Genomic DNA, 111,675 nt, shown 5'->3' with positions numbered 1-111,675 from the left:
CCTATATTCTCGCGGGTCGCGAAGACTATGAAGTGACCGAAGGCGACATTCTTTACAACGGCGAGAGCATCCTCGAGCTCGACGCTGCCGAGCGCGCCGCCAAGGGCATTTTCCTCGCCTTCCAGTATCCGGTTGAGATCCCGGGTGTCGCCACCATGCAGTTCTTGAAGGTCGCGATGAACGAGCAGCGCAAGGCGCGAGGCGAAGAAGAGCTGAAGACGCCGGATTTCATGCGCCTCGTCAAGGACGCGGCCGGCAAGCTGCAGATCAATACCGAGATGCTGAAGCGTCCGCTGAACGTCGGCTTCTCCGGCGGCGAGAAGAAGCGCGCCGAGATCCTGCAGATGGCGCTGCTTCAGCCGCAGCTTTGCGTGCTCGACGAGACCGATTCCGGCCTCGACATCGACGCGCTGAAGATCGTTGCCGATGGCGTCAACGCACTGCGCTCGCCGGATCGCGCGGTGGTCGTCATCACCCATTACCAGCGCCTGCTCGATTACATCGTTCCGGACACGGTTCACGTCCTCTACAAGGGCCAGGTGATCAAGTCGGGCGACAAGACGCTGGCGTATGAGCTCGAAGCCAACGGATACGCCGACATCATCGGAGCGGCAGCCTGATTCAGGCGGAAAGGACGGGTCTCATGAACATGCAGACGACGAGCCGCCTGACTGCCGCGGAAGCGGCGCTCGTTGAGGCTTTCAACAATCAATTCGGCGAACTGCCGGGCGACGGCGCCGTGACGGCGACCCGCGACCGGCTGCTCGACGACCTGAAGAAGGGCGGCCTGCCGACACGGAGGATCGAGGCCTGGCACTATACCGACCTCAAGAACCTGCTGCGCGAGGTGCCGGCCACTGCCGGGGACGCCGCGTCGAAAGAGATCGAGCCGTTGATCGAAGGTTCTTCGGTTCTTTCGATCGTGCAGGGCCATGCGGATCCTAGCGCAAGGGCGGGCGACCTCGAAATTTCCAGCTACGCGCAGCGCCTGATCGACGGTTCGGCTGCCGCCGCGCTTGGCGCGCTCGGCGCGGATGACGCCGTCGGCCGCATCAATGGCAGCTTCGTGCGCGACGGCTATGTCGTCGACATCCCTGCAAAGACCGAGTTCCAAAAGCCGCTGGAGATCGACGTCGTTCACGCCGGCGGCCAGATCCATACGCGCCTGCCGGTGTCCTTCGGCGAAAACGTCAAGGCGACCGTGATCGAGCGTCACCTATCGGTGACCGGGGATGCGGCATTCGTGTCCCATGTCAGTGACATCACGATCGGCGAGGGCACGGAACTTATCTGGATCATCCTGCAGCAGCAGGGCCGCGAGGATACGCATCTCGGCCAGATCCGTATCGATCTCGGCGCCAATGCCAAGCTGAAGCTCTTTGTCATCAACGCTGGCGGCAAGCTGGTGCGCCAGGAAATGCATATCAAGGTGACGGGCGAGGGTGCGGACCTGACGCTCCGAGGCATCAACCTGCTCGGCGGCGATACGCATACCGACGTGACGATGGTGCTTGGCCACAACGTTCCGCACACCGGTTCGACGGAGATCATCCGCAACGTCGTCTTCGACCGCGCCAAGGGGGTCTTCCAGGGCATGATCCGGGTTGCGCCTGACGCGCAGAAGACCGATGCGAAGATGTCCTGCAACACGCTGCTGATGTCGGACGATGCCGACTTCTCGACAAAGCCGGAGCTTGAAATCTTCGCCGACGACGTCCAGTGCGGCCACGGTGCGACCGTTACCGACATCGATGACAATCATCTCTTCTATATGATGGCGCGCGGCGTTCCGGAGAACAAGGCCCGCGCGATGCTCGTCAATGCCTTTGTTGCGGAGATCGTCGAAGAACTTGAAGACGAATCCCTGGTCGAGGCGCTGGAAGGCGTCATCTCGGCCTGGCTCGAAAAGCACGCCTGATCGGATAAGCGCCATGGACAAGATAGTACCGGCAGCCACCTACGACGTCGAAGCCATCCGCAAGGATTTTCCGATCCTTGCGCGGGAGGTTTATGGTAAGCCACTGGTCTATCTCGACAACGGCGCGTCCGCACAGAAGCCGCAGGCCGTCATCGACGCCATCTCGCGGACCTATTCGAACGAGTATGCGAATGTGCACCGCGGCCTGCATTACCTCTCCAATGCCGCAACCGAAGCCTATGAAGGCGCGCGCGAAAAGGTGCGCAGTTTCCTGAATGCGCCGTCGGTCGACGACATTGTCTTCACGAAATCCTCGACGGAGGCGATCAATACGGTCGCGCATGGCTGGGGAATGCCGAAGATCGGCGAGGGCGACGAGATCGTCGTCTCGATCATGGAGCACCACTCCAACATCGTCCCTTGGCATTTCATCCGCGAACGGCAGGGCGCCAAGCTGGTCTGGGTGCCGGTGGACGACGAAGGTGCCTTTCATATCGAGCACTTCGAGAAGAGCCTGACGGAGCGCACCAAGCTTGTCGCGATCACGCATATGTCGAATGCGCTCGGCACGATCGTTCCGGTCAAGGAAGTTTGCCGTATTGCTCATGAGCGCGGCATTCCGGTCTTGATCGACGGTTCGCAGGGTGCCGTGCACCTGCCGGTCGATGTCCAGGATATCGACTGCGACTGGTACGTCATGACCGGCCACAAGCTCTACGGTCCCTCGGGAATCGGCGTGCTCTACGGCAAGAAGGACCGGCTTCGCGAGATGCGTCCATTCCAGGGTGGCGGCGAGATGATCTTCGAGGTGACCGAGGATGCGGTCACCTACAACGACCCGCCGCATCGCTTCGAAGCCGGGACGCCGCCGATCGTTCAGGCGATCGGCCTCGGTTATGCGCTGGACTATATGGAGAAGGTCGGCCGCGAGGCGATTTCGCGTCATGAAGCCGAACTGACGGCCTATGCTGGCGAGCGCCTGCGGTCGATCAACTCGCTGCGCGTCTTCGGAACGGCACCCGGTAAAGGCAGCATCTTTGCGTTCGAACTCGCCGGTCTTCACGCTCACGACGTTTCGATGGTCATCGACCGGCAGGGCGTTGCGGTGCGTGCCGGCACGCATTGCGCCATGCCGCTCTTGAAACGCTTCGGCGTCACCGCCACATGCCGTGCATCCTTCGGCATGTACAATACACGTGCCGAGGTCGATGCCTTGGCTGACGCGCTGGAATATGCGCGCAAGTTCTTTGCTTGAGGAGTGTCCGTATGAGCCTGGACGAGAGCGAACAGAAGACCGACGTGCGCGAGGGCATCGTGCATTCGAGCATTCCTGCCGATGAACTGGCGCGCCTCAGCGACGACGTCATCGGGGCGCTGAAAACCGTCTACGATCCGGAAATTCCCGCCGACATCTTTGAACTCGGTCTGATCTACAAGATCGACATCGAAGACGACCGGATGGTGAAGATCGTCATGACGCTGACGGCGCCAGGCTGCCCGGTTGCCGGCGAAATGCCGGGTTGGGTCGAGAATGCCGTCGGCGCCGTCGAAGGCGTATCCGGCGTCGAGGTCGCAATGACCTTCGATCCGCCGTGGACGCCGGACCGCATGTCGGAAGAGGCGCAGGTGGCCGTCGGCTGGTATTGAGGGTCAGGCGGCCGACTTTTCATTGGGCATGATGGGAGCAAGGCTGATCCCGAACGCCTTGCGATGAGAGGACATACATCAATGAAAAGGCGTAAGACGAATTTCGCGTTTGATTAAGGGATTGAAGCATTAGGCATAACTGCCTAAATTAAAGAGATGAAGCGCCGGATCTTGACCCCGGTGTGGAAGGAGAATGAGCCGATGGGCTTTGCAGTGATGAGCATGACCGGCACCGCCGCGGCGCGCGTAAAGGCAATCGTTGAAAATTCCGGGCCGGACGCCAAGGGCATCCGCGTCGGCATCAAGAAAGGCGGCTGCGCCGGGATGGAATATACCATCGAGCTGGTGAGCGAACCCAATGCCAAGGACGACCTGATCGAGCGCGACGGCGCCAAGGTCTGGGTGGAGCCCTCTGCGGTCCTCTATCTGCTCGGCACGGAAATGGACTTCGAGACCACGACGCTGCGCTCGGGCTTCACCTTCACGAACCCGAACCAGACATCGGCCTGCGGCTGCGGCGAATCCGTCGAGCTTAAGCCTGCCGATCTCGCGGCGCTTGCCGCGCGCGGCGACGCGGTGGTGCCTGCCGCGCACTGAATTCTTCGGGGCCGAAACCGAAAGCCGCCAGCAATGGCGGCTTTGTTATTTTGATTTGTCCCTTTCAGCAGCGAAACAGTTTCTACCTTATGATCATCGAAACGCTGCTACTGCTCTTTGCCAAAGGCGCGCTTCTCGGCCTCATCGTCACAGCGCCGCCGGGGCCGATCGCGACGCTCTGCATCAACCGCAGCCTTCATCGTGGTTTCGGATCGGGCGCAGCCATCGGCATTGGGGCAGCGCTTGGCGATGCGTGTTACGCGCTGGTCGCAGCCGCCGGTCTCGCGATGGTTTCGGATATCGTCGATGACTATTCGCTGCCGATTGCGGCGGCCGGCGGTGCACTTCTGATCTTTCTCGGCATCCGAGATCTCATGACGCCGCCCGCCGGTGCCTTGCAGGTCGGTGCGCGTGATCTCTTGCGCACGATCGCCTCGACCTTTCTGCTGGCGATTTCCAACCCCGGCGCGCTTCTGTCCTTCGGGGGCCTCTTTGCTGGCCTTGGCTTGGTCGATGGCAAAACCGTCACCGAGGTGGCATCGATCGTCACCGGCGTGTTCTTCGGGGCCATGGTGTGGTGGACGGCGCTGAGCGCGGCGGTGAATCTCGCCCGCGACAGGATTTCACGCGATCTCACGCTGCTGATCCGCCGCATTTCCGGGGGCCTGATCATTGCCTTCGGCACCGTCGTTCTCGGCTTTGCCGCGCGGCTGCTGCTCGCGTAGAGAGTTAGGGGTGCCGGTCAGTTGCGCTTGATGCTGATCAGTAGTCGCGACGCCGGAGGATTTGGCCAGGGTGCAGAGGTTTGTCGCGGGAAACGCCTAGGCGACGGCCTTTGCTCTAAGCTTTTTTCGGCGCAATATGGCCATTGCTCATGACCGGTTGGCGCCCTGCCAAGTGCTCAGTTTTAACTGCCATGCCTCTGGCTGATGGAGCTTTCGATGTCCTCAAGCTTTAACGTTCACAACGCGGCCGGCTACGAGCAGCTCATGGGACGCTGGAGCCAAAAGCTCGCGTCGCCATTCATCGAGTTTGCGGGCCTTGCCGATGGTGAGAAGGTACTTGATGTCGGTTGCGGCACGGGCAGCCTGACATTTGCCCTTGCCAAGGCCGCTGATCTCAGCGAGATCGCTGCCGTCGACTATTCGCCAGTCTTCGTCGAGGAGGCAATTCGGCGCAACATCGACCCGCGCATCAAGATCGGGCAGGCGGACGCTTGCTCTTTGCCTTTCGAAGACGGAGGCTTCGACCGCGCGCTCGCACTGCTCGTTCTTCATTTCGTGCCCGAGGCCGGGCGGGCCGTTGGAGAGATGCACCGCGTCGTGCGTCCGGGCGGGGTAGTCGCCGCAGCTGTCTGGGATCATCTCGGCGGCATGCCCGGCATGCGAATGATGGTCGACACCGTGGCGGCACTCAGCGAGACCGGGCGGCAGCTGCGCAATCGCTATTGCTTTCAGCCGATGATGGAGCCTGGCGAAATGAAGCGGACTTTTGTCGAGCAGGGTCTGCTGGACGTGACCGAAACCCAGCTGGTGATCCGCATGGAGTACCAGAACTTTAATGATTACTGGGCACCTATTGCCGCAGGCGAAGGGCCTCTTGGCAAATATGTGGCGACGCTCGACGCCGCTGAGCGGGCGCGCATCGATGCTGCCGTACGCGACGCATACGAGGCGGGCCGGTCCGATGGCCCAAGGTCGTTCGCAAATGTTGCCTGGGCCTGTCGCGGCATCGTTCCCTGAGCCGGCAGCCAGAGGTCTGAGCCGCCCCCGCCGTTTCTTACACGCACGATCCTTGATCTTAGGGCCGAAGGCCCCTCCGACGAGGAGCCTTCCAGCCCCCGCTTCAGGCTCGGGGCATTCATCGCTGCAATCGATTCACCGGATCGATCGGCTCGGGCTTTGCCCGACCCCTTCTACTCCGCCGCCTCTGCGTAGCTCTCCACCGGCGGGCAGGTGCAAACGAGGTTCCTGTCCCCGTACACATTGTCGACGCGGTTGACCGGGGACCAGTATTTGTCGACACGGAAGGCCCCGGGCGGGAAGCAGGCTTGTTCGCGGCTGTAGGGGCGGTCCCATTCGCCGACGAGGTCTTCCACCGTGTGCGGGGCGTTCTTCAGCGGGTTGTTGACTTTGTCCATGCGGCCTTCCTCGATGGCGCGGGCTTCCTCGCGGATCGCCAGCATTGCCTCGCAGAAGCGGTCGAGCTCGGCCTTGGTTTCGGACTCGGTCGGCTCGATCATCAGTGTGCCGGCGACCGGCCAGCTCATGGTCGGGGCATGGAAGCCGCAGTCGATCAGGCGCTTGGCGATGTCGTCGACCGTGACGCCTGCGCTGTCGGCCAGCGGACGCGTGTCGATGATGCATTCATGCGCGACGCGGCCGCTCTCGGACTTGTAGAGCACCCCGTAGGCGCCCTTCAGGCGGGCGGCGATGTAGTTGGCGTTGAGGATCGCAACCTTGGTTGCCTGCGTCAGGCCTTCGCCACCCATCATCAGCACATAGCTCCAGGAGATCGGCAGGATCGAGGCCGAGCCGAAGGCCGCTGCCGAGACGGCGCCTGAGCGTCCGTCCGTTTCCGGGTGGCCGGGCAGATGAGGCGCCAGATGGGCCTTGACGCCGATCGGGCCCATGCCGGGACCGCCGCCGCCATGCGGGATGCAGAAGGTCTTGTGCAGGTTGAGGTGGCTGACGTCGGAACCAATGTCACCGGGACGCGACAAGCCGACCATGGCGTTCATGTTGGCGCCGTCGAGATAGACCTGGCCGCCGTGCTTGTGCACGAGATCGCAGATCTCCTTCACCGTTTCCTCGAACACGCCATGGGTCGAAGGATAGGTTATCATGCAGCAGGAGAGATTTTCCGCATGCTCCTCCGCCTTGGCGCGGAAGTCGTCCATGTCGATGTCGCCGTTCCCGCGAACCTTGACGACGACGACCTTCATGCCGGCCATCTGCGCGGAGGCGGGGTTGGTGCCGTGCGCCGAGGTCGGGATCAGGCAGACGTCGCGATGGCCGTTGCCGTTGGCGATATGGTAGTTGCGGATCGTGAGCAGGCCGGCATATTCGCCCTGCGCGCCGGAATTTGGCTGCATGGAGAAGGCGTCATAGCCGGTCACGGCGCAGAGTTTTTCCGTCAGATCGTCGATCATTTCGCGGTAGCCGAGCGCCTGATCGGTCGGAGCATAAGGATGGATATCCGAAAACTCCGGCCAGGTGATAGGCAGCATTTCCGCCGTGGCGTTCAGCTTCATGGTGCAGGAGCCGAGCGGGATCATCGCGCGGTCGAGCGCGAGGTCGCGGTCGGAGAGCCGGCGGATGTAGCGGGTCATTTCGCTTTCGGCGCGGTTCATGTGGAAGATCGGATGCGTCAGATATTCGCTGGTGCGCAGCAGATCCTTCGGCAGGCGGTAGCCTGGCTCGAAATCGGCGACGGCGAAATTGCCGCCGAAGGCGCGCCAGGCGGCTTCGAGCGTCGCGGGGCGCGTGCGCTCATCGAGGCTCATGCCGATCTTGGTCGTGCCAACCTTGCGCAGGTTGATACCCTCGGCGACGGCCGCGCGCAGGATGAGGCCCTGCATGTGGCCGACATCGACAGTGAGTGTGTCGAAGAAGGTTTCGGGCTCTATCCTGTAGCCTAGCTTTTCTAGGCCTTTAGCCATCAGCACGGCCTTCTGGTGGACCTGCTGGGCGATCGCCTTGATGCCCTTGGGACCGTGGAAAACCGCATACATCGAGGCCATGACGGCGAGCAGCACCTGCGCGGTGCAGATGTTCGACGTCGCCTTTTCGCGGCGGATATGCTGTTCGCGGGTCTGCAGCGACAGCCGGTAGGCGCGATTGCCGCGGGCGTCGACCGAGACGCCGACGAGACGGCCGGGCATGGAGCGCTTGTGCGCATCCTTGACCGACATATAGGCGGCATGTGGCCCGCCGTAGCCGACCGGAACGCCGAAGCGCTGCGACGAGCCGATCGCAATATCGGCGCCCATTTCGCCCGGCGACTTCAGAAGCGTCAGCGCGAGGATATCGGCCGCGACGATGGCGATCGCGCCCGTCTGGTGCAGGCGGGAGATCAGGCCGGTGAAATCATGCACGTGGCCGTGCGTGCCCGGATACTGGAAGATGGCGCCGAAGACGTCCACCGGATCGAGATCCTTGAAGGGGTCACCGACGATGACGGTCCAGCCGAGCGGTTCGGCGCGGGTCTGGATGAGCGCGATCGTCTGCGGATGGCAGGCGGCATCGACGAAGAAGGCCTTGGCCTTAGACTTCGCGACGCGCTCGGCAATCGCCATGCCTTCGGCAGCAGCGGTCGCTTCGTCGAGAAGCGAAGCGTTGGCGACGTCGAGACCGGTCAGGTCGCAGATCATCGTCTGGTAGTTCAAGAGCGCTTCCAGACGACCCTGACTGATCTCCGGCTGGTAAGGCGTGTAGGCCGTGTACCAGGCCGGATTTTCGAGGATGGTGCGCTGGATGACCGGCGGCGTGATGGTGCCGTAATAGCCTTGGCCGATCAGGGAAACGAGGACCTTGTTCTTGTTGGCGGTCTCGCGCAGCTTGTCGAGCGCCTCGCGCTCCGTCATCGGCGCGCCCCAGGCAAGCGCCGCCTTCTGGCGGATCGCAGGCGGCACGGTCGCCTCGATGAGGCTGTCGAGGCTGTTGTAGCCGACGACCTTCAACATGTCGCTCATTTCGGCCGGCGACGGGCCGATATGGCGGCGGTTGGCGAAGTCGTAGGGCTGGTAGTCGGTAAACTGGAATTCTGTCGGCGTCGTCATTACGCGGTGAGCTCCTTATAGGCCGCTTCGTCAAGCAGGCCATCGGGCATCGGCCGGATTCTTGAGCTTCAGCTTGAAGAACCAGCCGGCGCCCTGCGGGTCGGAATTGACCAGCGACGGATCGGCAGTGATCGCTTCGTTGACTTCGGTGATCTCGCCATCGAGCGGACAATAGACTTCCGAGGCAGCCTTCACGGATTCGACGGTGGCCGCATCGTCATTCTTGGAAAAGGTCGCGCCCACTTCCGGCAATTCGACGAAAACGAGGTCGCCGAGCTGTTCGACTGCATAATTCGTAATGCCGACCGTCGCCACGCCATCTTCGAGCTTCAGCCATTCATGTTCTTCGGTAAATTTCAGCATGGTTTTGTTCCTCTTTGGAAATATCTTAGCGTTTGTAGGTCGGCGTGATGAAGGGCAGGGCGGCGACCGTAGCGGGGAGATACTTGCCGCGTACCTCAGCGTAAATTTGGGTTCCAACGGAGGCGTGCGAAACCGGCACATAGCCCATGGCAACCGGGCCTTCGACACTCGGGCCGAAGCCGCCCGAAGTGACTTCGCCGATCTCGGTCTTGCCTTCGGCATCCGCATAGAGCTTGGAATGGCCGCGCACCGGCGCCTTGCCTTCCGGCTTCAGGCCGACGCGGCGGCGTGCGGCACCATTGTCGAGTTCGCCGAGAATGCGTGCTGCACCCGGAAAGTTCCCCGCGCGCGCTCCGCCCGTCCTGCGGGCCTTCTGCATCGCCCATTCGAGCCCCGCCTCGACCGGCGTTGTGGTGGCGTCGATGTCGTTGCCATAGAGGCAGAGTCCGGCCTCCAGACGCAGCGAATCGCGGGCGCCGAGGCCGATCGGCTGCGCATCGGGATGTTCGAGCAACCGCCCGGCGACATCCTCCGCCTTGTTAGCGGGTACGGAGATCTCGAAGCCGTCCTCGCCGCTGTAGCCGGAGCGGGAGACGAGACAGGAGATGTCGTGCAAGCGGCAGTGGCGCACGTCCATGAACTTCATCGCCGCGACATCCGCCCAGAGTTCGGCCAGCACGTTGACGGCGCGCGGACCTTGCAGCGCGACTAACGCGCGGTCGAGAAGGGTTATGTCGCAGCGGTCGCCGATATGCTTTTGCATGTGCGCGACATCGGCCTCCTTGCAGGCGGCGTTGACGACGACGAAGAGATGGTCGTCGAGATGGGTGATCATCAAGTCGTCGAGGATGCCGCCGTTTTCGTCGGTGAAGAAGCCGTAGCGCTGGCGGCCTTCGGCGAGGCCGAGAATGTCGACGGGCACGAGGCTTTCGAGTGCGAGGGCGGCATCTTCGTATCTGCCGGACTTCGCCCTCACGACGACCTGACCCATGTGGGAGACGTCGAAGAGGCCGGCGCCGGCGCGCGTCTGCAGGTGTTCCTTCAGCACGCCGGCCGAATACTGAACGGGCATCTCGTAGCCTGCGAAAGGCACCATGCGGGCACCGAGCGAAAGATGCAGCGCGTGTAGCGGAGTTTTCTTGAGGGCAGCAGTATCGTCCAACGACGCCTCCGGGGTTTGCGCGTGGAATTCCATGCGCGGGCTCAATCTGAAGGCGCGGCTACGCCTTGCTTTCGAGCCCCCTCTGTCCCTGTGCCTGAGATTGTTATCCCTTCGGCGAGCGTTTCGAGAACGCTTCTCTCCAGAGTTCCGTCTGCCCCTTGCTGGTCCTTTGGCCTGAGAGTTTCCGGGGCGGTTGCTCCTTCGGCACCGGCCGTCTGTAGACCGGATTCTCCCAACAGGGTTGCGGCAATTATCCGGCGCAGCAGGCTCTTGGCAAGGGGGAATGTCGCCGCCGAACAAATTTTTGTCGCGCCGACTTTCGACAAAGTGTTGAACTGCGTCAAATGGGCTTTTGCTTTTTTCGGATAAAGTGCTTAATCGCGAAATCCGCTAAAGAGGATCCAGATGATGAAAACGGGCCGAAACGCTGGCATGCTGACGCGCATTCTCTGCGCGCTGAGCTTGCTTATGCTTGGCCTTGCGCATCAGGCGCCGCAGGCGGCTGCGGCGGACGCGGAGTATAATAGCGCCGCATACGTCCTGCCGGACGGCACCCACGCCTCGCTTTGCGTGACCGCTCCGGACAGCAGCGGCAAGACGGCCCCTCTGAAGCCGAATTGCGACGTCTGCCGGCTTACGGCTTTCGTCATCCTGCCGGTGCCCGATAACGGCTCCTGGCTGCATCTCGAGTTCGCGACGCTGCATAACCCCCCGGTTGTTGCCGACAGCCCCATCGGGGTGCACGCTGTCGAACGGCCGAAGTCCAGGGCACCGCCGGTTCTGGCCTGATCTCCAGCCACCACCGAAATGACACGACAATGCCGGTGCGCCAGCCATTGCGAGCTGCAGCCGGCGAGGAGATACCCGATGAAGACAATCAAGACACTCAGCGCTGCGGCTCTGGTTTTCGCAGTCGCATTCACGGCAGCGCGGGCGCATGTCACCTTTCTTGATCCCGAAGCCCCACAGGAAAAGACGTTCCTGGCAACGCTGCAGGTGCCGCATGGCTGTGACGGCAAGCCCACCAACGAAGTGCAGGTGAAGCTGCCGGAAGGCTTTGTATTCGCCAAGCCGCAGCCGAAGGCCGGCTGGGAACTTGAAGTGATCAAGGGCGACTATCAGAAGACCTACGACAATCACGGCACCAAGGTGAAATCCGGCGCAGTCGAAATCCGCTGGAAAGGCGGCAACCTCTCGGACGATTTTTACGATACCTTCGTGATCCAGGGCAAGGTTTCGGGCGTGGATGCCGGAACATCGCTGGCCTTTCCGGTGAAGCAGCTTTGCGGCGATGCGGCCGAGGCATGGGACCAGCTCGCAACCGATGGCGGCGATCCCCATAGGCTTAAGAGCCCGGCGCCGTTGCTGAAGGTCGTTGAAGGTGGCGACAATGGCCATGACCATGGCGACATGGCCGGGATGGACATGAATGCTGCAGCAGGCGGCACTGCAACACTCGGCGACCTCGAAATTTCCGGCGCCTTTACGAAGGCAATGCTGCCCGGCCAGCCGGTCGGCGGCGGCTTCTTTACTGTCAAGAATAACGGCAAGACCGACGACAAGCTCGTCGTCGTTTCCTCGCCAACCGCGGGCGAAGTTCAGATGCACGAAATGGCCATGCAGAACAATGTCATGAAGATGCGTGAACTGAAGGATGGAATTGTCATTCCGGCGGGCGGGACGGTCAAGCTAGCGCCTGGCGGCCTGCATCTGATGTTCCAGAAGGTGAAGGCGCCTTTCAAGCAGGGTGAGAGCGTGCCGGTGACGCTCGCCTTTGAGAAGGCGGGCAAGATCGACGTGACGTTGAAGGTTCTCTCTGCCCAGGGCAAATAACCAGCAACAGGCCTGCGGCAGTCGCCGCGGGCCGTTTGCTTTCCAAGGAAAGAAACTCAAAAATCCTCGTAGGATTTCAATGCCTGCTGCAATCCTGCCTGCGGCTGCTTGTTGCCCTTGGCCATCAGGTCGAGCGCCACTTCGGTGGACTGAATGAAGCTTGCCGTTTCGCTCAGCTCCTGGTCATGTCGGCCCTTGAGCTGGCGGTCTGCGATCCGGCGCGCGTCCTTTGCCGCCATGCTCGTCGGCACGCGGGGAGCAATCCTCAGCGTTTCGAAAGCGGCGGCGGCCGTGCTCGCGGATATGGTGACGACCTGTGTCATAGGACGTTTGATACACATCGCCGGTTCGTGCGCGGCTAAGGAAATCATTCGCATTTTAATGAAGGGTAGGATTTCTTCCCATCCAATTGGAAACGGTCAATTCGTCAGGTAAACCAGAACGATGATCCAGGCTCTTCTTGTCGGCGCCGGCGGCGCTATCGGCTCGCTTTTGAGATATTATGTCGGCCAATGGTCGCTGCGGCTCCTGGGGCCTGGGTTTCCTTGGGGCACGCTGATTGTCAACGTCGTTGGCTGTTTCGCCATTGGCGTTTTTGCCGAAATGATCGCGCGCCGGTTCAATGCCTCCGTCGAGATGCGCCTGCTGCTCATCACCGGCTTCCTCGGCGGCTTTACGACCTTTTCAGCCTTTTCTCTGGATGCGATCTCGCTTTTCGAGCGGGGCGAGGCAGTCGCCGGCGGACTCTACGTCGCCGCAAGCGTCGGGCTTTCGATTGCCTCTGTCATGGCTGGGCTCGCGCTTGTGCGTGCTTTGATCTGAAAGGCAGTTTCCGCGCGGAGAAAAATGCTCTAAAGCCACCGGCAACAGCCGCGCATGGCGCGCCCAAGATTTTCCGAAAGAACAAGAATGGCCGGAATCGAACATATCAAGGTGGATGCCGACGAGGCGGGAATGCGGCTCGACCGGTGGTTCAAGATCCATTTCCCTGGCCTCGGCTTCGGCCAGCTTCAGAAGCTCCTGCGTTCGGGCCAGGTCCGCGTTGACGGTGGACGCGTAAAGACCGACGCGCGCGTGCAGCCGGGCCAGATGGTTCGCGTGCCGCCGCTCGATGTCGATGCGAAGGTCAAGAGCGGTCCGATCGCCGGGAAGGATCTGAAGCATTCCAGCGATCACGAACTTCTTCAGCGTATGGTGCTGCATGAGGACGACAAGGTGATCGTGCTCAACAAGCCCGCCGGACTTGCCGTGCAGGGCGGTTCCGGCCTGACCCGGCATATCGACCAGATGCTGGAGGCCTGGACGAGCCCGAAGGGCGAGAAGCCGCGGCTCGTGCACCGGCTTGACCGCGACACATCGGGCGTGCTCGTCATTGCCCGCACACGTGGTGCCGCTCAGAAGCTGACGGCTGCCTTTCGCGAACGCGACACCAAGAAGACCTACTGGTCGTTGGTGAAGGGCGTGCCACGCAAGCACGAGGACAAGATCTCCACATGGCTCGTCAAGGAAGCGACTGCCGACGGCGATCGCATGCGCATTGCCAAGCACGGCGAGGAGGGTGCGGATCATGCCGTGTCCTACTACCGCGTGATCGAAACGGCGGCGCAAAACCTGGCCTGGCTCGAGATGGAGCCATACACCGGCCGTACGCATCAGCTTCGTGTTCATGCGCTGCATATCGGCCATCCGATCATTGGCGATCCAAAATACTTCATCGACGACCCGAACTGGGACTTTCCCGGCGGCATCCAGAAGCGGCTGCACCTGCATGCCCGTCATATCGACATCCCGCATCCTTCAGGCGGACGCCTGCGCATCACAGCGCCGCTGCCGCCGCATATGGTGCAGACCTGGAACCTTCTTGGCCTAGATCTTGCCGGTGCGGAAAGGATTGACGAATGAAGCTTATTCTCTTCGATTGCGACGGCACGTTGGTCGACAGTGCTGCCCTGATCCATGAGGTGATGGCCAGAACCTTCGTTCAATTCGGTCATTCACGGCCGGATCTTTCCAGCACTAAATCGATCATCGGTCTGACGCTCGACATCGCGATTGCCCGCATGCAGGGCAAGCTGCATGTCGATGACGAGGCGATCGCCATGACGGCTCACTACAAGTCGATCTACACGGATGTCAGGCACGAGCCCGGCATGGATGTGCCCCTTTTCGCCGGGATAAAGGCGATGATAGACAGGCTTGCCGCACGGGAAGACATCCTGATCGGCGCCGTCACCGGAAAGTCGCGCCGCGGGCTTGTCAATGTCCTCGAAACACACGGTTTCACGCCGCATTTCATCGTCTCGCGGACGGCCGACGATTGTCCGTCGAAGCCGCATCCGGCCATGGTAACCGAATGCTGCGACGAAGCCGGCATGAAGGCCGCTGATGCCATTGTCATCGGCGACGCTGTCTACGATATGCAGATGGCAAGGGCTGCAGGCGCAAAGGCAATTGGTGTATCTTGGGGTTATGCCAGCGTTGACGACCTGATTGCCGCCGGCGCCGATACTGTCGCCTACCATCCCAATGACGTGCTTGACCATTTTTGAGGTGACGCCATGCGCGACCTGCTGAACGACCTTTCCGAAGGACTGAGCCACCCCGATCCGATCCGCCGCGCGCAGATCCAGATGAAAAGGCCGCTGCCGAAACGCTTCTACAAGAACGTTACGGTTGCCGAGCGGGATGACGGCTTCGCGATCGAGCTTGACGGCAAGGTCGTGCGCACGCCCGCCAAACAGGTTCTGGCGGTGCCGATAGAGGCTCTGGCCGCGCTCCTCGCCGCCGAGTGGGATGCACAGGCGGAAGTGATTGACCCGGCGACCATGCCCGTGACACGCCTCGTCAATACCGCGCTCGACGGCGTCGCGATGGACACGCAAGCCGTCTTCGAAGACATCCTGCGGTTTTCCTCGAGCGATCTTCTCTGCTACCGCGCCGAAGGACCGGAACTCCTGGTGCAGCGCCAGACCGGGCAGTGGGACCCGGTTCTCGATTGGGCGGCGAATGATCTCGGCGCTCGCTTCATCCTGATCGAAGGCGTGATGCATCACGAGCAGCCGCGCGAAGCGATCGCAGCCTTCGACGTCACTTTGCGCAGACACGACAGTGCGTTGGCACTTGCCTCCCTTCACACGATAACGACGCTAACCGGGTCGGCCCTTCTGGCGCTGGCGTTCGCCGAGCGCCATCTGACCATGGACGAGGTCTGGTCGCTTGCCCATCTCGATGAGGATTGGACGATCGAGCATTGGGGCAGCGACGAGGAGGGCGAACTGCGCCGTGCCAAGCGCTTTGAGGAGTTCAAGGCAGCGGCGGAGGTTTTTTTGGCGCTAAAGGCCTGAAACATATTGCTTTGGCAGCCATTATGGCGAAATCTGCGACTCCGAGCGGGAGAGGTGCGGAATTCAGCATGAATTGGTTTAGGTCGCTTTTTTGTCAGCTGGGGCTGGTCTGCGCCTTGCTGACGTCCTGCATGGGCCTGACTTCCGATGAGCCCGCCGCTCCTATCTACGATGTCCGCAGTGCCGTGGTTCTCGGCGGTCCCAATACGCCGCCCGAGCTGCTTTCAGGCATCGGCGACCGCATCAATGCCGCAATCAATGCAACGGTTCGGACCGAGGTCTATCCGCGCGTCGTGCTGACGATTCGCATCGCTTCCCTCCAGAAAGTCACAGGCTTCGACAAAAACAGGAATATCGCCAAGATCAATATCGATGCGGCGTCCGTCGACGAGGGCTCGGTCATCGCCGTCAGCTCGTTCGAGGTGACCAGCACTGCCAACGATCGGGCCATGGCGGATCAGATTCTAGCGGAGGATATCGCCGCGCGAGTCCGCTCGGCCTTTAAGCTCAATACTGGCCGCGGCTGAAGATCATGCCGCGATCGAGCGGTGAGGGGAGATTTCATGAAGGAAGTTCTCGACGAGCTGGAGCGGCGCCGGGAGATTGCCCGGCAGGGGGGCGGCCAGGCGCGCATCGAAGCGCAGCACAAGCGCGGCAAGCTGACGGCACGCGAACGGATCGACCTCTTCCTCGATGAAGAACTTCTTCGAGGAGTTCGACATGTTCGTGGAGCATCGCTCGACGGATTTCGGCATGGACAAGAGCCGGATTGCCGGCGACGGCGTCGTCACGGGCTGGGGAACCGTCAACGGCCGGACCGTCTTCGTCTTCGCCAAGGATTTCACGGTGTTCGGCGGCTCGCTTTCCGAGGCGCATGCCGAGAAGATCATGAAGGTCCAGGACATGGCGCTGAAAAATCGGGCGCCGATCGTCGGCATCTATGATGCGGGCGGCGCGCGCATCCAGGAGGGTGTTGCTGCGCTCGGCGGCTATGCCGAAGTCTTCCAGCGCAATGTGCTCGCCTCCGGCGTCATTCCGCAGATTTCCGTGATCATGGGCCCATGTGCCGGCGGCGACGTCTATTCGCCTGCGATGACCGATTTCATCTTCATGGTGCGCGACACCTCTTACATGTTCGTGACCGGTCCGGATGTCGTCAAGACCGTCACCAACGAGACCGTGACCTCCGAGGAACTCGGCGGCGCCTTTGTTCACACGACGCGTTCCTCAATCGCTGACGGCGCTTACGACAACGATGTCGACACATTGCTGCAGGTCCGCCGCCTCATCGATTTCCTGCCGCTTTCCAACACCTCGCCGGTGCCGGAGATCGAATGTTACCAGTCGGTGACGGATGGGGATCAATCGCTGGACACGCTCATCCCCGCCAATGCCAATAAGCCGTATGACATCAAGGAGCTGATCCACAAGGTTGCGGACGATGGCGATTTTTTTGAGATTCAGGCAAGCTTCGCCAAGAACATCGTCTGCGGTTTCGGGCGCGTCGAGGGCTCGACGGTCGGCTTTGTGGCGAACCAGCCGATGGTGCTTGCCGGCGTGCTCGATAGCGATGCATCACGCAAGGCCGCGCGTTTCGTGCGCTTTTGCGATTGCTTCAGTATTCCGATCGTCACCTTCGTCGATGTTCCGGGTTTTCTGCCGGGCACGGCGCAGGAATATGGCGGTCTCATCAAGCATGGGGCGAAGCTGCTTTTTGCCTATGCGGAGGCGACCGTGCCGAAGCTGACAATCATCACCCGCAAGGCGTTCGGCGGGGCTTACGACGTAATGGCCTCCAAGCATCTGCGCGGCGATCTCAACTATGCCTGGCCGACGGCGCAGATCGCAGTGATGGGTGCGAAGGGCGCAGTCGAGATCATCTTCCGTAAGGACATCACCGATCCGGAAAAGATAGCGGCACACACAAAGATGTACGAGGACCGCTTCCTGTCGCCCTTTGTCGCGGCCGAGCGCGGCTATATCGACGAGGTGATCATGCCGCATTCGACGCGCCGCCGCCTGGCGCGCGGTCTGAAGATGCTACGCAACAAGGATCTCTCGAATCCCTGGAAGAAGCATGACAATATTCCGCTCTGAGGTGTGAGAATCGTGAAAATCAAGCGAAATCAACAGGAAGTGAACGCACGTCACCGATCCGTGTATTCTTTCCTGTCGTTTGGGAAATTAACGCTCGACTGTCTTATCTCAAGGGAGAGCCCAAATGTCCGGTTTCGAACGTCTCAGCGCCTATCAACCCTACGCGCTGGCCGCTCTTAGGATCATCACTGCGCTTCTGTTCATCGAGCACGGCACGATGAAGTTGTTTGAATTCCCGATCCCGCAAGGAGAGGGCGGCCCGCTTCCGCCGCTCATGCTCGTGGCGGCGCTTCTGGAATTCTTCGGCGGGCTGGCAATTCTCGTCGGTTTCCTGACACGTCCGATCGCTTTCATCCTGAGCGGCCAGATGGCTGTTGCCTATTTCATGGAGCATGTGCCGATGGGTTTCTACCCGGCCGTCAATCAGGGCGAATCGGCGATCCTCTACTGCTTCATCTTCCTGTTCCTGGTCTTCGCCGGTGCAGGCGCCTTTTCGGTCGACAAGCGCAACGCCTGAGAAGAATGCCGCGGGTTCGTCCTGCGGCATTCTTCTCATACAGTGAGCTTAAGTCCGACAATGCCGGCGATGATGAGTGCGATGCAGCCGAGGCGGGCCGCGGTGACGGGGTCGCCGAGCAGCCAGATGCCGAGCAGCACCGTTCCGACGGTGCCAATTCCGGTCCAGACCGCATAGGCCGTGCCGATCGGCAGCGTTTTGACCGCCAGACCGAGCAGCACGATGCTGATCACCATGGAAATGACGGTCAGGACCGTCGGCATGGGCCGCGTGAAGCCATCGGTGTATTTCAAACCGATCGCCCAGCCACATTCAAAAAGACCTGCAAGAAACAGCAGAAACCAAGCCATCTTACTCTCCTTTTTAAAGAGCGAGGCCGTCCCCGCGACGTTTTGCGCCCGCAGGGGAGCGGGCGCCGCAGTCGTCTGCGTTGGTGCATATGCGCGGTTCGCCTGCCGTTGCAAGGTTGGAATTGGCATGCCTGCCATGCCACCGTTTCTTGCGTTCCTTATCCAAGCCGCTCGGCGTGCCACGTCAGGTGATTATCCATGAAGGTGGAGATGAAATAGTAAGAGTGGTCGTAGCGCTCATGCATCCGCAGCGTGAGCTTGATATCCGTGTTCTTGATCGCCTCTTCGAAAAGCCACGGCCTCAGGCCGTTGTCGAGGAAGCCGTCAGCCTTACCCTGATCGATCAGAAATTCCGGGAAGCGTGCGCCGTCGCTTACCAAGGCGCATGCGTCGTACTTGCGCCAGGCCGCACGATCGGAACCTAGGTACTTTTCGAATGCCGGCGCCGACCAATCGGCGGTCGACGGCTCGACGATCGGCGCGAAGGCTGAGCAGCTCCTGAAGCGGTCCGGGTTCCTCAATGCGATCGTCAGTGCCCCATGACCGCCCATTGAATGGCCGAAGATGCCCTGGCGGCCCATGTCGATGCGAAATTGCTGGGCGAGGAGGGCCGGCAGCTCCTCGGTGATGTAGGTGTACATCCGATAGTTTTCTGCCCAGGGCTCTTCGGTGGCATCAAGATAGAAGCCCGCCCCTTTGCCCATCTGCCAGTTGGTGAGCTCGTCGGGAATATCATTGCCGCGTGGGCTTGTGTCCGGGCAGACGATGATCAGGCCGAGCTCGGCCGCCATGCGCCGGTATTCGCCTTTTTCCATGACGTTGGCGTGCGTGCAGGTCAGCCCGGAAAGATACCAGAGAACCGGGCAGGGCTCCTTGATGGCCTTCGGCGGCGCAAAGACTGCGAAGGTCATCTCGCATTTGCAGGCTTCGGATTCGTGCGAATACACGCCCTGCATGCCTCCGAAGGCAGTCGCCTGGGAAATGATGTTCATTTTTGATCTCCCGTTCCTGGGGCTGCCGCCTTGGCGCGACGGCAAAGCCGGTCGAAGGTTTCGAGGAACCGCGAACGGTCCTTCGGGCTGAAGGCGGCATTGTAGCCCTTGCTTTCGCCGGTTTCCCGCAGGTGCGCGCCGAGATCGCGCATGGCGCTCGCCATGCCGATATTTGTGTCGTCGAAAACGCGCCCGGTGGGGCCGCAAACCAGTGAACCACCCGCAACGCATCGCACGGCGAGCGGCACGTCCGCAGTCACCACAACGTCGCTGTTGGTTGCGTGTTCCGCAATCCAGTTGTCGGCGGCATCGAAGGCACTGGAGACGATGACGTTACGGACCATAGGATCACGTGAGGGCCGCAGGCCGGAATTGGCGACGAAGGTCACCTCGATGCCGTGGCGTTCGGCAACCTTCAGGATTTCCGGCTTCACCGGGCAGGCGTCTGCATCGACATATATTTGCGGCATGTGTCGTTCGTTTCTAATCGTCGAAATAGCGATGGTAGTCTCGCGCCGCATTGAGAATGCGGATCAGTTCCACGCCTGCGCCGTCCGGCATCGGATCGTAGACGATGATGTAGTCCCGATACGGGAACATCCTGATGCTTGGATTTTTCGGAAAGCGCTGTACGCTGAGAAGCCGGTTTCGGCAAAGATTTGATATCGCCTTTCCAATTCGAGAATGAATGCATCTGCGCGGCTCAAGCGCTGGAATGCAGCCGTATCTATCAATCGGCCGGCTGCAATGCCAGATCGATTTTACAATACCGACACGAGATCAATACACCACCACGCCGCGGATGCTTTGACCGGAATGCATGAGTTCGAAGCCCTTGTTGATGTCTTCGAGCGGCATCGTATGGGTGATCATCGGATCGATCTCGATCTTGCCTTCCATGTACCAGTCGACGATCTTCGGCACGTCGGTGCGGCCACGCGCGCCGCCAAAGGCGGTGCCCATCCAGCTGCGGCCGGTGACCAGCTGGAACGGGCGGGTGGAGATTTCCTGGCCGGCACCGGCTACCCCGATGACGACCGACTTGCCCCAGCCGCGATGCGAAGCCTCGAGCGCCTGGCGCATCACCTTGGTGTTGCCGGTGCAGTCGAAGGTGTAGTCGGCGCCGCCGATCTGGTCGGCGCCGCGCTTCGTCATGTTGACGAGATAGGGCACGATGTCGTCGCCGACCTCCTTGGGATTGACGAAATGCGTCATGCCAAACTTTTCGCCCCACACCTTGCGGTCATTGTTGATGTCGACACCGATGATCATGTCGGCACCGGCAAGCTTCAGGCCCTGGAGAACGTTGAGGCCGATGCCGCCAAGGCCGAAGACGATCGCCGTTGCGCCGATCTCCACCTTGGCGGTGTTGATGACGGCGCCGATGCCGGTGGTGACGCCGCAGCCGATGTAGCAGATCTTGTCGAAGGGGGCGTCCGCATTGACCTTGGCAACGGCGATCTCGGGCAGCACCGTGTAATTGGCAAAGGTCGAGCAGCCCATGTAGTGATGGATCTTGTCCTTGCCGATCGAAAAGCGGCTCGTGCCGTCCGGCATCAGGCCCTGGCCCTGGGTGGCGCGGATCGCCGTGCAGAGATTGGTCTTGCGCGACAGGCAGGAGTAGCATTCACGGCATTCCGGCGTATAGAGCGGAATGACGTGGTCGCCCTTCTTGACCGAAGTGACGCCCGGGCCGACATCGACGACGATGCCGGCACCCTCATGGCCGAGGATTGCCGGAAACAGGCCCTCCGGATCGGCGCCAGACAGCGTGAAATCGTCGGTGTGGCAGATGCCGGTCGCCTTGACCTCGACCAGAACCTCGCCGGCCCGCGGGCCTTCCAGCTGCACGGTCATGACTTCCAGCGGTTTTCCAGCCTGAACGGCAACAGCGGCGCGAACGTCCATCGTCTGATCTCCTCGTGATTTTCCGACGTAACCTTGGCATGCCGGGCGACGGCGGCTCAAGCGAAAAGGAAAGGCGGCGATAACATTATCGCAAAATCAGCTACTTGCGACAACCAGTTTGCTCAGAGCGTCAAAAGAGCTTTTCCGCCGAAAAAATAACTGCATAGCCATGAATGAGGATCGCAGCATAAAGACCGAAGGTGACCAGCAGGCGCTCGCAGGCCTTCATCTCCTCGAGCTTGTGGCGAGGCTTGAAGGATCCCGCGCCAATCATGCTGAGCAGGATGAAGACGGCGAGCGCCGCAGCCAGGATGCCGCTGGAAACGCCGACCTCCCAGCCGATGGCGAGAATGCAGGCCGTAATGGCAAAGCTCGCTCCGATCAGCGAGCGGGGTGTTCTGAATATCTGCCGCAAGACCTGACCACCGTCGAACCTTTGCATTGGCAGAAGATTGAGCAGGTTGAAAGCGCCGAGGATGAGCAGGAAGATCAATAGTGGGCCGCGGAATTGCTCCGACAGCAGGCCATGTGCAGCAATGTTATCCCCGGCAATCAGGATAGGCACGAAGAAGGCCGAGATGCCAGGTCCCATCAGCGCGCAGGTGGCAACTTCGAAATGGCTCTTGTAGGGTCTGCCGCCAATCGCGATGCCACCGAGGAGCGGCACGAAGATCATGCGCACGGATTCATGTCCGAAAGTCCGGTAGGCGGCGAGATGCCCGAGCTCGTGCAGAGCGATGACGAGGGTAAGAAACGTCGAGATCATCAGCCCGTATGTCGTCAGTCCGAAGAACGGCCAAAGCAAAAGCGTCGAGAGTACAGCCAGGCCGCATTGAAACGTGGGATGTTCGAAATATCCCTGCGGAACCGATGCACCGGTTTCAAGCCAACCTTCGAGCGCACGCAGCTCGCGGCGCAGCATGACATATCGGAAAAGAAGGAAGGCGAGGCCGCGGTAACGATCCGTTTGCGTAATTTCGATCTCGGCGCCGTCGGGCAGGCGGCGGACGATCCTGCTTTCGCTGAAATCCCGCCAGAAGGCCAAATCAAGCGTGCTGTCGTCAGCGACGCGCGAACGAAAGCCGCGTCCGCCGGCGGCCGGCAACGGCTCCAAAGCCAGCAAGCGGCGCAGAGGTGCGCCGTCGCGGTCCAAATGGCTGTAGATCTGCTCGACGATGCCTGTGCGATTCTTGAGCGGCTTGCTGCTGAGGACGGAATGGTGCCAGTCGGCGTCGGTGCCGGCGGGATCGATCGCTCTCCACAGCTCCTCCGGCGGTCTCTGGAATGTCCGCGTCAGGCGAATGGTGCGCACGCCGAGTGGTATGCGCATGAGCAGCCAAAGCAGGCCAAGATTGATGAAAAGCAGCAGGGCGGCAGATTGCAGCGCCGTCATTCGTGTCTCCGAGGCCCCAGCCACAAGACGAAAACGCCGCATACTAGGCTGCAAGACCTTAACAAATGCGAAGTCGCGTCAGCGGCGGCGCAGACGGACCTGTGCCAATCCGGATCAGGCGAATTCCAGGATCACGGCATCGACGGCGAGGCTCTCGCCAGGCTTCGCATTGATCTTGCCGACGACCAGATCGCGTTCGGCCCGCAGCACGTTTTCCATCTTCATAGCTTCCACGACGGCAAGCGTCTCACCGGCCTTTACCTCCTGGCCTTCCGCGACGGCGATCGAAATCACCAGCCCCGGCATCGGGCAAAGCAGCAGCTTCGAGGTATCCGGCGGGAGCTTGACCGGCATCAGGCAATCGAGTTCGGCGTGGCGGGGCGTGAAAACCGTGGCGCGGACCGCAAGGCCCTGCCAGTCGATGCGCATGCCGTTCAGAACCGACCGGATCTGGGCCGTCACCGCCCGTCCGCCGATTGCCCCGTTCCAGACTGGTGCACCGGGTCGCCAATCGGTGACAACACGGAACTTTTCTCCCGCTGCTTCCATCTCCATGTCGAACGGGATGGTCACCAGTCCATCGGCAAGCCTCACCGGCACATAGGCCGTGCCGATCTTCACGACCCATTCCTCGCGAAGATTACCGTCCGAAGCCCGCAATCGGTCGATATGGCGTTCGCGGCGATTGGCTTCGATCAGCGCTATAGACAGCGCTACGGCCGCAAGCAGAGCCTCCTCCCGCTGATCCGGGGCCATCGGAGCAAAGCCGTCCGGATATTCCTCGGCAATGAAACCAGTCGAAAGTCTGCCCTCGCGCCAGCGCGGATGCTTCATCAATGCCGAGAGGAACGGCAGATTATGCGCGATGCCGTCAACCACGAAGCCGTCGAGTGCCTGGCCCATGGCCTCGATCGCTGCCGAACGGTCCGGCGCCCAGGCGCAAAGCTTGGCGATCATCGGATCGTAATACATCGAGATTTCGGCGCCCTCGAAGACACCGGTATCGTTGCGGACGATCGTGCTGCCGTGCAAGCCTTCCGCGGGCGGGCGGTAACGCGTCAGGCGGCCGATCGACGGCAGGAAGTTGCGATAGGGATCTTCGGCGTAGAGGCGGCTCTCGATCGCCCAGCCATTCAGCTTTATGTCCTTCTGGCTGAAGGGAAGCGTTTCGCCCGCCGCAACCCGGATCATCTGCTCCACGAGGTCGATCCCGGTCACCAGCTCCGTCACCGGATGCTCGACCTGCAGCCGCGTGTTCATTTCGAGGAAATAGAAATTGCGGTCGCGGTCGACGATGAATTCTACCGTTCCTGCGCTCTGATAATCGACGGCCTTCGCCAGTGCGACGGACTGCTTGCCCATCGCCTGTCTGGTCTTTTCGTCGAGGAAAGGCGAGGGTGCCTCTTCGACGACCTTCTGGTTCCGCCGCTGGATCGAGCATTCGCGCTCGCCGAGATAGACGGTATTGCCGTGCGCATCCGCCAGCACCTGGATTTCGATATGGCGCGGATCGACAATGTATTTCTCGATGAAGACGCGATCGTCGCCGAAAGAACTCCTTGCCTCCGAGCGGGCACGGTCGAAACCGTCGTGGACTTCCGCCTCGTTCCAGGCGATACGCATGCCCTTACCGCCGCCGCCGGCCGAAGCCTTGATCATTACCGGGATAGCCGATCTCGCCGGCGATCTTCTCGGCATGCGCTGCATCCTCGATGACGCCGAGATAGCCCGGTACCGTTGAAACCTTGGCGGCATTGGCGAACTTCTTCGATTCGATCTTGTCGCCCATCGCCGCTGATGGCCTTCGGTTTAGGCCCGATGAAGACGATGCCCTCCCTTTCGAGGGCCTCGCAGAAGGAGGCCCGTTCGGAAAGGAAGCCGTAGCCGGGGTGAACAGCTTCCGCGCCGGTCTCCTTGCAGACGGCGATGATCTTTTCGGCGACGAGATAGCTCTCGGCTGCCGCCGCCGGGCCTATATGCACTGCCTCATCAGCCATCTCGACGTGAAGGGCATCGCGGTCTGCGTCCGAATAGACCGCGACCGTTGCAATACCCATGCGGCGCGCAGTCTTGATCACGCGGCAAGCGATCTCGCCGCGGTTCGCGATCAGGATTTTCTTGAACATGCAAACTCCACCCGAAAAATGCGTCCAGAAGTTCTACGCAGAAACGCCGGGACGCACAATCGTACGAAATCTGACGTTGGGGAAGGGACCTGTCCTAACGCAAGTCACGCGACAGCTTGTTCGTCGTCCACGATCCGCAGCCAGCGGCTGGAGCGCGGTTCGGTGTAGTCGCGAAGCTGGAGCGCCTGGAGGATTTCAGCCCAGCGGGGATGATTGGCGGAAGGCAGCGTTTCCGCTTCGATCCGGCGCAAGACGCTGTAGGTGAGATGCGAAACTGGAATCACACCGCCCTCGCAGATGTCCCGCAGCACGCGCATCACGAAATCGATGTCCTGGCGGGCGATGCCTTTGCGGTCCACTGCACGCGACAGCTTGTAGCCGCCGACATCGTCGGTAACCGCAAGGCGCAGCTGATCGAGCGCAAAGGCGCGCAGCTCGTCCGGTACATGGGAGGAAATCTCCATGATGTGCAGTATGAGTTCCAGTTCGAGCGCCGAATTGATGACACCGTCGGTCGCGAACATGCGCATGATCCAGGCGACATTGATCTCGTCCAGCGAGCCCTGCGGATAGCTGTAGTTGACAATGAAACCAGCGAGTTCTTCCACGAAGAAGGCGCTCCATTCCGGGCATTTTTCAGGACAGGAATTGTTCAGTGCAAGCATGACAACGACGTCGTCGGCCTTCCGGACGCCGTGCGGAAAGCTGTGCTTGCGCAAGAGGCTGATATCGTCGGCGGCCAGCCGATGCTTTCCCGCGATCACGCATGCCGGAAAAGCGAGTCGGAATTCGCTCATCTTTCATCTCCAGACTTCTTCATGAAGCCAGAAATAATTTTAGCCCAGCGGAATTGAAGAACCCTCAACGACAAGGGTTAATCGACTACGCAGGTGTTTCCGATGATTTTAGCGATCTTGACTGAAGGCGTTCGCGCCAGATGATGAAGAGGCCGGACGCGACGATGATGAAAATGCCGATCCATTTGGAAAAATTGGGAAAATCGTTGAACAGCGCGTATCCGAGCACGGTCGCCGAAATAATCTCGAAATATTGGAACGGGGCAAGCAGCGAAAGCGGCGCAAGGCGGAATGCCCTGACGATCAGCATATGCGCATAGCCGGAGATGGTGCCGAGGACGAGCAGCAGGACGAGGCCCAATACCGACGCGGGAAGCGACATTTCGAAATCGGGCATTGAAAGCGCATTTCCGCCCAGGAGCGCGGCCCCCATGAAGAGCATTCCACCGATTCCGGCCAAGGTCTGCATCGTTAACGGCGAATCGGCTTCACCGATTGCCCGGTTGAGGAAGAGATAGAGCGAGAAAAGGAAGGCACAAAGCACTGGCAGCAGCGCCTTCATGCCGAAGATTTCGTAGCTCGGTTGGATGACGATCATCGCACCTGCGAAGCCGACGACGATCGCCGCCCACCGCCGCCAACCGACCTTGTCGCCGAGGAAGAGCGCCGAAAGAGCCGTCAGCATGAATGGTTCCACGAAATAGATCGCGAAGACATCCGCGAGCGGCATGTATTTGACCGCGACGAAGAAGAGCAGGCTGGCTGCGCCATGCAAGGCGCCCCGCAGCAGGTTCATCCATGGTCGCTTTGCCGAAAGCGCCTTCCAGCGGAAGACGGCAAGCAGGATAGGAAGCGTGCAGGCGACCTGAAAGAAGAAGCGATAGAATGTCACCTGCCCCGGTGACATCGCCTCGAAGGTCGCCATGTATTTGGCGATCGCGTCCATGGCGGGCAGGACGACCATGGCGCCGGCCATGATGACCATGCCTTGAAGCGGATTATGCGGAGATTGTTCTTGGGACATGGTGCAGGCTTTCGGGAACGAAGCCATCAACCACAGGAATGCATGCCGATCAATATGGACTAGCGTTCGCCCACCGTTTTGCCGAAGACCGATTCGAAGGCTTCGCGCAGGCGGATATCCACATCCGCCATCATCACCGGCAGGCCGAGATCGACAAGGCTGGTCACGCCGTAGGCAGAAATCCCGCAGGGTACGATGCCGGTAAAATGGTCGAGGTCGGGATCGACATTGAGCGACAAGCCGTGAAACGTCACCCATCTGCGAAGCCGGATGCCGAGCGCAGCAATCTTGTCCTCGCTCATGCTGCCGTCCGGAAGATGCGGTTTCTCCGGCCGTCTCACCCAGACGCCGACGCGGTCCTCGCGCCGCTCGCCGCGTACGTTCATCGAATTCGAGCGTAAGGATCACCACTTCTTCAAGCGCCACGACGAAGGCGCGGACATCCTGCCGCCGGCGTTTGAGATCAAGCATCACATAGGCAACGCGCTGGCCGGGGCCATGATAAGTGTATTCGCCGCCGCGGCCGGTCGCAAAAACCGGAAAACGGTCCGGCTGCACAAGGTCCTTCGCATTGGCGCTGGTGCCTGCCGTATAGAGGGGCGGATGCTCGACGAGCCAGACAAGCTCGTCGCCCCCCTCGGCGATCACGGCCACCTCGCGCTCCATCGTCTCGACGGCTTCGCTATAAGGAATGAGACCATCGGAGATGCGCCAACGCACGGGCTTTGAGCCTTCAAGCGGAAACATCGAGAATTGTAGATCGGTGCGCAGCATAGACTTCCCTCGCCGCACGGCGATCACGGCGGCAGATCGCCTATATGGCCCCGTTTGACGGGCAATTCAAATGCTGTGATTTGTTTTGCAAAAAACTGCCATATCGCCCTTGTGCACCCCAAATGCTTTTGCTACATGCTGCCCCGCCGGCGCAAATCGGCACCTACCACGATGCGGTCGTGGCGGAATTGGTAGACGCGCAGCGTTGAGGTCGCTGTGGGGCAACCCGTGGAAGTTCGAGTCTTCTCGACCGCACCATTCTCTTCCAGAGAAATTTTTAGAACGTCCCATCTCGCGGGCGACATGAAAAATGGCCGGTTTCCGGCCGCTTTTCGTTTGCGGCATGCGCGACGGTTCGATCGGCCTTGATTTTCAGCGACTTCAATCCTCGTCCGATAGATGCGAATCAACACCGATCGTTTCCAGCCGGTTGCGGATATGGTGGACGCCATCAACTGAAAGGGCACCGAGTTCGACCTTCCGGGCCATTCCGATGGTCTCGACCGCGCCTTCCAGCGTTACGGTATGGCCGTCGGCATGAACATCGATGCTGTCGAGGTTCAGATCCGGGATGTTTTCCAGGTTCTCCGTCACGCGCGCTTCGAGGTCATCGCTTTCATCGCGATGGATCGTATCGGCCCTGAGCGAATCCTTGAGCCGGTTTTCGTTTCCGTCTTCGTCCGTGCCGTCAACGCGAAAGCCGCTGTTAGGATCGCGGTCGAAGTTTGCGGGCGTTTCGCCGTAGGCTCGATTTTGCGGTTCAGGCGATCGCGCGCCTGCTTCGTCGGAGTAGGGCCAGCCGTCGTCAAGATTGCGTTCTTCGTAATCGCGATAATCGTCTTCGCGCGAAAAGGTGGTCTTGTCGTTCTTCTTTGGCATCGTCATTCTCCCTCAGGCGTTACCTTGGTCAAAGAACGCTCGTGGTCCGGAATGGTTCGCCAAAGTTTCGTGAAATCACAGCCTCGCTTTTTCCCATTTCCGGATCAGGCGGTCGCGCTTCAGCTTCGACAGGCGCTGAAGCCAGAAAATTCCGTCAAGCTGGTCGACTTCGTGCTGCATGCAAATTGCCAGGAAGCCATCGGCATGCTCTTCATGCTGGACACCGTTGATGTCCTGGTAGCGGAAACGGACTGCGCGGGGTCTCGTCACCTCGTCGGTCATGCCCGGCATCGACACGCTTCCTTCGGTCTGGCGCATGAGTTCATCCGAAACCGAAATGATATCGGGGTTGATAAAGATCCGAACTCCATCGGCCTTGTTGAGCTCGATCACGACCACCCGCAGGAAGACGCCGACATGGGCGGCCGTGATGCCGATGCCGGGTGCGACGCGCATCGTCTCCAGCATATCGTCAGCAAGCCGACGCAGTGCCGAATCGAAGACCGTCACCGGTTCGCAGACTGTCTTCAGGCCGGGATGCGGATAGCGAAGAATGGGGCGAATGGCCATCGGCGGCGGTCCTTGTTTACTGGCGCGCGAAAACTATCGGCAAGACGGCGCGTTGTCATCTGCGCTATGCGCTTTGGCGCTGGACGGCACCGAGCATTTCGGTTAGCAGAGGCTGGAATTCGGGCGGGCCGAGAGGGCAGGCGGAGTTCGTTTATCCGCTTGTTGACAATGCTTTTTCAGCCGCCATTCTCGAATACGGCGCGACAGTCGTTAATCTTGGAACGCGAGGACGGCAGATGACGGAAACCGGAGAAGACGACCGCATCCGCAGACGTCCGGACGACGAAGGAGCCGACATCTACGACGAGGACGGCAATGTCCGCAGCGACTTTCTGGCGCTTGTCGGCGCTGCCATCGCCGACCGCGATACGATTTTTCTCCGGCAGAACGTCGCGCGTCTTCACGAGTTCCGAAATAGGCGACCTGCTGGAATCGATCCAACCGGATCAGCGCCTGGCACTTGTCCGCCTCCTCGGCGACGATTTCGACATGACGGCGCTGACGGAGGTCGATGAAACGATCCGTCGCGAAATTGTCGATCAGATACCGAACGAGCAGATTGCCGCTGCAATCGGCGACCTCGATTCGGACGACGCTGTCTACATTCTCGAGGACCTGGACAAGGAAGACCGGGAAGAAATTCTGGCGCAGCTGCCGTTCACCGAGCGGGTGCGCCTGCGTAGGGCACTGGATTACCCGGAAAGCTCTGCCGGCCGCCGCATGCAGACGGAATTTGTGGCGGTGCCGCCCTTCTGGACTGTCGGTCAGACGATCGACTATATGCGCGAAGAGGAGGACCTGCCTTATTCCTTCACGCAGATCTTCGTTATCGACCCGACCTTCAAGCTGCTCGGTGCCGTCGATCTCGACCAGATTCTCCGCACCAAGCGGCAGACAAAAATCGAAGCGATCATGCGCGAGACGACCCATCCGGTTCCAGCCGAGATGGACCAGGAAGAGGCGGCGCAGCTCTTCGAGCAATACGACCTTCTCTCAGCCGCCGTCGTGGACGAGAACGACCGTCTTGTCGGTGTTCTTACCATCGACGATGTAGTCGACGTCATTCACGAGGAAGCGGATGAGGACATCAAACGCCTCGGCGGCGTCGGTGACGAAGAGCTGTCCGACAATGTCATATCGACTGTCCGCTCGCGCTTCCTCTGGCTGATGATCAATCTCGGCACGGCGATGCTTTCGGCCAGTGTCATCGGCCTCTTCGACGCATCGATCGAGAAGATGATCGCGCTTGCCGTACTGATGCCAATCGTGGCCTCCATGGGAGGCAATGCCGGCACGCAGACAATGACCGTCACCGTGCGCGCGCTCGCGACCCGCGACCTCGACATATACAATGCCGGCCGCATCATCCGCAGGGAGGCGGGCGTCGGGATCTTGAACGGCATCGTCTTTGCCAGCATCATGGGCACGATTGCCGGCACGTGGTTCCACGACTACCAGCTTGGTATGGTCATCGGCGCCGCCATGATCATCAACCTGGTGGCTGCGGCGCTGGCCGGCATTCTTTTGCCGCTTCTTCTGGATAAGGTCGGCGCGGACCCGGCTATTGCGTCGTCCGTTTTCGTAACCACCGTCACTGACTGCACGGGCTTCTTCGCTTTCCTCGGTATCGCCACCTGGTGGTTCGGCATCTGAGCCGGAATTGCCTAAATTGACTATTACGTAAAAGTCAATATTATGGGCTACGAGAGTGGGAAGCCAATGCCAGTGAACAAGTACTATAGCATAACGGAGCTGACGCGCGAATTCGGGGTGTCGACGCGCACGCTTCGCTTCTACGAAGACGAGGGCCTGATCCATCCGGAACGCCGCGGGCGCACGCGCCTCTTTCGTCCGGCCGACCGGCGCCTGATCCAGGAAATCCTGCGCGGCCGCCGCATCGGCTTCACGATCGCGGAGATTCGCGAGATCATTCAGGTCTATAAGGACCCGCCTGGGGAACTCGGCCAGCTCAAGCTTTTGATGAAACGTGTTGACGAAAAGCGGGAAGACCTGCGCAAGAAGCGCAAGGACATCGACGACACGCTGACTGAGCTCGACAATATCGAAGAGGCCTGTCTCGGCCGGCTCGCCGAAATCGGCGTGGGCACCTGAGCGTCAGATCCAGCGTCTGGTTCTTCTGCAATAGCTTTCGAAATCGCAGCCGAAGCGGGCCTGCAGGTGTCTTTCCTCGCGCCGGATCGCGACAAAGGTGGTGACGATCGCCGCGAAGACCGCTGCGACGTAGAACCAGCTGTTTGCCGTCATGAGGCCGAAGGCGACCGTTGCAAGCGTGTAGCCGAGATAGATCGGATTGCGCGTGTAGCGAAAGGGTCCGCGGGTGACGAGATGGGCTGTTGCGCGATGCGGCATGATCGTCGTCCCGCTCTCCAGCAGGGTCTTGATCGCCCATATGTCGAGCGAGACGGCTGCGACGGTGAGCGCTGCGCCTATGATCCAGCCAAAGGCGGTATGCATCCGGGGTACCGGAAGCCCTGCGATTTCGCCGAGCAGGAAAGCGGAGACAAAAGCGAGGCCGTATAAAACCGGCGGCCATGGAAACTTCAGCGGCTTAGAACGATAGGCATTCATCGAACTACCTTCATTGCGCTTCGGTGCTGCACTCCAATGCGATACGCTGTACCCTTTCATCCTTATCCGCCTGGATTGCGCCAGACTGGAGTGGCGTGAACAGGTTCTCACCCTGCAATCTTTCGAGCGTGCACTGGCAGAAGCTGCGGCAAAGCGCTTCGCCTTCCTGGACGACGCAGGAGGTCTGGCATTGCTGCAAGTAGGTCTGCACGGGATCCGGCTTTGCGGGCGGGACGGTGATCGAAAGCGCATAGGCGATCGCGATCAGGATCGGCTGGTGGATCAGGTAGATGGCGAGGCTGTGGCGGCCAGCTTTTGCGAGCAGAGTGGTGCCGGTGCCAAACTTTGCGAGCCATTCCGCCCAGCCCTGTTTCAGCGCTATGCTCGAAACGCCCATGCCGATGAGAAAAGGCCCGATCCAGGGTAGAACCGGCACATAATCGTTCGATCGCGGAACCGTTTGGGATAGGCCCACCCACCAAAGCCATGGCGTATCGAAGAATGAAGAGCGCAGATAGAGCGGAGCGATGACGGCCGCAATGCCGGCGGCAATCGTTATAATCCCGGGCATGCGCAGGAAGAGCAGGCCAATGACGCTTGCCGCTGCGATACTGTGCAGAATACCGAAGAATATCGCGCCCTGCGGCATCGCAATTGCCGTCGCGGCCGTGATAAGAGCCGCGGCTGAAACGATCATGTCAAGCCGCCGGAGATAGGCCTGGCGCCTGATGCTTGGTGTGCCGGCAAGCATCAAGCTGACACCGGCGAGGAAGAGGAATGTCGAGGCGATCGCCCGGGCATAGATCTTCAGCCACCCAGCCTCTGCTGTGCCGCGCGCCAGATAGCCCATGAACTCCATATCCCAGGTGAAGTGGTAGGTCGCCATGGCAATCAGCGCCGCGCCCCGCGCCGTATCGAGCAGGCCGATGCGCGGCGGCCGGGAGGACGCACCGTTTTCGTTCGCCGAAATAGCCATCATAATCCCCCGGCAAATCACTTCCGCCATCTGGCGGCATATCGCGGCGAATAGCAGAAAGGTGGAGAATTGATGGCGGGTGGGCATCGATGATCGCCAGCCGCGCCTCCGAGAAAAACTGCCTGCGCGTGAGCACCACGACGATGATCGCCGTCGTCGCCATGAAAACGTAAGCGTTCACGAACCATCCGAGATAGCCGATCGACAGGAAGATCGCGCGAAGGCCTTCATTGAAATGTCCGCCGGCAATCACATTCATGCGGATGACCCGTTCGGCGGCGCGCTCGGCGGCGATGATATCGGTCTCGCTGTCGCGCACCATTGGGATCGAGCCGAAGAGGATGCTGCAGTAGTTGAAGAGCCTATAAGACCAGCCAAACTTGAAGAAGGCGTATGCAAAGAGCGCCGTCAGCCCGCCGACCTTGAGTTCGAAGCTCGCGGTGCCGCTGCTGAATACATTAGGCAGATCGGCGAAGATGGCATTTACCTTGTCCGTCGCACCGAGCAGTGCAAAGCAGCTGCCGATCGCGAACATTGAGGTCGATGCAAAGAAGGCCGTGCCTGTTCTGGAGCCCGGCCATGATCTGCGTGTCGATCATCTTCAGGTCGCGGCGCAGCGAATTGTAGATCCATTCGCGCCGCCGTTCGGTCATGGCATGGGTGAGGCTCGTGCGGCCGAAGAATGTCCTGCCGCGCAGCAGCCAGGAATAGCTGAGCCACAGAATGGCGAAGAAAGCCAGTGCGATATAATCCGCAACCGTCAGCATCAATGTTACAATCCCGCATTCGACGCCGCCACTCTACAGATGCAATTGCATGCTGCAATGATTGGCAAGACGCGCCCTTCGTTTTAGTGTCGCGCCAATTAAACGCGATGTCGGTTCGTCGCGAGTGCCGGAATAGCCTTTTGGATACTCTGGCGGAAGATTTTCACAGGAAGCTGGCATGTTCCTTTCGGTATTCGACGTTTTCAAGATCGGTATCGGCCCGTCGAGCTCGCATACGATGGGTCCGATGTCGGCTGCCAACCGCTTCCTCGACCTGATCCTTTCGAGCGAATGGCCACGCTCCGTCCTCTGGCGCGCAGGTTGCCTCGATCAAGGTCAGCCTGCACGGCTCGCTGGCGCATACCGGTATCGGCCACGGGACGGGCAGGGCAGTCATTCTTGGCCTGATGGGCGAGAAGCCAGACAGCGTCGATCCAGACAAGATGGACGGCATCATCGACCAGGTGGAGCGCTCGGGCCGCATCACGCCGCCCGGCCACCCGGCCTATTTTTCGTGCCGAAGAATCGATCTGGTCTTCGACAAGAAGCAGCCCTTGCCGGGCCACGCAAACGGCATGTCCTTCTGCGCCTATGACAGGGACGAACGCCTGCTTCTGAAGCGCATCTACTATTCCGTCGGCGGCGGTTTCGTTGTCACCGATACCGAGCTCGAGCAGATGCGCGCCAAGAAAAAAGCCGTCGCGGGTGCGACCAAGGTTCCCTATCCCTTCGCCACCGCCAAGCAGATGCTGGAAATGGCGGAGCGCTCTGGCCTCAGCATCGCGCAGATGAAGCGCGCCAATGAGGAGAGCCAGCGCAGCCGTGAGGAGCTCGACGAAGGTCTCGACCGTATCTGGGAAGCCATGCGCTCGTGTATCGAGCGCGGCCTCAAGGTCGACGGCGTCATGCCGGGCGGTTTGAACGTCCGGCGCCGTGCGAGGAAGATTTCACGATAAGCTGCAGGAGGAGTGGAGGAGCAACCGCATCAATCCGCTACTCGCCAACGACTGGCTGAGTGTCTATGCCATGGCCGTCAACGAGGAGAACGCGGCCGGCGGCCGCGTGGTGACCGCGCCCACGAACGGTGCAGCGGGGGTTATTCCCGCAACGATCCGCTATTACGAGCATTTCCACGAGGATTGGGATCAGAACGGCATCCGCGACTATCTCCTGACTGCGGCTGCCATCGGCGGCATCATCAAGCACAACGCCTCGATTTCCGGCGCCGAAGTGGGCTGTCAGGGCGAGGTCGGTTCTGCGGCTGCACGATGGCGGCCGCGGGACTTGCGGCGGTGATGGGCGGCACGCCCGCCCAGATCGAGAACGCGGCGGAAATCGCGCTCGAGCACCATCTCGGCATGACCTGCGACCCGGTGGCCGGTCTCGTCCAGGTGCCGTGCATCGAACGCAATGCGCTCGGTGCCGTCAAGGCCGTTACCGCCGCCTCGCTTGCCGTCAAAGGCGACGGCCAGCATTTCGTGCCGCTCGACGCCTGTATCGAGACGATGCGCCAGACGGGCTACGATATGAGCGAGAAATACAAGGAAACTTCGACCGGGGGTCTCGCTGTCAACGTCGTCGAATGCTGAGCCTGTGGACTTGCGACCGTTAGTCGCTTGACGCTGCCGGCCAAAAGGATTTCAACGACGGCATGGCATTGCATCTGATCAAATTATGTGTGGGCGTCGGACTCGATCGACGATTTGCGCGAATGGGTGGCGGAGCGTTCGCTGCGGGCGATTGCGGCTGGCCTCGAGCCGCATTCCGTTCACACGACGCGCATGGTGCCGAAACGCGTGGACGAACTGCTTGACGGCGGCTCACTCTATTGGGTCATCAAGGGGCAGGTGCAAGCGCGCCAGAAGCTCCTGGATATCCAGACCTTCACCGACAGCGAAGGGATCGGCCGGTGCCGCCTGGTTCTTGGGCCGGAAGTGATCGAAACTGCCGTGCAGCCGAAGCGCGCCTTCCAGGGCTGGCGCTATTATCCGGAAGAAGACGTGCCGCGGGATATCACGACGCTCGGAGAGGGTGTTGCCGAGATGCCCGCGGATTTGCGCCGCGAGCTGTCGGAGCTTGGATTGCTGTAACCTCAGCGCAGCCGCAGCATGACCGGCGATTTGCCGTCCGGGCAGGTGACGTGCAAGTGGATGCTGGCTTCCGGCTGCGAGTAGCGCCAGGCACGCGCGCCGTGGCAAAGGAGCAGATTGATGGATCCTTGGTTTTCGCCGATTTTGCTCTCGGCCGGTGCAGGCCGATCTCAGCAAGCCGGAGCGCTGCCTCGTGCAGCGGGTGAAGGCCGAACCGCGCCGGCTTGCCTGAACTGCGGGGCGGAAAACCCGTTACATTTCCATTGGTCGCCATAATCATCCCCGTACGCATTACAAATCGAGGTTATGAACTGTAGCCGGCGCCGCAAACACCGATTCCGGCCGTGAACGGCGCCGTCAGGAATGCTGGCGACCGTATCTCTCATTGGGCTGCCGCCCAGCACTTGACGCCTGCGCGCTTGAGCGCCTTGCAGGCGATTGCACCGGCTTCGCGCTGGTCGTCGAAGCCGCCGAAGCGGGCGCGATAGACCTGATCGCCGCCGTTTGCATAGGCGACTGCGAAGGGCTTTGCGGAGCTCAAAGCCTTGCCGCCCTTGCTCTTTGCATTCTCCAGCAGATCCATCGCCATTTCGCGGCTCGACGACACGCCGATCTGAACGACCCAGCCGCTCGGCCCCTGATCGGCAACCAGCCGGTTTCGCGGCAGCGGCGCGGCCCCACCGAGGCGGTCGTGAGAGCATCGACTGGATTGCCGGCGGGTTCTTCCGGCGGCATGTAGGCAGGGGCCGGAGAGGGGACCGCAACGGAGGCTTGCTTGAAGCTCTTGGTCTTCACCTTGGTCGGAGCCGGAATCTCGGTCTTCTGTTCGGCAACGAGCGGGTTTTCGGATTTCGCAGCAGGAGCGTCAGTATAGGCCACGGCAGCGGACGCTACCTCATAGCGCGCATCCGGCGTCGGGCCTTTGCGCGGCAGGTCGACATCGGCGGCCGCGACAGGAGCTTCAGCCGCAGAAGCAACCGGTGACGGAACCGGCGTGGGCGCCGTCTGCGCAATCAGGTTCGAGCCGCTGCGCGGGACGCCTTCGGAAGTATAGGTCGCAATCAGCGTACGCATCTGCCCATTGCGGGCAGGCGTGGAGGTGCCACCCATGACGCACCACGATCGACTTGCCGTCGGCCTGCACTGAGCTCAGCAAGATTGAACGGCAGCCCGGGTATAGCCGGTCTTGATGCTCATCGACGCCGCGCACCGAACCGACAAGGCGGTTGTGGCTGCGGATGACGCGTTTGCCGAACTTGAAGCTGCGCGTGGAGAAATAGCTGTAATACTGCGGAAAATGCTGGCGAAGTGCGATACCGAGGCGGGCCTGATCGCGTGCCGTGGTCATCTGTGCCGTGTTCGGCAGGCCGTTGGCATTGCGATAGGTAGTCCGGGTCATGCCGAGCGCATGCGCCTTGGCGGTCATCGTCTGCGCGAACCGGCTTTCGCTGCCGGCAAGCAATTCGCCAAGGGCCGTTGCCGCGTCATTGGCGGAGAGTGTCACAAGGCCAAGGATACCCTGTTCGACGCTGATCGAACTGCCGGCCTTGACGCCGAGCTTGGTCGGAGCCTGAGATGAAGCGTAAGCCGAGAAGGGGACACGCGTGTCGAGACGGATGCGACCCTGTTCAAGCGCCTCGAAGACCATATAGAGTGTCATCATCTTTGTCAGCGACGCCGGATATTGCAGGCGATCGGCATTCTCGCTGTAGAGAACGTTGCCGGACTTCGCATCGACGACAATGCCCGCATATTTCGAATTTGCGGCTTCTGCTTCGGCTGTGGCCGACTCAACGAGGAAAGCCGTTGTTGCGATCGCGATCGCCGCTAACATCTTCACCAGGAAATTGCCGGATCGTGGCGATGATACGAAGGATATCGACCTTGACACTATTTCACTCTTCGCTTGCATTTTCAAATATCGGCCTACACACGTCCTCGTTGTCTCGGCCATTGTCTTTTGAATCTAACCGAGCAGGGTTACCAATCCGTTTATGATTAATCGTTTGCTTCGCCGTGCAGATGCATTTTAGCGGGGTGTTGCGGAACGGGTCACAAGATGGGCCTCCACAAATCTGCGAATAGCGGCATCAATATGGTCCCAGTCCTGCAAATGGCGGCTTGAGAAGCGGTAGAGGACGCTAAGGTCTTTGCCGACCTTGATGTCGCGCTGGCAGTCCCCGCTTGTTGGGCTAACCGCCGCGGAGGGCAGGATGCAGCGAACGGCATATGTGGCCCCATTGGCGCGCGGTGCAGTCAGCAGAACCTCGCCGCCATAGCCTGCCTCGGCTTTGAGATTGTGAAGCGTCAGTCCGTTGCCATAGGGCACGGCTGCGCCTTCCATCACATGCGTATAGATGAGCTCGACGCGGCCGGACATGTCGCGCGACATCGTGCTCTGGGTGATCTGCAGAAAGATAAGATTGGCGGACTGCGAGACGTCGTCGAATCGCTCGCGGTGTTCCTTCGTGTAGCCCTGCAATTCCGGCCAGGTGAGATAGACGTCGGCGCGTTCGGCGGCACCGCTATGCCTCTGGCTCGGGAAGCGGATCACGTTCTCGGCCAGATCGAGCGTGTCGCGGCCGATGGTGATCGTGACGATGGCGGTATTGTCGGTATTGCCCGCCAGCGTAATGTGCCGGCCGATCCAGCGGCCGCCGATGCTGATACCCAGCATCAGCATTGCAAGCATTGCGACAACTGCGCTCAGACGGAGGATGAAGCCGTTCGAGAACAGGGGCAACTCCTCGGATGTGCCGGTGCTGCGGGCGAGGTGGCTCATGGCGGATCTTCAGTGTCTGACCGCCGCGAAAGAGACTGGAGTCGCCGGTACCTGGATGAATTTCACGACATCATCGGGCGGATGCAGTTAAAGAAAGATTAACCCTGATTGCCAAGCGGCCCTCAAAAAGGGCGAGCCGCTCCCGGGACAGCGGGAGCGGCTCCAGGGCGCCGGTCGGGACGGGGATGTAGGGGACTGACCGGGCCGAGTAGGCCCGCCGGTATTTCCGGCGGGGCAATTTGACTTAGCGCACGCTACCAACCGCGACGGCACGGCCGTCCTGCAGCTTCATCCAGCGTGCCGGATCATCGGCGGACTGGCGCTTCAGGAAGGTGTATTCGGTATCCGCCCAGAGCATCACCTTGTTGCGCATGTTGTCGAGGATGAAGTCGCCATGGTCCGTGCGGACTGTCAGCACGGCATGGCCTTCGCCATTCGGCTGCATGACAACCGTTATCAGCGCATCGGATGGCGAGATGCCGGCGTCTATCAGCATCTTGCGCTTCAGCAGCACGAAATCCTCGCAATCGCCGACGCTGCGCGGGTAGGCCCAGCGCTCCTCGACGCCGTAGATTTCCTTGTCGGTCATCGGCTGGATCTGCGAGTTGACCTCGTAGTTGATCTTGAGAATCGCCTTCCAACGCTCCTGGGTCAGGATCGCGGGCCCGGCGTCGCCACCGTCATAGGCGCATTCGTTCGAGTTTACCTTGCAAAATTCATAGTGGCCGATCGGCGGGCTTGTGTTGCCTGCAAGCGTCATATTGGCAGGCGTCGCTTGGCCCGAGCCCGTCATTGCCATCATCAGGATACCGGCCAGAAAGGTGCCTTTGAGTGCATTGAACATTGTCTTTGTCGTCCCCGTTTTGTGAGGATGACAATGACACGGACGTTTTTATCCAGCGCAAAATTACGCAGTAAAATTAATAGCTTAGTTGAATCAAAAGCACGTAAAACCTGATTAAAAACAAAATCGAATACGCGTAAAACTCGTCGCAGTTTCGATGTAAATTCGAATAAACTTTTATGTTTCGACGCAAGCCTTGACGGCGCCGCAGGTGCTGGCGTTGCGTAAAAAAGTTAACGGCAGCGACCAATGCGGCTCAATATTGCAGCGCGCTGCCCGGTGCGGAGATAGCGCGCGCGGCATGGGGAAGACGCGAAAATTCTCAACAGGGTTGCTCCGAAACGCGGTTGCGGCTCGTTTTTCGCAGCGATGCCTCAAAAATTATTTTTGGGAAATTTCGCGAAATTCGTCGGTTGCGGCAATGATGGCGGAGGAGATTGCCGTGTTCGACGTCGAGTGCGCGGCGTTTTCAACCACGACAAGACGGCTGCCGGGCCACGCTTTGGCCAGTTCCCAGGCGGTCGTCAGCGGCGCTTCAAGGTCGAAGCGGCCCTGTACCAAGATGCCGGGTATTCCCGAAAGCCGTCCCGCGTCGCGAAGCAGGACACCGTCGTCAAGCCATGCGCCGTTGAAGAAAAAGTGCGTGACGATCCGCGCTCGGGCCAGCACATAGTCCCGATCGCGCCAGCGGTGGGGCAAACCATACGGATCGGCGAGAAGAATCGGTGCCGCCTCCCAGTCGTGCCAATCGCGCGCTGCCTTTACGCGGACGTCCTGATCAGGCGCGTTCAGCAACTGGTAAAAGGCCGAAAGCATATCGAGATGGCGAAGGTTTGGCGGTATCGCCTCGCGCAGCCGCCCCCATTCCTCGGGAAAGAAGCGTGCCATGCTGTGGCAGAGCCAATCTATTTCGGTGCGGCGGGTGGTCGTCACTCCAGCGATCGCCATGGCTCGCACGCGATCGGGATGGCTCTCGGCATAGGCGAGCGCCAGCGTCGAGCCCCAGGAGTTCGCGAATATGACCCAGGCATCGACATCGACGTGAAGCCGAAGCCGCTCTATGTCGTCAACCAAATGCCACGTGGTGTTTGCCGCAAGGTCCGTATCGAACTCGGCGGCACTCGGCAGGCTGCGGCCGCAATTTCGCTGGTCGAAGAGCACGATGCGATAGACTGAGGGGTCGAAAAAGCGTCGTGCGGTTGCAGAACATCCCGAGCCGGGACCGCCGTGGAGAACGAGCGCAGGCTGGCCGGCGGGATTGCCGCAGCATTCCCAGTAGATCCGGTTGCCGTCTCCGGTCTCTAGGAATCCTGTGTCATAGGGCTCGATTTCGGGATAAAGCGAAGACATGAAAGGTCGCCTGTTCGGGCGGCCTTCATCCGTCATATCCATGACGTTGAAATGACAGCAGCCGCTTAGAGGAATTCGCGCAACGTCTCGCGCGACTGGAGCGAGAGGAACTCTAGCGCGACGCCCTCGCTGAAATGGCGCACGACGCGGCCACGCATGTTGCCGAGGCGGACTGGCGTGCCGAGAGCTGGGCGCACCTCCACGTCAACTGCAGCACCCGACAACGACAAGTCCATGATGCGGCAGGTGTAGCGCGTGCCATCCTCAAGCGTTAGCTCTGTCTTCGTCTCACGCGGGGTCAGACGATCATGACGCCGGTCTTCAGGCAGGCCGAGCTCATGCTTGTTGGCAAGCCAGGTGAGCTGTGCGGCAAGCTTCTCCCGCTTGCGCTCGGTGGCGTTGATCGACATCGTGAAGCCACGCACGTCGACGGTCAGAACGTTGCCTTCGACACGGCCGAGGTGATCGATATAGGCGACGACGCGCTCATTGGCGCGCGGCCGGCCGGCGCAGGTGACATACATGTCGCCGGGCGACATGTCGATCACTGTGCATTCGTATTCCTCGTAGTTCGCAAGCATGAGGCGGCCCTGCATATTGATGGGCACGCGCTGGAAGACACCCTGCTCAGGGCGCGGCACTGTTGTCCGTGGCGTCTGGGCTTGCTGGAATGAGTGCATGAAAGCGCTTCTTCATAAAATGTTATACGACAATCATTACCCGCAATCCCTTAACAGAAGGTTGTCCTGAAGGGCGCGATTACACCTTGCAGCATAGGATAAGGCTGTGCCGGAATGAGACGGTTAGCGCGGTGCCACCCCGGAAAGCAATGAAGACATCATGCGGCCGAGGACCACACTAAGGCCATGCGGAGGCTCGGCGACAGCTGTGTATGGCCAGTTGCTCCCACCGCCGTTCTGCCCGGGTTTATCGCGCAGCAGGCGGCTGCGGTCGAGCGCCAGAAAATCGAGCGGCACGATTTCCAGCCAGCTTGCCGCAACGGACGGCGCAATGGCGCCGAGCAGCCGCGCGCGGCAGCCGTTTTCACAGCGCAGCGGCATGACGATGATCTCGAAGGTGGCCTGATGCCCCGCCGTGCTGTAGCCGGTCGCGTTGAGCAGCGTCGGGATGACGTGATGCATCGCACCCAGAAGCGTTGCCTCGATGTCATCGGCATGGCCGTCGCCGAAGAGCTCGGCAAAGCTCTCGTCACGCAGATCCCGCCCGAAGAGATCGCAGATTCTCGGTGCCGGCAAGCCGGAAGGTGACGGCGCCCAGTTCGTCGTTTTTCTCAAGGATGAAGAGGCTCGGCAGAAGGTGGCCAAGGCTCGACGGTTCGATCTGCGATTTCAGCGGTGCATCGCTGGCACCGCGCAGGCGGTTCCAGTAATCGTAAATATCGATGATCGTCTGATGACGCACGGCACACCAACCTGTTTCATTTCGGTTCAAGTTCAAGCCCGAACGGCTGTTCTGATGCTTACCATGCGGATTTCATGCCAACTGCGGGCAGTTAAGGTTAAGGAACGGTTTCGATTGCGGCCGGTGACATGCCGTGCAACTGTTGGGTATCGCTTCGGAAACGAAGTTCAGCACTTCACTGATCGGGCGCGGGGTCATTCTCGGGGGACGCTCGGCAAGCCGTCCGGTTTATCCGGGCGGCTTTTTTTTTGATCTTCGCTCCTGTAAGGCTGAGACCTCAATCCGGCGAGGACGCATATGGACGATCACAGGACGGAGCCGGAAACGGTTGAGGAAATCCCGATTGAAAAGAACCGGACGCCAGTTTTCAATCTGCCCGGCATCCTTTTGGCGACACTCTGTCTGCTCGGCGCGATCTATGCGGTCCAGTCGTTCATCCTCTCCGTAAACGCGGTCGACTGGCTTTTCATCACTTTCGGCTTCATTCCGGTACGCTATGTGATCCCGTTCTCGGAGCAGGGACTGCAATGGCTCTGGTCGCCGGTGACCTATTCTCTGCTGCACGGCAGCGTGGAGCATATCCTCTTCAATGGGCTGTGGCTCATGGCTTTCGGCGCGCCGGTCGTGCGCCGCATCGGAAGCTTGCGCTATGTTATCTTCTGGATTCTTTCATCGGTCGCCTCGGCAGCGCTTCACGCCGGATTGAACTGGGGCGATCCGACCTTGCTCATCGGCGCTTCCGGGGTCGTTTCCGGGCTCATGGGGGCGGCCTGCCGTTTTGCGTTTCCGCCGGAGCGGAAGGTGACGCGTCCGGCACATCTCAATCCGCGCCTGTCGGTGGCCGAGTCCTTTCGCAGCCGCACGGTAGTGGTATTCACGCTCTTCTGGCTGATTGGAAACGGGCTGATCGCCGTCGGCATTCCACTGATCGGCGACCCGAACCAGCCGATCGCCTGGGACGCACATATCGGTGGTTTCGTTTTCGGATTCTTCCTTTTCTCGCTTTTCGACCGGAATATTCCTGCGGAGCCTGAGGTTTCGGAAGAGCCGGATATATTGCAATCTTGAGCTTTGGAGTGCACCATTCGGATTGATCCGCGTTGGGACGAACAGCCCTTCGCAGGTGCCTCTGTTCAGTTAAGTGTTTCACTTTCGACATGGGAGGTTTCGAATGTCCAACACCGTAAAAGCCATCCTCGACCTGAAGGGCCGCAACGTCGTCACGGCCGGCGCGAACACAACCGCCGGCGAAGCGGCAAAAGTGCTCAGCAGCCGCAAGATTGGTGCCGTTGTCATTGTCGGCGTGGAAGGCCGTATTGCCGGGATCTTCACCGAACGCGATCTCGTCAATGCCGTTGCAAAGTTCGGCAAGGATTGCCTCGATCAGCCGGTTGTCTCGCTGATGACATCGAGGGTCTTCCGCTGCCACGAGGACACGACGGTCAACGAATTGATGGAACTGATGACCAGCCGGCGCTTCCGCCATCTGCCGGTTGAAACAAATGGAAAGCTCGTCGGCATCGTCTCAATCGGCGACGTCGTGAAGACGCGCATCGCAGAAGTCGAGCGCGAGACAGAAGAAATCAAGGCCTATATCGCGGGCTAAGGCGGTCGGCCCGCCGTCGCGCCTGCGTGGCGAACGCTTCCTGCATTCGCCGGAGTTCGGGAAGCCGCGCCCTGGCTTCCTCGTATCCGCGCTCTATCGCTTCGCCGGCCCGGTGGAATTCCGACAGGCCGATGTCGCTGAGACGCGGATGCAGCGCAATGATCCGGCGGATCGCCGGCAAGGCGCGCGCGCGAAATCCTGTCCTGGATGATGTTGAAGGCTTGCACCATCACGCCGGTCATTCCGAGGCGCGCATAGGCGGGCTTCCTCCTGCTTCTGCATCTCCTGAAGCGTCAAGGTCGCATTGTGCTTGACGACTGCGGATCGGCCGAAGAGGTCGTAGTTCAGATTGACGGCCACCACGAGCTGCTGTTCGTAGGCTGCGGCAAACTGAAACCGGCACCGGATTGACCAGTGCGCCGTCGACCAGCGTGCGGCTGTTGCTGCGAACTGGCTCGAAGATGCCGGGCAGGGCATAGGATGCACGCAGCGCCGTAATCAGCGAGCCGCTGGAAATCCAGACCTCGTGGCCGGTGTTCACCTCCGCAGCCACGGCGACAAAGGGACGGTCGAGGTCTTCCACGTTCAGACCTTCGAGATGCTCCTGCATGCGCTTCGTCAGGCGCATGCCGCCGAAAAGTCCGCTGCCGCCGATGGTAAGATCAAGCAGGCTGGCAATGCGGCGCATCGTCAGCGAACGGGCGAAGGCCTCGAGCTCATCCAGCTTGCCGGCAAGATAGCAGCCGCCGACCAGCGCACCGATCGAGGTTCCGGCGATCATGCCGACTTCGATGCCGGCCTCGTCCAGTGCGCGCAGCACGCCGATATGCGCCCAGCCGCGCGCCGCACCGCCGCCAAGGGCCAGCGCAATCTTTGCTCTTTTAGGGGGAAGGGTGGACGTCGGAGGAGCGGTCATATCTGGAACTGTCAAGACACCGGAACCTGAACTGCCTGCTTCAGAGCTCTGACGATGCAAACTCCAGTTCAGCATGGTATGCCTCCTCCAGGCAGAAATATTTCAGTTTGTTATAGTGTCCCCGTTCCCTTTCCAAATCGTATACAGCAGCGCTATCTGTCTCAATAGCGAGCAGGTAAATGACACGCGCGCTATTTTCCGTAGACGTCTTTAGGGTCGAAATGCCGCTCGTCATCCACGATATCGAGCATTGGTTTCCCGTCCTGGAGCGTCACCGTGCGGTAGAAGCAGGAACGGCGGCCAGTATGGCACGTCGCGTCGTGGCCTGCGACCTCTACTTTAAGCCAGATTGCATCCTGATCGCAGTCGGTACGGATTTCCTTCACCGTTTGGATGTTGCCGGAGGTTTCGCCCTTCATCCAGAGCTTGCCGCGCGACCGGCTGAAGTAGTGTGCCTTGCCCGTCTGGATCGTCAGCGCCAGCGCCTGCGCGTTCATGTGCGCAACCATCAGGATCTCGCCGTCGCTGCACGTCGGTGACGATCGCGGTGATCAGGCCGCGATCATCGAAGCGGGGCGTGAAATCGCCGGCATCTTCCAGTTCGGATTTGTCGTCTGACGGCGCATTGAATGCAAAAGGCATCATTCGGCTCTCTTAATGGAGCCGTATCAGCGGCTCCGCACCATGGTCATGAATCGCGCCTGTTCGGCGGGCTCGGCCTTGAAGATTCCGGTAAAGGTCGTCGTCAGCGTCGTGGAACCCTGCTTCTGTACGCCGCGCATCGCCATGCACATATGTTCGGCTTCGAGCATGACAGCCACGCCGCGCGGAGCCAGTGTATCATCGATCGCCTTGGCGATCTGTGCTGTCATGGTTTCCTGCGTCTGAAGGCGGCGGCCATAGATCTCGACGACACGGGCGATCTTGGAAAGTCCAAGTACCTTGCCGTCAGGCATATAGGCGACATGTGCCTTGCCGATAATCGGCACCATGTGATGTTCGCAATGCGAATAGAACGGAATATCCTTCACGAGAACCATATCATCGTAGCCGGCGACCTCTTCGAAGGTGCGGCCCAGAACGTCTTCCGGGTCCATTTCGTAGCCGGCGAAAAGTTCGCGATAGGCTTTGGCGACACGGGTAGGGGTATCGATCAGCCCTTCGCGCGACGGATCGTCACCGGCCCAACGAAGCAGAACGCGAATTGCGTCTTCGGCTTCCTTCTGGCTGGGGCGTTCGGCGTCACGGCTGGTCTGCGGAAAATTCTTTACGATGGCGTCCATACTGCTCAAGTCTCCTGGTCCACGAACTTTTGGACCGTCTTTCGGAACTCGCCACTGGTATCCCTTGTCAGGAATGTTGCACCTTTGGCAGGCTCCGGGGCTTTCGGGGCAGCTTATAGCCCGTCCGGCACGGTTTCCCAATCAAACTTACCCGAGGACCATTGCATTTTCATGGTCTTCGAACGACATACATATAGGAAGACGGCGTCTTCATGTAAGTATGCTAGCACGACACGGTGTGTTTTTTGTTTATGATACAATGACCGCCGAAATAAGCCGATCCGCGGCAATCTGGAGCGGAATTCATCATGGACGACATCTATAACAGCAAAATCCTCGAATATGCAGGCAATATTCCGCTGACAGGCAGCCTGGCCGATGCCGATGCAAGTGCACAGGCGCATTCGAAACTCTGCGGTTCCAAAGTGCGGATCTGGCTGAAGATGGACGGCGATACCGTCACCGCGTTTGCCCATGACGTCAAAGCCTGCGCGCTCGGCCAGGCATCCTCCTCGATCATGGCCCGGCACGTGATCGGCGCAACGGCCGGCGAACTCCGCAAGGCCCGCGAAGACATGCTCGCCATGCTGAAAGCGGACGGAGAAGGTCCGGATGGCCGCTTTGAGGACATGCGTTATCTGCGCCCGGTCAAGGATTACAAGGCTCGCCACGCGTCCACCATGCTGACTTTCGACGCTGTCGTCGATGCGGTTGGACAGATCGAGGCAAAGCGCGCGGAAATGGCCGAGGCGTGAACATTGAGCGCTCCGCTATGTGACATCCCCCTCCGTCACTTCGTGACATCTCCCCCACAAGCGGCAAGATCGGGATCGTGCGGCACTGCCGGCGCCTCCTCAAGACGCGGAGGTTAGGCCATGTGCGAGTTTTGCCCTCTTCAGCAGGACGACGACGAAGATCTCCCGAAACGCAGGGTGTCCGGGATAATCTCGCCGGAAATGTCGCGAAGTGACAAAGGAGGATATTCCGCGCCGGTGGCCAGATATTCCCGAAACTATACCGGCCCTTTCCGCAAGACCCCGGACCGGCTGCTCGGCATGGGATTGATCCGGCTTTATCAACTGACCTTATCAGGGTTTATCGGCAACTCATGCAGGCATATTCCGACGTGCTCCGAATATGGCTACGAGGCGATCGCACGCCACGGCCTGTGGGCCGGCGTGTGGATGACGTTCTTTCGTGTCGGGCGCTGCGGGCCGGGCGGAACGAGTGGTTTCGATCCCGTGCCTGAAGGGCTGGAGCAGCGCTTCCATTGGTGGACGCCGTGGCGCTATTTTGCGCTCGGACGGAAAGCCGGCTGACGGCAAACCCATGCCACGTAAAACCGTCTACGTCGCGCTCCTTCACAGCATTGTGCTCGCGCCCGGTCGCCGGGTCGTGATGTCCGATCTTCGCGATATGGCCGCGGCACTCGGATACGTCAATCCGCGCACGCTGGTCTCGACCGGCAATATCGTCTTTGAAGCAGACAGTGCGCCGCTCGGTGACATCGAAGCGAAGATTGAAGCTGCCTTCAAAACGAAGTTCGGCAAGCCCGTCGATATCATCGTCCGCAAGGGCGCAGATTGGCTGAGACTGGCGAATTCAAATCCGTTTCCGGATGGCGTTGGTAGCCAAGTGATCGTGCGCGTGATGCGCGAGCCGCTCGATCGGTCCGCCTTAGCCACGCTTCAGAAGTACCTCGAAGCCAACCAGCGCTTGGCGATAACCAATGGCGATCTCTGGATCGATTTCGCCAGCAAACCCAGTGAATGGAAGCTGCTCTCGGCGCTCACGACCAGGCGCATGGGCGTCGGCACGCTGCGCAATTGGAACACGGTGCGGGGCCTTGCCGAAATGATCGGCTGATTAGGCCTTGCCTTTACTCACACGCCAAATCTCGGTATCAGGCGGCAGCGCATTCGTGCCGACGAAGCGCTTCATTGCAACCACCCGCATTCGTTGGCGGGACTGGACAAGGAGAATATCGATATGTCCCAATCCGTTTTTCTGACCTTCCCCGATGGCAATCAACGCAACTTCGAGCCCGGCACGACCGGCCTCGACGTCGCCGAATCCATCTCCAAGTCGCTTGCTAAGAAGGCTGTCGCCATTGCGATCGACGGCACCGTGCGCGACCTTTCCGATCCCGTGACGGCGGGCAAAATCGAGATCATTACTCGCAGCGACGAGCGCGCCCTGGAACTCATCCGGCACGATGCAGCGCATGTCATGGCGGAAGCCGTGCAGGAGCTCTGGCCCGGTACACAGGTGACGATCGGCCCAGTCATCGAGAACGGCTTCTATTACGACTTCGCCAAGAATGAACCCTTCACGCTGGACGATCTGCCGAAGATCGAAAAGAAGATGAAGGAGATCATCGCCCGCAACGCGCCTTTCACCAAGCAGGTGTGGTCGCGTCAGAAGGCGAAGGAAGTGTTTGCCGCCAAGGGCGAGCAGTACAAGGTCGAACTCGTCGATGCCATCCCGGAAGGCCAGGACCTGAAGATCTACTATCAGGGCGACTGGTTCGACCTTTGCCGCGGCCCGCACATGGCATCGACCGGTCAGATCGGCTCGGCCTTCAAGCTGTTGAAGGTGGCAGGCGCCTATTGGCGCGGCGATAGCAACAATCCAATGCTGTCCCGTATCTACGGCACGGCCTTTGCAGAGCAGTCCGAACTCGACAACTATCTCCACATGCTCGCCGAAGCCGAAAAGCGCGACCATCGCCGTCTCGGCCGCGAGATGGATCTGTTCCACTTCCAGGAAGAAGGCCCGGGCGTCGTCTTTTGGCACGGCAAGGGCTGGCGTATCTTCCAGGCGCTTGTCGCCTATATGCGGCGGCGCCTCGATGCCGACTATCAGGAGGTCAACGCGCCGCAGGTTCTTGATACTTCCCTTTGGGAAACCTCGGGGCATTGGGGCTGGTACCAGGAGAACATGTTCGCGGTGAAATCGGCGCATGCGCTGACGCATCCGGATGACAAGGAAGCCGACAACCGCGTCTTCGCACTAAAGCCGATGAACTGCCCGGGTCACGTGCAGATCTTCAAGCACGGGCTGAAATCCTATCGCGAACTGCCGATCCGCCTGGCAGAATTCGGCACGGTCCATCGTTACGAGCCGTCAGGCGCCCTCCACGGCCTGATGCGGGTGCGCGGCTTCACGCAGGACGACGCGCACATCTTCTGCACCGACGAGCAGATGGCCGCCGAGTGCCTGAAGATCAACGACCTGATCCTCTCGGTCTACAAGGACTTCGGCTTCGACGAGATTACCATCAAGCTCTCCACGCGCCCGGACAAGCGCGTCGGTTCGGATGAGCTCTGGGATCGCGCCGAGAGCGTCATGATGGACGTGCTCACCACGATCCAGCAGCAGTCGAACGACATCAAGACCGGCATCCTGCCGGGCGAGGGCGCTTTCTACGGCCCGAAGTTCGAATATACGCTGAAGGACGCGATCGGCCGTGAATGGCAGTGCGGCACCACGCAGGTGGACTTCAACCTGCCGGAGCGCTTCGGGGCCTTCTATATCGACAGCAATTCGGAGAAGACGCAGCCGGTCATGATCCACCGCGCCATCTGCGGCTCGATGGAACGCTTCCTCGGCATCCTGATCGAAAACTTCGCCGGTCATCTGCCGCTCTGGGTCTCGCCGCTGCAGGTCGTGGTCGCGACGATCACCTCGGAAGCGGACGGTTATGGCGCAGAAGTTGCCGAAGCGCTGCGCGAGGCCGGACTGCAACGTCGAGACCGACTTCCGTAATGAGAAGATCAACTACAAGATCCGCGAGCATTCCGTTACGAAAGTTCCCGTCATCATCGTCTGCGGGCGGAAGGAAGCCGAGGAACGGACTGTTAATATCCGCCGCCTAGGCAGCCCGGAGCAAACCTCGATGCCGCTCGAGGCGGCAATCGAGACCCTTGCCTGGGAAGCGACGCCGCCGGATATCCGCCGCAAGATCGAAGCCAAAAAGGCGAAGGCTGCCTGATTTCTGTCAGACCACTGTCATCGCTTTGAAATATAGCCGTCTGGTCTTTCACCTGAGGCCGGATGGCTTTGCGATTTAAACAGCTATCATATGCGAGTGAAAGCGATCCGCGTCTCAAGCGCTGGCTGATCCGCTCGATCGAGGGGCTCTGCGGCCGCGATCGTTACATGCAGCTCTACGATATCTGGCGCAGCGATATCGTTCCGACGCGCGAAGGTGTATTCGGCAAACTCCTTGATCTCCTGGATGTCCGCCTCGATATCAATGGTACCTGGCCACCGCAACTAACCGCGGATCGGCCGCTTGTCATCGTCGCCAACCATCCGTTCGGTATCGGAGACGGCATTGCCGTATTGGCGCTTGCCGAACGGCTTGGACGGCCATTCCGCGTTCTCATCCATAACGAATTGCTCAAGGTTCCGGAAATGGCGGCCTATTCGCTTTCGGTATCCTTCGATGAGACGAAAGAGGCCGTCGGCCGCAACATGGAGACGCGCCGGGAGGCGGTCCGGCTTCTGAAGGATGGCGTTGTCGTCATCATCTTCCCGGGCGGCGGCGTCGCCACCGCGAAGAACGGTTTCGGCCGCGCCGAGGATTTGCCCTGGAAGATTTTTCCTGCCAAGCTCGTCCAGGCGGCCGGTGCAAGCGTTTTGCCCATCTATTTCGAGGGCCAGAACGGGCGGCTCTTTCATATCGTCAGCCGCTTCTCGCTAACGCTTCGCCTCTCATTGTTGATCCGCGAATTCCGCCGGCTGTCAGGCAAGACGATCACAGCGCATGCAGGTCCGGTCCTGCCTTACGAAAAGCTGAGAAGGAACGACCGCAAGGCCCTGCTGGCAGCGCTTTACGATGCGGTCTTTTCGTTGGGTTCCGACATCAAACGAAAGCGCATCTGAAAATTCAATCGGTATCGGCGCCCGTCGTGCCGCTGCCCGGCAGCAATTGCTCATAGGAAGGCAGCGGCGCCTGCGCGGAACTCTGCGGCTCGCCTGCGGCCGATGGCAGCGGTTCCTGCTGCAGAGTCGTCGCCGCGCTTGCCGGTTCCTGCGGCTGCTCGTTCTTCATCAGCACTTCGACATCGGTATTCTTACCGGCCTCGACCTTGAAGTCGCGCTGATAGATCTTGTCCTTGTTGCGCGCGACGGCGGAATATTCGCCTTCGGCGAGCACCATCGTCGGAAAAGCGCTGACGCTTTCGCCGACGCTATCACCCGCAGCCGTCAGGATCGACCAGGCCGTATCGGCGATCGCTTCGCCGCCGGCTTCGGAAACCAGCTTGAAGGTAATCTGTGCTGCACGGTGCTGAATGGTCGCTTCCGTGAGCCCTCCCGCTTCCACCTGGATATCGGCGCGGATGACGGCGTTGACGTCGCCATATTCAGAAACGATGTGGTAGGTGCCGGCGTTCAGCCTGACGACGGTGTTCGGGGAGACGTCTGCCGTCACCAATCCGCGTTCGCCGTCGTCGCGTACTTCCGACGAGTAGATGGAGAAGCGCAGCTGATCCGGGCGGATGCGAACGTCGGAGCCGGACACAGCGTTGAGCAGCAAGCCGCCCGCATCGAGCACCATCACCTGCTTGTCGAGCTTGCCGCTGTCGGGAACATTCACCTTCCGGGTAACACCGGCGCGGCCGAAGGACACGTTTACCAGATAGTCGCCCGGCGCCAGTTGGAAAGCCGCCGACCCGCCACGGGCGCTCGCCACCAGCGGCAGCTTGCCGTCAGCGCCGGCGATCGGGCTGAACACGTACCAGGAAAGCCCGTCTTCCACCGGCTGGCCGTCGGCCGTCAGCTTCGCCTCGATCTCGACCTCGTGCAACGCGGCCCCTTGCGGGGCGCTGCCGGGGGCGATGAAAGCGTTGAGCTTCGGCATTTTCGCCGTCGTATCGAGCTGCTTGAATTCCTTGAACGCGTCCTGCGCGCTTGCGCCAAAAGGCAGCCAAGCCGCCAGAACAAGCGCAAGAGCCATACGCGCAAAAGGCAAAATGCCGGGCATGTGTTTCCTGAACAAGATTGACTTCTGAAATCACAGAGGCCACTTCAAGACCAACGCGATGGCAAATTCAAGACCCATCCATCCCGCTGACATGAAAATGAAAGTTTCTCCCGCATGAAATCCGATATCAAGCTGATCGATTACCTCGCCGTGCGCCGCTCCATCCCCGCATTCCAGATGAGCGAACCGGGACCGGAAAAGGCGGAGATCGAGGAAATCCTCCGTCTGGCATCTCGCGTGCCCGACCACGGCAAGCTCGCGCCCTGGCGTTTCATCGTTTATCGCGGCGAAGAGCGCGTCCATATCGGAAAGGAGCTTCTGAAGCTGGCGCTCGAAGCCAAGCCCGATCTTTCCGAGGACATGATCGAGGTCGAGCGTGCGCGCTTCACCCGCGCGCCGGTCGTCATCGCCGTCGTCAGCAAAGCCGGGCCGCATTTCAAGATTCCTGAATGGGAACAGATCATGTCGGCAGGCGCAGTTTGCCTCAATATTATCTTCGCGGCCAACGCCCATGGCTGGGTGGCCAACTGGCTGACCGAGTGGTTCGCTTATGACGAGCGTGCCTATCGGCTGCTTGGCGTCCAGCCGGGCGAACGGGTTGCCGGCTTCGTCCATATCGGCTCGACAAATTTTCCGGCAGTTGAACGACCACGTCCGGAAATATCGGAAACGGTCACTTGGGTTGGTGGGGACGCTTGATGTTCTACCCGAGCGAAACGAACAGGCATGGCCTGTCGCACGATCCGTTCAAGGCGATCGTCGCGCCGCGTCCGATCGGCTGGATCGGCACGAAGGGCAGGGACGGCTCGCTGAACCTCGGCCCCTATTCTTTCTTCAACGCCGTTTCCGACCGGCCGAAGCTGGTGATGTTTTCCTCCAGCGGCCGCAAGCACAGCCAGCGCAACGCAGCGGAAACCGGGGTCTTCACCTGCAATTTCGTCAGCCGCAACCTTGTCGAACAGATGAACCTGTCATCGGCGGCGCTGCCTTACGGCATCAACGAGTTCGAGCTGGCGGGCCTGACGGCAAAGCGGGGTGAGCTTGTCGATGCGCCCTATGTCGGTGAGGCTTTCGCGGTGCTCGAATGCAAGGTGACCGAACTGATCGAACCCAAAACCCTCTCGGGCGAGCCCTCGGAAAATGTCATGGTTCTCGGCGAGGTCGTCGGCATCCATATCGACGAGCAGATCATCCGCGAGGGGCGCCTGGACATGTCGATCGCACGGCCTGTCGCACGCATGGGGTATATGGATTACAGCGAAGGCAGCGACGTCTTCGAGCTGCTGCGCCCGCAAGTGCCGAACGATCTGATCGCGGCTGGCAAGGGTTAATGAATATGATGAACCAATCGTAAACCATTTCTCAGTACCCTCATTCCAAGGGTAGAGCGCGAAGGAATCGCGTTCGCAGGTTGGGGCGTAGTGTGATCGTAGAGGCTTTTCTTCGCTGGGTTGAAACTGCCAAGGCCGGAGACAGGGCTCGCGCCGCAAGCGCGCTCGGCCGTGCCTATCTACAATCCGAAATGCTTCCCGAGGAGCGCAGGGCCGCCGAAATGGCGATGACCTTCCTGCTCGACGACCCATCGCCGCGTGTGCGTCTGGCACTGGTCGAAGCGATCGCTTGGTCTAACGAAGCGCCGCGCGCCCTCATTCTTGCCCTCGCCGAAGACCAGCCGGAGATCGCCTGCCATGCGGTGGCGTGTTCCCCGCTTCTTTCGGACGCCGATCTCGTCGATCTCGCAGCCCGCGGCGGCAGCGTCACCCGTATCTTGATCGCCGCACGCGCATCGATCTCGCGTGCTGTTTCAGCCCGCTCTTGCGGAGGTCGGCGACGAAGAGGATATTCTCTGCCTTCTCGAAAACGAGGGAGCAGCGATTGCTCCAGTATCCCTGAAACGCATTGCGGCGCGGCTAGGCAACTGTTGCGATATCCGCAATCTTCTGCTTGATCGCGCCGATCTGCCGGTCGACGCCCGTCAGCTGCTGACGCAGCATGTCAGCAATGCATTGGTCGCCTTGCCCTTGGCGCAGGCCGCAATCGGCCTCAATCGTCTGGAGCGCATCAGCCGCGAGGCGACGCAGGCGGCCGTCGTGTCGCTTGTCGGCGATATCCAGCCGCACGAGATCGCCGATCTCGTCGAGCATCTGCGTCTTAATGGCCATTTGACGCCGTCCTTTCTCATGCACGCCCTATGCTCCGGCAAGGTGGATTTCTTCGCCGGTGCCATCGTCAATCTCACCGGCTGCACCGAAAAGCGCGTACGCTCGATCCTCGCCACCGGCCGCATGCATGCGGTACGCGCCCTTTACGAGGCGGCCGGGCTCACCCGCGAGATCAGCACAGTGTTCGTCGAGGCGACGCTTCTCTGGCGCGAAGCTTCCAAAAAGACCGCAGGCACAATGCTTGCCAACGTTTGCGGCAGGCTGCTCGAACGCTTCCGTCACCACGACGGCATCCATGGCGTCGTCAGCGAGTTGCTCGATCTGGTCGAGAAGCTTCACATCGCTGAGCAACGCCAATCGGCCCGCAGCTACGCATCGCTGACGGCGCTCGCGGCAGCCTAATTTAATTCTTGAAGCGCTGAACCGCCCAGGAATAGCCATCCGAAACGAAATGCACCGGCTTCTCCAGCGTATGCTTGACGCTTTCGCCGGTTGGCAGGTGCGTGTGAACCTGATCGGCAATGCGTATCGCGAAAGCGCGAATGCCTGTCTTTCCAGTCTCCTGGACGGGTGGCACCGGAGCGGGCTGAGCTTCGGCGACTTTGGGCTGTTCCGGCGCGATCGCAGGCTTCGGTGCTTCGCAGACGGCGATCACGGTCGGGTAGTTGGCATCGGCGAAGGACTTGAGCCGCTTTTCCGAACTCGGCATCGCACATGGCGACCGTGTCCCAGTGCTTATCGACCGTTGCGACATAATTGCATTGCGTCACCGAATCATTGCACCCGAAAATGGTCATGGCGACGAGGATGGCTTGCATAATCGAACCCTTTGGTTATTGAAATCCACTGTCATAGACGGGGCAATTCCAACCGAAAGATGGCGGCTGCATTAACCTTTCGTCATGCGCCGCGGCGGGCCTCGCAAAACCGGGGAATGCCATGTCCGTCACCGTCGCTCTTGAATCGCCGCGCCAGCCGCAGATCATCCGCTTGCTCGACCTTTCGGATGCCTATACGCAGTCGCTTTATCCTGCCGAAAGCAATCACCTGGTCGATCTCTCGACCCTGGAAAAGTCCATCGCAAGCTTCTTCGTGGCGCGCAATGCAGGAGAAATCGTCGGCTGTGCGGCACTCCTGGAGGCGGGAGACGGTACGGCGGAGATCAAGCGCATGTTCGTCGATCCGGAGGCAAGAGGACTGAAGGTCGCAAGCCGCCTGATGGAGCGGCTGGAGGAGCATGCCCGGGCGCTGGGTCTCGATGCGATCCGGCTCGAGACCGGCATCTATCAGCCGGAGGCGGTCGGTCTTTATCGCAAATACGGCTATGCCGACGTCGGACCCTTCGGCTCGTACCTGCCGGACCCGCTCAGCCTCTTCATGGAGAAGCGGCTGAAATGATCAGCCGTCGGCCGCGCGCTGCACCGGCGGCGCCTGCTCGTCGATCATGACTTCCGGGCCGAGCGCGGTCTGATCGTTCGTCTTCACTTCGTGCATCCATTCGCGCCAGATCGCGACGAGCAGTGCCATCAAGACCGGGCCGATGAAGAGACCGAGGAAGCCCATGGTCTTCACGCCGCCGACGAGGCCGAAGAAAGTCGGAAGGAAGGGAAGCTTGATCGGGCCGCCGACAAGCTTCGGACGCAGCGTCTTGTCGACGATGAAGAGTTCGACCGTGCCCCAGATGAAGAGCGCGACCCCGGCGACATGCGATCCGCTGGCGACGAGATAGATCGAAACCAAGGTGAATGAGAGCGGCGCGCCGCCGGGTATCAATGCCATGATGCCCGTCAGGACGCCGAGTGTCACAGGCGAGGGGACGCCGGCGATCCAGTAGGCGACGCCGAGCACGATGCCTTCGCCGATCGCGATCAGCGTCATACCCATAACGGTGGAACTGATCGTTGCCGGAACGACACGCGAAATCCGCTCCCAGCGATTGGGCAGGATGCGTTCGCCAAGCATGTCGATCTGACGCGAGAAGGACGCGCCGTCGCGATAGACGAAGAACAGCGCGATCAGCATGAAAAGCAGCGTCAGGAGCAGGTGGAACGACGCGCCGCCGGCTGCGAGTACCGCGCGGTAGATATTGCCGATATTGGCACCGCTGACAGCTTGGATGACTTCACCCAAAGAGCCGGGACTGCCGATATATTTCGTCCAGAGATCGTCGAGAAAAGGCCCTGCAAAAGGCAAAGCGAGGATCCACTGCGGTGTGGGCGCGCCCTGCCGGTTGGCGTGAATGATCCAGGCGACCCATTCGCGCACCTCGCCCGTCGTATAGGTGATCGCAAGCCCGATCGGGATAACGAGGAAGGTCACGATGAGGATGATCGCGATCGTGGCTGCGATCGTCGTATTGCCGCCGACGCGCGCAAGAAGTCTGCGATAGAGGGGCCAGCTCGCAAAACCGATGACGAGTGCGGCCAGAACCGGAACGACGAAGCCGTAAAAGAAATAGACGCCTGCCGCAACGATGAGGATCAAAAGCCAGCGGGCCGCGGAAATCGAGGGAATGAGCGGCGTGCGTGTGGGCGCAGAAGGCCCAAGCCACCGCGGCTCGCCAGGCAGTTTCTTGTTGTTCGAGAGGCTCACGTCGCTTTTTATTCCTTCTTCTCAATCACGGATATGCGCCATTGGGAGCCCGGACGCAAGCATATCGATCGTCTAAGGGCCGGCCTCTTCCAATCGAAGGTGCGCCAAGCCGTCAAGGCAACGGGATATCTTAAACCTCTGTACGGAATGTGACGGAACTTTCCTCCGAACCTTGCTAGCCGGTGAAAATGGCCGCACGTTGGGTATCAGGATTCATAGGGATCGTTCGGACGATGACGAAATTTTCAGCGGAAGTATCATGGCAGCGCGCCGGGGGCACCTTCACGGACGGCAAGTACAGCCGCGGCCATATGTGGAATTTCGATGGCGGCCTTTCGGTGCCTGCTTCGGCATCGCCGCACAACGTGCCGCTTCCGTACTCGATCGCCGAGAACGTCGATCCCGAGGAGGCCTATGTCGCGGCGCTCTCCAGTTGCCATATGCTATTCTACCTGTGGCTTGCCTCGAAGAAGGGCATCGTCGTCGACAGCTATCTCGATACGGCGACCGGGATCATGGAGAAGATCGACGGAAAAATGCTCGTCAGCCGCGTCGAGCTGAAGCCGGCGGTGGTCTATGCGGAGGAAGCGCCGAGCCGCGAAATGGAGGAAAAGCTCCATCACGAGGCCCATGAGCTCTGTTTTCTCGCCAACTCGGTGAAGACGAAGATCGAAGTCCGCCTCGACTAGCTGCACGATCCCTCGGTTGCTATTGCGGACGGCGCAGTATTTTGAAGACGTAGAACTGCGTCTTCTGGCTGGTCGAGAAGTTGTTGTCAGAGCCGAGGATCAGCGCGTCGCTCCCGTCCTTCGCCTTGCCGATCGCCATGGACTCGATATTGTCCGGCACAAGGCCGGCTGCACGCAGATCGAGAACTTGGCTCTTGCGGACGGGAACCACACGCTGATCGGTCTTCGCAAGCGAGGCGATCGCCGAGACGTCTGTAGCGCCGTCGAGATCGATCATGAAGATCTTCACGCTGTTGCCGACGCCTTGGGCATAGCTGCGCTCGATGGCGAGCAATCGGTGACCGTCGAGTGCGATGATCTCCGACATGCCGTTGTCGTTGCCGCCGTCAGCCTTCGCGGCCGCCTGTGGGATAGGCGAGATTGGATAGACATACTGCGCCTTCGGTTCGCCGGTCGTCCCATCATAGCGGATGATGCGCGCAAGGCTGCCGTTCACAATCGAAGCTGCCGGGCCGTCCTGGTAGAGCGCCGCCTCGATGGCAACGAAGACATCGCCGGAAGGCGCGATCGCAAGGTCTTCGAAGGCGAGGTTGTCGCGCATGCCCGTCGACTTGTCGGCTGTCGGAGCAAAGCCTTCCGGCAACTTGAACTCGCGCATGAAGGCGCCGTCCTGCGAAGCGACGCGGATGAAGGGGGCGATCAGCGCCTTGCCGTCGCCTTCGCTGCCCCAGTAGATGCCATCCCGGCCGAGCCGGATCGACTCGGGATCGACGGCGCGCCTGGCGAAGGGTTCGCCGTTTTTGTCCTTCAGCGTCACCTGCTTGACGATGGCAACGCCCTTGAGCGCCGGCGCCGTCGACATCGACGGCGAGCTCGTGAAAGCGAGCCGGGCCTTTTTCCGAGCGGTCGTCGCTGATCGCGATGTAGTGGCCCGTTGCCGCATCGAAATCGAGGCCGGAAATGCCGCCGAATTCGACACCGTTTTCCAGGTGGCCTGTCGGGATGACGAATTCACCGAGATAGGAGAGGGAGATGCCGGCCGCGCAGTCGCCAAAGGGGCAGGACGTCTCGAAGGTCGCGCCGATATCGGTCGCGTGGAGAGTGGCGGCGCTGGACAGGAGCGCAAAAGCGGCAGTCGCGAGAAAACACTTGATCACGGCAAACATCCGGCTGGCAAGGGGTAAAGAGCGGAACGAACCGCGCGGCCAATCCCCGAAGGAACGGCGCGCCGCTCGCGGCGCTTCTCATGCACCGGTTATTTGACGGAGTTGTTACGGTTCTTCGTCAGTTCCGTGAAAATAGCGGAAGCTCAAATATCGAGATTTTCGGCAAAGGCAGCACGCTCCTGAATGAAGCGGAAGCGCGCATCCGGCTTCGTACCCATCAGGTCGTCGACCGCGGTGCGGGTTCCTTCGAAATCGACCTCATCGATCACCACGCGCAGCAGCGTGCGCTTGCTCGGATCCATGGTCGTTTCCTTAAGTTGCGCCGGCAGCATTTCGCCAAGACCCTTGAAGCGGCTGATCTCGATCTTCGCCTTGCCCTTGAATTCCGTTTCCATCAGCTCCTGCCGGTGGGCGTCGTCGCGCGCATAGGCGGACTTGGCACCCTGAGTGATCTTGTAGAGCGGAGGCACGGCAAGGAACAGGTGGCCGCCGCGCACAAGTTCGGGCATCTCCTGATAGAAGAAAGTGATCAGCAATGACGCGATGTGGGCGCCGTCGACGTCGGCATCGGTCATCACGACGATGCGCTCGTAGCGCAGGTCTTCCTCGCGATATTTGGAACGGGTGCCACAGCCGAGAGCCTGAACGAGGTCCGCAAGCTGCTGGTTAGCGCCGAGCTTTTCGCGGCCGGCGCTCGCAACGTTCAGGATCTTGCCGCGCAACGGAAGGATCGCCTGGTTGGCGCGGTTGCGCGCCTGCTTGGCGGAACCGCCTGCCGAGTCGCCTTCGACGATGAAGAGTTCGGCGCCCTGAGCGGTGTTCTGCGCACAATCGGCTAATTTGCCCGGAAGGCGCAATTTGCGCACCGCCGTCTTGCGGTTGACTTCCTTTTCCTTGCGCCGGCGCAGGCGCTCTTCGGCGCGCTCGATTACCCAGTCGAGCAGCTTTTCGGCCTCGTTGGGATTGTCCGCCAGGTAATGATCGAAGGGATCGCGAAGCGCGTTCTCGACGATGCGCTGCGCCTCGACGGTCGCAAGCCTGTCCTTGGTCTGGCCGACGAATTCCGGCTCGCGGATGAAAACCGACAGCATGCCGACGGCGGAAATCATCACATCGTCGGTGGTGATCTGCGCTGCGCGCTTGTTCTGCGTCAGGTCGGCATAGGCCTTCAGCCCCTTGGTCAGCGCGATGCGCAGGCCTGCCTCATGCGTGCCGCCCTCTGGCGTCGGGATGGTGTTGCAATAGGAGTGGATCTGCTGGTCGCCGCCGTACCAGGTGATCGCCCATTCGAGCGAACCGTGGCCGCTTGCTTTCTCTGTCTTGCCGGCGAAGATTTCGCGGGTGACGGTGAACTCCTTGCCCATCGTCGCCTGCAGGTAGTCTTTCAGCCCGCCGGGGAAGTGGAAGACTGCCCTATCCGGGATTTCCGAGCCTTCCGGAAGCACGCCTTCATCGCAACTCCAGCGGATTTCGACGCCGCCGAAAAGATAGGCCTTCGAGCGTGCCATGCGGAAGACGCGCCCGGCATCGAATTTCGCATGGTCGCCGAAAATCTGCGGATCGGGATGGAAGCGCACGCGGGTGCCGCGGCGGTTATGCACATCGCCTAGCTCCTCGAGACCGCCCTGCGGCATGCCGCGCGAAAAACGCTGGCGATAGAGCTTGCGGTTTCGCGCCACTTCAACCTCGAGATAATCCGACAGCGCGTTGACGACCGAAACGCCGACGCCGTGCAGACCGCCCGAGGTCTCGTAGGCCTTGCCGTCGAACTTGCCGCCGGCATGGAGCTTGGTCATGATGACTTCGAGCGTCGATTTGCCCGGAACCTGGGGATGGTTCTCGACGGGGATGCCGCGGCCATTATCACTGACCGTCAAATAGCCCTGGATATCGAGATGCACCTCGATAAAATTTGCATGGCCGGCGACCGCTTCGTCCATCGAGTTGTCGATGACTTCGGCAAAGAGGTGGTGCAGCGCCTTTTCGTCCGTGCCGCCGATATACATGCCGGGGCGCATGCGCACCGGTTCCAAGCCTTCGAGAACCCGGATGGAGGATGCGCCGTAGTCGTCCGGGCCCGAGGCTGTCGGGGCAGGGCGCAACGCAGGGGCCGCCGCAGCAGGCCGTTCGGCAGGCTTTGCGGCCGCCTCCTGCTTCGGCTTCAGGGGCATTCCGGAAAAGAGGTCGTTGCTGTCATCCATGGAGTCGTTCAGATCTTCAATCCTGTCTTGGGCCGCACGTACGCTTAGGGCCAGACCCAAAATCACCGCATTTGATGTCACGTTAGCGAATCAGGCAGATTCTGCCAGAAAGCGTCCTCGTTACGCGACGCCGCCCGATTTGGCGGAATTCTTTGGAATTGGTTTGCGTTGCCGGGCCTAGAATGGCAAGCGGCATGATGTGTTAGGAAACCGCCCGCATGAGAATGTCCACAAGTCATTGCATGATTATCGCCGCAATTGCGACCTTTTTCCTGTCCGCCGGAATCGGCAGCGCCGCAGCCGACACGCTGCCGCCTTACAAGGACGAACTTTTCTCCAGACAGAACGTGTTGCAAACCGCCGATGGCGGCGCCTTCGAAGCCGTCGAATATGACGAGATGCGCGACATCAACGGTCGCGACCAGATCCCACAAAAGCGCGCGCAGCAGAAATACGTATCGCTCGCTGTCCGCAAGCAGCAGCAGGACGAAACACTGTCCCTCAATGGCCGCAGGGTGGATCTCACCAGGGTGGGACCGACAGACAATGCTCAATTCACCGTGATCTTTATCCACGGGCGCGACGGCGACCGGCGGCTCGGCGTCAACGACTACAGCTTCGGCGGCAATTTTAATCGGCTCAAGAACCTGGCCGTGGCCAATGGCGGCGTCTATTATTCGCCGACAGTGCGCACGTTCGACGGCGAGGGCGTGGCCGACATCGCCGGGCTGATCCGCTATGCGAGCGAGAAATCCGGCCGCCGCCCGGTGATCCTTTCCTGCGCTTCCATGGGCAGCCAGGTCTGCTGGGGCATTACGCGCGATGCGGGGAGCGTCAAATGGCTGAAGGGCATGGTCGTCATGAGCGGCGTCACGGATCCGGACTTCGCAAAGAGCGTGTTCTACAAGGCGAAAGCTGCCCCTTTGGTTCGTCCATGGCAGCCGCGATCCGGTCTATGCCGCTGCCGGACAGAAGGCTTTCTTCGAGAAACTTCATGACGCGAAATATCCTGCCCATTTCACGCTTTTTCAAAACGGCAACCACGGCACGCCGATCCGCATGATCGATTGGCGGAGGGTTTTGAACTGGATTCTGCTTCTTAGACAGTTGCGCCGCCAAATTTTAAGCATTTGCGCGGCAAATCGGCCTTATTTCCGTTGCGTGAAGGTTCAAAAGCTTTTCAATGCCGAATGCTTTTGCTAAGGCCGCTCGATACGGAAAAATTGGGAAGGCTGGCATGACACCTGACGTGCGCCCGCTCGTGGCGGGAAACTGGAAAATGAACGGCACGCGCGCCTCCCTCGATCAGGTCAAGGCGATTGCGGAAGGCGTGAATTCGCCCCTCGCCAAGAAGGTCGAGGCGCTCATCTGCCCGCCCGCGACACTGCTCTATGTCGCGACCGCGCTCTGCACCGACAGCCCGCTTGCCATCGGTGCGCAGGATTGCCATCAAAGCCCGTCGGGCGCGCATACCGGCGATATCTCAGCCGAGATGATCGCCGATTGCTTCGGAACCTACGTGATCGTCGGCCATTCGGAGCGCCGGACGGACCATGCCGAGACCGACCATCTCGTCCGCGCCAAGGCCGAGGCTGCCTTCGCTGCCGATCTCACCGCCATCATCTGCATCGGCGAGACGGCGGACCAGCGCAAGGCCGGGCAGACCCTTGACATTCTCAAGCGACAGCTTTCCGCCTCCGTTCCGGACATCGCGACGCCGGAAAACACCGTGATCGCCTACGAACCTGTCTGGGCGATCGGCACCGGCCTTACGCCGACGGTGCAGGACGTCGAGAAGGCGCATGCCTTCATGCGTTCGGAACTCGTCGCCCGTTTCGGCGCCAATGGCGGGAAAGTCCGTATTCTCTATGGCGGCTCCGTCAAGCCCGGCAATGCCAAGGAACTGATGGGCGTCGCCAACGTCGACGGCGCGTTGATTGGCGGCGCTAGCTTGAAAGCATCCGATTTCCTCGCCATCTACGGCGCATACGAAGCGCTGCTCGGCGTGATGCCATACATATTCTGGGCCGAAGGGCTTGGAATAGCGGATCACCTCATGTAAACAGCGCCAGATTTTATTCGATGCCCGCCGCATGCGGGGCAGGACTGGACCCATGCAGACAGTATTGATTGTCATCCACCTCATGATCGTGCTGGCGCTTGTCGGCGTCGTGCTCATCCAGCGCTCGGAAGGCGGCGGCCTTGGCATCGGCGGCGGTTCCGGCTTCATGTCGGCGCGCGGAACGGCCAATGCGCTGACGCGTACGACTGCAATCCTTGCAGCGCTGTTCTTCATCACCTCGCTCGGCCTCGGCATCCTGACGCGCTATCGAGGGCAGCCCGACCGATATTCTCGACCGCATCCCGGCAACGAGTGGGCAGGGCAACGGCATTCTCGATTCGCTCGGCGGCGGCACTCCGCAGCAGCCCGCGAACCAGCCTGCCGGCAACGGCGTTCCGAACGGCGGCGCAGCCGCTCCCGGCGCTCAGGCGCCGACGGCGACCGCACCTGCGACGCAGCCGGCCCCGGCAACGCCTGCGCCTCCGGCAGCCCCGGCACAAAACGGAACCGGCGTCCCAACGGGACAATAGCCCGGTCAACCAAATAAACCGCCGGCAGGCCCCAGGGTCTGCCGGTTTTCTTTTGTTCAGATTCCAAGCTGGCATCAAAAGTTCTGGAAAAGAATTTTTGGGCTGGTGGAATTGTTTTTGAAAAGGTATCCGGTGACTCCCATGGCGCGATACGTATTCATCACTGGCGGCGTGGTTTCCTCTCTCGGCAAGGGAATTGCGGCTGCGGCTCTCGGAGCGTTGTTACAGGCCCGTGGTTATCGGGTGCGGCTTCGCAAACTCGACCCCTATCTGAACGTGGATCCGGGCACCATGAGCCCGACCCAGCACGGCGAAGTCTTCGTCACCGACGACGGCGCGGAAACCGACCTCGATCTCGGCCACTACGAGCGCTTCACCGGGCGTTCGGCGACCAAGACCGACAACATCACCACCGGCCGCATCTATAAGAACATCATCGACAAGGAACGCCGCGGCGACTATCTCGGCGCGACCGTCCAGGTCATTCCGCACGTCACCAACGAGATCAAGGATTTCGTGGTCGAGGGAAATGACGACTACGACTTCGTCATCTGCGAGATTGGCGGCACGGTCGGCGATATCGAGGCGATGCCCTTCATGGAAGCGATCCGCCAGCTCGGCAACGACCTGCCGCGCGGCACTGCGATCTACGTCCACCTGACGCTGATGCCCTACATTCCGGCTGCCGGCGAGTTGAAGACCAAGCCGACGCAGCATTCCGTGAAGCGAACTGCAGGCGCTCGGCATTCACCCGGATATCCTGCTGGTGCCGCGCCGACCGCGAAATTCCGGAAGCCGAGCGCCGCAAGCTCTCGCTCTTCTGCAACGTCCGTCCGTCCGCCGTCATCCAGGCGCTCGACGTCGCCAACATTTACGATGTGCCGATGGCCTATCACAAGGAAGGCCTCGATAGCGAAGTGCTCGCTGCCTTCGGCATCGAGCCGGCGCCAAAGCCGCGTCTTGAGCCGTGGGAAGACGTCTGCAACCGCATCCGCACGCCGGAAGGCGAAGTCACGATCGCGATCGTCGGCAAGTATACTGGTCTCAAGGATGCCTATAAGTCGCTGATCGAGGCCCTGCATCACGGCGGCATCGCCAATCGCGTCAAGGTCAATCTCGAATGGATCGAGTCGGAAATATTCGAAAAGGAAGATCCGGCGCCGTACCTCGAAAAGGTCCACGGCATTCTCGTTCCCGGCGGCTTTGGCGAGCGCGGCTCGGAAGGCAAGATCCATGCGGCCCGCTTCGCCCGCGAGCGCAAGGTGCCGTATTTCGGCATCTGCTTCGGCATGCAGATGGCGGTCATCGAAGCAGCACGCAATCTTGCTGACGTCGAGAATGCCTCCTCCACCGAGTTCGGCCCCACCAAGGAGCCGGTCGTTGGTCTGATGACCGAGTGGATCAAGGGCAATGCGCTGGAGAAGCGCACGGCTTCCGGTGATCTGGGCGGCACGATGCGCCTCGGTGCATACAAGGCGTCGCTTAAGAAGGGCACGAAGATTTCCGAAATCTATGGCTCGACAGACATTTCCGAGCGCCATCGCCACCGCTACGAAGTCAACGTCGACTACAAGGACCGCCTGGAAAACTGCGGCCTCGTCTTCTCCGGCATGTCGCCGGACGGTGTCTTGCCGGAAACGATCGAGTATCCGGATCACCCCTGGTTCATCGGCGTCCAGTATCACCCGGAACTCAAGTCCCGCCCGCTCGACCCGCATCCGCTCTTCGCAAGCTTCATCGAAGCCGCAACCGAGCAGAGCCGGCTGGTGTGATTTCGCCTCTGAAACACGTCGCCTCCATGTTACTTGTAGCAAGAGGCGACAATGCCTGCCAATGTCAATGAACGTGTGCGAAAGTTGCGCGACTCCCTGCTGGCCGCTTTCGGGCCCGGCAGTCGGGCGGTTTCCTCGCTATCGACAATGCCGAGCGAAAAGCTTGGAGATCCGGCGACAGGCGTGAACCTGCCGCCGGAACTCTGTTCAAGCCGCGATCGGAGAAGGCCCGACATAGACAGACTTCGGTCTGATCAACCGGCCCTCGAGCAGCTGCTCGCGCGCATGCGCAATCCAGCCGACGGTGCGGCCGATCGCAAAGACGCCGGTGAAGGCCTCGCGATGGAAACCGAGCGATTCCAGAAGCAACGCCGTATAGAATTCGACATTCACGTCCAAGGGACGATCAGGCTTGCGCTCCTTAAGCATTGCGAGCGCCGCCTTTTCGATCGCCTCGGCCAGACTGATCCGCGACCGATCGACCTGGCCGGTTGCGACAAGCGGCTTCAGCGCATTTTTCAAAGCGTCGGCACGCGGGTCACGAACGCGATAGATGCGATGGCCGAAGCCCATCAGCCTCTCGCCGCGGTCGAGGGCGGCCGCAAGCCAGGTCTTTGCATGGCTTTCGGCGCCGATCGCATCAAGCATGTCGAGAACCGGTCCCGGCGCGCCGCCATGCAGCGGACCTTTCAGCGCGCTGATCGCCGCGAGCACTGATGACGTGAGGCCGGCATGCGTCGAGGCGACCACCCGCGATGCGAAGGTCGAGGCGTTCAACCCGTGATCGGAGATCGTCACTAGATAGGCGTCGAGCGCAGCCGTTTGTTCGACGCTCGGCAGCCTGCCCGTCATCATGCGTAGGATGTCTGCGGCCTGCGATATTGAGGCATCCGGCGGAACAGGTGCTTCTCCGCGCTGCATCCGCAGAACCGCCGGCAGGAACACGGCGGGGGCCGCAAGGAGCCTGAACGCCGTTTCGAAATCCTCGCCGTCCGGCAGTCGCGCAATCAGTGCCCGCATCACATCGACCGGTGGCAGGGCAAGGAGGGTGGCGTCGGCCACGACATGCGCGTAGATTTCTGCGCGTGCCGCTCCGAGCCGCTTTTTCAAACCCTCGCCATTGACGTGCGCTTCCATCAATCCGTCGAGCAGCAGCGCCGCGACGCTTTCATAGGTGCCGTCCGCAACGAGGTCGTCGAGCGAAACGCCGCGGATGATCAGCCGCCCGGCCGGACCGTCGACATCCGAAAGCCGGGTCTCCGCGGCAATCACATCTTCCAAACCGTTTTTCATAGGCATTTCTCCTTTACGGAAAAGAAGATCGGTCCTAGATTGATTGACGTCAATCTTGATGAAATTGATCAATATGAGGCTCAATGTCCTGGTTGACTGCAGAGGAAGCGCTGAATCGTCTCGGCACCAAGCCGCAGACGCTTTATGCCAATGTCAGCCGGGGACGCATTCGCGCCAAACCCGATCCATCCGACCCGCGTCGCAGCCTCTATTACACCGCTGACGTCACCCTGGCTTGCCAAGCGCCACGCAGGCCGGCGGAAGATCGAGACTGTCGCAGCGGAGGCGATACAGTGGGGCGATCCGGTCCTACCGTCAGCGGTTTCAACCGTCGTCAATGGGCATCTCTACTATCGCGGAGTTGATGCCGCCAAACTTTCCGAATATGCAACGCTTGAAGAAACGGCGGCACTGCTTTGGAACAAGGGTACACCTATCAACATCGCCGCCGGCTCGAGCGTGTCATCCGTTCCGTCCGTGGCTGCCGCTTTCTCGGCGCTCGCCGCCCGCGTGCCTCAAGACCTGCCGAGCCTCGGCCGTTCGCTCCCGGCGTTGCGAGCCGAAGCGCAAGATATCATGACGACGATCGCTTCCGCGCTCGCGCCAGGCGCATCGGACCAGCCTCTCCATCGGCGCCTTGCAAAAAGCTGGCGCCGGCCAGAAGCCAGCGATGCGGTGCGCCGCGCCTTAGTGCTGCTTGCCGATCACGAACTCAATGCATCGACCTTCGCCGCACGCGTCACGGCTTCAGCGGGCGCAACTCTTTCCGCATCGGTGCTTTCCGGTCTTGCAACGCTGACAGGTCCGCTGCACGGTGGCGCTTGGGAGGCCGTGGCAACGCTTTCCGAGACGGCTAGGCGCATCGGCGTCAAGGAAGCCATCCGCCGCATCCTGGCGCAGGGCAGCCGGCTTCCGGCCTTCGGTCATCCGCTCTATCCAGACGGCGATATCCGCGCCGAAGCTCTGCTTGCGCATATCACGCCAGCGGGGATTTTCCTCGAAATCCAAGTGGCCGGCGAAGCGATGATCGGCGAGCGCGCCAACATCGATTTCGCGCTGACGGCAATGGCGGAACACTTCGAGCTTCCACGGGATGCGCCACTCGTCATCTTCGCGCTCGCCCGCAGCTGCGGATGGCTGGCGCATGCGATGGAACAGGTCGAGAGCGGCCATCTCATCCGTCCGAGAGCCCGCTACACCGGTCCCTCTATCGAAACCTCTGGCGCATAAGGCCGGCCGACCTTGCCAGTCTGCGCTTTTCTGCATACGAAACCCTTGTTTTGTTTTATGGTGACGGTGCCGGGGACAAGTACTTGACCGCATGGCGAACACCATGCCGGGGTGGGGTACTTGCGCGAGGTGGGGACGTATCATGAGCGTAATCTCAGCATTCCTGTGCGGTTCTACCGCAACCGCGCTTGCGGCATTTCTGCTGCCGGCGGGCGCAGCACTTGCCCGAACGGGCGGCTGCACTATCGAGAATGCAGCGGGCGGGCGTGAGGTTCTTCGCTGCCCGAACGGGGTAACGGTGACGGCCGAGGCGGGTGCCGCCTTCAGGCTGAATGACCGCAACCGCGATGGCAGCCCCGATGTTGTGTCGCTGCGTGGCAAGGCAATCCTGGTCGATGTCGACGACGCTCGCCACACAGGTGGCTTTCAGGTGGTGACGCCGCAGGCGATCGCTGCCGTGCGCGGCACGCAATGGGCCGTCGACGTTGCAAGCGGCCGAACCTCCGTGCTTGTGGTCCAAGGCTCCGTTGCCGTGCGCCGTCCTGCGGGCGATCCCGTGGTGCTCGGCCCCGGCGAGGGCGTCGATGTTGTAAGCGGTACCGGCGCGCTTGAGGTGCGCCGCTGGCCGGCCGCCCGCGCCGCCGCCCTGCTTGCCCGCCTCGGCCAGTAGGTCCCCCATGCCGCGCCAGCGATTTCTGATCACTGCGGCCCTTCTTCTGTCCGCACTCTGGGGTGGCTTTCTGGGCTCCCTGCATCTGAGTGGCAGCGCCGGATTCCTCGACCGGATGGAAGCTTCGCTGACCGATATTCGAAGCGTGCTGATCGGCGGCAAGACGCCGCCGCCTGCCGTCGCGATCATTGCGATAGACGACCGCACGGCAGCTTCGCACGGTTTTCCCATCGATCGCGCAACGCTTGCCCGCGCAATCACCGCCGTTGCCGCGTCGAGGCCGAAGACGATCGCACTTGATCTGCTCCTGCTCGATCCCGGTACCGAGGAAGGCGATGTCGCACTTGCATCGGCCCTCAGGCTCGTGCCCTCCGTCATCGCGGCTGCCGCCGTCTTTCCGGAAAGCAAGCAGATGGTGACAAGCGATCCGAACGATCCGCTTTCAGGCATTCCCGTCGCCGACAGCCTGCTCCTTCCTCTCAAGCGTTTTTCCGATATCGCCGCTACTGGCGTCGTTAATGTCGCAACGGATGAGACGGGCGTCCCCCGCTTCATTCCGCTCATCTCGCGCAGCGCCGGGCGTGTGGATCCGTCGTTTCCGCTGCGCGCGGCGTCGCTGGCGCTCGATCGCGATCCGGCCTTTCAGCCGGGCAGCATCTCCTTTGCCGACAGGCATATTCCGACCGATACTGGTCAGCGCCTGCCGCTTACCTTCTGACGGCCCGCGCCGGACAATCCCAACTTTCAGCCTGATGGATGCGCTCGATGGCAAGGTGCCTGCAGACGCAATCGAGAACCGCGTCGTCGTTATCGGCGCAACCGTGACGGCCGGTGGCGACGTTTTTCCGACGCCTTTCGATCCGGTTCTGCCCGGGGTCGAGGTCATTTCGACCGCGATCGCGCATCTGATCGCCGGAGACAGCATCGTCCGCGATCATAATATTCGCCGGCTCGACGCCACGGTCGCGGTGCTTCTGCCACTTGCGCTGGTTGGCCTGATCGCGTGGCGGCGCAGCCTGATCGGTTTCGTCTTGATCGCTCTCGTTTTTGTGGTCTGGGCGACCATCAATCTTGCCATGTTCAAGGCAGGCTATTGGCTGAGCGCAGCGTTGCCGATCGCCGCCGCGCTGCCTCCGGTTCTCATCTTCGGCGCAGCGCAACTCCTTCTCGGACGCCGCCAGGCGCGCCATTTCGCTGCCCAAAGCGAGCTCCTGCAACGCATCGAAGCACCCGGCCTTGGAGAATGGCTCGCACGCGATCCATCCTTCCTTGCCGAGCCAGTCCGGCAGGATGCTGCCGTGGTCTTCATCGATCTCTCGGGCTTTACCGGGCTTAGTGAAGCGGTCGGAGCGGTAACCGTGCGGGAGGTCTTGAGCGGCTTTTTCGAGATAGCCGACCAGGAGGCGCGGGCACATGGCGGCGCGATCACGAGCTTCATGGGGGACGGTGCGATGATCCTGTTCGGGCTGCCGCACCCGGCCGAAGACGACGCTTCGCGCGCCGCCGCCTGCGCGCTGGCGCTCGCAGATCGCATGCGCTCCTGGCTCGATTCGCACACAGCTCTCCAAGGGGGACGGAAGATCGGCTTCAAGATCGGCGCCCATTGCGGGGCTGTCGTCGCCTCGCGCCTCGGCACCGGCGATCGCCAGCAGATCAGCGCGACCGGCGACACCGTCAATGTCGCCAGCCGCCTGATGGAAGTTGCGGCCAGTCGCGGCGCTGAGGTCGCCTTCAGCGCGGCACTTGTCCGCGCAGCATCCGCCGGCGCCGGCCCGTTACCGGCCGGTCCACTCGAAGGTCCACTGGAGACGAAAATCCGCGGCCGCTCCGGCAGCATCGACGTCTGGCTGTGGCGCTGCGCCGGCTGACATTGCCGCTTTGACATTTGCCGTCTTAGCGGGTAGGAACGCGCCAACCGTTCTGCCGGCAGGTTCCGGCCACGGCGCTTCTGCGCCCGATATTCCGAAAGACAGACAGATGACAGATCTCAACAGCGTCGTCCCGGCGATCGCCAAGGCGTTGGCAAAGCGCGGCTATGCAGCGCTGACCCCCGTTCAGAAAGCCATGCTCGATCCGGCACTTGTCGCTTCGGATGCGCTGGTTTCGGCGCAAACCGGCTCGGGCAAGACCGTCGCCTTCGGCCTTGCGCTCGCGCCGACGCTGCTTGAAGGCGAGGAGCGCTTTGCACCCGCCGCCGAACCGCTGGCGCTTGTGATCGCGCCGACCCGCGAACTTGCCTTGCAGGTGAAGCGCGAGCTCGAGTGGCTGTACGAGATGACCGGTGCGCTGATCGTCAGCTGCGTCGGCGGTATGGATATCCGCAGCGAGCGCCGTGCACTGGAACGCGGCGCTCATATCGTCGTCGGCACCCCCGGACGTCTTTGCGACCATATCCGCCGCAAAGCTCTCGATATGTCCGCATTGAAGGCCGTCGTGCTCGACGAGGCGGACGAGATGCTCGACCTCGGCTTCCGTGAAGATCTGGAGTTCATCCTCGAAGCGGCACCCGACGACCGCCGGACGCTGATGTTTTCGGCAACTGTTTCCTCCGCCATCGCCAAGCTCGCCAAGAGCTACCAGCGCGACGCCGTGCGTATTTCGACGCAGACCGAAGAGAAGCAGCATGTCGATATCGAATACCGCGCGCTTGCCGCTGCGCCGGCTGACCGCGAAAATGCGATCATCAATGTCCTGCGCTACTATGAGGCGACCAACGCCATTGTCTTCTGTTCGACGCGCGCTGCGGTCAATCATCTGACGGCCCGCTTCAACAACCGCAATTTCGCAGTCGTGGCACTCTCCGGCGAACTGACGCAGAACGAGCGGACGCACGCCCTGCAGGCGATGCGCGACGGCCGCGCCCGCGTCTGCATCGCAACGGATGTCGCCGCCCGCGGCATCGACCTTCCGGGCCTCGACCTCGTCATCCATGCCGACCTGCCGACGAATCCGGAAACGCTGCTGCATCGCAGCGGCCGCACCGGCCGGGCAGGGCGCAAGGGCGTCAGCGCACTGATCGTGCCTCTCAATGCCCGCCGTAAGGCCGAGCGCATTCTCGATGCCGCCGGGATTGCCGCCACCTGGGCTCTTCCGCCGTCGGCCGAAGATGTGATGCGCCGCGACGACGAGCGCCTGCTTGCCGACCCGATCCTCAGCGAGGCCGGGCGCGACGAAGATCAAGCACTGGTCGGCCAGCTCATTGCAAATCACGGCGCAGAGAAGCTTGCCGCGGCTTTCGTGCGCCTCTATCGCTCCAATCAATCAGCGCCGGAAGATCTGATCGAAGTCTCGATCGAGGGCGACCGCAAGCGTCAGCGCCGCGATAATGCCTTTGAGCCGCGGGAGCCGAGCCAGAAGGGCCCGCGTGACGACTTTGGTCCGAGCGTCTGGTTCTCGGTTTCCGTCGGCCGCAAGCAGAATGCCGAACCGCGCTGGCTGATCCCGATGCTCTGCCGCAACGGCAATCTGACGAAACGGGAGATCGGTGCGATCAAGATGCAGCCGGAAGAGACCTATGTGGAAATTTCTGCCGATAGCGCCGAAGCTTTCCTGCAAGCGGTCGGGCCGAACAAGACGATGGAGCGCGGCATCCGCGTGACGCGTCTGAACGGCACCCCGGATTTCAGCCGTCCGGCTGCTGCAAAGCCTTATGCCGGCAAGAAGACGTTCGGCGAGCGGCGTGACGAGACATCCTATGACGATCGCCCTAAAGGCAATTTCAAAAAGGATTTCAAAGGTAAGACAGCACCCACAACCGGCGATCACAGTGAGAAACGCGACTCCAAGCCTTGGGGCAAAGCAGCGGGAAAACCTAAATTCGAAGGCAAGGGTGGCTTCGCGCAGAAGGGCAAGTTCGCTAAGAAGAAGCAGGGTTGAGGAGAGACGGACCGACAATTGGCGCCTTCCGTTGATGCTCTCCGAGGAGGCAGACATGACAGAGGTGATTTTATCCGTTCCGCTCTTCAGCACCTTGTGCAACGAAGCTTTCAAGTTGCGTCGCTCCGTCTTCATCGGTGAGCAGAATGTGCCTGCCGATGAGGAATTCGATAAAGCCGACTTAAGCGCCCACCACATCGTCGCCATCCAGGCCGGCGAAGTCGCGGGCACGCTTCGGCTCGTCTATCTCGACGATCACGTGAAGATCGGGCGCGTGGCCGTTGGGGCGCAATGGCGCGGCCATGGCATCGCAAGCGCGATGATCCGCTTTGCGATGGAGGCGCATCACACGGCACGCGGCAATCGCTTTTACCTGACGGCTCAAAGCGACAAGATCGCGCTCTATGAGAAGTTCGGCTTTACTGCGTTCGGCGATGAATTTCTCGACGGGGGCATGCCGCACCTCGCCATGAAGAACTACTGATTCCGCGCGTGCCGGTGGACATGGGGCGCCGCCAATGACAGGCAAAGACAGCCCGCAGTATCTTGCAGCGGCAGATTTCATTCGCAAGAACCTCCGCCTTCAGCCTGTCCCGTCAGTTCCCGAGATAATGCTCTATACAGCACATTCGGGAAGCGGGCTGGGGCGACTGACAAGGCTTGGCCGCGCGGGTTCCACCGCGCCCTACTGGGCTTATCATTGGGCTGGCGGAGCGGTGCTCGCCCGCCATATCCTCTCGCAGCCTCAAACCGTTAGCGACCGCCATGTCCTCGATCTCGGTTCAGGCTCGGGTCTGGTCGCTATTGCTGCTGCGAATGCAGGTGCTGCCCATGTCACCGCGATTGACATCGATATTCATGCGATTGCCGCTATAGACCTCAACGCTGCTACTAATGGCATCAAGATCGAAACCCTGCACGCCGATATCCTAGACACTTCGCCTCCCGCTTGCGATGTTATCCTGGCGGGCGACGTGTTCTACGATGCAAGGCTTGCAAGCCGCGTCCTGCCGTTCCTCGCGCGCTGCCGCGCCGCTGGCATCGACGTCCTGATCGGCGACCCGGGCAGGGCGCCTTTGCCCCGCGAGCGGCTTCGACTGGTGACGACATACGCGGTCGCAGACTTCGGGGCTGAGATGGAGAATGTGAGCGGGGTGTATTCGCTTTAGATCAGCGGCGTCGCGACGGATCGCACTTCTGCCATAAGTCAGCCGAGAAGCTCCGGTCGGAGCAGCATCACCGGGCAGGGGGATCCTGCCGGAAGCTGCGGCGCATGAGGCGGGCGGATGATCAGGCAGTCGGCATGGGCGAAGACCTTCATCATCGACGAATCCTGCTTGTCGAACGGCTCCGCCAGCCACTTGCCGGAGGAGGATTTGGCGAGCTTCGCCCGCACATAGTCCTGGCGCTGATCGTTGGAGGCAAGGGTGACAGCCGCCTCCACCATGGCGTCGCGCTTGACCGGCGGCAGAGAGGCGAGTTTGCGGACCAGCGGCTCGAGGAACAGCAAGGCGCAGACGAGGCTTGATACCGGATTGCCCGGCAGACCGAGCACGTGCGTGCTTCCGAGGCTGCCGACCATCAGCGGCTTGCCTGGCCGCATGGCAATCTTCCAGAAATCGAGCGTCATGCCCGCCGCAACCAGTGTGGCCTGCACGAGGTCGTGGTCGCCGACGGAGGCGCCGCCGAGCGTTATGATGACATCAGCACCGGCGGCCTGTGCCCTGCGGACCGCTGCCGTAATAGCAACCTTGTCGTCGGGCACGATACCGAGATCGAGTACGTCGCCGCCGGCCTTGTGCACCAACGCCGCGATACCGAACGTGTTCGACGCGACGATCTGCGAGGGCCCCAGGTCGCTTCCTGGCGTCAGCAGTTCGTCGCCGGTTGCAAGCACCGCCACAAGCGGCTTGCGCAGCACGTCGATCGAGGCATGGTTCATCGCGGCGGCCACTGTCAGTCGCGTGAAATCCATGACGGTGCCGGCGGCGAGCACCGCCTCGTTTTCATTAAAATCCTGCCCGCGGAGACGGATATGCTGGCCCTGGCGGATGGGATATTTCGTGCGGATGCCTCCATCGATTTTCTCAGCATCCTCCTGCAACAGGACGCTGTCGGCGCCGGAGGGAACCGGCGCGCCCGTGAAGATGCGGACCGTATCGCCCTTGCCCACGGTGCCATCGAAAGCGTGTCCCGCCGCAGATGTGCCGATGAGCTTGAGTTTAGCGCCGGGTTCCGGTGCATCCTCGCGGCGCAGCGCGTAGCCGTCCATCGCAGACGCATCGAAGGGCGGCTGCGTCAGCCGCGCCGTCAAGTCGGCCGCGAGCACGCGCCGATCGCCGTCGGCAAGCGAAACGGTCTCGACATCGGAAATCGGCTTGGCGTGCCCAAGCAACCTGCCTTGCGCCTCGGCGACCGGAAGGAGGCTCATCGGCCAGCCTCCGGATGGCGGAAGTCGCCGGATTTGCCGCCCGACTTTTCGAGCAGCCGGATGCCGCCAATCTCCATCGCCTTGTCGGCGGCCTTCGCCATGTCGTAGATCGTCAGGCAGGCGACGGACACGGCGGTTAGCGCTTCCATCTCGACGCCTGTCTTGCCGGTGAGCTTGGCGGTCGCGATGATGCGCAGGCCGGGCAGGGCGACATCCTCCTCGATCTCAACGCTCACCTTCGTCAGCATTAGGGGATGACAGAGCGGGATAAGGCTGGACGTCTGCTTGGCCGCCATGATGCCGGCCAGCCGCGCCGTGCCGATGACGTCGCCCTTCTTCGCGTTTCCTTCACGGATCAATCGCAGCGTTTGCGCCGCCATCTTCACATGGCCTTCCGCAGTTGCAATGCGAACCGTATCGGCCTTGCCGCCGACATCGACCATGTGGGCCTCACCGGAGGCGGCTATATGGGTAAGTCCTGGCTTCTCGCCGCTCATGTTATTCCGCCGCGATTGCCGCTTCGCCGAAGAGCAAAGCGCGGGTCGCAGCCCTCACGTCATCCTGGCGCATCAGGCTTTCTCCGACGAGGAAGGTGTTGATGCCGGCCGCCCGCAGCCGCTTGCAGTCTGCATGGGTGAAGATGCCGCTCTCGCCGACCAGCAGCCGATCGTCAGGCACCATCGCCGAAAGCTCTTCGCTGACGCTCAGGCTGACCTCGAAGGTACGCAGGTTGCGGTTGTTGATGCCGATGAGCGGTGAGGAGAGCTTCAGCGCCCGCTCCATTTCTGCGGCGTCATGCACCTCGACCAGCACGCCCATGTCGAGCCCAAAGGCTTCATCCTGCAGTCGTTCAGCCTCGTCATCGGAAAGCGAGGCCATGATCAGCAGAATGCAATCTGCGCCCCAGGCGCGTGCCTCGTGCACCTGGTAGATCTCGAACATGAAATCCTTGCGCAGCGCCGGAAGGGCGCAGGCTTCGCGTGCAGCCGTCAGGAACTCCGGCGCGCCTTGAAAGCTTGGCGTGTCGGTCAAGACGGATAGGCACGCGGCACCGCCGGCTTCATAGGCTTTGGCGAGTGCCGGCGGATCGAAATCCCGGCGGATGAGGCCCTTGGATGGGCTTGCCTTCTTGATCTCGGCGATCAGGCCGTAGTGTCCGGCATCGCGCTTGGCAACGAGAGCCTTGTGGAAGCCGCGCGGCGCGGTTTGCCCTGACTGCATCGCCTTCAGGTCGGCAAGCGAAACCTTCGCCTTGGCGGCGGCGATTTCCTCGCGCTTGTAGGCCTCGATCTTTCTGAGGATATCGGTCATCGGCCAATCCTAGTCGATATCGTTCGAAACGGCGATCAGTTTATCGAGGGCTACGGCGGTCGCGCCGCTATCAAGCAATTCGGTCGCGAGCTTCATGCCGCTGGTGATCGTCTCCACCTTGCCGGCAATGACGAGCGAGGCAGCCGCGTTGGCAAGGGCGATATCGCGATAGGCGTTCTTCGCACCGCTTAGCACTTCGCGAAGTGCAGCAGCATTGGCGACGCCATCGCCGCCCTTGATCGCCGCAAGTGCACAGGGCGAAACGCCGAAATCCGCCGGCGAAAGCTCGAAGGTGCGGATTTTGCCGTTTTCAAGCGCTGCTACGCTGGTCTTGCCGGTGGTGGTGATCTCATCGAGGCCATCGCCATGCACGACCCAGACGCTCTCCGAACCGAGGTCGCGCATGACCTCAGCGATCGGCACGACCCATTGCGGCGCAAAGACGCCGAGCAACTGGCGGCGCACTCCGGCCGGGTTCGTCAGCGGCCCGAGCAGGTTGAAGATCGTCCGGGTGCCGAGCTCGACCCGGGACGGCCCGACATGGCGCATCGCGGAATGGTGCTGCTGAGCAAACATGAAGCCGACGCCTGCCTCATTGATGCAGCGCGTGATCACTTCAGGCGCAATCTCAAGCTTGACGCCCAGAGCTGCCAGGCTATCGGAGGCTCCGGATTTCGAACTCAGTGCCCGGTTACCGTGCTTGGCGACCGGAACACCGGCGCCGGCAACGATCAGCGCCGCCAGCGTCGAGATATTGTAGGTGCCGGTGCCGTCACCGCCGGTGCCGACGATATCGATCGCATCGGCAGGCGCTTCCACCCGCAGCATCTTCGAGCGCATGGTCGTCGCAGCACCGACGATTTCATCGACCGTCTCGCCGCGGACGCGCAGCGCCATCAGGAAACCGCCGATCTGCGAAGGAGTCGCCTGACCGGACATCAGGATTTCGAAGGCCTCGCGGGCCTCGTCGCGGGTCAGCGGTTCGCGGCTCGCAGCTTTGGCAAGAAGCGGCTTCAGATCGGTCATGCGCTACAGCTCCTAGCGAACGGCTGCCTGATCGGCGAGCGTCTGGTTGATCGACGCACCGTAGTGCGTTTGCAGTAGGTTCACCATCTGGTCGAGAATGTCGTCGCCGGCAGCGTTCGCCATGGCAGTGATCTGCGCATCCTGATTGTTCAGCACATCACCCGTCGGCTCCGCGTTGACGCTGGTGACCTTCAGCAGGATCTGCGTGCCGGGATCGCCGCCAGCGGCATTTGCAACAGTATCGACCGGGCCTGTGAAGGCAGCGGTCACGCCGGCGCGGCCGAGAACGGCGTCCTCGGTGCCGCGCGTGATGCCGCTCTTGCTTTCGACGGCAATTCCGAGCGGAGCTGCGATGTCGGCAAGCGTCTTGCCCTTCTGCGCTTCCTGCTTCAGCTCTCCGGCCTTCTTGGCAAGTTCGAGCTTCTGCTGTTCGGCGGTCCAATCCTGCACGGCCTTGTCGCGCACTTCGGCCAGCGGGCGGTCGCGCTCCGGCGTGATCTCGCGCACGTCGAACCAGACATAACCGTCATTGCCGAGTGACAGCGCCGGCGCCTGTATCCCGGATTCGGTCTTGAAGGCTTCACCGATCAACTGCGGCTTCGCGGGGATGTCCTTGACCTCGTTGCCGTCCTTGTCCAACCCGCTCGGATCGACGGCGTCGATCACGACGGCCTTCAACTTCAGCTGTTCGGCAATCTGCTCAAGTGTCTGGCCGGAGCCGCGCAGATCCTCGACGCGATCGTGCACGTTGATTACCTCCTGCGACGCGTTGACGAGCGCCAACTGCTTGCGGATGTCTTCCTTCACCTCGTCGAAGCTCTTGACGCTCTCCGGCTTGATGTTGGAGACGCGGAGGATGACTGGGCCGAAGGAACCGTCGACGACCGGCGTCGTGCCGCCGTCCCTGGCGACTGCGAAAGCGACATCGGCGATGGCCTGGTCCGGAACCTTGTCCTTGGTGAAATCGCCGAGCAGCACGTCGCTTGCCGTCTTGCCCTGGTCGGTCACGAGCTGGTCGAAGCTGGTGCCGCTCTTGAGCGCCGTTTCGGCAGCCGTCGCCAGATCCTTGCTGGCAAAGGTCAGCTGCTCGATCGTGCGCGTTTCCGGCGTGCGATAGCTGTCCTTACGCTTGTCGAAATCCTCGCGGATCTGATCGTCCGTGACGGTCGAGGCATCCGCAATGTCGGCAGGTTCGAGCTTCAGATAGGCGATCTTGCGATATTCCGGCGCGCGATAGCGGCTCTTGACGCCGTCGAACCACTTCGAAAGCAGATCCTCGGCCGGAGCCTTGATGGGCTCGATGTTCGCGTTCGTCAGCAGCAAGTAGTCGATGTCGCGGCTTTCCTGACGGTAGAGCTTCAGCGCGTCGACGAGCGTCTTCGGAGCGGTGAAGCCGTTCGACACCGCGTCGACGATCTGGCTGCGCACAGCGACCTTGCTGCGCTCGCTGATATAGTCCGCCTCACGGATGCCGGCGTTGCGCAAGCGCGAGGTGAAGAGCGTGCGATCAAACTGGCCGTTGACTGCCTTGAAAGCTGGATCGTCAGCGATCAGCTGGGCTAGACGATCTTCGGAAAGGCCGAGATTCATGTCGGCGGCAAGCTGGTCGAGCGAGGCGCCGGCGACGAGCTGGGCGATCACCTGCTGCTCGACGCCGAAGGCCTTGGCCTGCTCGGGCGTCAGACGCATGCCGAACTGCTGGCTGAGGCTTGCGACCTGTCGCTGGTAGGCAAGGCGGAATTCGGTGGCGTCTACCTGCTGGTCACCGACGGTGACGACGGCCGTGCTGCTGCTGCCAGTGAGCAGCGAACTGGAGATGCCCCAAATACCGAATGAAGCGACCAGGAGAAGCATCAGGAGCTTGGCGACCCAGGTCCGGGCGGCTCTTCTCAGGAAATGGAACATCGAAACGCAAACCTCGCATTATATTTCGCCCTTTCACGGGCAAAGCTTTCGACGTTCCTTAGAACAAACGCGTAAGGAAATGAAGCGTCCGCGCGCGAAAACATAGCAGGTGCCGGCGAAGGTCCCGGAAGGCGATCACGTTTAAGAAATGAAGCGGTTCAGGGAACCTTTCGGCCCTCACGTCGTTGAAGCCGCATCCGCAAAAAGAGGAGCAAACAATGGCCGAACTCAAGACCGCCTCCGGACAAACGACGGGCGCACGCGTGAAGGCGGAAATCGCAGCAGACGATCTTTCGGCTCAAGTCACCGCATTGCGCGAGGATTTGGCACGGCTTTCAGAGAGCGTCGTCGCCTTGGGGCACGGCGCAAAGACCGCCGTTACCGACGAGGCTTCTGTCATGACCGAGCGTGTGCGCGAGAAAGTGCGTGAAGAGCCGATCTTCGCACTCGCCGTAACCGCCGGCATTGCCTACGTCTTCGGCCTGATGAGCCGCCGCTGAAGCGACGCGGCAATAAAAGTACAACAAAAGCCGGGAGTTGTAGTCCCGGCTTTTGCGCGATTGAAATCAGCGTCTCACAAGGCGTCCGAGCGCAATAAGAATGCAGGCGCCGACGAAACCGGTGATCAGGTATCCGAGCCAGCCTACGAGCGGATGGATGTTCAGGACGCCGAGAATGAAATTGGCAACGATCGCGCCGACAATGCCGAGAACGATATTCATGAGCAGCCCCATATTGCTGTGCATGAATTTTTCCGCGAGCCAGCCGGCGATACCGCCGATGATGATCGCCGCAATCCAACCTACGCCTTCGCCTTCCATGGTGATCTCCCTCCTAGAGAAGCAACAAAATGAACGCAAAACCTGCAGAAACGTTCCTTGCCGGATCAGGGTAGCAGCAGTGTTACCGGCATGTGAAATGGACAAGCTATCAACAAAGAAACAGGCCGGGGAGGGCAGGAACAGCAAAACCCGGCGGTGTTCTCGAACTCTCGTTGCACATTTCTACGCAGCCCTGTGATTCTGGAGAATAGATCATTCGCTTTGCGGGGCAAGCTAAATATTAACAGGCGGTTAACTGCGAAGTTTGAATTAAAAACGGCTGTCTCTAATACGGACCGCTGGACAACGTCACCGCGATAAGCGTGGGCTCCGCGCCGCGATCGGCTTCGATCCAGACTTTCTCTGAAAACTGATTCTCGGTGTCGTTGCGAGTATACAGCTGCTCTCCCAGCTTCGGTTCTACAACCAGGGCTATATAGGATTGGAGCGCTTTACGGGCGCCGGAAAAATCCAGCGCCAATTCCTTGCGACGCTCCAGCACGGCAAGTAGCTCGACCGCTTTCACATATTCAATGCCTGATGTCTGATTTTCATCGGCTGTCAGGACGACAGAGAAGCGGTAAGTCCTCGTCGAATACTCGCAGCCGCCGCTTTCGACGCTCACATCGATATTCGGGGTGAGCGCTATGCTCTCCGAACCGGAGCCTTTCTCCTTGTCGAGCTTGAAGCTGCCATTCTTCAGCACAGATTGCGGATAATCCAGTGTGCAGCCATTGTCCGGTCGGTAGTTGGCGGCGGCCGCAGGTAGTAAAACGAGGACACGCGGGATGGGCGGAAAAGCAACCAGCCTCCTCAAGAATCCTGTTTTCAGGTTGTCGCTTCCTTGTCCGTTTACCGGAAGGTGAAGCTGCGCCAGTTCGACAGGCGGGCTTTCGCGAGCACGGTTTGTGCCTCTCGCACAATAAAGAAAGCGCCGAAGATCGCTGCGATCGTGATGAAATCCCAAAACATAGGCGCGCTCCGTTGATGGAAAGAAAGAGCGGGTCGAAGCTTGCGCCCCCGCCGACGCTACGACCCGCTCCAAATCCGAGCGCCCGCCAAGCGCTCAAGGACATACAACCCTTATAGGGCGTCAATGAGTCCGGATATCGTAAGATATAGGGATGCGGGCGGCGTGGCAAAGCAGATCGACGTTTTTGCTGTCTGGTGAAACCCAGAGCAGGGAATGCCCGCCACGGCGTGCCTTTGGTTGGACAATACCGATGGTCAAGATGAGTACTACGAAAGCCCTCTGGCTTCGGATGGCGCGGAGAACCGTATAGCGAGAGGGTTCAGCAATGGTTCGGAAACGTTTGCCGACAGGGCGACGTTCGACGTATGTCCGCAGCAATGGGTCCGGCGGAGAAGCGGGCCATCGTCGCGGCCGCTGCCGCCTTCATACGCGACGTCCTGAAGCCGCGCTTTCTGCCGGAGATCAGATCGAGTGAATGAACTATCCGGTGGACATTCGCGGCGACTGGCGCGGCGGGCAGCCGCGCTGTTCGGTCATGCTGGAGCCGCGAACCGTAATGGCGCTGATTTCGTCGCCTATGGCGGGCGGCGGAATGGCGTTGCCCCGCCATGCCGCCCCGGAGGCGATTGGCGCGCCTCTGCAACTATTCGTACAATTGGGCGCCATCCCCTTAAAATAAATGGATGCACCAGCGATACGCGGAACCGCACGCCGGAGCTGCGAGAGCAGGCTGCGAATATTTCAGTTGGCCCTCAGAATACCAGAATTCCGCTGCTGCTGCGATGAAAGCGGCCTGAGGATCTATATCCGGCTTTTTGCCCTCGAGGGCTCGCAGACAGGCCTTCCGAGCTGCCGCATATGCGGGGCCTTTGTGACCGGACCAGGACGTCATCAGAAACTCAACAGCTTCTCTCGTATTTTTTACGGTGCGGAAATGATCGTCGCAGTCGATCAACTCGATGCTGCGTTCCCAGATGTCCGAGCTCATGTAATGCAATCTCCGTTGGCGATCATTTCAACGGATAGCCATGAAGTCTGTTCCGAGAAAAAGTGTACAGGCGCTTATGACGGAAACAAGGACGCGGCATGATCTCAGTGAGATAGCTAAAACGGGCATACCCGCCTACAACGGCTGACGACCGTGGCGAAAGGCAGCCATGCTCCTTGGGCGGAATAACGTGGAAATAGCCCCTGCCTTCACCGTCACCAGAGCGTGATCGCGCTTTCTCCTCAAGCCATAGTACATGCAGCAGGGGAACTATCGAGGTCGTCGAGTAACTTGAAAGCACATCAGGCCCGCCCTCCGGGCCCGCTATTCCTTCCCATCAAGGCTAGTCGTCCTTGCCGCTGTTGAGACATAAATGCAGCGGCTGGCGCTATTGCGACTTCTGAGGATCGTCCGCCGGGTTAACATACTTGATGGCCCATGGACCAGTAGTCGTAATTTGGATCACCGTCGGTTCGTCGAAGCGAGCGAAATGCGCCATGCCCGGCGGCAACGCGATGAAACTGCCTGCAGGCAGTGCCTTCGCAGCGCTTGGATCGGCGGTTTCGCCCATCCCGAGATTGATAGTCCCTGATACGACTGTGACCACTTCATGCACGGGATGCGTGTGCGGCGCCACCGCATAGCCCGACGGCACCTTGAGCCGGAGGGCAAACAGGCCTTCCTTACTGGGATCGCCGAACAGGACCGCCGCCTCTGCTCCAGGGGGAAGCACCTTGGGGGCCGGCCCCCACTTGACATCATCGGGAGTGACCATTGTGTGTCCACCCTCTGCCGCAGCAAAGGAGGCCATCCCGCATAATCCGATCAAGCCGGCTGCGAATATCGATGCAACTCTCATGACAAACCTCCCTATCTCGCCGGGCCTTACCTCGGCTGAGCGCAGGGGCAGGCTCGCGAAACGTAGATAGTACGACCGCGGACCATGTCTAAGCAAGCTTTCCTCCAATGGACTTTTTAGGAATTGTCTGACGGACAGAGGGGATGACAAAAGCTCCTCAGAAGCCGAAAAAGTCTCTCCTCGCCAAAGACGCCGCAAAGTGTCCGTACCAGAGCCACAAAACCACGCGGTCCGGCCAGCCGAACCGTCCCCTCGATCCCATGCCGGACGGCATCGACCGATGCCTTACGCTTTTCAAGCATCGAGCCGCCGAGGGGCGAGCAGCGGGTTTACGAAATCAACTGGGGCGGGCATGACTGGACGCATCGCTTTCCGGCGATCGAGCGGGCCGGCCAAGCAGCTCGGCGTGGCGACCGGGGTTCTCGATGGTGAAACGGTCGTGCTCGACGAGCAGGGCAGTCCGACTTGGGACTGCTACAGCAATCGCTCGGCGGCCGGGGCAAGCGGGCCTCCGGCGTATATCGATCTGGAGCTGAGAACTTTGCAAACCATCGACAACCCGTTCGGCACGAGGTTGTCACCTATGTGTTAGGTACGTTTTGTTACCGATGTCTCCGGTATGGACACATGTTAAAACTGGCGGATGGGGTGGGATTCGAACCCACGGTACGGTTCCCCGCACGACGGTTTTCAAGACCGTTGCCTTAAACCACTCGGCCACCCATCCATTGGGCTTGCGCCCAATTCGGCATTATTTTTCGCGCAAATGCCGAAATTATGCCGAAATTCACGCCTCATCGGCGGTATTTCCTTTTATTTTCAAATAATTAAGGAACGCTTGATTCTAAATTTCAAGACCGGTTCCTTAAACCACTCGGACACTCTTCCATCTGATTGATTTGGTTAAGCTTTCTAACGTTCTGTTGATAGCTCGCAATCGATCACTGCTACCGATTTTCTACCCAATCACTCGACGGCTGGCTTTTTAGCAGCTTTGATCGCAGCGTCAACTTGCTCCGCAGCATTTGCCTGCATGCCTCGCATGACATGCGAATAAAGATCCAATGTGATGCCGATCGTCGAGTGTCCAAGCGGCTCACTGGCAATCTTCGGATGCACGCCGGCGGCAAGAACCTGCGTTGCATGAAAGTGCCGGAGATCATGGAAACGAATTCCACGCAGCGAGGTCTTGGCGAGCAGCCTCGTCCATTCGTCGGTCAGCGAAACGGGCTTCAGCGGCTTGCCGTCGATTTGGCCACCACGAATGAATTTTCGTCGGGTCGCATACCTTCTTCTGCCTGGGCGAGACGGTGCCGCTTCAATTCCTCCAAAACGGTCAAGGAGAGGGCCACAGTGCGCGCCTTGCCTTCTGTTCCCGACCTGCTCTGCGCTCTCCCTGACCGCCAGAGCGGCATTCCCCAGATCGACATCCTGCCAGCGGAGCGCAAGTATCTCGCCTCTTCGCAGCCCACAGAGGGCCGCCAGCAGGGCAGGCGAAGCCGCCGGCCCGAGCCTCAGCCGAGATCATCGACCTCGTGCCGATCATCGTCCGGAATATGCCTGACAAAGACCCGCAGTATCCAGAACCGGCGAGAGTCGTCCGGCTGGCAATTTGAGCGGAAGCGAGGTCCCGCATGATGGCCTCATTCCTTGATAGGAATTCCAGCCTCGATCGCAGCATCGATGAACGCTTGTCGGGCTTCCTCTCTGTTGCGTTTCCCAGCCATGACATCCGCGCAAATCGCGCATGCCCTGTCCAGTGCGGCGCCGTCGTCGGTCGGCCAGTCTTCAATCAACGCCCAGGCAGCCGCCTGGGTGGTGTGGATGACAACCCATTGGTCCGGTCCTTCGAGAGCGAGGGTTACCGGCTTCGACCAGTTTATATGCATTCTATCCAGCTTTCCGCCCTGCGGGCGCTTCTGTCTCACATAAGCCAATTCATCCAGCGTGGCGAGGTTGCAGCATGAACGAAATGCTTTTTCTCGGGGAGCGATCTTCTGGCAGCCGACGGGCTAGGACCCTGGCCGATCCTCATGCGGCCGGACGAGATCATAAACCTCAAGACGGCAGTGCATCGCACCGGTCGCGACGAGAAGACGCTCCGGAACTGGTGCAAGGAGTTCGGTATTGGCCGACAAGCTAAGCCTGGCGCTCCGATGGACATTTCGGCACCAGCGCTGGAGATGGTGATCCACGGGGACGTGGCGGCACTGGAGCTGCTACGCGAGGGAAAGCGCACCCATCCAAGAGTGAAGCGATGTTTCGATCACCTAGGCGTGCCTGCGCCATGGCGCTTTTGCCTCTTGCCGCTCCCAAAACCGGAAATCGTCCCAGTCGCTTCTGTAGGCTCGCATGGTGTTTTCTGACAGGGCTGCACGGCCGAAGTCCAATGCAATCGGCGCTGAGGTCAGAAGCAGCCTCACTGCCCGGCTGTGGGCTTATCAACGTCAATGCGGACATAGTTCCGTTCCCGCATTGCTTCCTGTTGCCATCCCAGCGACGGCAGAAGGCTTAGATGATCTCTCGACTGTCCGGATGCTGATTGACGCGCACAAGTACGCTGTGCTGGACTAACGATCTGCCAGAGGAGACATGGCCGGACGACGAGGCCATGACGTAAACCCTCAGTGACGAGAGGGACAGGGCAGCAGAGGCACTGTGCTTCTACCGTCCCTCGACGACTGGACCCGCGCAGAACTGATCAGCGGCTTTCTGCCGGCAGGCAAGGATGTCGAACCGTGGAAGGCAGCCGCAGGGTGACAGGAGAGGAAAGCCCAAAAAAGACCGCCTCGGGGCTGACGAGACGGTCAATGCGGATGCGATACCCGCTGACCCGGTGAATAATGGGGGAGAGACACCGGGCGCTGCCTAACGCCTCACCGGGAAGTTGGCCGATAGGCTGTTAGAACTCTATCAAGCGACCGCACCCGGCGAAATTATACGGAGGTTGTGCTACCCATATACTCATGTATCGGAGTGTGCTTTGCGATCTACCTGAGCTCAGAGATGCCGGCATCACAAGAACATCAATACAACGCTGTCGCTACCATAAGAACAAACGAGGAGGGACGGCGGCAACCGAATTTCAAGACGGGTTCCTTAAATCACTCGGACACTCTTCCTTGCGCGCCTTATGGCGCAAAGGATATGGCCAATGCAAGGGTCGGGCGCAAAGTCTGCTGCCGGAAGACCCGGTTGGATGACGATTGCGCGATGCGCCGTTAGGGGTTTGTAAACCATGATCATTAAAATTGTTTCTATCACCGCGAAATCATTCGCAAATTCGCCATGATGGCCGCCGAGTTAAAGTCTCGTTAGGTGAGTGGGCGTAGGCATGACTGGCCCGTTGTCGGGCAGGTTCTTAACCATACGATCTTGGGCGGCGTGGGACATATGAGACTGGAATACGGGGCGACCTCTTTCGCAACGGGTACGCGGTGGCTGGCGTTGGCGTTGATGTGCGCCACCGTCACGGCTTGCGGTACGACTTCGCAGGCGCCAAAGAAGCGCGCTCACGGCAAGGAATATTTCTCCGAAAAAGAATATGGCGTCAAAGCCAGCCCGCGCGTTGCCAGTGGCGCCAACATACCGAAGGGGGGCGGGCGCTATATCGTTGGCAACCCTTATGAGGTCAGGGGCAAGTGGTATTATCCCAAGGAGGACTTCGCCTATAACAAGGTGGGCGTAGCCTCGTGGTATGGCTCCGCATTTCACGGCCGGTTGACGGCAAACGGCGAAGTCTACGACCAGATGCATCTTTCCGCGGCGCATCCGACTTTCCCTTTGCCAAGCTACGCACGTGTCACAAATCTCGAAAACGGCTCGTCGGTGGTCGTGCGCGTCAACGACCGCGGCCCTTATCATGAAGGCCGCATCATCGATCTTTCCAACAAGACGGCGGACATGCTCGACCTGCAGCACAGCGGCACCGGCAAGGTGCGCGTGCAGTATGTCGGCAAGGCGCGCATGGACGGGCACGACATGCCTTACCTCATGGCGTCCTACGTGCCGAAGGGAAGCCGGATTCCAAGCGTCAATCCGGGAGGTCAGATCGCAACCGGGGTGATGGTGGCATCGAACAGCAAGCGGATCACCGGCGATCAGCTGCAGAGCCTTGGGACTTTGACCGTGGACCAATCGCGTGTGCCGGTGCCGATGTCTGCGACGGCCTATGGCGGCTCGACGCCGAGCGCTCGTTACAATGCGGCACCGGTGGCGACACCAGCTCCCGTTCTCGGAAACTCAGGACAGGACTTCGGGCAGATGGTCGTGCTTCCGGAAATCGGACCCGTTCCCTATGAGCGTCCATATGTTTACGGGCAGGGCGGTTCGCTCGCGATGGGCTACCAGGACGAGGACGTGAAGACGGTGACCGTAGAGCTTGCGTTCGACGCCGTCCTGGTCCGCAATGACGGGCTGACGCAGGATTCGATCCTCGCCTCCCTCAAGCGCCAGCAGGCAAAACAGATCGCGCCCTGATTGGAAGCGATTGCGCGCAGCGCGCGCTGCCTCTAACCTCCGGAGTCGAACCTTCGATCCTATGGAGCCTCGATGTTGAAGCGTCTGCTTCGTCTTTGCGCGTGCCTTCTGCCCTTCGCTTCGCCATCCTACGCTGCCGAAACCGCGCCCGCCGGCTTTGTAACCAAGGCCGCACAGGCCTACATGATCGAGGCATCCACCGGAACGGTGCTGCTTGCAAAGAACGAGGAGCAGAGTTTTTCACCCGCCTCGCTCGCAAAGCTGATGACGATGGATCTGGTCTTCGGCTCGTTGAAGAAGGGCGAGATCACGCTCGACACCGAATATCCGGTTTCCGAATATGCCTGGCGGACGGGAGGTGCTCCGTCGCGGACGGCAACGATGTTTGCCGTGCTGAAATCCCGCATCCGTGTCGAGGACTTGATCAAGGGCGTCGCCATCCAGGGTGCCAACGACGGATGCATCGTCCTTGCGGAGGGCATGAGCGGCACGGAGGGCAATTTCGCTGCCGCAATGACGCGGCGGGCGGAGGTGCTCGGCATGCCGAAAACGGTCTTCGGAAACTCGACCGGCCTGCCGGACGGCAAGAGCAAGGTATCGGCGCGTGACTTGGTGACGCTTGCGATCGATCTGCAGCAATCCTATCCCGAATATTATCATTATTTCGCGCAGCCCGATTTCGAGTGGAACAGGATTTTCCAGCGCAACCGCAACCCTTTGCTCGGCCTTGGACTTGGCGCGGACGGACTGGCGACCGGCTTTGCAGAGGGCGAGGGATATTCGATCGTCACCTCGGCGGAGCGAGATGGAAAGCGGCTCTTCCTGGCGCTCGGCGGCATTGCTTCCGACAAGGAGCGGACCGAGGAGGCAAAGCGCATCCTGGAATGGGGGCAGACGGCCTTCGAGGACCGGCAGCTTTTCGCTGACGAGGAAATCGTCGGCGCGGCCAGCGTCTATGGCGGCCAGGCCGGAAAAGTGGACCTCGTCGCGAAGGGGGCTGTCAGCGTCTACATTCCGGTAAGCAATCCTGACAGGCTCTCGGCGCGGATCGTTTACCGCTGGCCGCTGATGGCGCCCGTTGCGACCGATGCCGAAGCGGGCACGCTGGTCATATCGGCGGGCGGCCGCGTGTTGCGCGAGGTGCCACTTTACACCGCCCATGGCGTCGAGCAGGGTTCGCTGACGAGCCGGGCGGTCGACGCGCTTCTGGAACTCGGCGAATCGCTGTTCTTCTCGTGGCTCTGGGACAAGGCCGAGCCCACCTGATCGCCATATTCATTGCCTAAATTGCCGGGGAAGGACCCGAAGGCGGCCAGCCTGAAGGTTTCGCTTGGCCCTGTCTTCGGATAGATAAGAAGAAAGCCCGGTGGCGCGGGCGCTGAAGAATACGGGAATGTGTCATTGTCATCCGGTACGGGATTGTTCGTTACGTTTGAAGGCGGGGAAGGGGCTGGGAAATCCGCCCAGATTCGGCGGCTGGCGGAAGCGCTGAGGGCGCGCGGCCATGAGGTTCTGCTGACGCGGGAACCCGGCGGGTCGCCTGGTGCGGAAGCCGTGCGCCACGTGCTGTTATCCGGTAGCGCGGAAGCCTTCGGCACGCGCATGGAAGCCATTCTCTTCGCCGCAGCCCGCAACGATCACGTCGAAGCGGTCATTCGCCCGGCGCTTCTCCAGGGCAAGATCGTGCTGTGCGACCGGTTCATGGATTCCTCGCGCGTCTATCAAGGCGTGACGGGCAATCTCGAGGCGGACTTCATCGAGACGCTGCAGCGGATCGCCGTCAACGGCGTCGTACCAGATTGCACGCTGATCCTCGACATTCCGGCAAGGCTTGGTCTGGAGCGAGCAAAGAAGCGCAGTGCGGCGACGGCGGACCGACCGGACCGTTTCGAAAAGGAAGAACTTGAGACGCACGAAAAGCGCCGCGAAGCCTATCTCGACATAGCCGCGCGCGAACCGGAGCGGTGCCACGTCGTCAACGCGACGCAGGACGAAGAGTCAATTGCCGCGGAAATTCTTGCGATCGTCAATCAGCTTCTTGGGCCCGTTGCCGTCGCCAAGATGCCGGAGGCCGCGCATGAGTGACGAGCGGCCGGGGCTTCTGGACGGCGCCATCTGGCCGGCTGAAAACACGAAACTCTTCGGGCATGACGAAGCCCAGGCTTTTCTTTCCCAATCCTATCGCTCGGGCAAGGGCCATCACGCGGTCCTGATCGAGGGGCCGGAGGGGATTGGGAAGGCAACCCTCGCTTTTCGCTTTGCAAACTACGTTCTGTCGAATCCCGATCCGGCAACGGCGCCCGCAACGATCGGCGATCCTGATGCGGCCTCTGCCGTCAGCCGCCAGATCGCTTCGGGGGCGTCGCATAATCTTCTCTATCTTTCGCGTCCCGTTGACGAGAAGACAGGCAAGGTGAAGTCGGCGATCACGGTGGACGAAGTGCGGCGCGCCGGACGCTTCTTCTCGCAGACCTCCGGAACAGGAAACTGGCGCATCGTCATCATCGATCCGGCAGACGATATGAACCGCAATGGGGCCAACGCCATCCTGAAAATTCTGGAAGAGCCGCCCAAACGCGCGCTTTTCCTCGTGCTGTCGCATGCGCCGGGAAAGCTTCTGCCGACGATCCGTTCACGGTGCCTGCCGCTTAAGCTTTCGCCGCTGGATAATGGCGCCTTGGGCGCGGCACTCGCCAATCTCGGCGTAACCGGTAGCGATGCCTCGATGATATCGATCGCGAAAGGCAGCGTCGGGGAGGCGTTGAAGCTCCTGAACTACGGCGGCGGCGAGATCATCGGGGCATACAACGAGGTCCTGTCGGCTCAAGGCCCGACGGCTCGAAAGGCAATGCATCGTTTGGCGGATGCCTTGTCCGGCAAGGATAGTGACACGATATTCGAATTCTTCGTGAGCCATGTCAGCGACGACCTGATGCACCGGGCGCGGCACGCGGCCCAAGCAGGCGAGCTTTCCGCCGCCGAACGGCTGGCACGCCTGCAATCCGATATCAACGAGCGGCTTGCCGTTTCCGACGCTTACAACCTCGACCGCAAGCAGACGATCCTCAGCATTCTCAGTGACATCAAGCAGCCGGGCCTCTGATCAGCCGGCAAGCAGTTTCCAGGCGACGATTGCGAGCGTGAGCGCAAGCACGATGCGAATGGTGCGTTCATGCAACTTCGGCGCCAGGAGGCTGCCGGCGATGATGCCCGGAATCGAGCCGACCAGCAGTGCCAAAAGCAGGAGCCAGTCGATCTCGCCGATGATCCAGTAGCCCATGCCGCCGATGAGCGTCAGCGGCACCGCGTGGACGATATCGGAGCCGACGATTTCGCGGACATCCAGCCGCGGATAAAGCACAAGCAGGATCGTGACCCCGAGTGCACCGGCACCGACCGATGTCAGTGTGACAAGGATGCCGAGAGCCAGCCCGAGGATGACGGTGAGAACGGCAATCGCCGCCGCACGGGGCGGGGCGCGCTCGCCAGTGACCCGGCGAGCAAAGCCGAGAATCTGCGCGCGGAAGACAAGCATCACGGCCGTCATGACGAGTAGCCAGCCAAGCGCTGCGGTAATCGTATTGGGCAACCTCGACGCTCTCGCGGTCGACGCCTGCCATCAGCCAGAGCATCAGGAGCGCTGCCGGAACACTGCCCGCCCCGAGCGCACCGACAACTCGCCAGTTGATCCGGCCATGCATGCCATGGACCGCCGTGCCCGCCGTCTTGGTGACGGCGGCATAGAGCAGGTCGGTTCCGACCGCGGTTGTCGGATGGACGCCGAATAACAGGACGAGCAGCGGCGTCATCAGCGAGCCGCCGCCCACGCCGGTGATGCCGACAAGCGCGCCGACGAAAAAGCCGGAAAGTGAATAGAGAGGCTGAAAATTTTCGAGAAACGTCAAGCGACGGACCTCTGACAGACAGAGAAACGGCTTTTGCCCGCTGCTGGAAATCTCACTTCGGTTGCGCCCCGTTCTTCGGTTTCGCAAGGCCGTAGAATGTGGCGAGAAAGCGAAGTCAAGCTCAGCGTTTCGGCAAACCGCCAAATCATAAGCGCTTTCGAAACTTAGTGTTTCTCTTCTTCATGACATGCGCTAAGAGCGGCTGATATTTCGAGAGAGTAAGCCGGACACAATGGCCGCCATGACAGACAAGACACCCTTCTACATTACCACCGCGATTTCCTACCCGAACGGCAAGCCGCATATCGGCCATGCCTACGAGCTGATCGCGACGGACGCCATGGCGCGCTTCCAGCGTCTTGATGGCCGTGATGTCTTCTTTCTGACAGGCACCGACGAGCACGGCCAGAAGATGCAGCAGACGGCGCGCGCGGAGGGTATTACCGCCCAGGAGCTTGCCGACCGCAACTCCGGCGAGTTCGAGGCGATGGCCCAGCTGCTGAATGCCTCGAACGACGATTTCATCCGCACCACGGAACCCCGCCACCACGAAGCCTCCAGCGACATCTGGAAGCTGATGGCGGAAAACAGCGACATCTACAAGATTCCTACGCCGGCTGGTACTCTGTGCGCGACGAGGCCTACTACCAGGAGAACGAGACGGAGCTCCGCGCCGACGGCGTGCGCTACGGGCCGCAGGGCACGCCCGTCGAATGGGTAGAAGAGGAAAGCTACTTCTTCAGGCTTTCAGAATACCAGGACAAACTCCTCAAGCACTATGAAGACAATCCCGATTTCATCGGTCCTGCCGAACGGCGCAACGAAGTGGTTTCCTTCGTCAAGTCCGGCTTGAAGGACCTTTCGATTTCGCGCACGACCTTCGACTGGGGCATCAAGGTGCCCAACGATCCGTCGCATGTCATGTATGTCTGGGTCGACGCGTTGACCAACTACATCACAGCGACCGGCTATCTCCAGGATCCGAACGGCCCGAGGGCGAAGTACTGGCCAGCCGACATTCATGTCATCGGCAAGGACATCATCCGCTTCCATGCGGTCTATTGGCCCGCCTTCCTGATGTCGGCCAGGCTACCACTGCCAAAGCGGGTCTTTGCGCATGGCTTCCTGCTCAACAAGGGCGAGAAGATGTCGAAGTCGCTCGGCAATGTCGTTGATCCAGTCAATCTGGTGAACCATTTCGGTCTCGATCAGGTGCGGTATTTCTTCCTGCGCGAAGTTTCCTTCGGCCAGGACGGCAGCTACAGCGAAGAGGCGATCGGCACGCGGATCAATTCCGATCTTGCGAACGGCATCGGCAATCTCGCGAGCCGTTCGTTATCTATGATCGTCAAGAATTGCGACGGCACGATACCGGAATGCGGACCGTTGACCGACGAGGACAAGGCGATGCTGGCTCAGGCCGATGCGCTGCTCGCATCGACGCGCGAGGACATGGACAAGCAGATGATCCACAGGGCGCTCGCCTCCATCATCGCCGTCGTTTCGGAAACCGACCGTTATTTTGCAAGCCAAGAGCCGTGGGCGCTGAAGAAGACCGATCCGGCGCGGATGGGCACCGTGCTTTATGTCACCGCCGAAGTCGTCCGCCAGATCGCGATCCTGCTCCAGCCGTTCATGCCGGAATCGGCGGGCAAGCTGCTCGACCTCGTTGCCGCGCCCGCCGACGAGCGCGGTTTCGCGGCATTGGGCGAAGCCGGACGCCTCGTTCCCGGAACGCCGCTGGAGGCACCAAAGCCTGTCTTCCCGCGCTATGTGGCGCCGGAAACCTGAGGGTCTGCCATGCTGATCGATACGCATTGCCATCTGGATTTCGCCGATTTCGAGGAGGAGCGAGACGATATCGTCTCGCGCGCTCATGTCGCCGGTGTGAAGCAGATGGTGACGATCTCGACGCGCGTGCGGAAACTCGAAAAGCTGCTCGCGATCACCGAGAAATATCCCTCGGTCTTCTGCTCGGTGGGCACGCATCCGAACAATGCGGATGAAGAGCTCGACATTCAGACCGAAGATCTCGTGCGCCTCGCCAAGAAACATGAGAAGGTCGTCGCGATCGGTGAAGCCGGGCTCGATTACTTCTACGACACGCAGAAGCCGGAGAACCAGAAGACAGGCTTTCTGCGCCATATCGCTGCCGCTCGCGAAACACAGTTGCCGCTGGTGATCCATAGCCGCAGTGCCGATGAAGACATGGCGGCAATCCTGACGTCGGAAACCGGGAAGGGGGCCTTCCCCTTCATTCTCCATTGCTTCTCGGCCGGTCCCGCGCTTGCCCGAACCGGCGTCGAACTCGGCGGCTACATTTCTTTCTCTGGCATCCTCACCTTTCCGAAATCCGAGGAGTTGCGGGCGATCGCAAAAACAGTCCCGCACGACCGGCTGCTGGTCGAAACCGACGCGCCTTACCTTGCTCCGAAGCGCTGGCGCGGCAAGCGCAACGAGCCGTCCTATGTAGTGAACACCGCCGAGGTTCTCGCTGAAACGCTCGGCGTCAGCTATGCCGAGATGGCGCGGATCACTACCGAGAATGCTTTCCGGCTCTTCTCGAAGATGCCGAAGGTCTAGCCGCGTGAGCTACCGGCGGCGCTTCACCATTCTCGGCTGCGCGTCGTCGCCCGGCGTGCCGCGCATTACCGGCGATTGGGGCGCCTGCGATCCGTCCAATCCGAAGAACCGCCGTACGCGCGCAGCCTTCATGGTGCAGCAATACGACGACAACGGCGGGGTCACGACCGTCGTCATCGACACCGGATCGGATTTCCGCGAGCAGATGATTGCCGCCAAGGTGCAGCACATCGATGCTGTGCTTTACACGCATCCGCATGCCGACCACATTCACGGCATCGACGATCTGCGCGGCTATTTCCACAACGCACAGCAGCGCGTGCCGATCTATGCCAATCCGTTCACCATGGACCGCATCCGCCAGGGCTTCAGCTATTGCATCGAAACGCCGCCCGGCAGCAATTATCCGCCGATCGTCGAGCCGATCCTCATCGAGGATATGACGCCTATCGCCATCAGCGGCGCTGGAGGCACGATTTCATTCCGGCCGCATCTGCAGCAGCACGGCGACATACATTCGCTTGGCTTTAGAATTGGTGATGTCGCTTATTGCAGCGATATCAGCGACTTCCCGCCAGAGACTGTCGCAAAGCTTCAGGACCTCGACATCCTCATTATCGACGCTCTGCAATACCGCTATCATCCGAGCCACCTGTCGCTTGAGCAATCACTCGACTGGATCGGGCGGCTGAAGCCGAAGCGGGCGATCCTGACGCATATGCATACGCCGCTTGACTACGACACCGTGATGGCCGAGACGCCCGAACACGTCGAACCCGCCTTTGATCAGATGCAGTTCGAGGTCAAAGTGGATGAGCTCCGAGCGGACTAGCACGACCTGGGAACGGAATAGTGACCGGTATTTTCCGGCACCCGCTAGCGAACCTCAGCGACGACGACATGAGCCCGTAGGTTTCCATGAATCCGTCCGCTGCCAAAGCGCTGTTCGAACGCTGCGGCGACCGCTTGAACAGCCTTTTCGTCATCGGCAGCGCGCGCGGCGATCTCCATTTTCAATGGCGTACCCCGACAGAATGCTATGGCGACGTCGCGCGGCGAGGGGGCATGCGCGGCCATGTCTATCGTATCGATCGTCACTTTCCGGAAGCCCGCGTGCCTAAGATCAGTCTCGATCGTCTCTCGCTCGTAATAGCCATGCGGCGTTCGTTCGAGAAAACGCGTGGGGTCGTCGGGAAAAGCCGCGACGATTGCCTCGGAAACGGTGCGGGCAATTTCGTTTTCGGCAAGCGAGGCCCAAGTGTTGAAAAGAAAGGTCCCTCCAGGCTTCAGCACCCTCAGTATCTGCCCATAACCGCGCTGCTTGTCCAGAAAGAACATCACGCCGAACTGGCAGGCGACAACATCGAAACTTGCGCTGTCAAAGGGCAACCCGAGTGCGTCCGCCTGTTTCCACTCGACCTGACGGCCAACGCCTTTCCTCGCTGCGATATCGAGCATCGCCTGGTTCAGATCGGTGGCGACGATTTGGACCTCCGGCGCAAGCCTGGTCGCCATCGCCCGTGTCAGCACACCCGATCCTGCGGCGACTTCCAGAACACGTTCAGGATGGCGGTCCGCGACGCGGGCCGCCAAATCCGAGGCGTACCCCTCGAACAGGATCGGCACGAGGAACTGCTCGTAGATCGCGGGAATGTCTCCCTGGAAATGCGCGTCGGTCGCGGTCATTATCTTCTTCTCCTTGGCTTGCCGGCGGATCGCGCCGAGCGAGCGATCTTACCAACTGGAGCATGACGCAGCGGGCTGTCTCTCGATACTTTCCTTGTTCCGAGTAAAGTGTCACACCCAAGAGCCAAGGCAACTAGCCCAAAAGACCTACTAAGGACCACACACCGACGGTCGAACCGGAGTTCTGCCGTTTAGTGTCTCCGAGACTGATGAGCACCCACCAGGCAAGGGACTTGCGTTTGGTGTCCCGTACGAATTCGCCGGCGCGGAGCAGGGGCTGTCAACGGAGCGGCGGCCGCGCCGTTTGTGGCCGTATGGCTGGACAGGAGTTTATATGCCGACGGAGCAGTTTCCATAGTGCTTTATGCAGCAGCCAATCGACGGCGAGCGGAGAGGGACCGAACACATATCAAAGCGGAAAGTATGACTGGCAGACATACAAGGTACGCCGTCCTGATACCAGCGTGCTCCGCCACAAACCCGAGGAGCGGTGGAGCGAGGAAGAACACGACAAACGACATCTGGCCCAGTGCCGCGACATTGAGGTGGGAGGCTCGGTCCGAGCGCCGCGCCGCTGCAGAAACGGCAAGGGGGTATACCACGCTACAACCGCCGCCCATGAGCGCAAATCCAACAAGGGCGATGTATTGATACGGAGCAAGCCACACCGCGCAAAGCCCGACGGCTGACACGAGGAGCAGTGTCAACGCGACTGTCCGGGAGCCGAAGCGATCAACAAACGGATCTGCAAACAATCTCGTCAAAGCCATGAAGAAGGTGAAAAGCGTGAGGCCTAGCCCTCCGACGAACGGTTCGGATTGGAAGACATCGCGCATGTAGATCGCCGACCAATCAATGCCCGCGCCCTCGACCAGGAATGCGGCGATACCTATGACGCAAAGAGGAAGCAGTGCAACTGTCGGAAGCGCGATACGTCCCGCGTCCGCATGATCAAGCGCGGCTCGTGCAGGGGCATTGCGCATGCCAGCGATTACTATCGCACCCACGATCAGGACAAACCCGAACGTCAATCCGAGATGAAGCTGCATTGATACCCCGGCCTGGCGGACTGCGGCCGAAATCAGGGCTGTGACAAAAAAACCAAGGCTCCAGAATCCATGTGCTCGGTTCATAACGCCCCGTCCAAGCTGCGCCTCGATGCGGTCAATCTCGACGTTGAGATTGATCTCCAACGCTCCTGCCAGCAGTCCTTCGCACAGAAGAACGCCGAAAACTAAAGGAGCGGCACTCACCCAAGGCACAAGAGCAAGACACGCAGACGTTCCCAACACGGTAAGAAAAGCGGTGGTGCGTGCTCCGAGGCGGGCCACGATGGGGGACGAAAACGTTAATGAAACCAACGCGCCAACCGCTGCTCCAATTAGCGTCAAACCGAGTTCAGATTTGTCAATCTGGAGAGCGTCTTGAATGTCCGGAAGTCGCGACAGCATAGCGCCCATCGAAACAGCAAACAGGAAAAAGCAGACATAAATCCGCTGCTGCGGTCCGATGTGCATGTTGTGGCTCCGAAGTCTAGAACGGTGGGAGACCTCCTTTTAGGAGAACTACCCCCCGAGAACAACATGAACGCTCGCTCTTGCCCGCCTGCGGACGGACATGAAGGCCTAGAGGCGGACAGACACGCCTGAGGGCGAGGATTACGAGGATTTGGGTGGCGTCCACTTCAAGGGATCCAGCGACGATGACGAGTACGTTGGCCAGCGTGACGTGTGGATCGTCGACCGCCTGACCTATGGACTGATCAACGTGCGGACCGACGGCAAGAAAGTGGTGATCGCCGTTCTTGAGGAGGGCTCGGAGCCCAAATACCACATCGAAAAGTTCACGCCCTCGAAGCTCGTGCCGCTCTAGCGGATCCCTAATACCCGGCGAGGCTGGATTTGCTGTGTCCCGCCGAACATCCGCTTTTGGGGCGCGAAGGGGGGAGGCCAGCTTCCGCTGTCGACCCGTAGCTGCCGCTCGCCGATACCGCCGGTATGTCCGTGCATGGCTCGCGACGCGGACGTTCACCTTTCCTGGCAAGGTTCGGCCTTGAACAACTGCCGGTGCAGCGGTGTGCTAATCGCACCCGGGACTGCAAACCCGTCTCCCCTCATGCATAGACGCCTGCGCATTGTATCTAATTTCGAGACAATGCGGTCCGTTTTCATCGCCTACTGCGATTATCCGAACCCGATTAGATTTCTGCTCACACCAGTTAGCCATCAACATGGAAACGGTGGACGAAACGTCAAACACGGAGAACTGCCATGCTCACCCGTAGAGGCCTCATCAAGAGCGCAGCGGCGCTTGTCGCAGCGGGAACCGTTTCGGGCGGCTTCACCCCGGCCCTCGCGAAGGCGCCCTTTCAACCTTTCCAGGCTCCCGGCTTTTACAGAATGAAGCTTGGGAACTTCGAACTGACGGCGCTTTCGGATGGTACTATTCCGTTGCCGCTTCCGGAGCTTTACACAAACGCCGACGCCGAAGATGCGCGCAGAGCGCTGGCTGCGGCGTTCATGGGCACGCCCACAGATACGTCGGTCAACGCCTTCCTCGTCAACACGGGGGACAGGCTGGTGCTGATCGACGCCGGCACAGGCGCCTATCTCGATGGTGCGCTCGGCGAGCTCGTCGCCAATCTCGAGGCGGCCGGCTACAAAGCGGACCAGATTGACGACATCATCCTGACGCATATCCATACCGACCATTCCGGCGGGCTGACGATCAAGGGCAAGCCGGTGTTCGCCAACGCGACCGTTCACGTCAACAAGCGTGAACATGATTTCTGGATGGAAACGCCTGGGGAAAGCCGACCGGCCAATGTGCCGCTAAGCTATTTCGTCGAGGCGCATGAGAGTCTGGGGCCCTATGCCGAAGCCGGCAGGGTTCGCACCTTCGCCGATAATGCCGGAATCCTGCCGGGCATCGGCTCGATCCTGCGGGCCGGGCACACGCCGGGGCACAGCTCGATCGTCGTGGAAAGCGCAGGCGCAAAGATCGTTTTCTGGGGCGACATTACCCATGGAAACGTGCTTCAGTTTGACGACCCGGACGTGGCTATCCAGTTCGATACGGATCAGGCCGAGGCCATTCGTGCCAGGGAGGCGGCCTTCGCGGATGCGACCGACGGCAAATACCTGGTGGCCGGCGCTCACATTGCCTTTCCGGGCATCGGCCATGTTCGCCGCGATGCGACGAATTACGAATGGGTTCCCGTCAATTATGCCTCTTGAAAACGACCCATCGCGGCGCAACGGAGCGGAGCCCATTGCGCCGGTTTCATGTCCGGGCAGCACCGGTCGCGATCAGTCCCGGCTTCAATCGGCCCCGTGCGACCACCCGGAACAAGAAGCCTCCTCACCACGCCCTGCCGCAGAGCCGTTCAGTGCGAAGCAGCCGCATTCTCGTCGCGGATCTCAGCAAGGTTCAGCCTCGGCACCAGAAAGTCGAGAAACGCCCTGACCTTTGGCGGCTGGATACGTCCGCCCGCTCTCATCGCGTAAAGCGTGGGGGCCGGTCCGGACCATTCGGGCAGCACGTGGACGAGGCGTCCTGCCGCGACGTCCGCCCTGACACGGAGATGACTGGTCATTTGCAGGCCTTCGCCGGCCAGCAGAAAGCCGTGCAACCCTTCGGGATCGCTGGCCACCGCAACGGGCCGTACCGGGAACTCGTTGCACCGCCCCTCGCGCGTCAGAGGCCAGGCGTGGACCGGCTTGTCGAAATAGAACTGTGTCAACAGGCAAGCGTGATCTGCGAGCTCTGCCGGATTCGAAGGGCTTCCGTGCCTTTCAAGATAAGCGGGAGCCGCATATATGCCCATTGGCAGATCGCCAAGTCGGCGGGCAGTGAGCGAGGAATCGGGCATGGGTCCCTCCCACAGACGCAGGGCGATATCAATATCCTTGGCAACGACATCCAGCACCTCATGGGCCAGAAGCAACTGTGGATAGACATCCGGGTAGAACCTTCTGAATTCGCTGAGCACCGGCGCTAAAATGCGGGTCGACAACCAGTGTGGAGATGTGATCCTGAGCCAGCCCTTGGGATGTTGCTGCAGCTCGGCCACAGCGTTTTCGGCATCTTCGATATCTTTGACCAAGCCCTCGCAACGCTGGAAGTAGATCGTGCCGGCTTCGGTGAGCTTCAGGCTGCGCGTTGTCCTGCGGAGAAGCTGGGCCCCTAACCGCGCCTCCAATTCCTGAACTTTGCGGCTGATCCGCGTCTTCGGCGTTCGCAGCGCCCGTGCGGCACCGGTGAAGCTGCCCTCCTGCACGACCTTTACGAACGCCGCCGTGTCGCTGAAGTCACGCAGCATGGACCACCCCCATTTATCCTGAATTCGGGACAATGAAGACCGATCTCGCCGGATAATCAAGCCAATTCAATTCCTCTATTTCTCGATTGTCCCAATTGGATGCAGGCAAAGGGTGAACGGAAAGGCAAACCTGAACTGGACCGGAGAAGTTCAATATCCAGGTTGTCGCGATCGACATGGTGGAAAGCTACCACCGGGCGGCGCGCCAAGTCCTTCCTGAAGCGATGATCGCGGTGCATCCGTCCGGCATCAGGATTCGCATGAAGGAAGCTGCCGCGGAGCTTCTCGCCAGAAGCGGCTTCGCCGCCTTCAAGAAGACAAACCCTTACTTTCTCTATCACCGTCAGGCGGTTGGATTGATCCGCAAGATCGAACCGCAATCGATCGTCGACGTGAACCCTTTTCTAGGGCACAATTGCGCGCCCGTCGAGCCTATCAGAGGGTGTGGCAGGCGCGCCATCCGTTGCTGGCGGCTGCGGCCCTCCATCAGTTCCTTGTAAATCTTCCGAAGGTCGTCCAGCAGTCGTTTCCCGATATCGTGCGCACCATCAGCCGGTGGCGATCCGAGCTGGCAAATTCCGTTAGCGTCCCAGGACTGTCCGGGTACACGACCGCACGTTCGATGCTTGAGAAAGCGGCGGCAGGCGTTCATGTGACTGTCTGTGACGAAGGTGGCGGCCTGTCGCTAGAACCATTCGATGACGAGTACTCCGGTATCTGTTCTCAATGTCTGCGTGAATGGGGTCTCCGTCAGAACAGGCTGCACAGGAGTTCAAACTATCGGCCCGACAAACAGCGCCAAGGCATTGAAGTCGCGCAGAGTGCGTGTGATCCTTCCGGTGTGCCGACAGTGCAATTCACCAGACTGAAGATGCCGCTGCAGAATTCGCAACAACGAAACGGCTTCTTTTCCGCCGAATAAAGCGCCATTCAGCCAAAAAGCAACAACAGCGAAATGGCTCGGCGGTTCCATAATCTATCTTATGTGACATTGTTTGTGTAGCGGCATTTTAGAGATGCGACACATAGGCCAGTTAGAGATGCGACAGTCGTCGCCTCTTGGGATGCTGGTCGAGCGTCAGCATTGGGAAGCAAGATTAGCGACGTGCATCGTGGCCGAGGTCATCTTTGTTCGGAGTCGTCATGTCTTGTTTGATTGTCATGTCTCAAAAGGAATTGCATCGTCTGTGAACATATTCAGCGGGTTCGCCAAGGCAGCCTGACGGTCACACGGTCGGCTGCGCTGCTTGGGCTCAGTCGCAGCCAGGTCCATCGGCTGCTGCAAGCCTATGACGAGAATGGCGCTGACGGTCTCGTTTCGAAGAAGCGCGGCCGTCCGAGCAACCGGCGCCACAGTGAGGACTTCCGCAATCTGGCTCTCGACCTTGTGCGTGAGCATTACGCGGATTTTGGCCCAACGCTGGCGGCCGAGAAGCTGATCGAACGCCACCGGATTGCCGTCAGCAAGGAGACGCTGCGCCAGTGGATGATGGAAGCCGGCATCTGGGTGTCGCGACGCGAACGTAAGAAGCGGGTTTTCCAGCCGCGCGGCCGGCGCGATTGTTTCGGCGAACTCGTTCAGATCGACGGCTCGCTTCATTGGTGGTTGTCTAATCGCATTCCATCCGTCAAGCTGTTTTGAGCATTCAGCGACCTTGCCGGCTTGCTGGACAGGCAACCCGGCTGAACTGATTGGATGGATCTGCCCTCACCGGCCATGTCCTTCAGAGCTATCCAGTGCTGGGAGCAGGGTTGTCTCCGCGGTCGACAAATATCGCCGCACAATGGTTTTCGCAGGTGGGATCTTCCTAATGTTCGAGGCGCAGTCTCAACGAGCTGCATCCACCAGAAGCGGAATGATCCTGCCCACGTCCGCAGCAGGGACGCTCAGCACCCAAAGTTATGGCGCGCTGAGGGACGAAGGCTGAGCGTCTCCTATATGGTCGCGCCAGCCGATGCGTTGAACACTTCTCCCGTCTTGAGCATGCTGTGCATGATGACCGCGAGTTTCCGGGCGACGGCCACTGCGGCCCGTTTAAAGCCAAGTCGCTCCCGTAGCTTAAGTCCCCAACTCTTGAGACTGCTCTCGGTCCTGGCACTGGTTCTCGTCAAAAGCGCTGTCGCCGCTTCATAAAGCAGTCCACGTAAACGATTGTCACCCCTTCGCGAGATATGGCCGTCATAGTCAATCTCGCCTGACTGATAACGCCGCGTTGTCAGCCCAAGCCAGGCGCCCACCGAGCGTGACGTTCGAAAGTTTTCTGGATTTTCAATTGCCGTAACGTAGGACACCGCTGTAACCGCGCCGATTCCCGGAATTGTCATCAATAGCTTCGTGGCTTCGCTCCCACGTGCCGCTATAAGCAACTGGCGACCAAGATCGGCTGCGCGCTTGCGGATATCGTGCCACGCCTCCAAAAGAGGCAAGATAATCTTCGCAAGCTCGTTGTTCCCATCCAAAAGCTTCCGCACATCCCCATCAAACACTCGACCCTTCGCTTTCGGGATGATCAGACCGAAGGTCTTCATCAGGCCGCGGATTTGATTGCCAAGTTGTGTTGAGATGTTCAGGAGTTGCTCGCGGGCAGCCACCAATGTGCGGGCCATCATAGCGTCAAACGACTTGACGCGAACCGCTTTGTAAAAGCCTGCTTCAGCGAGTTGAGCTAAACCATCCGCATCGTTGGCATCGGTTTTGTTGAGCGTTTCGTTCAATACCTTTTGCGCGTGCCGCGCTTCAATGCAGATCGCGGGAACTCCCTCGGTCGTCAGCGCATGATAGAACCATGTCGACAGCGGCCCCGTCTCGAATACGACGCGCGTGGCGTGCGGCGCATGCTTGCGGATCATCTCTGCCAGAAGTTTTGGATCCGAAGGGCACTTCCCCCGCCAGACCCGCTTCCCGTCTTCCCGGATCGAAATTGCGGTATCTTTCAATGAAACATCAAGGCCAATATATTGGTTCATGGTTGCCTCCATCCGATGTTTGGGCCCGGTTCCAATCGAGAGCCCGTTTTTCCATCCTATCGGGGGCAACCACCCTCACCAGCCCAAAAGCCAGAGACGGTCGCGCCGCGATTACTCCCATGTTCGAGAACCGTGGCCGCAAATGCGCCCTGCTCGTTTATATCGACGATGCCACCGGCAAGCTGTTGCATCTGCGCTTTGCGACTTCAGAGAACACCTTCGACTATCTGCACGCGACGAAGGCTTACTTGCAGCAATGGGGCAAGCCGATCGCGTTCTACAGCGACAAGCATGGCATCTTCCGCAGCACGCATGCCTCGATGACGGACCGGACGAGCGGTCTGACGCAATTCGGTCGGGCACTGTATGAGCTCAACATCGACATTATCTGCGCCAACACCCCGCAGGCCAAAGGCCGCGTAGAAAGGGCCAATCAGACGCTGCAGGATCGGCTGGTGAAGGAACTGCGGCTTCGCGGTATCGATACGATCGAGGCGGCCAACGCCTATGCGCCGGAGTTCATGGCGGATTTCAACACCCGTTTTGGCAAGCCTCCACGCAATCCGAAGGACATGCATCGGCCGCTGGCGGATCACGAGAACCTCGATGGTGCCATGTGCCGCAAGGAGGTTCGCAAGCTGTCGCATTCCTTGACGCTGCGCTATGACAAGGTGATGTTCATCCTCGATCCGACAGAGCGCGCAACGGCGCTGGCGGGCAAGAAGGTTGTCGTTTGCGATTATCCTGACGGACGACTTGAGATCACAGACGGGGAAGCCTCCCTGCCCTACAGGACGTTCGATACGTTACGGTCAGTACACCGATCCGAGGTGGTCGAGAACAAGCGGCTGGACGACATGCTTTCGATCGTCGCTGAGCTCCAGGCTGGGCGTCAGCAGCAGCGCAGCAAAAGTGGCCCGCGTCGCACCGGACAGACGGATCACATGTTCGGCATTCCCGATGGCAGCGTGAGCAACGGTTATCAGAAACGCGGCACCAAGCCTCGACGAAAGACGGATTTTACGAAGGATCCTGCCGTCATCGCCCGACGGCGGCAAGCGTTGGCGAGCCAGCGTGTCGCCGAGTGATGTGAGCGATCCGGTTGAGAAAGCTAAAGTATATGATTGTGGCCCGAGCCATCCGCCGCCGACCGGGCTGCGCAACCCTGACCAGCTCCACCCGGACGGCGGCTCGCGCCTGCGTATCCATAACTATAGAATCTTGCAGATTCAGTAACATTGGATAGTATGGCGTCGCGTTTCTAAATTGCTTACTTTGTCTCATCTTTAAATAGCTGTGACAGTAGCCGCAAAGTTGAAGTGTCCTGTTTCTGCAAAGTTGGAATGTCACACTCCCCGGGTTTGATGACGGTGGAGATTGCGGATGGGACTGATAGCGATGAGCGAGCGTGATCTGCAGCGGATCGAGATTCTATCGAAAGTGATCGCCGGCCGCATGACGATGGTGTCGGCGGCGCATCTGCTTGATCTGAGTACGCGCCAAGTGCGTCGTCTGTCGGATCGGATACGCACTGGCGGCGCGGCGTCGATCCGACACAAGGCGATCGGCCGACCGTCGAACAACCGGATCAGCGACGGTATTAGGGATTATGCCGTGACGCTGGTTGGCGAACGCTATGCGGACTTCGGACCGACATTGGCGGCCGAGAAGCTTGCCGAGCGCGATGGATTGCGTGTGTCGCGCGAGACGTTGCGCAGCTGGATGGTGGATGCGGGCCTGTGACTGTCGCGCAAGCAGCGGCGGACGTTTCATCAGCCGCGCTTGCGGCGTGAAGCCTATGGCGAGCTGGTGCAGATCGACGGATCCGAGCACCGCTGGTTTGAGGACCGCGGTGATCCGTGTTCGCTGCTGGTGTTCGTCGACGATGCGACGGGCAGGTTGATGCAGTTGCGCTTTGTACGCTCGGAAAGTGCCTTCAGCTATTTCGAGGCGCTGGCGCTTTACCTGCGTGATCACGGCGCGCCTGTGGCCTTCTACTCCGACAAGCATTCGGTGTTCCGGGTGGCGAAGAAGGACGCCAAGGGTGGCCAGGGCATGACCCAGTTCGGGCGTGCGCTTTGTGAGCTAAACATCGAGATTCTTTGTGCAAATTCCAGTCAGGCCAAAGGTCGCGTCGAGCGGATGAACCGGACGCTGCAGGATCGGCTGGTCAAGGAATTACGGCTGTCGGATATCGGCGATATGGAGACGGGCAACGCGTTTTTGCCGGGCTTCATGGAGGACTACAATGCCCGGTTTGCGATTGTCCCTGCCCGGTCCGATGACCTGCACCGGCCGATAAATCTGGCGCCGGATCGGCTCAGCGAGATCCTGTGCAAGCGTGAGCAGCGCTATGTCGGATCGCAGTTGACGTTTTCGTTTGAGCGTCAGCGGATCATGCTGGAAGAGACCGAGGTGACGCGTGGCCTGGTTGGCCGTTATGTCGAGACCTATGCCTTTGCCGATGGCCGGCTGGACGTGCGCTGGAAAGGTCATTCCCTGCCCTACAAGACGTTCGACAAGGACCAGCGGGTGACGCATGCGGCAATTACCGAGAACAAGCGGTTGTCCGATGTGCTGGCCTATATCAAGGAGCGGCAGGAGCAATTGCCGACGCCGAAGGTGAAGAACAACAGCGAGAAGAACGGCTACACGCCGCGGGGCCGCAAGCCGGGACGAGGCAGAGATTTCATGAACGATCCGGCGGTGATTGAACGCCGCAACGCGGCACTCGCAAGGCTCAACGCTGCGGAGTGAGGCGTCGATTGAATAGTCTCAAAGGTAAAGCCGAAAGGTGCCCCTCACCAGCCCCGATCTGATCTTGCAACCCGGACCAGCCGCTCAGATCGGGGCTGGTCGGCGTGCCGTGCAGCAGCCGAAAGTGACATTTCTACTTTGCGCCGATCCGGACATTCCGACTTCCCCGCCACATGTTTGTAGCCGGGCACATTCTATTTTCAAGTGCGAGATGCCAATAAAAACAATGGCTTCACCTAGGAGAAATTTTAGCATGTCGCGTTGCTATTTCCAGCTCACCCTCTCCGATCGCCGGCGTCTGTATCAGCTGAAAGAGCGCAAGCTGCCGATTGACGAGATTTCCCGCCAGCTCGGCCGACCCGCCGCTCGACGCTCGATCACCTTCGACCGCTCCACTTGAAATGCAGGCAAATACCTGCACTTGACATGCAGGTGGATACCTGCATATTGTGGTTTTTCACATTCAAGTGAGACCAATGGACGCTGACAAGGTTTTCAAAGCGCTGGGCGACCCGACACGCAGAAAGCTGCTTGACCTTCTTTGTGAGAAGAACGGGCAGACGCTTGGCCAGCTTTGCGACAACCTGGACATGGCCCGGCAATCCGTCACGCAGCACATCGGGATATTGGAGGCGGCCAATCTGGTGAGCACGGTTAGGCGCGGTCGGGAAAAGCTGCATTTCATCAACCCCGTGCCGCTCCACGAGGTTTACGAACGGTGGGTGCGGAAATTCGAACATCAGCGGCTTAGCCTGCTGCATGATCTGAAGAAGGAACTCGAAGGAGAGTGACAATGACCAAAGAGATGACCAGCTTTGTATACGTGACCTATATTCTCTCGACCCCGGAAAAGGTGTTCGAGGCCATAACGAAACCGGACGTCGCAAGGCGCTACTGGGGCCACGAGAACGTCTCCGACTGGAAGCCCGGATCGAAATGGGAACATATCCGTGCCAACGATGAGCGGACTGTCGAACTCGTCGGCAAGGTCATTGAGGTCTTGCCGCCGACCCGTCTCGTCATCACCTGGGCGAATGCTTCGCAGGCCTCTGACCCGGCAAGCTACAGTCGGGTAACGTTCGCGATCGAGGAATACGACAACATGGTCCGGCTGACCGTCACCCATGACGAACTCGAAGCCGGCAGCGGAATGGCAAAAGGCATCAAACAAGGTTGGCCGGCAGTCCTGTCCAGCCTGAAATCCTTCCTGGAAACCGGCAGCGGCATTGACCTTTTCGCCAAGCCAAAATCGGCCTGATCCCTTGCGGTGCCAATCAACAATTCTGCCAGCGGGAGAATGACAGTGACCAAGACCTATACCGGCGGATGCGCGTGCGGTGCGATCCGCTATGAAACGAGCAGCGAACCCATCTTCGAGAACCACTGCCAATGTCGTGATTGCCAGAAACGAAGTGGCACGGGGCATGGATCCTATCTGACCTTCCCCCGGCGAGCCGATGTGACAATTACGGGCCTACCGAACACCTGGCGGGTATCGGGCGACAGCGGGAACGAAAAAATCCACGCCTTCTGCCCCACCTGTGGAACGCCGGTCTATCTGACATCCGTCGCAATGCCGGAACTGATTGCGGTCCCCGCGACCAGCCTTGACGACCCTGGCCAATTTTCCCCCCAGGTGGTCACATACACCATTCGCGGCCATGGGTGGGACACGATTGATTCCTCGTTGCAGAAATTCGAGCGAATGCCACCCCGATAAATTCGGTTGAGAGAATACGAAACTGCCAGCAATGTTTAGTGGTCGCTAGGGCTTGATCAAGCCGTTCGTCGCGGTTGTCAGGAGACCATTCTGAAGCTCGGCATCTGAAACCAGACTTTGCAGCGGTTCACTGCTCATGGGATCTAAGCCAATGGGTGGGTGATGCTCCCGCCCCGATCTGCCTTGCACCCCGGACCAGCCGGTCAGATCGAGGCTGGGTCCGACCGTTTGACTTTAGAGGAGACGCATCATGGACAGATTCACCGGCGGCTGCCTGTGCGGCAACGTCCGAATTGTGGCGTCGGAGCTCCCATACCGGGTCGGCCTTTGTCATTGTCTCGACTGCCGCAAGCATCATGGGGCTCTTTTTCACGCTTCCGCGATCTTCCCTGACGATGCGGTGACGATCGATGGTGAAGCACGCGATTACGCGGGGCGGTTTTTCTGTCCCCGCTGCGGATCGCCCGTTTTCGCACGCACCGCAGACGAAATTGAAGTGAACCTGGGATCTCTGGATGCCCCTGACCAGCTGATGCCAACCTACGAAAGCTGGATCGTCCCTCGCGAGTCCTGGTTGCCGCCGTTTCCGATCACGAGACGATACGACCGCGATCGTGACGCCACGAGCCGGTTTGAGGAATAGGTCGCACGAACGGTGCGAAGACGCCGATACAGCAGCCTTCGGACTGAATGGCCGTTTGGGAGGGTCACTCCGGAAGACCGGCCTTGCGGTAGCCATCAACGAAATGCTCGAGCGTCGCTGCGTCGCGGAACGGCTCCGTCGTGGCCCAGTGGCGGGTTGTGAAATGCGGGTTGCCGACGAGGAACAGTTCGACCTCTGCGCGCGCCTCGTCGAGCCGACCCAGTTGGGCAAGGCTTGCCGCCAGGAAACGGCGTGAGCTTGTACGATAAGTCTCTTCCCGACGCAGCGTCTCGATAGCGGCTTCGTATTCACCGGCCGCATATTGCGCCTGGCCGAGCGTCAGATAGTACCAGCTTGCCGGAAGCGGATTCAGCCGGAACGCCTTGCGGATGTGCTCAAGGCCCTCCTCGACCCGCCCGGCCAGGACTGTAATGTCGGATAGCGCCGCCCAGGTGTCGGCTTCGTTCGGGTCGAGCTCGATCGCCTTGGCGAATTCCGCGTCCGCCTCGGCGAAGCTGCGCTCATAGGCAAGCAAGTAAGCAAGGCTCCAGCGACAGCCAGCATCGTTGGGATCGAGGGCTACAGCTTTGCGCGCCAGCTTCAAAGCGTCGCTTCGGGCAGCTTCCGTTGGTCCGCCGCTATGTACCCATCCCATCCAGTGGTTCACGGCAAGCCAGCGATAGGCCTCGGCATATTCCGGATCGAGCGAAACCGCGCGCGTCAACATCAGATGCGCTTCCCGCGCCGTCTGCGGCGAGTCATCCATCAGCTTGCGCGCCCGCACGCAGAGATCATAAGCCTCGAGATTCTTGGGCCGATTGCGCGGCGGCGGTGCACGCAGCCGGCCGAGCAGCGCCTCCACGATTTTGCCAGTGACCTCGTCCTGAACGGCAAAGATATCATCCAGGCTGCGATCGAAGCGTTCCGCCCATAGGTGATCGCCACTCACCGCGTCGACCAGCTGGGCGTTAATGCGTACGCGCCCCGCGGCACGTCGTGCGCTCCCCTCCAGGAGGTAGCGCACGCCGAGTCCCTGCAGCGATTCCGCGCACATCCATCGCCTTTCCCTTGTAGGCAAAGGCCGAGTTGCGTGCGATGACGAACAGGCCGGAGATCCTGGACAGGTCGGTAATCAGGTCTTCGGTCAACCCATCCGCGAAGGATTCCTGCTCGGGATCGTTGCTGACATTCACGAAGGGCAGCACGGCTATCGATGGCTTGTCGGGCAGTGGCAAAGGTTTTTGCTTCGCGCCACCGAGGTATTCGATGGCCCCCGCGAAGCGGTAGCCGACGCGCGGAACCGTGGCGATCCATTCACCGCCATCGGTGGCCGGACCAAGCAGCTTCCTGAGCTGCGCTATCTGGACGGTGAGGTTACCTTCCTCGACGGCTGTGCCCGGCCACGCCGCGTCCATCAACTCGGCCTTGCCCAGGATTTCGCCAGGCCGTCCGACAAGCGCCGCAAGCAGCTTTAGTCCGCGGTAGCCGACGGCAACGGGATCATCGTTCCGAAGGAGCGTTCCCGCACCCGGATCAAGCACGAACGGACCAAAGGCAAAGCGCGATCCCTGCATACGGCGCATCTATAGCCCGTTTGGAAGTTTTTGGAACTATTTGGGAGAGCTTAATTACGGCGCCGTTCGTATCCTGCAGAATTCATCCTCTTTCAGGTCGAGGGCTCTGGACCCTCAAACCATATGGAGGTTGCCGTGAACGATGTTCCCCCCGTGGAGGCTACCGAAAGTGTCGCGTCGGACTTACAGCCTGGCGACCCTGCGAAGCGTTATCGCGACCTGGGACGAGCGCAAACGCCTTCGCTGGCAACTTGAGCAAAAGTCGAAGAATGATCCCCATTTGATCGACGATATCGGTCTGACGAGGCGGCAGGTCGAGGCAGAGATCGCCAAGCCCTTCTGGCAGCGATAAGGCGAATGCTGCAATGACACCGGAGCACGAGTTTCCGCGTGCCGCAACGGTTTGCCGGCACTTACCCAGCACGAGATCCCCGCGAGAGGATCGGATCCCATGGGCCGCGATGGCGGGCATCATCGCGACCGTCACGGTGTTCGCCGTGGCACAGGGGCTGACCTATCCGCTGCTCAGCTTCATCCTGGAGCGGCAGGGGACGGCGCCCGGCCTGATCGGCTTGTCGGCGGCGATGACGCCGCTGGGTTTCATTGTATCCGCCCCCTTCATTCCAATGTTGGCGCGGCGCGTTGGCGCGGCGCGGCTTGCGATCCTTTGTTCCACCCTCGCCGCGCTCATCCTGATCGCGATTGCCTGGAAGCAGCAGGTCTGGGCCTGGATGCTTCTGCGCTTCCTGCTCGGCTTCTTCGCCAATCCGCTTTACGTGATCAGCGAAACCTGGCTGATCACGATCACGCCCGCGCCACGCCGGGGCCGCATCATGGGCCTCTATTCATCGATCGTTTCGGGTGGCTTCGCCATCGGCCCGCTATCGCTCGGCCTTGTCGGCACGCAGGGCTGGCCGCCCTTCATGATCGGGATCGTGGCCTTCCCTCTCTGCGGCTTGATCGTACTTGCGGTCGTGCCGCGCCTGCCGACGATGCCGCATGAAGGTGAGGCAACATCCGTCGGCGGCTTCTTCGCACGGGCACCCCTTCTGTTGTTCGCGGTTTTCACTGCTGCCGCCTTCGAGCAGGTCGTGATTTCCTTGTTCACGGTTTATGGTGCCGCGCTTGGCAGTGCCGAAGCACGCATCGCTTCACTCATCGCCTGTTTCACCGCAGGCAATGCCGTCCTGCAGATATTGCTCGGGCGCGTGGCCGAACGGTTCGGCTCGACGCGGACCATGCTATTCTGTGCCCTGGCTTCGCTGGCCGGCTGCCTGCTGCTGCCGTCGCTCTTCAACGCGTGGCTCATCTGGCCGCTCGTTTTCGTCTGGGGCGGGGTCTCGTTTGGGATTTACACCATGTCGCTGATCCAACTCGGCGAGCGTTTCATCGGTCAAGCCTTGATCGCCGGAAACGCGGCCTTCGCGTTCGTATGGGGTATCGGCGGCATCGTGGGCTCGCCCTCGACAGGACTAGCGATGCAACTGATCGGACATCAAGGGCTGCCATCGTCCCTTGGCCTTATGTGTTTTGTACTGGCGGCGTTTCTGATGGCGGAGAGACGGCGAGGCTGATCGCGGCACTTGCCTCGCGCCGCATCGATGGTATGCCGGATTTTATCAAGGGAGCCAGCTCTGACTGCCGAAGATCTCCCAATCAAAAGGGCGTGCGGCCGCGCTTGCTTCCATCGGGACCGCCGTTGCTGGCGTCACACCAATTCGCCGCTGCAGACAGAGGGCGGATGTCGCTTTCGCTCTTCGACACAGATGCAAGGTGAAAGCGCAAGGACTTCCGCGACGGTGGAGGACGCCGTGCGAGCTTACAGTCTGCATGAACGCAGCAACTGCCCTACTTTCCAAATCCGCAAAGTACTCTACACTCCGCTTTTATATCGCCGGAGAGAAATCCATGCGCGCTTTATCCTCTGTGTCTGCGCTGTGTGCTGCTTTGATCTTTGTATCGATACCGGCGCGGGCCGAAGATCCGGTCGAGACGACGCGGCATATCATCGAGGATCAGATTACGGCCTTCCTGAAGGATGATGCGGAGACGGCCTATTCCTTTGCAGCGCCCGGCATTAAGGCGATGTATCCGGACAAGGGCGTCTTCTTTGCGATGGTGAAGAAGAGCTATGAACCCGTCTATAATCCAGGGAACTATGCTTTCGGCCGCAGCCGCTCCATCGATAACGGCGCGATGATCTATCACGAGGTCCTGATATCCGGCCGCGATGGCAAGGACTGGACGGCGATCTACCAGATGATGCGGCAGCCCGACGGTGGCTACAAGATCAACGGCGTGCAGATCGTGCCGAACACCGACAGCAAAGGCATTTGACGGCGGTGCAGGCGATCCTGTTCCAATGCATGCAGGAAAGAAGGATCGCCAGGCCGCACTAGCCGCCTATGCCTGAAAATGCGAGCGCGGCGCCGAGAAGGCCGGCGAAACCAAGAGCTGCCGGAGGAAGGAGAAATTCGCATAGCACCGACAACAGAACCAGCCTCCCGACGGTGATCCGGACCTGCCTGAAGATCGTCAGGCGCGGCGCGCCCTGGCTCGCGCCGACAACCGGTAGACCATCAGCCTCAAGCGCGCTCGAGATCGCCCTTTGCCCATTCCTCCTGGGTTTCGGCCATGAAATCGGCAAAGCGACCCTCGGCAATCGCCATGCGGATGCCCTGCATTAGTTCCTGATAGTAGCTGAGATTGTGCCACGAGAGCAGCATGCCGCCGAGCGCCTCGTTGGCGCGGACGAGATGGTGGAGATAAGCGCGTGAATAATCGCGCGAGGCCGG

96 protein-coding genes, 2 tRNA genes, 28 pseudogenes and 1 riboswitch (2 of these 127 only partly in view) are annotated in these 111,675 nt (G+C 60.5%); of the genes and pseudogenes, 68 read left to right on the top strand and 58 right to left on the bottom strand.

Annotated features, from left to right (window positions below):
* From sufC to ACW4PC_RS06260, 7 genes are all read left to right on the top strand, one after another.
* Positions 1–620, top strand: partial view of a Fe-S cluster assembly ATPase SufC gene (gene sufC, locus ACW4PC_RS06290; RefSeq protein ID WP_455873193.1) — the 3' portion only. 136 nt of this gene lie to the left of the window's left edge; 620 of the gene's 756 nt are visible here — the last part of the coding sequence; its start codon lies off the left edge, out of view; the stop codon is at positions 618–620.
* A 23-nt stretch (positions 621–643) separates the two neighbouring features.
* Positions 644–1,918: a Fe-S cluster assembly protein SufD gene (sufD, locus tag ACW4PC_RS06285; RefSeq protein ID WP_455873192.1), complete on the top strand. Its 1,275-nt coding sequence runs from the start codon at positions 644–646 to the stop codon at positions 1,916–1,918.
* Positions 1,919–1,931: 13 nt separating this feature from the next.
* Positions 1,932–3,173: a cysteine desulfurase gene (locus ACW4PC_RS06280; RefSeq protein WP_455873191.1), complete on the top strand. Its 1,242-nt coding sequence runs from the start codon at positions 1,932–1,934 to the stop codon at positions 3,171–3,173.
* 11 nt (positions 3,174–3,184) lie between these two features.
* Positions 3,185–3,565 (top strand): SUF system Fe-S cluster assembly protein, encoded by a 381-nt coding sequence (locus tag ACW4PC_RS06275; RefSeq protein ID WP_027512444.1) that lies wholly within the window; start codon positions 3,185–3,187, stop codon positions 3,563–3,565.
* A 201-nt stretch (positions 3,566–3,766) separates the two neighbouring features.
* A complete protein-coding gene (sufA, locus tag ACW4PC_RS06270; protein ID WP_039846772.1) occupies positions 3,767–4,162 on the top strand; it encodes a Fe-S cluster assembly scaffold SufA in 396 nt (131 codons plus the stop codon).
* Between the two features lie 89 nt (positions 4,163–4,251).
* Positions 4,252–4,887, top strand: coding sequence for a LysE family translocator (locus tag ACW4PC_RS06265; RefSeq protein WP_455873190.1), 636 nt, complete (start codon positions 4,252–4,254; stop codon positions 4,885–4,887).
* Between the two features lie 216 nt (positions 4,888–5,103).
* On the top strand, positions 5,104–5,904 hold the full coding sequence (locus ACW4PC_RS06260; RefSeq protein WP_455873189.1) for a class I SAM-dependent methyltransferase: 801 nt from the start codon (positions 5,104–5,106) through the stop codon (positions 5,902–5,904).
* A gap of 173 nt (positions 5,905–6,077) precedes the next feature.
* Here the strand turns inward: ACW4PC_RS06260 and gcvP are convergent, their stop codons facing one another.
* The 3 genes and pseudogenes from gcvP to gcvT all read right to left on the bottom strand — a co-directional run bounded on the left by gcvP (position 6,078) and on the right by gcvT (position 10,467).
* Positions 6,078–8,942: an aminomethyl-transferring glycine dehydrogenase gene (gene gcvP, locus ACW4PC_RS06255; protein ID WP_455873188.1), complete on the bottom strand. Its 2,865-nt coding sequence runs from the start codon at positions 8,940–8,942 to the stop codon at positions 6,078–6,080.
* A pseudogene (gene gcvH, locus ACW4PC_RS06250) lies at positions 8,942–9,305 on the bottom strand (glycine cleavage system protein GcvH). The gene gcvP and the pseudogene gcvH overlap by 1 nt, the downstream one beginning before the upstream one ends.
* Before the next feature lie 25 nt (positions 9,306–9,330).
* Positions 9,331–10,467, bottom strand: coding sequence for a glycine cleavage system aminomethyltransferase GcvT (gene gcvT, locus ACW4PC_RS06245; protein ID WP_455873187.1), 1,137 nt, complete (start codon positions 10,465–10,467; stop codon positions 9,331–9,333).
* 152 nt (positions 10,468–10,619) lie between these two features.
* Positions 10,620–10,712, bottom strand: a riboswitch (glycine riboswitch).
* Between the two features lie 160 nt (positions 10,713–10,872).
* Between gcvT and ACW4PC_RS06240 the strand changes: the two genes are divergently transcribed.
* Positions 10,873–11,256 (top strand): hypothetical protein, encoded by a 384-nt coding sequence (locus ACW4PC_RS06240; RefSeq protein ID WP_455873186.1) that lies wholly within the window; start codon positions 10,873–10,875, stop codon positions 11,254–11,256.
* Between the two features lie 78 nt (positions 11,257–11,334).
* The gene (locus ACW4PC_RS06235) at positions 11,335–12,300 is read left to right on the top strand and encodes a copper chaperone PCu(A)C (RefSeq protein WP_455873185.1); all 966 of its coding nucleotides are present in this window, start codon (positions 11,335–11,337) and stop codon (positions 12,298–12,300) included.
* Positions 12,301–12,356: 56 nt separating this feature from the next.
* Here the strand turns inward: ACW4PC_RS06235 and ACW4PC_RS06230 are convergent, their stop codons facing one another.
* The gene (locus tag ACW4PC_RS06230) at positions 12,357–12,623 is read right to left on the bottom strand and encodes a hypothetical protein (protein ID WP_455873620.1); all 267 of its coding nucleotides are present in this window, start codon (positions 12,621–12,623) and stop codon (positions 12,357–12,359) included.
* Between the two features lie 121 nt (positions 12,624–12,744).
* Here ACW4PC_RS06230 and crcB point away from each other — a divergent pair, with 121 nt between their 5' ends.
* The 7 genes and pseudogenes from crcB to ACW4PC_RS06195 all read left to right on the top strand — a co-directional run bounded on the left by crcB (position 12,745) and on the right by ACW4PC_RS06195 (position 18,258).
* Entirely contained in the window at positions 12,745–13,122 is a 378-nt protein-coding gene (crcB, locus tag ACW4PC_RS06225; protein WP_074068262.1) for a fluoride efflux transporter CrcB, read from the top strand.
* Positions 13,123–13,209: 87 nt separating this feature from the next.
* The gene (locus tag ACW4PC_RS06220; protein WP_455873184.1) at positions 13,210–14,202 is read left to right on the top strand and encodes an RluA family pseudouridine synthase; all 993 of its coding nucleotides are present in this window, start codon (positions 13,210–13,212) and stop codon (positions 14,200–14,202) included.
* A complete protein-coding gene (locus tag ACW4PC_RS06215) occupies positions 14,199–14,849 on the top strand; it encodes an HAD-IA family hydrolase (protein WP_455873183.1) in 651 nt (216 codons plus the stop codon). Before ACW4PC_RS06220 ends, ACW4PC_RS06215 begins: the two co-directional genes overlap by 4 nt.
* Positions 14,850–14,858: 9 nt before the next feature.
* Positions 14,859–15,644 carry an ATP12 family chaperone protein gene (locus tag ACW4PC_RS06210; RefSeq protein WP_455873182.1) on the top strand — a complete coding sequence of 262 codons (786 nt, stop codon included), beginning with the start codon at positions 14,859–14,861 and terminating at the stop codon, positions 15,642–15,644.
* Positions 15,645–15,712: 68 nt separating this feature from the next.
* Entirely contained in the window at positions 15,713–16,171 is a 459-nt protein-coding gene (locus tag ACW4PC_RS06205; protein ID WP_455873181.1) for a hypothetical protein, read from the top strand.
* 36 nt (positions 16,172–16,207) lie between these two features.
* Positions 16,208–17,741, top strand: a pseudogene (locus tag ACW4PC_RS06200) (acyl-CoA carboxylase subunit beta).
* A 124-nt stretch (positions 17,742–17,865) separates the two neighbouring features.
* Positions 17,866–18,258, top strand: a complete 393-nt coding sequence (locus tag ACW4PC_RS06195; protein WP_455873180.1) for a DoxX family protein — start codon at positions 17,866–17,868, stop codon at positions 18,256–18,258.
* 35 nt (positions 18,259–18,293) lie between these two features.
* Here ACW4PC_RS06195 and sugE read toward each other — a convergent pair whose 3' ends face one another.
* From sugE to lipB, 11 genes and pseudogenes are all read right to left on the bottom strand, one after another.
* Positions 18,294–18,608, bottom strand: a complete 315-nt coding sequence (gene sugE, locus ACW4PC_RS06190; RefSeq protein WP_074068251.1) for a quaternary ammonium compound efflux SMR transporter SugE — start codon at positions 18,606–18,608, stop codon at positions 18,294–18,296.
* Between the two features lie 158 nt (positions 18,609–18,766).
* Positions 18,767–19,600 (bottom strand): S-formylglutathione hydrolase, encoded by an 834-nt coding sequence (gene fghA / locus ACW4PC_RS06185; protein WP_455873179.1) that lies wholly within the window; start codon positions 19,598–19,600, stop codon positions 18,767–18,769.
* On the bottom strand, positions 19,597–20,070 hold the full coding sequence (locus tag ACW4PC_RS06180) for a YaiI/YqxD family protein (protein ID WP_455873178.1): 474 nt from the start codon (positions 20,068–20,070) through the stop codon (positions 19,597–19,599). The genes fghA and ACW4PC_RS06180 overlap by 4 nt, the downstream gene beginning before the upstream one ends.
* Before the next feature lie 13 nt (positions 20,071–20,083).
* A complete protein-coding gene (locus ACW4PC_RS06175) occupies positions 20,084–20,266 on the bottom strand; it encodes a hypothetical protein (RefSeq protein WP_455873619.1) in 183 nt (60 codons plus the stop codon).
* Between the two features lie 114 nt (positions 20,267–20,380).
* A complete protein-coding gene (locus ACW4PC_RS06170; protein ID WP_455873177.1) occupies positions 20,381–21,508 on the bottom strand; it encodes an S-(hydroxymethyl)glutathione dehydrogenase/class III alcohol dehydrogenase in 1,128 nt (375 codons plus the stop codon).
* A gap of 130 nt (positions 21,509–21,638) precedes the next feature.
* Positions 21,639–22,901, bottom strand: coding sequence for a hypothetical protein (locus tag ACW4PC_RS06165; RefSeq protein WP_455873176.1), 1,263 nt, complete (start codon positions 22,899–22,901; stop codon positions 21,639–21,641).
* A 114-nt stretch (positions 22,902–23,015) separates the two neighbouring features.
* Complete coding sequence (locus ACW4PC_RS06160) at positions 23,016–24,560, bottom strand: ATP-binding protein (protein ID WP_455873175.1); 1,545 nt, start codon at positions 24,558–24,560, stop codon at positions 23,016–23,018.
* A complete protein-coding gene (locus ACW4PC_RS06155; RefSeq protein ID WP_455873174.1) occupies positions 24,560–25,027 on the bottom strand; it encodes a biotin carboxylase N-terminal domain-containing protein in 468 nt (155 codons plus the stop codon). Before ACW4PC_RS06155 ends, ACW4PC_RS06160 begins: the two co-directional genes overlap by 1 nt.
* Positions 25,028–25,131: 104 nt before the next feature.
* Positions 25,132–25,824: a hypothetical protein gene (locus ACW4PC_RS06150; RefSeq protein WP_455873173.1), complete on the bottom strand. Its 693-nt coding sequence runs from the start codon at positions 25,822–25,824 to the stop codon at positions 25,132–25,134.
* 85 nt (positions 25,825–25,909) lie between these two features.
* A complete protein-coding gene (locus tag ACW4PC_RS06145; RefSeq protein ID WP_455873172.1) occupies positions 25,910–26,848 on the bottom strand; it encodes a DMT family transporter in 939 nt (312 codons plus the stop codon).
* Between the two features lie 59 nt (positions 26,849–26,907).
* Positions 26,908–27,622: pseudogene (gene lipB / locus ACW4PC_RS06140) on the bottom strand (lipoyl(octanoyl) transferase LipB).
* Between the two features lie 173 nt (positions 27,623–27,795).
* On the opposite strand from lipB, the gene ACW4PC_RS06135 reads away from it, so the two are divergent.
* Positions 27,796–27,880 (top strand) — tRNA-Leu (locus ACW4PC_RS06135).
* Positions 27,881–28,003: 123 nt separating this feature from the next.
* Here the strand turns inward: ACW4PC_RS06135 and ACW4PC_RS06130 are convergent.
* The 3 genes from ACW4PC_RS06130 to ACW4PC_RS06120 form a co-directional block, all read right to left on the bottom strand.
* Entirely contained in the window at positions 28,004–28,501 is a 498-nt protein-coding gene (locus ACW4PC_RS06130; RefSeq protein ID WP_455873171.1) for a BON domain-containing protein, read from the bottom strand.
* 75 nt (positions 28,502–28,576) lie between these two features.
* Entirely contained in the window at positions 28,577–29,071 is a 495-nt protein-coding gene (locus ACW4PC_RS06125) for a peptide deformylase (RefSeq protein WP_455873170.1), read from the bottom strand.
* A gap of 176 nt (positions 29,072–29,247) precedes the next feature.
* Positions 29,248–29,475, bottom strand: coding sequence for a hypothetical protein (locus ACW4PC_RS06120; protein ID WP_455873661.1), 228 nt, complete (start codon positions 29,473–29,475; stop codon positions 29,248–29,250).
* Here ACW4PC_RS06120 and mgtE point away from each other — a divergent pair.
* Both mgtE and ACW4PC_RS06110 read left to right on the top strand, forming a co-directional pair.
* Positions 29,368–30,724 (top strand): annotated as a pseudogene (gene mgtE / locus ACW4PC_RS06115) (magnesium transporter). The gene ACW4PC_RS06120 and the pseudogene mgtE sit on opposite strands and share 108 nt — an antisense overlap.
* A gap of 66 nt (positions 30,725–30,790) precedes the next feature.
* Positions 30,791–31,183 carry a MerR family transcriptional regulator gene (locus tag ACW4PC_RS06110; RefSeq protein ID WP_022715690.1) on the top strand — a complete coding sequence of 131 codons (393 nt, stop codon included), beginning with the start codon at positions 30,791–30,793 and terminating at the stop codon, positions 31,181–31,183.
* A gap of 3 nt (positions 31,184–31,186) precedes the next feature.
* Here the strand turns inward: ACW4PC_RS06110 and ACW4PC_RS06105 are convergent, their stop codons facing one another.
* The 3 genes and pseudogenes from ACW4PC_RS06105 to ACW4PC_RS06095 all read right to left on the bottom strand — a co-directional run.
* On the bottom strand, positions 31,187–31,660 hold the full coding sequence (locus tag ACW4PC_RS06105) for a methyltransferase family protein (RefSeq protein WP_455873169.1): 474 nt from the start codon (positions 31,658–31,660) through the stop codon (positions 31,187–31,189).
* A gap of 10 nt (positions 31,661–31,670) precedes the next feature.
* Positions 31,671–32,636 carry a heparan-alpha-glucosaminide N-acetyltransferase gene (locus ACW4PC_RS06100; RefSeq protein ID WP_455873618.1) on the bottom strand — a complete coding sequence of 322 codons (966 nt, stop codon included), beginning with the start codon at positions 32,634–32,636 and terminating at the stop codon, positions 31,671–31,673.
* A 10-nt stretch (positions 32,637–32,646) separates the two neighbouring features.
* A pseudogene (locus tag ACW4PC_RS06095) lies at positions 32,647–33,400 on the bottom strand (DUF599 domain-containing protein); the annotation flags it as partial.
* 181 nt (positions 33,401–33,581) lie between these two features.
* Between ACW4PC_RS06095 and ACW4PC_RS06090 the strand changes: the two are divergent.
* Positions 33,582–34,992 (top strand): annotated as a pseudogene (locus tag ACW4PC_RS06090) (L-serine ammonia-lyase).
* A 62-nt stretch (positions 34,993–35,054) separates the two neighbouring features.
* A pseudogene (locus ACW4PC_RS06085) lies at positions 35,055–35,493 on the top strand (DUF1489 family protein).
* 2 nt (positions 35,494–35,495) lie between these two features.
* Here ACW4PC_RS06085 and ACW4PC_RS06080 read toward each other — a convergent pair.
* The 7 genes and pseudogenes from ACW4PC_RS06080 to ACW4PC_RS06050 form a co-directional block, all read right to left on the bottom strand.
* Positions 35,496–35,767 (bottom strand): annotated as a pseudogene (locus ACW4PC_RS06080) (hypothetical protein).
* A 108-nt stretch (positions 35,768–35,875) separates the two neighbouring features.
* Positions 35,876–37,405, bottom strand: a pseudogene (locus ACW4PC_RS06075) (serine hydrolase).
* 117 nt (positions 37,406–37,522) lie between these two features.
* On the bottom strand, positions 37,523–38,275 hold the full coding sequence (locus ACW4PC_RS06070; protein ID WP_455873168.1) for a hypothetical protein: 753 nt from the start codon (positions 38,273–38,275) through the stop codon (positions 37,523–37,525).
* Between the two features lie 244 nt (positions 38,276–38,519).
* Positions 38,520–39,119 carry a transglutaminase-like cysteine peptidase gene (locus ACW4PC_RS06065; protein WP_455873167.1) on the bottom strand — a complete coding sequence of 200 codons (600 nt, stop codon included), beginning with the start codon at positions 39,117–39,119 and terminating at the stop codon, positions 38,520–38,522.
* Positions 39,120–39,500: 381 nt separating this feature from the next.
* On the bottom strand, positions 39,501–40,469 hold the full coding sequence (pip, locus tag ACW4PC_RS06060) for a prolyl aminopeptidase (RefSeq protein WP_455873166.1): 969 nt from the start codon (positions 40,467–40,469) through the stop codon (positions 39,501–39,503).
* Between the two features lie 65 nt (positions 40,470–40,534).
* Positions 40,535–41,149: a PilZ domain-containing protein gene (locus ACW4PC_RS06055; protein WP_022715679.1), complete on the bottom strand. Its 615-nt coding sequence runs from the start codon at positions 41,147–41,149 to the stop codon at positions 40,535–40,537.
* A gap of 123 nt (positions 41,150–41,272) precedes the next feature.
* Positions 41,273–41,891: pseudogene (locus ACW4PC_RS06050) on the bottom strand (PAS domain-containing protein).
* A gap of 297 nt (positions 41,892–42,188) precedes the next feature.
* Here ACW4PC_RS06050 and ACW4PC_RS06045 point away from each other — a divergent pair.
* Positions 42,189–42,959 carry a rhomboid family intramembrane serine protease gene (locus tag ACW4PC_RS06045; protein ID WP_455873165.1) on the top strand — a complete coding sequence of 257 codons (771 nt, stop codon included), beginning with the start codon at positions 42,189–42,191 and terminating at the stop codon, positions 42,957–42,959.
* A gap of 103 nt (positions 42,960–43,062) precedes the next feature.
* A complete protein-coding gene (locus ACW4PC_RS06040; protein ID WP_074068211.1) occupies positions 43,063–43,497 on the top strand; it encodes a CBS domain-containing protein in 435 nt (144 codons plus the stop codon).
* On the opposite strand, the pseudogene ACW4PC_RS06035 reads toward ACW4PC_RS06040, so the two are convergent.
* The 3 genes and pseudogenes from ACW4PC_RS06035 to folE all read right to left on the bottom strand — a co-directional run bounded on the left by ACW4PC_RS06035 (position 43,475) and on the right by folE (position 45,696).
* Positions 43,475–44,488: pseudogene (locus ACW4PC_RS06035) on the bottom strand (patatin-like phospholipase family protein). The gene ACW4PC_RS06040 and the pseudogene ACW4PC_RS06035 sit on opposite strands and share 23 nt — an antisense overlap.
* 116 nt (positions 44,489–44,604) lie before the next feature.
* Positions 44,605–45,055: pseudogene (hisI, locus tag ACW4PC_RS06030) on the bottom strand (phosphoribosyl-AMP cyclohydrolase).
* 26 nt (positions 45,056–45,081) lie between these two features.
* A complete protein-coding gene (folE, locus tag ACW4PC_RS06025; RefSeq protein WP_022715673.1) occupies positions 45,082–45,696 on the bottom strand; it encodes a GTP cyclohydrolase I FolE in 615 nt (204 codons plus the stop codon).
* A gap of 308 nt (positions 45,697–46,004) precedes the next feature.
* On the opposite strand from folE, the gene ACW4PC_RS06020 reads away from it, so the two are divergent.
* From ACW4PC_RS06020 to ACW4PC_RS06000, 5 genes and pseudogenes are all read left to right on the top strand, one after another.
* Positions 46,005–46,451, top strand: coding sequence for an iron-sulfur cluster assembly scaffold protein (locus tag ACW4PC_RS06020; protein WP_455873164.1), 447 nt, complete (start codon positions 46,005–46,007; stop codon positions 46,449–46,451).
* Positions 46,452–46,571: 120 nt separating this feature from the next.
* Entirely contained in the window at positions 46,572–47,015 is a 444-nt protein-coding gene (gene yidD, locus ACW4PC_RS06015) for a membrane protein insertion efficiency factor YidD (protein ID WP_455873163.1), read from the top strand.
* A gap of 10 nt (positions 47,016–47,025) precedes the next feature.
* Positions 47,026–47,562: a DUF1697 domain-containing protein gene (locus ACW4PC_RS06010; RefSeq protein WP_455873162.1), complete on the top strand. Its 537-nt coding sequence runs from the start codon at positions 47,026–47,028 to the stop codon at positions 47,560–47,562.
* A 123-nt stretch (positions 47,563–47,685) separates the two neighbouring features.
* Positions 47,686–49,690, top strand: a pseudogene (thrS, locus tag ACW4PC_RS06005) (threonine--tRNA ligase).
* A 68-nt stretch (positions 49,691–49,758) separates the two neighbouring features.
* A complete protein-coding gene (locus tag ACW4PC_RS06000) occupies positions 49,759–50,586 on the top strand; it encodes a lysophospholipid acyltransferase family protein (protein ID WP_455873617.1) in 828 nt (275 codons plus the stop codon).
* A 4-nt stretch (positions 50,587–50,590) separates the two neighbouring features.
* Here ACW4PC_RS06000 and ACW4PC_RS05995 read toward each other — a convergent pair whose 3' ends face one another.
* A complete protein-coding gene (locus tag ACW4PC_RS05995) occupies positions 50,591–51,688 on the bottom strand; it encodes a hypothetical protein (protein WP_455873161.1) in 1,098 nt (365 codons plus the stop codon).
* 114 nt (positions 51,689–51,802) lie between these two features.
* Between ACW4PC_RS05995 and ACW4PC_RS05990 the strand changes: the two genes are divergently transcribed.
* Together ACW4PC_RS05990 and ACW4PC_RS05985 are read left to right on the top strand one after the other, a co-directional pair.
* A complete protein-coding gene (locus ACW4PC_RS05990) occupies positions 51,803–52,387 on the top strand; it encodes a nitroreductase family protein (protein ID WP_133940432.1) in 585 nt (194 codons plus the stop codon).
* Positions 52,387–53,019 carry a flavin reductase family protein gene (locus ACW4PC_RS05985; RefSeq protein WP_455873616.1) on the top strand — a complete coding sequence of 211 codons (633 nt, stop codon included), beginning with the start codon at positions 52,387–52,389 and terminating at the stop codon, positions 53,017–53,019. The genes ACW4PC_RS05990 and ACW4PC_RS05985 overlap by 1 nt, the downstream gene beginning before the upstream one ends.
* A 179-nt stretch (positions 53,020–53,198) precedes the next feature.
* Here the strand turns inward: ACW4PC_RS05985 and ACW4PC_RS05980 are convergent, their stop codons facing one another.
* Positions 53,199–53,378: a hypothetical protein gene (locus ACW4PC_RS05980; RefSeq protein ID WP_455873660.1), complete on the bottom strand. Its 180-nt coding sequence runs from the start codon at positions 53,376–53,378 to the stop codon at positions 53,199–53,201.
* Here ACW4PC_RS05980 and ACW4PC_RS05975 point away from each other — a divergent pair.
* Positions 53,292–54,252 (top strand): annotated as a pseudogene (locus ACW4PC_RS05975) (DUF2336 domain-containing protein). The gene ACW4PC_RS05980 and the pseudogene ACW4PC_RS05975 sit on opposite strands and share 87 nt — an antisense overlap.
* A gap of 1 nt (position 54,253) precedes the next feature.
* Here the strand turns inward: ACW4PC_RS05975 and ACW4PC_RS05970 are convergent.
* Positions 54,254–54,668 (bottom strand): annotated as a pseudogene (locus ACW4PC_RS05970) (hypothetical protein).
* Between the two features lie 121 nt (positions 54,669–54,789).
* Between ACW4PC_RS05970 and ACW4PC_RS05965 the strand changes: the two are divergent.
* Complete coding sequence (locus ACW4PC_RS05965; protein ID WP_455873160.1) at positions 54,790–55,248, top strand: GNAT family N-acetyltransferase; 459 nt, start codon at positions 54,790–54,792, stop codon at positions 55,246–55,248.
* Here the strand turns inward: ACW4PC_RS05965 and ACW4PC_RS05960 are convergent, their stop codons facing one another.
* Positions 55,249–56,442, bottom strand: coding sequence for an AI-2E family transporter (locus ACW4PC_RS05960; protein WP_455873159.1), 1,194 nt, complete (start codon positions 56,440–56,442; stop codon positions 55,249–55,251).
* A 233-nt stretch (positions 56,443–56,675) separates the two neighbouring features.
* On the opposite strand from ACW4PC_RS05960, the gene ACW4PC_RS05955 reads away from it, so the two are divergent.
* Positions 56,676–57,131: an OsmC family protein gene (locus ACW4PC_RS05955; protein WP_455873158.1), complete on the top strand. Its 456-nt coding sequence runs from the start codon at positions 56,676–56,678 to the stop codon at positions 57,129–57,131.
* Positions 57,132–57,150: 19 nt separating this feature from the next.
* Here ACW4PC_RS05955 and ACW4PC_RS05950 read toward each other — a convergent pair.
* Positions 57,151–58,288, bottom strand: a pseudogene (locus ACW4PC_RS05950) (esterase-like activity of phytase family protein).
* Positions 58,289–58,440: 152 nt separating this feature from the next.
* Positions 58,441–60,498, bottom strand: coding sequence for a DNA topoisomerase IV subunit B (gene parE, locus ACW4PC_RS05945; RefSeq protein WP_455873157.1), 2,058 nt, complete (start codon positions 60,496–60,498; stop codon positions 58,441–58,443).
* A gap of 218 nt (positions 60,499–60,716) precedes the next feature.
* On the opposite strand from parE, the pseudogene ACW4PC_RS05940 reads away from it, so the two are divergent.
* The 4 genes and pseudogenes from ACW4PC_RS05940 to ACW4PC_RS05925 all read left to right on the top strand — a co-directional run.
* Positions 60,717–61,593 (top strand): annotated as a pseudogene (locus ACW4PC_RS05940) (alpha/beta hydrolase); the annotation flags it as partial.
* Between the two features lie 142 nt (positions 61,594–61,735).
* On the top strand, positions 61,736–62,560 hold the full coding sequence (gene tpiA / locus ACW4PC_RS05935) for a triose-phosphate isomerase (RefSeq protein ID WP_455873156.1): 825 nt from the start codon (positions 61,736–61,738) through the stop codon (positions 62,558–62,560).
* 52 nt (positions 62,561–62,612) lie between these two features.
* Positions 62,613–63,090, top strand: a pseudogene (gene secG / locus ACW4PC_RS05930) (preprotein translocase subunit SecG).
* 141 nt (positions 63,091–63,231) lie between these two features.
* Positions 63,232–64,862 (top strand): annotated as a pseudogene (locus ACW4PC_RS05925) (CTP synthase).
* A gap of 207 nt (positions 64,863–65,069) precedes the next feature.
* On the opposite strand, the gene ACW4PC_RS05920 reads toward ACW4PC_RS05925, so the two are convergent.
* The gene (locus ACW4PC_RS05920) at positions 65,070–66,155 is read right to left on the bottom strand and encodes a citrate synthase/methylcitrate synthase (protein WP_455873155.1); all 1,086 of its coding nucleotides are present in this window, start codon (positions 66,153–66,155) and stop codon (positions 65,070–65,072) included.
* A gap of 83 nt (positions 66,156–66,238) precedes the next feature.
* Here ACW4PC_RS05920 and ACW4PC_RS05915 point away from each other — a divergent pair.
* From ACW4PC_RS05915 to ACW4PC_RS05890, 6 genes and pseudogenes are all read left to right on the top strand, one after another.
* Positions 66,239–67,385, top strand: a pseudogene (locus tag ACW4PC_RS05915) (citrate synthase).
* Between the two features lie 142 nt (positions 67,386–67,527).
* Positions 67,528–68,055, top strand: a complete 528-nt coding sequence (locus ACW4PC_RS05910; RefSeq protein WP_455873154.1) for a FecR domain-containing protein — start codon at positions 67,528–67,530, stop codon at positions 68,053–68,055.
* 7 nt (positions 68,056–68,062) lie between these two features.
* Positions 68,063–69,923: pseudogene (locus ACW4PC_RS05905) on the top strand (CHASE2 domain-containing protein).
* Between the two features lie 109 nt (positions 69,924–70,032).
* A complete protein-coding gene (locus tag ACW4PC_RS05900) occupies positions 70,033–71,931 on the top strand; it encodes a DEAD/DEAH box helicase (protein ID WP_455873153.1) in 1,899 nt (632 codons plus the stop codon).
* Between the two features lie 55 nt (positions 71,932–71,986).
* Positions 71,987–72,415, top strand: a complete 429-nt coding sequence (locus ACW4PC_RS05895) for a GNAT family N-acetyltransferase (protein ID WP_455873152.1) — start codon at positions 71,987–71,989, stop codon at positions 72,413–72,415.
* Between the two features lie 34 nt (positions 72,416–72,449).
* Positions 72,450–73,100, top strand: coding sequence for a class I SAM-dependent methyltransferase (locus tag ACW4PC_RS05890; protein WP_455873151.1), 651 nt, complete (start codon positions 72,450–72,452; stop codon positions 73,098–73,100).
* Positions 73,101–73,138: 38 nt separating this feature from the next.
* Here ACW4PC_RS05890 and ACW4PC_RS05885 read toward each other — a convergent pair whose 3' ends face one another.
* Genes ACW4PC_RS05885 through ACW4PC_RS05865 form a run of 5 tightly spaced genes read right to left on the bottom strand, consistent with a single transcriptional unit; the run spans position 73,139 to position 78,604 of the window.
* Complete coding sequence (locus tag ACW4PC_RS05885) at positions 73,139–74,362, bottom strand: molybdopterin molybdotransferase MoeA (protein ID WP_455873150.1); 1,224 nt, start codon at positions 74,360–74,362, stop codon at positions 73,139–73,141.
* Positions 74,359–74,859, bottom strand: a complete 501-nt coding sequence (gene moaC, locus ACW4PC_RS05880) for a cyclic pyranopterin monophosphate synthase MoaC (protein ID WP_455873149.1) — start codon at positions 74,857–74,859, stop codon at positions 74,359–74,361. The genes ACW4PC_RS05885 and moaC overlap by 4 nt, the downstream gene beginning before the upstream one ends.
* 1 nt (position 74,860) lies before the next feature.
* Positions 74,861–75,673: an indole-3-glycerol phosphate synthase TrpC gene (gene trpC / locus ACW4PC_RS05875; RefSeq protein ID WP_455873148.1), complete on the bottom strand. Its 813-nt coding sequence runs from the start codon at positions 75,671–75,673 to the stop codon at positions 74,861–74,863.
* Positions 75,674–75,682: 9 nt separating this feature from the next.
* Complete coding sequence (gene trpD / locus ACW4PC_RS05870) at positions 75,683–76,699, bottom strand: anthranilate phosphoribosyltransferase (protein ID WP_455873147.1); 1,017 nt, start codon at positions 76,697–76,699, stop codon at positions 75,683–75,685.
* A 12-nt stretch (positions 76,700–76,711) separates the two neighbouring features.
* The gene (locus ACW4PC_RS05865) at positions 76,712–78,604 is read right to left on the bottom strand and encodes a SurA N-terminal domain-containing protein (protein ID WP_455873146.1); all 1,893 of its coding nucleotides are present in this window, start codon (positions 78,602–78,604) and stop codon (positions 76,712–76,714) included.
* Between the two features lie 218 nt (positions 78,605–78,822).
* On the opposite strand from ACW4PC_RS05865, the gene ACW4PC_RS05860 reads away from it, so the two are divergent.
* Positions 78,823–79,104 (top strand): hypothetical protein, encoded by a 282-nt coding sequence (locus ACW4PC_RS05860; RefSeq protein ID WP_455873145.1) that lies wholly within the window; start codon positions 78,823–78,825, stop codon positions 79,102–79,104.
* 66 nt (positions 79,105–79,170) lie between these two features.
* Here ACW4PC_RS05860 and ACW4PC_RS05855 read toward each other — a convergent pair whose 3' ends face one another.
* On the bottom strand, positions 79,171–79,425 hold the full coding sequence (locus ACW4PC_RS05855; protein ID WP_074068156.1) for a GlsB/YeaQ/YmgE family stress response membrane protein: 255 nt from the start codon (positions 79,423–79,425) through the stop codon (positions 79,171–79,173).
* Positions 79,426–79,711: 286 nt separating this feature from the next.
* Positions 79,712–80,470: a hypothetical protein gene (locus ACW4PC_RS05850; protein ID WP_455873144.1), complete on the bottom strand. Its 759-nt coding sequence runs from the start codon at positions 80,468–80,470 to the stop codon at positions 79,712–79,714.
* 403 nt (positions 80,471–80,873) lie between these two features.
* Between ACW4PC_RS05850 and ACW4PC_RS05845 the strand changes: the two genes are divergently transcribed.
* The gene (locus ACW4PC_RS05845) at positions 80,874–81,077 is read left to right on the top strand and encodes a hypothetical protein (RefSeq protein ID WP_455873143.1); all 204 of its coding nucleotides are present in this window, start codon (positions 80,874–80,876) and stop codon (positions 81,075–81,077) included.
* Here ACW4PC_RS05845 and ACW4PC_RS05840 read toward each other — a convergent pair.
* Both ACW4PC_RS05840 and ACW4PC_RS05835 read right to left on the bottom strand, forming a co-directional pair.
* Positions 81,069–81,386, bottom strand: coding sequence for a DUF982 domain-containing protein (locus ACW4PC_RS05840; protein WP_455873142.1), 318 nt, complete (start codon positions 81,384–81,386; stop codon positions 81,069–81,071). The two genes, ACW4PC_RS05845 and ACW4PC_RS05840, sit on opposite strands and share 9 nt — an antisense overlap.
* A 388-nt stretch (positions 81,387–81,774) precedes the next feature.
* Positions 81,775–82,245 (bottom strand): cupin domain-containing protein, encoded by a 471-nt coding sequence (locus tag ACW4PC_RS05835; protein WP_455873141.1) that lies wholly within the window; start codon positions 82,243–82,245, stop codon positions 81,775–81,777.
* A 352-nt stretch (positions 82,246–82,597) separates the two neighbouring features.
* Between ACW4PC_RS05835 and ACW4PC_RS05830 the strand changes: the two genes are divergently transcribed.
* Positions 82,598–82,837, top strand: a complete 240-nt coding sequence (locus ACW4PC_RS05830) for a hypothetical protein (protein ID WP_455873659.1) — start codon at positions 82,598–82,600, stop codon at positions 82,835–82,837.
* A 45-nt stretch (positions 82,838–82,882) separates the two neighbouring features.
* On the opposite strand, the gene ACW4PC_RS05825 is transcribed toward ACW4PC_RS05830, so the two are convergent.
* From ACW4PC_RS05825 to ACW4PC_RS05815, 3 genes are all read right to left on the bottom strand, one after another.
* Positions 82,883–82,972: transfer RNA gene (locus ACW4PC_RS05825), tRNA-Ser, on the bottom strand.
* A gap of 239 nt (positions 82,973–83,211) precedes the next feature.
* Entirely contained in the window at positions 83,212–83,730 is a 519-nt protein-coding gene (locus ACW4PC_RS05820) for a site-specific integrase (RefSeq protein ID WP_455873615.1), read from the bottom strand.
* A gap of 158 nt (positions 83,731–83,888) precedes the next feature.
* Positions 83,889–84,134, bottom strand: coding sequence for a DUF982 domain-containing protein (locus tag ACW4PC_RS05815; protein ID WP_455873140.1), 246 nt, complete (start codon positions 84,132–84,134; stop codon positions 83,889–83,891).
* 144 nt (positions 84,135–84,278) lie between these two features.
* Here ACW4PC_RS05815 and ACW4PC_RS05810 point away from each other — a divergent pair, with 144 nt between their 5' ends.
* The 5 genes from ACW4PC_RS05810 to ACW4PC_RS05790 all read left to right on the top strand — a co-directional run bounded on the left by ACW4PC_RS05810 (position 84,279) and on the right by ACW4PC_RS05790 (position 89,827).
* Positions 84,279–84,611, top strand: coding sequence for a hypothetical protein (locus ACW4PC_RS05810; protein WP_455873139.1), 333 nt, complete (start codon positions 84,279–84,281; stop codon positions 84,609–84,611).
* Between the two features lie 1,027 nt (positions 84,612–85,638).
* Positions 85,639–86,724 carry a septal ring lytic transglycosylase RlpA family protein gene (locus tag ACW4PC_RS05805; protein WP_455873138.1) on the top strand — a complete coding sequence of 362 codons (1,086 nt, stop codon included), beginning with the start codon at positions 85,639–85,641 and terminating at the stop codon, positions 86,722–86,724.
* A 72-nt stretch (positions 86,725–86,796) separates the two neighbouring features.
* Positions 86,797–87,990, top strand: coding sequence for a D-alanyl-D-alanine carboxypeptidase family protein (locus tag ACW4PC_RS05800; RefSeq protein WP_455873137.1), 1,194 nt, complete (start codon positions 86,797–86,799; stop codon positions 87,988–87,990).
* A gap of 135 nt (positions 87,991–88,125) precedes the next feature.
* Positions 88,126–88,809, top strand: a complete 684-nt coding sequence (tmk, locus tag ACW4PC_RS05795) for a dTMP kinase (protein WP_455873136.1) — start codon at positions 88,126–88,128, stop codon at positions 88,807–88,809.
* Complete coding sequence (locus ACW4PC_RS05790; protein ID WP_455873135.1) at positions 88,802–89,827, top strand: DNA polymerase III subunit delta'; 1,026 nt, start codon at positions 88,802–88,804, stop codon at positions 89,825–89,827. The genes tmk and ACW4PC_RS05790 overlap by 8 nt, the downstream gene beginning before the upstream one ends.
* Here ACW4PC_RS05790 and ACW4PC_RS05785 read toward each other — a convergent pair.
* Positions 89,828–90,629: pseudogene (locus ACW4PC_RS05785) on the bottom strand (sulfite exporter TauE/SafE family protein).
* Between the two features lie 241 nt (positions 90,630–90,870).
* Here ACW4PC_RS05785 and metG point away from each other — a divergent pair.
* From metG to ACW4PC_RS05770, 3 genes and pseudogenes are all read left to right on the top strand, one after another.
* Positions 90,871–92,420, top strand: a pseudogene (metG, locus tag ACW4PC_RS05780) (methionine--tRNA ligase).
* A 9-nt stretch (positions 92,421–92,429) separates the two neighbouring features.
* Positions 92,430–93,212 carry a TatD family hydrolase gene (locus tag ACW4PC_RS05775; RefSeq protein WP_455873134.1) on the top strand — a complete coding sequence of 261 codons (783 nt, stop codon included), beginning with the start codon at positions 92,430–92,432 and terminating at the stop codon, positions 93,210–93,212.
* 4 nt (positions 93,213–93,216) lie between these two features.
* Positions 93,217–94,044, top strand: coding sequence for an MBL fold metallo-hydrolase (locus ACW4PC_RS05770; RefSeq protein WP_455873133.1), 828 nt, complete (start codon positions 93,217–93,219; stop codon positions 94,042–94,044).
* Between the two features lie 44 nt (positions 94,045–94,088).
* Here the strand turns inward: ACW4PC_RS05770 and ACW4PC_RS05765 are convergent, their stop codons facing one another.
* Together ACW4PC_RS05765 and ACW4PC_RS05760 are read right to left on the bottom strand one after the other, a co-directional pair.
* Positions 94,089–94,898: a class I SAM-dependent methyltransferase gene (locus tag ACW4PC_RS05765; protein ID WP_455873132.1), complete on the bottom strand. Its 810-nt coding sequence runs from the start codon at positions 94,896–94,898 to the stop codon at positions 94,089–94,091.
* Between the two features lie 362 nt (positions 94,899–95,260).
* Positions 95,261–96,415 carry an MFS transporter gene (locus ACW4PC_RS05760; RefSeq protein WP_455873131.1) on the bottom strand — a complete coding sequence of 385 codons (1,155 nt, stop codon included), beginning with the start codon at positions 96,413–96,415 and terminating at the stop codon, positions 95,261–95,263.
* Positions 96,416–96,566: 151 nt separating this feature from the next.
* Here ACW4PC_RS05760 and ACW4PC_RS05755 point away from each other — a divergent pair, with 151 nt between their 5' ends.
* Positions 96,567–96,770: a hypothetical protein gene (locus ACW4PC_RS05755; protein WP_455873130.1), complete on the top strand. Its 204-nt coding sequence runs from the start codon at positions 96,567–96,569 to the stop codon at positions 96,768–96,770.
* Positions 96,771–97,168: 398 nt separating this feature from the next.
* On the top strand, positions 97,169–98,134 hold the full coding sequence (locus ACW4PC_RS05750) for an MBL fold metallo-hydrolase (RefSeq protein WP_455873129.1): 966 nt from the start codon (positions 97,169–97,171) through the stop codon (positions 98,132–98,134).
* A 149-nt stretch (positions 98,135–98,283) separates the two neighbouring features.
* On the opposite strand, the gene ACW4PC_RS05745 is transcribed toward ACW4PC_RS05750, so the two are convergent.
* Complete coding sequence (locus tag ACW4PC_RS05745; RefSeq protein WP_455873128.1) at positions 98,284–99,219, bottom strand: LysR substrate-binding domain-containing protein; 936 nt, start codon at positions 99,217–99,219, stop codon at positions 98,284–98,286.
* 56 nt (positions 99,220–99,275) lie between these two features.
* Entirely contained in the window at positions 99,276–99,599 is a 324-nt protein-coding gene (locus tag ACW4PC_RS05740) for a hypothetical protein (RefSeq protein WP_455873127.1), read from the bottom strand.
* A 242-nt stretch (positions 99,600–99,841) separates the two neighbouring features.
* Here ACW4PC_RS05740 and ACW4PC_RS05735 point away from each other — a divergent pair, with 242 nt between their 5' ends.
* Positions 99,842–100,141, top strand: a complete 300-nt coding sequence (locus ACW4PC_RS05735; protein ID WP_455873126.1) for a hypothetical protein — start codon at positions 99,842–99,844, stop codon at positions 100,139–100,141.
* 221 nt (positions 100,142–100,362) lie between these two features.
* A pseudogene (locus ACW4PC_RS05730) lies at positions 100,363–100,855 on the top strand (helix-turn-helix domain-containing protein); the annotation flags it as partial.
* A 299-nt stretch (positions 100,856–101,154) separates the two neighbouring features.
* Here the strand turns inward: ACW4PC_RS05730 and ACW4PC_RS05725 are convergent.
* Positions 101,155–102,186: an IS110 family RNA-guided transposase gene (locus ACW4PC_RS05725; RefSeq protein ID WP_455873125.1), complete on the bottom strand. Its 1,032-nt coding sequence runs from the start codon at positions 102,184–102,186 to the stop codon at positions 101,155–101,157.
* Between the two features lie 122 nt (positions 102,187–102,308).
* Between ACW4PC_RS05725 and ACW4PC_RS05720 the strand changes: the two are divergent.
* From ACW4PC_RS05720 to ACW4PC_RS05690, 7 genes and pseudogenes are all read left to right on the top strand, one after another.
* A pseudogene (locus tag ACW4PC_RS05720) lies at positions 102,309–103,274 on the top strand (ISNCY family transposase); the annotation flags it as partial.
* 295 nt (positions 103,275–103,569) lie between these two features.
* Positions 103,570–104,943: pseudogene (locus ACW4PC_RS05715) on the top strand (ISNCY family transposase).
* A gap of 253 nt (positions 104,944–105,196) precedes the next feature.
* Positions 105,197–105,301, top strand: a pseudogene (locus tag ACW4PC_RS05710) (IS30 family transposase); the annotation flags it as partial.
* Between the two features lie 118 nt (positions 105,302–105,419).
* A complete protein-coding gene (locus ACW4PC_RS05705; RefSeq protein WP_455873124.1) occupies positions 105,420–105,734 on the top strand; it encodes an ArsR/SmtB family transcription factor in 315 nt (104 codons plus the stop codon).
* Between the two features lie 2 nt (positions 105,735–105,736).
* Entirely contained in the window at positions 105,737–106,201 is a 465-nt protein-coding gene (locus ACW4PC_RS05700; protein ID WP_455873123.1) for an SRPBCC family protein, read from the top strand.
* A gap of 45 nt (positions 106,202–106,246) precedes the next feature.
* A complete protein-coding gene (locus ACW4PC_RS05695; RefSeq protein WP_455873122.1) occupies positions 106,247–106,663 on the top strand; it encodes a GFA family protein in 417 nt (138 codons plus the stop codon).
* Between the two features lie 250 nt (positions 106,664–106,913).
* Positions 106,914–107,306: a GFA family protein gene (locus ACW4PC_RS05690; protein ID WP_455873121.1), complete on the top strand. Its 393-nt coding sequence runs from the start codon at positions 106,914–106,916 to the stop codon at positions 107,304–107,306.
* A 64-nt stretch (positions 107,307–107,370) separates the two neighbouring features.
* On the opposite strand, the pseudogene ACW4PC_RS05685 reads toward ACW4PC_RS05690, so the two are convergent.
* Positions 107,371–108,880, bottom strand: a pseudogene (locus ACW4PC_RS05685) (winged helix-turn-helix domain-containing tetratricopeptide repeat protein).
* Positions 108,881–109,022: 142 nt separating this feature from the next.
* Between ACW4PC_RS05685 and ACW4PC_RS05680 the strand changes: the two are divergent.
* From ACW4PC_RS05680 to ACW4PC_RS05670, 3 genes are all read left to right on the top strand, one after another.
* The gene (locus tag ACW4PC_RS05680; protein ID WP_455873120.1) at positions 109,023–109,232 is read left to right on the top strand and encodes a DUF1127 domain-containing protein; all 210 of its coding nucleotides are present in this window, start codon (positions 109,023–109,025) and stop codon (positions 109,230–109,232) included.
* A gap of 109 nt (positions 109,233–109,341) precedes the next feature.
* Entirely contained in the window at positions 109,342–110,454 is a 1,113-nt protein-coding gene (locus tag ACW4PC_RS05675) for an MFS transporter (RefSeq protein ID WP_455873119.1), read from the top strand.
* A gap of 334 nt (positions 110,455–110,788) precedes the next feature.
* Positions 110,789–111,217 carry a DUF4864 domain-containing protein gene (locus ACW4PC_RS05670; RefSeq protein WP_455873118.1) on the top strand — a complete coding sequence of 143 codons (429 nt, stop codon included), beginning with the start codon at positions 110,789–110,791 and terminating at the stop codon, positions 111,215–111,217.
* 248 nt (positions 111,218–111,465) lie between these two features.
* On the opposite strand, the gene tgt is transcribed toward ACW4PC_RS05670, so the two are convergent.
* Positions 111,466–111,675 carry the final stretch of a tRNA guanosine(34) transglycosylase Tgt gene (tgt, locus tag ACW4PC_RS05665; protein ID WP_455873117.1) on the bottom strand. It continues 921 nt past the right edge of the window, so 210 of the gene's 1,131 nt are visible here — the last part of the coding sequence; the start codon falls outside the window, past its right edge; it ends in the stop codon at positions 111,466–111,468.

It is taken from the genome of Rhizobium yanglingense (genome assembly GCF_977109285.1).
The sequence above is the reverse complement of the archived record's forward strand: the minus strand, read 5'-3'. Positions and strand labels throughout refer to the sequence as shown.

What these genes read in the sequence shown, in the direction of transcription:
- ACW4PC_RS05955 (WP_455873158.1), top strand. Translation starts at nt 56,676, where the DNA reads ATGACGAAATTTTCAGCGGAAGTATCATGGCAGCGCGCCGGGGGCACC.
- ACW4PC_RS06070 (WP_455873168.1), bottom strand. Translation starts at nt 38,275, where the DNA reads ATGAGCCACCTCGCCCGCAGCACCGGCACATCCGAGGAGTTGCCCCTG.
- ACW4PC_RS06195 (WP_455873180.1), top strand. Translation starts at nt 17,866, where the DNA reads ATGTCCGGTTTCGAACGTCTCAGCGCCTATCAACCCTACGCGCTGGCC.
- ACW4PC_RS05910 (WP_455873154.1), top strand. Translation starts at nt 67,528, where the DNA reads ATGAGCGTAATCTCAGCATTCCTGTGCGGTTCTACCGCAACCGCGCTT.
- ACW4PC_RS05725 (WP_455873125.1), bottom strand. Translation starts at nt 102,186, where the DNA reads ATGAACCAATATATTGGCCTTGATGTTTCATTGAAAGATACCGCAATT.
- ACW4PC_RS06170 (WP_455873177.1), bottom strand. Translation starts at nt 21,508, where the DNA reads ATGGACGTTCGCGCCGCTGTTGCCGTTCAGGCTGGAAAACCGCTGGAA.
- trpD (WP_455873147.1), bottom strand. Translation starts at nt 76,699, where the DNA reads ATGACCGATCTGAAGCCGCTTCTTGCCAAAGCTGCGAGCCGCGAACCG.
- ACW4PC_RS06205 (WP_455873181.1), top strand. Translation starts at nt 15,713, where the DNA reads ATGAATTGGTTTAGGTCGCTTTTTTGTCAGCTGGGGCTGGTCTGCGCC.
- ACW4PC_RS05815 (WP_455873140.1), bottom strand. Translation starts at nt 84,134, where the DNA reads ATGCATATAAACTGGTCGAAGCCGGTAACCCTCGCTCTCGAAGGACCG.
- ACW4PC_RS05680 (WP_455873120.1), top strand. Translation starts at nt 109,023, where the DNA reads ATGTTCCCCCCGTGGAGGCTACCGAAAGTGTCGCGTCGGACTTACAGC.
- ACW4PC_RS06010 (WP_455873162.1), top strand. Translation starts at nt 47,026, where the DNA reads ATGCCACGTAAAACCGTCTACGTCGCGCTCCTTCACAGCATTGTGCTC.
- ACW4PC_RS06260 (WP_455873189.1), top strand. Translation starts at nt 5,104, where the DNA reads ATGTCCTCAAGCTTTAACGTTCACAACGCGGCCGGCTACGAGCAGCTC.
- ACW4PC_RS06210 (WP_455873182.1), top strand. Translation starts at nt 14,859, where the DNA reads ATGCGCGACCTGCTGAACGACCTTTCCGAAGGACTGAGCCACCCCGAT.
- ACW4PC_RS05890 (WP_455873151.1), top strand. Translation starts at nt 72,450, where the DNA reads ATGACAGGCAAAGACAGCCCGCAGTATCTTGCAGCGGCAGATTTCATT.
- ACW4PC_RS06105 (WP_455873169.1), bottom strand. Translation starts at nt 31,660, where the DNA reads ATGAATGCCTATCGTTCTAAGCCGCTGAAGTTTCCATGGCCGCCGGTT.
- moaC (WP_455873149.1), bottom strand. Translation starts at nt 74,859, where the DNA reads ATGAGCGGCGAGAAGCCAGGACTTACCCATATAGCCGCCTCCGGTGAG.
- ACW4PC_RS05840 (WP_455873142.1), bottom strand. Translation starts at nt 81,386, where the DNA reads ATGAGCTCGGACATCTGGGAACGCAGCATCGAGTTGATCGACTGCGAC.
- ACW4PC_RS05745 (WP_455873128.1), bottom strand. Translation starts at nt 99,219, where the DNA reads ATGCTGCGTGACTTCAGCGACACGGCGGCGTTCGTAAAGGTCGTGCAG.
- ACW4PC_RS06155 (WP_455873174.1), bottom strand. Translation starts at nt 25,027, where the DNA reads ATGTTCAAGAAAATCCTGATCGCGAACCGCGGCGAGATCGCTTGCCGC.
- gcvP (WP_455873188.1), bottom strand. Translation starts at nt 8,942, where the DNA reads ATGACGACGCCGACAGAATTCCAGTTTACCGACTACCAGCCCTACGAC.
- sufA (WP_039846772.1), top strand. Translation starts at nt 3,767, where the DNA reads ATGGGCTTTGCAGTGATGAGCATGACCGGCACCGCCGCGGCGCGCGTA.
- ACW4PC_RS06160 (WP_455873175.1), bottom strand. Translation starts at nt 24,560, where the DNA reads ATGATCAAGGCTTCGGCCGGCGGCGGCGGTAAGGGCATGCGTATCGCC.
- ACW4PC_RS05750 (WP_455873129.1), top strand. Translation starts at nt 97,169, where the DNA reads ATGCTCACCCGTAGAGGCCTCATCAAGAGCGCAGCGGCGCTTGTCGCA.
- ACW4PC_RS06220 (WP_455873184.1), top strand. Translation starts at nt 13,210, where the DNA reads ATGGCCGGAATCGAACATATCAAGGTGGATGCCGACGAGGCGGGAATG.
- ACW4PC_RS05690 (WP_455873121.1), top strand. Translation starts at nt 106,914, where the DNA reads ATGGACAGATTCACCGGCGGCTGCCTGTGCGGCAACGTCCGAATTGTG.
- ACW4PC_RS06100 (WP_455873618.1), bottom strand. Translation starts at nt 32,636, where the DNA reads ATGGCTATTTCGGCGAACGAAAACGGTGCGTCCTCCCGGCCGCCGCGC.
- ACW4PC_RS05810 (WP_455873139.1), top strand. Translation starts at nt 84,279, where the DNA reads ATGCGGCCGGACGAGATCATAAACCTCAAGACGGCAGTGCATCGCACC.
- ACW4PC_RS05790 (WP_455873135.1), top strand. Translation starts at nt 88,802, where the DNA reads ATGAGTGACGAGCGGCCGGGGCTTCTGGACGGCGCCATCTGGCCGGCT.
- ACW4PC_RS06065 (WP_455873167.1), bottom strand. Translation starts at nt 39,119, where the DNA reads ATGTTCAATGCACTCAAAGGCACCTTTCTGGCCGGTATCCTGATGATG.
- ACW4PC_RS06125 (WP_455873170.1), bottom strand. Translation starts at nt 29,071, where the DNA reads ATGGCCATTCGCCCCATTCTTCGCTATCCGCATCCCGGCCTGAAGACA.
- ACW4PC_RS05845 (WP_455873143.1), top strand. Translation starts at nt 80,874, where the DNA reads ATGAACTATCCGGTGGACATTCGCGGCGACTGGCGCGGCGGGCAGCCG.
- ACW4PC_RS06145 (WP_455873172.1), bottom strand. Translation starts at nt 26,848, where the DNA reads ATGTCCCAAGAACAATCTCCGCATAATCCGCTTCAAGGCATGGTCATC.
- ACW4PC_RS05775 (WP_455873134.1), top strand. Translation starts at nt 92,430, where the DNA reads ATGCTGATCGATACGCATTGCCATCTGGATTTCGCCGATTTCGAGGAG.
- ACW4PC_RS05985 (WP_455873616.1), top strand. Translation starts at nt 52,387, where the DNA reads ATGTTCTACCCGAGCGAAACGAACAGGCATGGCCTGTCGCACGATCCG.
- ACW4PC_RS05700 (WP_455873123.1), top strand. Translation starts at nt 105,737, where the DNA reads ATGACCAAAGAGATGACCAGCTTTGTATACGTGACCTATATTCTCTCG.
- tpiA (WP_455873156.1), top strand. Translation starts at nt 61,736, where the DNA reads ATGACACCTGACGTGCGCCCGCTCGTGGCGGGAAACTGGAAAATGAAC.
- sugE (WP_074068251.1), bottom strand. Translation starts at nt 18,608, where the DNA reads ATGGCTTGGTTTCTGCTGTTTCTTGCAGGTCTTTTTGAATGTGGCTGG.
- ACW4PC_RS06280 (WP_455873191.1), top strand. Translation starts at nt 1,932, where the DNA reads ATGGACAAGATAGTACCGGCAGCCACCTACGACGTCGAAGCCATCCGC.
- ACW4PC_RS06110 (WP_022715690.1), top strand. Translation starts at nt 30,791, where the DNA reads ATGCCAGTGAACAAGTACTATAGCATAACGGAGCTGACGCGCGAATTC.
- yidD (WP_455873163.1), top strand. Translation starts at nt 46,572, where the DNA reads ATGTGCGAGTTTTGCCCTCTTCAGCAGGACGACGACGAAGATCTCCCG.
- ACW4PC_RS06040 (WP_074068211.1), top strand. Translation starts at nt 43,063, where the DNA reads ATGTCCAACACCGTAAAAGCCATCCTCGACCTGAAGGGCCGCAACGTC.
- sufD (WP_455873192.1), top strand. Translation starts at nt 644, where the DNA reads ATGAACATGCAGACGACGAGCCGCCTGACTGCCGCGGAAGCGGCGCTC.
- ACW4PC_RS06055 (WP_022715679.1), bottom strand. Translation starts at nt 41,149, where the DNA reads ATGCACTCATTCCAGCAAGCCCAGACGCCACGGACAACAGTGCCGCGC.
- ACW4PC_RS05895 (WP_455873152.1), top strand. Translation starts at nt 71,987, where the DNA reads ATGACAGAGGTGATTTTATCCGTTCCGCTCTTCAGCACCTTGTGCAAC.
- ACW4PC_RS05800 (WP_455873137.1), top strand. Translation starts at nt 86,797, where the DNA reads ATGTTGAAGCGTCTGCTTCGTCTTTGCGCGTGCCTTCTGCCCTTCGCT.
- ACW4PC_RS05855 (WP_074068156.1), bottom strand. Translation starts at nt 79,425, where the DNA reads ATGGAAGGCGAAGGCGTAGGTTGGATTGCGGCGATCATCATCGGCGGT.
- ACW4PC_RS05670 (WP_455873118.1), top strand. Translation starts at nt 110,789, where the DNA reads ATGCGCGCTTTATCCTCTGTGTCTGCGCTGTGTGCTGCTTTGATCTTT.
- trpC (WP_455873148.1), bottom strand. Translation starts at nt 75,673, where the DNA reads ATGACCGATATCCTCAGAAAGATCGAGGCCTACAAGCGCGAGGAAATC.
- ACW4PC_RS05835 (WP_455873141.1), bottom strand. Translation starts at nt 82,245, where the DNA reads ATGAGAGTTGCATCGATATTCGCAGCCGGCTTGATCGGATTATGCGGG.
- crcB (WP_074068262.1), top strand. Translation starts at nt 12,745, where the DNA reads ATGATCCAGGCTCTTCTTGTCGGCGCCGGCGGCGCTATCGGCTCGCTT.
- folE (WP_022715673.1), bottom strand. Translation starts at nt 45,696, where the DNA reads ATGGACGCCATCGTAAAGAATTTTCCGCAGACCAGCCGTGACGCCGAA.
- ACW4PC_RS05735 (WP_455873126.1), top strand. Translation starts at nt 99,842, where the DNA reads ATGCTTGAGAAAGCGGCGGCAGGCGTTCATGTGACTGTCTGTGACGAA.
- ACW4PC_RS05995 (WP_455873161.1), bottom strand. Translation starts at nt 51,688, where the DNA reads ATGCCCGGCATTTTGCCTTTTGCGCGTATGGCTCTTGCGCTTGTTCTG.
- fghA (WP_455873179.1), bottom strand. Translation starts at nt 19,600, where the DNA reads ATGAACATCATTTCCCAGGCGACTGCCTTCGGAGGCATGCAGGGCGTG.
- ACW4PC_RS05860 (WP_455873145.1), top strand. Translation starts at nt 78,823, where the DNA reads ATGGCCGAACTCAAGACCGCCTCCGGACAAACGACGGGCGCACGCGTG.
- ACW4PC_RS05765 (WP_455873132.1), bottom strand. Translation starts at nt 94,898, where the DNA reads ATGACCGCGACCGACGCGCATTTCCAGGGAGACATTCCCGCGATCTAC.
- ACW4PC_RS05675 (WP_455873119.1), top strand. Translation starts at nt 109,342, where the DNA reads ATGGCGGGCATCATCGCGACCGTCACGGTGTTCGCCGTGGCACAGGGG.
- ACW4PC_RS05885 (WP_455873150.1), bottom strand. Translation starts at nt 74,362, where the DNA reads ATGAGCCTCCTTCCGGTCGCCGAGGCGCAAGGCAGGTTGCTTGGGCAC.
- ACW4PC_RS06240 (WP_455873186.1), top strand. Translation starts at nt 10,873, where the DNA reads ATGATGAAAACGGGCCGAAACGCTGGCATGCTGACGCGCATTCTCTGC.
- ACW4PC_RS06045 (WP_455873165.1), top strand. Translation starts at nt 42,189, where the DNA reads ATGGACGATCACAGGACGGAGCCGGAAACGGTTGAGGAAATCCCGATT.
- ACW4PC_RS05965 (WP_455873160.1), top strand. Translation starts at nt 54,790, where the DNA reads ATGTCCGTCACCGTCGCTCTTGAATCGCCGCGCCAGCCGCAGATCATC.
- ACW4PC_RS05900 (WP_455873153.1), top strand. Translation starts at nt 70,033, where the DNA reads ATGACAGATCTCAACAGCGTCGTCCCGGCGATCGCCAAGGCGTTGGCA.
- ACW4PC_RS05760 (WP_455873131.1), bottom strand. Translation starts at nt 96,415, where the DNA reads ATGCACATCGGACCGCAGCAGCGGATTTATGTCTGCTTTTTCCTGTTT.
- ACW4PC_RS06265 (WP_455873190.1), top strand. Translation starts at nt 4,252, where the DNA reads ATGATCATCGAAACGCTGCTACTGCTCTTTGCCAAAGGCGCGCTTCTC.
- ACW4PC_RS06020 (WP_455873164.1), top strand. Translation starts at nt 46,005, where the DNA reads ATGGACGACATCTATAACAGCAAAATCCTCGAATATGCAGGCAATATT.
- ACW4PC_RS05865 (WP_455873146.1), bottom strand. Translation starts at nt 78,604, where the DNA reads ATGTTCCATTTCCTGAGAAGAGCCGCCCGGACCTGGGTCGCCAAGCTC.
- ACW4PC_RS05805 (WP_455873138.1), top strand. Translation starts at nt 85,639, where the DNA reads ATGAGACTGGAATACGGGGCGACCTCTTTCGCAACGGGTACGCGGTGG.
- ACW4PC_RS06235 (WP_455873185.1), top strand. Translation starts at nt 11,335, where the DNA reads ATGAAGACAATCAAGACACTCAGCGCTGCGGCTCTGGTTTTCGCAGTC.
- ACW4PC_RS06275 (WP_027512444.1), top strand. Translation starts at nt 3,185, where the DNA reads ATGAGCCTGGACGAGAGCGAACAGAAGACCGACGTGCGCGAGGGCATC.
- pip (WP_455873166.1), bottom strand. Translation starts at nt 40,469, where the DNA reads ATGTCTTCGCTTTATCCCGAAATCGAGCCCTATGACACAGGATTCCTA.
- ACW4PC_RS05705 (WP_455873124.1), top strand. Translation starts at nt 105,420, where the DNA reads ATGGACGCTGACAAGGTTTTCAAAGCGCTGGGCGACCCGACACGCAGA.
- ACW4PC_RS06215 (WP_455873183.1), top strand. Translation starts at nt 14,199, where the DNA reads ATGAAGCTTATTCTCTTCGATTGCGACGGCACGTTGGTCGACAGTGCT.
- ACW4PC_RS06230 (WP_455873620.1), bottom strand. Translation starts at nt 12,623, where the DNA reads ATGACACAGGTCGTCACCATATCCGCGAGCACGGCCGCCGCCGCTTTC.
- ACW4PC_RS05830 (WP_455873659.1), top strand. Translation starts at nt 82,598, where the DNA reads ATGACTGGACGCATCGCTTTCCGGCGATCGAGCGGGCCGGCCAAGCAG.
- ACW4PC_RS06130 (WP_455873171.1), bottom strand. Translation starts at nt 28,501, where the DNA reads ATGCCAAAGAAGAACGACAAGACCACCTTTTCGCGCGAAGACGATTAT.
- ACW4PC_RS06150 (WP_455873173.1), bottom strand. Translation starts at nt 25,824, where the DNA reads ATGAGCGAATTCCGACTCGCTTTTCCGGCATGCGTGATCGCGGGAAAG.
- ACW4PC_RS05980 (WP_455873660.1), bottom strand. Translation starts at nt 53,378, where the DNA reads ATGGCAGGCGATCTCCGGCTGGTCTTCGGCGAGGGCAAGAATGAGGGC.
- ACW4PC_RS06180 (WP_455873178.1), bottom strand. Translation starts at nt 20,070, where the DNA reads ATGCCGCAAATATATGTCGATGCAGACGCCTGCCCGGTGAAGCCGGAA.
- ACW4PC_RS06165 (WP_455873176.1), bottom strand. Translation starts at nt 22,901, where the DNA reads ATGACGGCGCTGCAATCTGCCGCCCTGCTGCTTTTCATCAATCTTGGC.
- ACW4PC_RS05920 (WP_455873155.1), bottom strand. Translation starts at nt 66,155, where the DNA reads ATGAAAAACGGTTTGGAAGATGTGATTGCCGCGGAGACCCGGCTTTCG.
- ACW4PC_RS05990 (WP_133940432.1), top strand. Translation starts at nt 51,803, where the DNA reads ATGAAATCCGATATCAAGCTGATCGATTACCTCGCCGTGCGCCGCTCC.
- parE (WP_455873157.1), bottom strand. Translation starts at nt 60,498, where the DNA reads ATGGATGACAGCAACGACCTCTTTTCCGGAATGCCCCTGAAGCCGAAG.